Annotated in this window: 113 protein-coding genes and 1 other annotated feature (2 of these 114 only partly in view); of the genes, 3 read left to right on the forward strand and 110 right to left on the reverse strand. The window is 45.8% G+C overall.

The window, feature by feature from the left end:
- The 13 genes from dinG to MHI06_RS18230 form a co-directional block, all read right to left on the reverse strand.
- A protein-coding gene (gene dinG / locus MHI06_RS18170) for an ATP-dependent DNA helicase DinG (RefSeq protein ID WP_340398680.1) crosses the window boundary here: on the reverse strand, window positions 1-913 show its 5' portion. It extends 1949 nt beyond the left edge of the window; only the first 913 of its 2862 coding nucleotides appear in the window; the start codon lies at window positions 911-913; the stop codon falls past the left edge of the window.
- A 142-nt stretch (window positions 914-1055) separates the two neighbouring features.
- Entirely contained in the window at window positions 1056-1703 is a 648-nt protein-coding gene (locus MHI06_RS18175; protein WP_169482487.1) for a tetratricopeptide repeat protein, read from the reverse strand.
- A gap of 93 nt (window positions 1704-1796) precedes the next feature.
- Window positions 1797-2180 carry an aspartate 1-decarboxylase gene (gene panD, locus MHI06_RS18180; protein ID WP_017687742.1) on the reverse strand — a complete coding sequence of 128 codons (384 nt, stop codon included), beginning with the start codon at window positions 2178-2180 and terminating at the stop codon, window positions 1797-1799.
- Entirely contained in the window at window positions 2173-3069 is an 897-nt protein-coding gene (panC, locus tag MHI06_RS18185) for a pantoate--beta-alanine ligase (protein WP_340398681.1), read from the reverse strand. Before panC ends, panD begins: the two co-directional genes overlap by 8 nt.
- Complete coding sequence (gene panB, locus MHI06_RS18190) at window positions 3066-3944, reverse strand: 3-methyl-2-oxobutanoate hydroxymethyltransferase (RefSeq protein WP_169482484.1); 879 nt, start codon at window positions 3942-3944, stop codon at window positions 3066-3068. The genes panC and panB overlap by 4 nt, the downstream gene beginning before the upstream one ends.
- Before the next feature lie 347 nt (window positions 3945-4291).
- Window positions 4292-5269: a biotin--[acetyl-CoA-carboxylase] ligase gene (locus MHI06_RS18195; RefSeq protein ID WP_340398682.1), complete on the reverse strand. Its 978-nt coding sequence runs from the start codon at window positions 5267-5269 to the stop codon at window positions 4292-4294.
- On the reverse strand, window positions 5256-6554 hold the full coding sequence (locus MHI06_RS18200; protein WP_340398683.1) for a CCA tRNA nucleotidyltransferase: 1299 nt from the start codon (window positions 6552-6554) through the stop codon (window positions 5256-5258). Before MHI06_RS18200 ends, MHI06_RS18195 begins: the two co-directional genes overlap by 14 nt.
- 63 nt (window positions 6555-6617) lie before the next feature.
- Complete coding sequence (bshA, locus tag MHI06_RS18205; RefSeq protein ID WP_340398684.1) at window positions 6618-7778, reverse strand: N-acetyl-alpha-D-glucosaminyl L-malate synthase BshA; 1161 nt, start codon at window positions 7776-7778, stop codon at window positions 6618-6620.
- 112 nt (window positions 7779-7890) lie between these two features.
- Window positions 7891-8589: a bacillithiol biosynthesis deacetylase BshB1 gene (gene bshB1 / locus MHI06_RS18210; protein ID WP_340398685.1), complete on the reverse strand. Its 699-nt coding sequence runs from the start codon at window positions 8587-8589 to the stop codon at window positions 7891-7893.
- Complete coding sequence (mgsA, locus tag MHI06_RS18215; protein ID WP_017687735.1) at window positions 8586-9026, reverse strand: methylglyoxal synthase; 441 nt, start codon at window positions 9024-9026, stop codon at window positions 8586-8588. Before mgsA ends, bshB1 begins: the two co-directional genes overlap by 4 nt.
- Before the next feature lie 11 nt (window positions 9027-9037).
- Window positions 9038-9841: a 4-hydroxy-tetrahydrodipicolinate reductase gene (gene dapB / locus MHI06_RS18220; RefSeq protein ID WP_264927428.1), complete on the reverse strand. Its 804-nt coding sequence runs from the start codon at window positions 9839-9841 to the stop codon at window positions 9038-9040.
- An 82-nt stretch (window positions 9842-9923) separates the two neighbouring features.
- Window positions 9924-10448 (reverse strand): tetratricopeptide repeat protein, encoded by a 525-nt coding sequence (locus MHI06_RS18225; RefSeq protein ID WP_340398686.1) that lies wholly within the window; start codon window positions 10446-10448, stop codon window positions 9924-9926.
- A 50-nt stretch (window positions 10449-10498) separates the two neighbouring features.
- The gene (locus MHI06_RS18230) at window positions 10499-10828 is read right to left on the reverse strand and encodes a nucleotide pyrophosphohydrolase (RefSeq protein WP_017687732.1); all 330 of its coding nucleotides are present in this window, start codon (window positions 10826-10828) and stop codon (window positions 10499-10501) included.
- Window positions 10829-11001: 173 nt separating this feature from the next.
- Between MHI06_RS18230 and MHI06_RS18235 the strand changes: the two genes are divergently transcribed.
- Window positions 11002-11871, forward strand: a complete 870-nt coding sequence (locus tag MHI06_RS18235) for a YitT family protein (protein ID WP_169482478.1) — start codon at window positions 11002-11004, stop codon at window positions 11869-11871.
- A gap of 114 nt (window positions 11872-11985) precedes the next feature.
- Here MHI06_RS18235 and MHI06_RS18240 read toward each other — a convergent pair whose 3' ends face one another.
- From MHI06_RS18240 to MHI06_RS18510, 55 genes are all read right to left on the reverse strand, one after another.
- A complete protein-coding gene (locus MHI06_RS18240) occupies window positions 11986-12855 on the reverse strand; it encodes a sporulation protein YpjB (protein WP_340398687.1) in 870 nt (289 codons plus the stop codon).
- 53 nt (window positions 12856-12908) lie between these two features.
- The gene (locus MHI06_RS18245) at window positions 12909-13550 is read right to left on the reverse strand and encodes a DUF1405 domain-containing protein (RefSeq protein ID WP_169482475.1); all 642 of its coding nucleotides are present in this window, start codon (window positions 13548-13550) and stop codon (window positions 12909-12911) included.
- Between the two features lie 110 nt (window positions 13551-13660).
- Window positions 13661-14545: a c-type cytochrome gene (locus MHI06_RS18250; RefSeq protein WP_340398688.1), complete on the reverse strand. Its 885-nt coding sequence runs from the start codon at window positions 14543-14545 to the stop codon at window positions 13661-13663.
- Between the two features lie 21 nt (window positions 14546-14566).
- Window positions 14567-15238, reverse strand: a complete 672-nt coding sequence (locus tag MHI06_RS18255; protein WP_017687726.1) for a cytochrome b6 — start codon at window positions 15236-15238, stop codon at window positions 14567-14569.
- 15 nt (window positions 15239-15253) lie between these two features.
- Entirely contained in the window at window positions 15254-15796 is a 543-nt protein-coding gene (locus MHI06_RS18260) for a ubiquinol-cytochrome c reductase iron-sulfur subunit (protein ID WP_062835174.1), read from the reverse strand.
- Between the two features lie 193 nt (window positions 15797-15989).
- Window positions 15990-16412, reverse strand: a complete 423-nt coding sequence (locus MHI06_RS18265) for a DUF2487 family protein (RefSeq protein ID WP_340398689.1) — start codon at window positions 16410-16412, stop codon at window positions 15990-15992.
- Between the two features lie 154 nt (window positions 16413-16566).
- Complete coding sequence (locus tag MHI06_RS18270; protein WP_017687723.1) at window positions 16567-16746, reverse strand: IDEAL domain-containing protein; 180 nt, start codon at window positions 16744-16746, stop codon at window positions 16567-16569.
- A gap of 23 nt (window positions 16747-16769) precedes the next feature.
- On the reverse strand, window positions 16770-17276 hold the full coding sequence (locus MHI06_RS18275) for a gamma carbonic anhydrase family protein (protein ID WP_264927457.1): 507 nt from the start codon (window positions 17274-17276) through the stop codon (window positions 16770-16772).
- A gap of 44 nt (window positions 17277-17320) precedes the next feature.
- Window positions 17321-18439 (reverse strand): hypothetical protein, encoded by a 1119-nt coding sequence (locus MHI06_RS18280; RefSeq protein WP_340398690.1) that lies wholly within the window; start codon window positions 18437-18439, stop codon window positions 17321-17323.
- Window positions 18440-18718: 279 nt separating this feature from the next.
- The gene (locus MHI06_RS18285) at window positions 18719-19318 is read right to left on the reverse strand and encodes a histidine phosphatase family protein (RefSeq protein WP_074095634.1); all 600 of its coding nucleotides are present in this window, start codon (window positions 19316-19318) and stop codon (window positions 18719-18721) included.
- Between the two features lie 43 nt (window positions 19319-19361).
- Window positions 19362-20000, reverse strand: a complete 639-nt coding sequence (locus tag MHI06_RS18290; RefSeq protein WP_169482466.1) for a zf-HC2 domain-containing protein — start codon at window positions 19998-20000, stop codon at window positions 19362-19364.
- A complete protein-coding gene (locus MHI06_RS18295) occupies window positions 19997-20590 on the reverse strand; it encodes a sigma-70 family RNA polymerase sigma factor (RefSeq protein WP_062835180.1) in 594 nt (197 codons plus the stop codon). Before MHI06_RS18295 ends, MHI06_RS18290 begins: the two co-directional genes overlap by 4 nt.
- 728 nt (window positions 20591-21318) lie before the next feature.
- Window positions 21319-22413 carry a prephenate dehydrogenase gene (locus tag MHI06_RS18300; RefSeq protein ID WP_062835181.1) on the reverse strand — a complete coding sequence of 365 codons (1095 nt, stop codon included), beginning with the start codon at window positions 22411-22413 and terminating at the stop codon, window positions 21319-21321.
- 26 nt (window positions 22414-22439) lie between these two features.
- Window positions 22440-23540: a histidinol-phosphate transaminase gene (gene hisC / locus MHI06_RS18305; protein WP_340398691.1), complete on the reverse strand. Its 1101-nt coding sequence runs from the start codon at window positions 23538-23540 to the stop codon at window positions 22440-22442.
- A gap of 86 nt (window positions 23541-23626) precedes the next feature.
- Entirely contained in the window at window positions 23627-24433 is an 807-nt protein-coding gene (gene trpA, locus MHI06_RS18310) for a tryptophan synthase subunit alpha (RefSeq protein WP_340398692.1), read from the reverse strand.
- On the reverse strand, window positions 24430-25629 hold the full coding sequence (gene trpB / locus MHI06_RS18315) for a tryptophan synthase subunit beta (RefSeq protein ID WP_340398693.1): 1200 nt from the start codon (window positions 25627-25629) through the stop codon (window positions 24430-24432). Before trpB ends, trpA begins: the two co-directional genes overlap by 4 nt.
- Complete coding sequence (locus tag MHI06_RS18320) at window positions 25626-26363, reverse strand: phosphoribosylanthranilate isomerase (RefSeq protein ID WP_169482461.1); 738 nt, start codon at window positions 26361-26363, stop codon at window positions 25626-25628. The genes trpB and MHI06_RS18320 overlap by 4 nt, the downstream gene beginning before the upstream one ends.
- On the reverse strand, window positions 26363-27151 hold the full coding sequence (gene trpC / locus MHI06_RS18325; protein ID WP_340398694.1) for an indole-3-glycerol phosphate synthase TrpC: 789 nt from the start codon (window positions 27149-27151) through the stop codon (window positions 26363-26365). The genes MHI06_RS18320 and trpC overlap by 1 nt, the downstream gene beginning before the upstream one ends.
- Window positions 27141-28181, reverse strand: a complete 1041-nt coding sequence (gene trpD, locus MHI06_RS18330; RefSeq protein WP_340402146.1) for an anthranilate phosphoribosyltransferase — start codon at window positions 28179-28181, stop codon at window positions 27141-27143. Before trpD ends, trpC begins: the two co-directional genes overlap by 11 nt.
- A gap of 68 nt (window positions 28182-28249) precedes the next feature.
- On the reverse strand, window positions 28250-29818 hold the full coding sequence (trpE, locus tag MHI06_RS18335) for an anthranilate synthase component I (protein ID WP_340398695.1): 1569 nt from the start codon (window positions 29816-29818) through the stop codon (window positions 28250-28252).
- Between the two features lie 691 nt (window positions 29819-30509).
- Window positions 30510-30887 carry a chorismate mutase gene (gene aroH, locus MHI06_RS18340; RefSeq protein WP_169482458.1) on the reverse strand — a complete coding sequence of 126 codons (378 nt, stop codon included), beginning with the start codon at window positions 30885-30887 and terminating at the stop codon, window positions 30510-30512.
- Window positions 30888-30892: 5 nt separating this feature from the next.
- Window positions 30893-31987 (reverse strand): 3-dehydroquinate synthase, encoded by a 1095-nt coding sequence (gene aroB / locus MHI06_RS18345; RefSeq protein WP_340398696.1) that lies wholly within the window; start codon window positions 31985-31987, stop codon window positions 30893-30895.
- Window position 31988: 1 nt separating this feature from the next.
- A complete protein-coding gene (gene aroC / locus MHI06_RS18350; RefSeq protein ID WP_340398697.1) occupies window positions 31989-33158 on the reverse strand; it encodes a chorismate synthase in 1170 nt (389 codons plus the stop codon).
- A 179-nt stretch (window positions 33159-33337) separates the two neighbouring features.
- Window positions 33338-34132 carry a protein-glutamate O-methyltransferase CheR gene (locus tag MHI06_RS18355; RefSeq protein WP_340398698.1) on the reverse strand — a complete coding sequence of 265 codons (795 nt, stop codon included), beginning with the start codon at window positions 34130-34132 and terminating at the stop codon, window positions 33338-33340.
- Window positions 34133-34157: 25 nt separating this feature from the next.
- On the reverse strand, window positions 34158-34601 hold the full coding sequence (gene ndk, locus MHI06_RS18360) for a nucleoside-diphosphate kinase (protein ID WP_340398699.1): 444 nt from the start codon (window positions 34599-34601) through the stop codon (window positions 34158-34160).
- Window positions 34602-34794: 193 nt separating this feature from the next.
- Window positions 34795-35769, reverse strand: a complete 975-nt coding sequence (locus MHI06_RS18365; RefSeq protein ID WP_062835191.1) for a polyprenyl synthetase family protein — start codon at window positions 35767-35769, stop codon at window positions 34795-34797.
- A gap of 287 nt (window positions 35770-36056) precedes the next feature.
- Entirely contained in the window at window positions 36057-36677 is a 621-nt protein-coding gene (locus MHI06_RS18370; protein WP_340398700.1) for a flavin prenyltransferase UbiX, read from the reverse strand.
- Window positions 36678-37544, reverse strand: coding sequence for a UbiA-like polyprenyltransferase (locus MHI06_RS18375; RefSeq protein ID WP_340398701.1), 867 nt, complete (start codon window positions 37542-37544; stop codon window positions 36678-36680).
- A complete protein-coding gene (locus MHI06_RS18380; RefSeq protein WP_036607690.1) occupies window positions 37537-38265 on the reverse strand; it encodes a demethylmenaquinone methyltransferase in 729 nt (242 codons plus the stop codon). Before MHI06_RS18380 ends, MHI06_RS18375 begins: the two co-directional genes overlap by 8 nt.
- A 15-nt stretch (window positions 38266-38280) precedes the next feature.
- Window positions 38281-39144, reverse strand: coding sequence for a heptaprenyl diphosphate synthase component 1 (locus MHI06_RS18385; RefSeq protein WP_340398702.1), 864 nt, complete (start codon window positions 39142-39144; stop codon window positions 38281-38283).
- A 101-nt stretch (window positions 39145-39245) separates the two neighbouring features.
- Window positions 39246-39797 carry a hypothetical protein gene (locus tag MHI06_RS18390; protein WP_017687698.1) on the reverse strand — a complete coding sequence of 184 codons (552 nt, stop codon included), beginning with the start codon at window positions 39795-39797 and terminating at the stop codon, window positions 39246-39248.
- Window positions 39798-39918: 121 nt separating this feature from the next.
- Entirely contained in the window at window positions 39919-40140 is a 222-nt protein-coding gene (gene mtrB / locus MHI06_RS18395) for a trp RNA-binding attenuation protein MtrB (RefSeq protein WP_017687697.1), read from the reverse strand.
- A gap of 169 nt (window positions 40141-40309) precedes the next feature.
- Entirely contained in the window at window positions 40310-40582 is a 273-nt protein-coding gene (locus MHI06_RS18400) for an HU family DNA-binding protein (RefSeq protein ID WP_024630670.1), read from the reverse strand.
- A 217-nt stretch (window positions 40583-40799) separates the two neighbouring features.
- Window positions 40800-41786 carry an ABC transporter permease gene (locus MHI06_RS18405; protein WP_062835197.1) on the reverse strand — a complete coding sequence of 329 codons (987 nt, stop codon included), beginning with the start codon at window positions 41784-41786 and terminating at the stop codon, window positions 40800-40802.
- A complete protein-coding gene (locus tag MHI06_RS18410) occupies window positions 41783-43300 on the reverse strand; it encodes a sugar ABC transporter ATP-binding protein (protein ID WP_169482450.1) in 1518 nt (505 codons plus the stop codon). The genes MHI06_RS18405 and MHI06_RS18410 overlap by 4 nt, the downstream gene beginning before the upstream one ends.
- A gap of 114 nt (window positions 43301-43414) precedes the next feature.
- Complete coding sequence (locus MHI06_RS18415) at window positions 43415-44512, reverse strand: sugar ABC transporter substrate-binding protein (RefSeq protein ID WP_340398703.1); 1098 nt, start codon at window positions 44510-44512, stop codon at window positions 43415-43417.
- A gap of 218 nt (window positions 44513-44730) precedes the next feature.
- Window positions 44731-46209, reverse strand: coding sequence for a stage IV sporulation protein A (spoIVA, locus tag MHI06_RS18420; protein ID WP_036607700.1), 1479 nt, complete (start codon window positions 46207-46209; stop codon window positions 44731-44733).
- Between the two features lie 455 nt (window positions 46210-46664).
- Window positions 46665-47444 (reverse strand): hypothetical protein, encoded by a 780-nt coding sequence (locus MHI06_RS18425; protein ID WP_340398704.1) that lies wholly within the window; start codon window positions 47442-47444, stop codon window positions 46665-46667.
- A gap of 46 nt (window positions 47445-47490) precedes the next feature.
- On the reverse strand, window positions 47491-47841 hold the full coding sequence (locus MHI06_RS18430) for a 2Fe-2S iron-sulfur cluster-binding protein (protein WP_340402147.1): 351 nt from the start codon (window positions 47839-47841) through the stop codon (window positions 47491-47493).
- Between the two features lie 20 nt (window positions 47842-47861).
- On the reverse strand, window positions 47862-48476 hold the full coding sequence (locus MHI06_RS18435) for a hypothetical protein (RefSeq protein WP_340398705.1): 615 nt from the start codon (window positions 48474-48476) through the stop codon (window positions 47862-47864).
- An 83-nt stretch (window positions 48477-48559) separates the two neighbouring features.
- Entirely contained in the window at window positions 48560-48739 is a 180-nt protein-coding gene (locus MHI06_RS18440; RefSeq protein WP_017687688.1) for a DUF2768 family protein, read from the reverse strand.
- A gap of 173 nt (window positions 48740-48912) precedes the next feature.
- The gene (locus MHI06_RS18445; protein ID WP_017687687.1) at window positions 48913-49188 is read right to left on the reverse strand and encodes a stage VI sporulation protein F; all 276 of its coding nucleotides are present in this window, start codon (window positions 49186-49188) and stop codon (window positions 48913-48915) included.
- Window positions 49189-49290: 102 nt separating this feature from the next.
- Entirely contained in the window at window positions 49291-50331 is a 1041-nt protein-coding gene (locus MHI06_RS18450) for an NAD(P)H-dependent glycerol-3-phosphate dehydrogenase (protein WP_169482444.1), read from the reverse strand.
- Window positions 50324-50947 carry a glycerol-3-phosphate 1-O-acyltransferase PlsY gene (gene plsY / locus MHI06_RS18455; protein WP_062835203.1) on the reverse strand — a complete coding sequence of 208 codons (624 nt, stop codon included), beginning with the start codon at window positions 50945-50947 and terminating at the stop codon, window positions 50324-50326. The genes MHI06_RS18450 and plsY overlap by 8 nt, the downstream gene beginning before the upstream one ends.
- Window positions 50948-50958: 11 nt before the next feature.
- Window positions 50959-52281, reverse strand: a complete 1323-nt coding sequence (gene der / locus MHI06_RS18460; protein WP_169482442.1) for a ribosome biogenesis GTPase Der — start codon at window positions 52279-52281, stop codon at window positions 50959-50961.
- 185 nt (window positions 52282-52466) lie between these two features.
- A complete protein-coding gene (gene rpsA / locus MHI06_RS18465) occupies window positions 52467-53681 on the reverse strand; it encodes a 30S ribosomal protein S1 (RefSeq protein ID WP_062835205.1) in 1215 nt (404 codons plus the stop codon).
- A gap of 141 nt (window positions 53682-53822) precedes the next feature.
- Window positions 53823-54410: a lysophospholipid acyltransferase family protein gene (locus tag MHI06_RS18470; RefSeq protein ID WP_062835206.1), complete on the reverse strand. Its 588-nt coding sequence runs from the start codon at window positions 54408-54410 to the stop codon at window positions 53823-53825.
- Window positions 54407-55111: a (d)CMP kinase gene (cmk, locus tag MHI06_RS18475; protein ID WP_145322518.1), complete on the reverse strand. Its 705-nt coding sequence runs from the start codon at window positions 55109-55111 to the stop codon at window positions 54407-54409. The genes MHI06_RS18470 and cmk overlap by 4 nt, the downstream gene beginning before the upstream one ends.
- 103 nt (window positions 55112-55214) lie before the next feature.
- Entirely contained in the window at window positions 55215-55439 is a 225-nt protein-coding gene (locus MHI06_RS18480; protein WP_169482438.1) for a hypothetical protein, read from the reverse strand.
- 63 nt (window positions 55440-55502) lie between these two features.
- Complete coding sequence (locus MHI06_RS18485) at window positions 55503-56156, reverse strand: flagellar brake domain-containing protein (protein WP_340398706.1); 654 nt, start codon at window positions 56154-56156, stop codon at window positions 55503-55505.
- A 148-nt stretch (window positions 56157-56304) separates the two neighbouring features.
- Window positions 56305-57651, reverse strand: coding sequence for a germination protein YpeB (gene ypeB, locus MHI06_RS18490; RefSeq protein ID WP_340398708.1), 1347 nt, complete (start codon window positions 57649-57651; stop codon window positions 56305-56307).
- Window positions 57652-57772: 121 nt separating this feature from the next.
- A complete protein-coding gene (locus MHI06_RS18495) occupies window positions 57773-57943 on the reverse strand; it encodes a hypothetical protein (RefSeq protein WP_167350887.1) in 171 nt (56 codons plus the stop codon).
- Between the two features lie 116 nt (window positions 57944-58059).
- Window positions 58060-58755, reverse strand: a complete 696-nt coding sequence (gene prsW, locus MHI06_RS18500) for a glutamic-type intramembrane protease PrsW (protein WP_062835211.1) — start codon at window positions 58753-58755, stop codon at window positions 58060-58062.
- Window positions 58756-58798: 43 nt separating this feature from the next.
- Window positions 58799-59413 (reverse strand): genetic competence negative regulator, encoded by a 615-nt coding sequence (locus tag MHI06_RS18505; protein ID WP_062835212.1) that lies wholly within the window; start codon window positions 59411-59413, stop codon window positions 58799-58801.
- Between the two features lie 187 nt (window positions 59414-59600).
- Window positions 59601-59954, reverse strand: coding sequence for a hypothetical protein (locus MHI06_RS18510; protein WP_169482434.1), 354 nt, complete (start codon window positions 59952-59954; stop codon window positions 59601-59603).
- A gap of 94 nt (window positions 59955-60048) precedes the next feature.
- On the opposite strand from MHI06_RS18510, the gene MHI06_RS18515 reads away from it, so the two are divergent.
- Window positions 60049-60945, forward strand: coding sequence for a polysaccharide deacetylase family protein (locus tag MHI06_RS18515; protein ID WP_340398709.1), 897 nt, complete (start codon window positions 60049-60051; stop codon window positions 60943-60945).
- A 45-nt stretch (window positions 60946-60990) separates the two neighbouring features.
- Here MHI06_RS18515 and MHI06_RS18520 read toward each other — a convergent pair whose 3' ends face one another.
- Genes MHI06_RS18520 through MHI06_RS18530 form a run of 3 tightly spaced genes read right to left on the reverse strand, consistent with a single transcriptional unit; the run spans window position 60991 to window position 62860 of the window.
- Window positions 60991-61788, reverse strand: a complete 798-nt coding sequence (locus MHI06_RS18520) for a metallophosphoesterase (RefSeq protein WP_340402148.1) — start codon at window positions 61786-61788, stop codon at window positions 60991-60993.
- A gap of 29 nt (window positions 61789-61817) precedes the next feature.
- On the reverse strand, window positions 61818-62270 hold the full coding sequence (locus MHI06_RS18525; protein WP_340398710.1) for a hypothetical protein: 453 nt from the start codon (window positions 62268-62270) through the stop codon (window positions 61818-61820).
- Entirely contained in the window at window positions 62267-62860 is a 594-nt protein-coding gene (locus tag MHI06_RS18530; RefSeq protein ID WP_169482429.1) for a type II CAAX endopeptidase family protein, read from the reverse strand. Before MHI06_RS18530 ends, MHI06_RS18525 begins: the two co-directional genes overlap by 4 nt.
- Window positions 62861-63195: 335 nt before the next feature.
- Window positions 63196-63426, forward strand: a binding site (T-box leader).
- Between the two features lie 198 nt (window positions 63427-63624).
- Between MHI06_RS18530 and serA the strand changes: the two genes are divergently transcribed.
- Complete coding sequence (serA, locus tag MHI06_RS18535) at window positions 63625-65220, forward strand: phosphoglycerate dehydrogenase (protein ID WP_062835218.1); 1596 nt, start codon at window positions 63625-63627, stop codon at window positions 65218-65220.
- Between the two features lie 63 nt (window positions 65221-65283).
- Here serA and MHI06_RS18540 read toward each other — a convergent pair whose 3' ends face one another.
- From MHI06_RS18540 to MHI06_RS18730, 39 genes are all read right to left on the reverse strand, one after another.
- Window positions 65284-70263: a collagen-like repeat preface domain-containing protein gene (locus tag MHI06_RS18540; RefSeq protein WP_340398711.1), complete on the reverse strand. Its 4980-nt coding sequence runs from the start codon at window positions 70261-70263 to the stop codon at window positions 65284-65286.
- 196 nt (window positions 70264-70459) lie between these two features.
- Window positions 70460-71857 carry an ATP-binding protein gene (locus MHI06_RS18545; RefSeq protein ID WP_340402149.1) on the reverse strand — a complete coding sequence of 466 codons (1398 nt, stop codon included), beginning with the start codon at window positions 71855-71857 and terminating at the stop codon, window positions 70460-70462.
- Between the two features lie 55 nt (window positions 71858-71912).
- The gene (locus MHI06_RS18550) at window positions 71913-72629 is read right to left on the reverse strand and encodes a response regulator transcription factor (protein ID WP_017687664.1); all 717 of its coding nucleotides are present in this window, start codon (window positions 72627-72629) and stop codon (window positions 71913-71915) included.
- Between the two features lie 137 nt (window positions 72630-72766).
- On the reverse strand, window positions 72767-74029 hold the full coding sequence (ccsA, locus tag MHI06_RS18555; RefSeq protein ID WP_062835220.1) for a cytochrome c biogenesis protein CcsA: 1263 nt from the start codon (window positions 74027-74029) through the stop codon (window positions 72767-72769).
- Complete coding sequence (locus MHI06_RS18560; protein ID WP_340398712.1) at window positions 74026-75699, reverse strand: cytochrome c biogenesis protein ResB; 1674 nt, start codon at window positions 75697-75699, stop codon at window positions 74026-74028. The genes ccsA and MHI06_RS18560 overlap by 4 nt, the downstream gene beginning before the upstream one ends.
- A gap of 14 nt (window positions 75700-75713) precedes the next feature.
- Window positions 75714-76241, reverse strand: coding sequence for a redoxin family protein (locus tag MHI06_RS18565; protein ID WP_169482083.1), 528 nt, complete (start codon window positions 76239-76241; stop codon window positions 75714-75716).
- 134 nt (window positions 76242-76375) lie between these two features.
- Complete coding sequence (locus MHI06_RS18570; protein ID WP_062835222.1) at window positions 76376-77125, reverse strand: pseudouridine synthase; 750 nt, start codon at window positions 77123-77125, stop codon at window positions 76376-76378.
- 197 nt (window positions 77126-77322) lie between these two features.
- The gene (locus tag MHI06_RS18575; protein WP_169482082.1) at window positions 77323-78141 is read right to left on the reverse strand and encodes a serine protease; all 819 of its coding nucleotides are present in this window, start codon (window positions 78139-78141) and stop codon (window positions 77323-77325) included.
- 63 nt (window positions 78142-78204) lie between these two features.
- Window positions 78205-78738 carry a spore maturation protein gene (locus MHI06_RS18580; RefSeq protein WP_062835224.1) on the reverse strand — a complete coding sequence of 178 codons (534 nt, stop codon included), beginning with the start codon at window positions 78736-78738 and terminating at the stop codon, window positions 78205-78207.
- Window positions 78739-78744: 6 nt separating this feature from the next.
- Entirely contained in the window at window positions 78745-79371 is a 627-nt protein-coding gene (locus tag MHI06_RS18585; protein WP_340398713.1) for a nucleoside recognition domain-containing protein, read from the reverse strand.
- Window positions 79372-79402: 31 nt separating this feature from the next.
- Window positions 79403-80590 carry a D-alanyl-D-alanine carboxypeptidase family protein gene (locus MHI06_RS18590; protein ID WP_340398714.1) on the reverse strand — a complete coding sequence of 396 codons (1188 nt, stop codon included), beginning with the start codon at window positions 80588-80590 and terminating at the stop codon, window positions 79403-79405.
- A 164-nt stretch (window positions 80591-80754) separates the two neighbouring features.
- A complete protein-coding gene (locus MHI06_RS18595; RefSeq protein WP_340398715.1) occupies window positions 80755-81558 on the reverse strand; it encodes a sigma-70 family RNA polymerase sigma factor in 804 nt (267 codons plus the stop codon).
- 42 nt (window positions 81559-81600) lie between these two features.
- Window positions 81601-82305 (reverse strand): lytic transglycosylase domain-containing protein, encoded by a 705-nt coding sequence (locus MHI06_RS18600; RefSeq protein WP_340398716.1) that lies wholly within the window; start codon window positions 82303-82305, stop codon window positions 81601-81603.
- Window positions 82306-82368: 63 nt separating this feature from the next.
- On the reverse strand, window positions 82369-82575 hold the full coding sequence (locus tag MHI06_RS18605; RefSeq protein ID WP_169482076.1) for a hypothetical protein: 207 nt from the start codon (window positions 82573-82575) through the stop codon (window positions 82369-82371).
- Window positions 82576-82580: 5 nt separating this feature from the next.
- Window positions 82581-82955 carry a hypothetical protein gene (locus MHI06_RS18610; protein WP_169482075.1) on the reverse strand — a complete coding sequence of 125 codons (375 nt, stop codon included), beginning with the start codon at window positions 82953-82955 and terminating at the stop codon, window positions 82581-82583.
- Between the two features lie 79 nt (window positions 82956-83034).
- Entirely contained in the window at window positions 83035-83421 is a 387-nt protein-coding gene (locus tag MHI06_RS18615) for a hypothetical protein (protein ID WP_169482074.1), read from the reverse strand.
- A gap of 135 nt (window positions 83422-83556) precedes the next feature.
- On the reverse strand, window positions 83557-84123 hold the full coding sequence (locus MHI06_RS18620; RefSeq protein ID WP_169482073.1) for a sigma-70 family RNA polymerase sigma factor: 567 nt from the start codon (window positions 84121-84123) through the stop codon (window positions 83557-83559).
- Window positions 84124-84718: 595 nt separating this feature from the next.
- On the reverse strand, window positions 84719-85135 hold the full coding sequence (locus tag MHI06_RS18625; protein WP_169482072.1) for a Na-translocating system protein MpsC family protein: 417 nt from the start codon (window positions 85133-85135) through the stop codon (window positions 84719-84721).
- A gap of 239 nt (window positions 85136-85374) precedes the next feature.
- Complete coding sequence (locus tag MHI06_RS18630; protein WP_340398717.1) at window positions 85375-85572, reverse strand: hypothetical protein; 198 nt, start codon at window positions 85570-85572, stop codon at window positions 85375-85377.
- Complete coding sequence (locus tag MHI06_RS18635) at window positions 85541-85864, reverse strand: hypothetical protein (RefSeq protein ID WP_264927577.1); 324 nt, start codon at window positions 85862-85864, stop codon at window positions 85541-85543. Before MHI06_RS18635 ends, MHI06_RS18630 begins: the two co-directional genes overlap by 32 nt.
- 172 nt (window positions 85865-86036) lie before the next feature.
- Entirely contained in the window at window positions 86037-86954 is a 918-nt protein-coding gene (locus tag MHI06_RS18640) for a hypothetical protein (RefSeq protein WP_340398718.1), read from the reverse strand.
- A 15-nt stretch (window positions 86955-86969) separates the two neighbouring features.
- A complete protein-coding gene (locus MHI06_RS18645; RefSeq protein WP_340398719.1) occupies window positions 86970-87365 on the reverse strand; it encodes a hypothetical protein in 396 nt (131 codons plus the stop codon).
- Complete coding sequence (locus MHI06_RS18650) at window positions 87362-87922, reverse strand: hypothetical protein (protein WP_340398720.1); 561 nt, start codon at window positions 87920-87922, stop codon at window positions 87362-87364. The genes MHI06_RS18645 and MHI06_RS18650 overlap by 4 nt, the downstream gene beginning before the upstream one ends.
- A gap of 13 nt (window positions 87923-87935) precedes the next feature.
- Entirely contained in the window at window positions 87936-88727 is a 792-nt protein-coding gene (locus tag MHI06_RS18655; RefSeq protein WP_340398721.1) for a hypothetical protein, read from the reverse strand.
- A gap of 16 nt (window positions 88728-88743) precedes the next feature.
- Window positions 88744-89697 carry a hypothetical protein gene (locus MHI06_RS18660; protein WP_340398722.1) on the reverse strand — a complete coding sequence of 318 codons (954 nt, stop codon included), beginning with the start codon at window positions 89695-89697 and terminating at the stop codon, window positions 88744-88746.
- Between the two features lie 3 nt (window positions 89698-89700).
- Entirely contained in the window at window positions 89701-90777 is a 1077-nt protein-coding gene (locus MHI06_RS18665; protein ID WP_340398723.1) for a hypothetical protein, read from the reverse strand.
- Window positions 90778-90790: 13 nt separating this feature from the next.
- Entirely contained in the window at window positions 90791-91123 is a 333-nt protein-coding gene (locus tag MHI06_RS18670) for a hypothetical protein (RefSeq protein WP_340398724.1), read from the reverse strand.
- 22 nt (window positions 91124-91145) lie between these two features.
- Window positions 91146-92912 carry a hypothetical protein gene (locus tag MHI06_RS18675; protein ID WP_340398725.1) on the reverse strand — a complete coding sequence of 589 codons (1767 nt, stop codon included), beginning with the start codon at window positions 92910-92912 and terminating at the stop codon, window positions 91146-91148.
- A 59-nt stretch (window positions 92913-92971) separates the two neighbouring features.
- Window positions 92972-94105 (reverse strand): hypothetical protein, encoded by a 1134-nt coding sequence (locus MHI06_RS18680; protein WP_340398726.1) that lies wholly within the window; start codon window positions 94103-94105, stop codon window positions 92972-92974.
- Window positions 94106-94121: 16 nt separating this feature from the next.
- Complete coding sequence (locus tag MHI06_RS18685) at window positions 94122-98768, reverse strand: hypothetical protein (protein WP_340398727.1); 4647 nt, start codon at window positions 98766-98768, stop codon at window positions 94122-94124.
- 45 nt (window positions 98769-98813) lie between these two features.
- Complete coding sequence (locus tag MHI06_RS18690; protein ID WP_340398728.1) at window positions 98814-104612, reverse strand: hypothetical protein; 5799 nt, start codon at window positions 104610-104612, stop codon at window positions 98814-98816.
- Between the two features lie 101 nt (window positions 104613-104713).
- A complete protein-coding gene (locus MHI06_RS18695) occupies window positions 104714-105850 on the reverse strand; it encodes a hypothetical protein (protein WP_340398729.1) in 1137 nt (378 codons plus the stop codon).
- Window positions 105851-105863: 13 nt separating this feature from the next.
- Window positions 105864-107819, reverse strand: a complete 1956-nt coding sequence (locus MHI06_RS18700) for a hypothetical protein (protein WP_340398730.1) — start codon at window positions 107817-107819, stop codon at window positions 105864-105866.
- Window positions 107820-107830: 11 nt separating this feature from the next.
- Entirely contained in the window at window positions 107831-108241 is a 411-nt protein-coding gene (locus MHI06_RS18705) for a hypothetical protein (protein WP_169482056.1), read from the reverse strand.
- An 18-nt stretch (window positions 108242-108259) separates the two neighbouring features.
- A complete protein-coding gene (locus MHI06_RS18710; RefSeq protein WP_264927603.1) occupies window positions 108260-108676 on the reverse strand; it encodes a hypothetical protein in 417 nt (138 codons plus the stop codon).
- Complete coding sequence (locus MHI06_RS18715; protein ID WP_169482054.1) at window positions 108676-111816, reverse strand: M23 family metallopeptidase; 3141 nt, start codon at window positions 111814-111816, stop codon at window positions 108676-108678. Before MHI06_RS18715 ends, MHI06_RS18710 begins: the two co-directional genes overlap by 1 nt.
- A 15-nt stretch (window positions 111817-111831) precedes the next feature.
- Complete coding sequence (locus MHI06_RS18720) at window positions 111832-113169, reverse strand: hypothetical protein (RefSeq protein WP_340398731.1); 1338 nt, start codon at window positions 113167-113169, stop codon at window positions 111832-111834.
- 115 nt (window positions 113170-113284) lie between these two features.
- Window positions 113285-113935, reverse strand: coding sequence for an S-layer homology domain-containing protein (locus tag MHI06_RS18725; RefSeq protein ID WP_169482052.1), 651 nt, complete (start codon window positions 113933-113935; stop codon window positions 113285-113287).
- A 23-nt stretch (window positions 113936-113958) separates the two neighbouring features.
- On the reverse strand, window positions 113959-115343 hold the final stretch of the coding sequence (locus MHI06_RS18730; protein WP_340398732.1) for a hypothetical protein. It continues 2467 nt past the right edge of the window; 1385 of the gene's 3852 nt are visible here — the last part of the coding sequence; its start codon lies off the right edge, out of view; the stop codon is at window positions 113959-113961.

Genomic DNA, 115343 nt, shown 5'->3' on the forward strand with positions numbered 1-115343 from the left:
CGTAAATAGCAGGCAACAGATAACCCAGAGATTTCCCTGTGCCTGTTCCAGCCTCGATCAAGAGGTGTTTCTCTTCATCCAAAGCCTGCCTAACACTGCTGAACATCTGAGTCTGCGCTTCGCGCTCTTCATAATGATCCAGCGTATCCTTCAGGTTTTCCCGAACCTGATCCATAAACTGTTCGAAGCTTACACCGTCAAGGGGATTACCCTCCCGCTCATCACGTGGTGCACCAATATCGGTCCAATCACTCACATTAAGAGCAAGCTGACGATAATAGGTATGTCCGTCCAGATCCTGAATCGGCTCTGCTTCCTTCTCACTGCGCATCCCGTCCAAGAACCAACCCAAATCACTGTCTTCTGGTGCAAACAGGTCACTGAGGCGCTGAATCGTTATGAGCGGTAATTCCTTTAACTCATCCAGACATTTGAGCAGCACATAGGCTGTCGCGAGTGCATCACTGTCTGCCTGATGAGGGCGATCATGCTGAAAGCCAAATTCCGAAGACACATAACCAAGTTGATAAGAACCAAGTGATGGGAACGTAATCTTCAGAAAATCAATCGTGTCCAGAATACGGCCAGTGAACGGTAAATAACCGCAACGGTCCAGAGCATTCTGCAAAAAGTGAAAATCAAAAGCAACGTTGTGTCCAACAAGAACGACGTCGTTAAGTAGCGGAACCATCTCCATCATCATCTCTTCGAGTGAAGGAGCGTCCGCCACATCTTCATCGGTAATACCCGTTAACCCCGAAATAAACGGGGGAATCGGTACACCAGGGTTCACATAAGAACTATATATTTGAGTTATGCTGTAGTCATGATCTATGATGGCAAGTCCGGCCTGTATAATCTCACCGTCGGACTGCGTGCCGGTTGTTTCGAAATCCAATACGGCAAATTTCATTGCAATGTACGGTCCCTTCCATTCCAGTCTATGTTACAGCATAGCAAAAAAAAGGGGATTTGAAAATTAACTGACAAAAAAGCGGTGTCCCCGCCGCTATGCCAGAGGAGGGAACACCGTTTTTTGGTCGCCGAATTCCCGCTTAATGAAGGGTCGTCAGCTGATTTGCATATTGCAATTTTCCCCTGTTCAACCTGCAAGCTTCCATGTTGTACAGTGGTTCGGTCAATGTCGGGTCATACTGAAGGGCCTGTGCAAAGAGTGAACATGCAGCTTCCGGATTCGCAAGCTTGGCTTGAATACAGCCCAGAGCGTTACATACAAGCCCCTTTAAGCGAGGTGAACCCTTAAGGTACATGATCTGCTGCAAATGTGTCCCGGCTTCCGCCATTTGTTCCAGATTCAGATACGCGAGCGCCAGGTAAAAACGAGTCAATGCACTCTCCGGATGGTCGGTCACAACCTGGGAGAACTGCATGATCGCCTGCGGATACATCTGTAATTTGAAATAACCCTGACCCCGACTGAAATATTCCAGATGGAGTTCAGGCAGAGCGGTAACAGCTTCCTGTTCCGGTTCAAGGGAAGCGGGCTTATCCATCTCCCGCTCCCGCACTTGGCTCATCTTTTCTTCAAACATCAGCCATTCATCCAGCATTCCGTCACTCATCCGCTTAAGCAAGTTCCACTTTTGCTGCAATTCCTGTTTGTTCAGGCCTTCAGCGGAAGGATAGCTCTTGATAATTTCGTCTAACATGTCGTTCATTTCTGCGAAAACATGCTGGAACATCGATGCATCCCCACCCTTGAAAAAATGGATTAGTGCAGTGACCTGTACTCATTTTTTGCTTCAAGGACCGATTTCATTCTCCTTACCAGTCGATTACATAATCGTTGCGTGGACTTCCTGCTTCATCGTTTGTACAGGTTTATTCTGTCCATCTACAAAGACAACCGTTGGTTTGTGAGTATTTGCCTCTTCTTGAGACATCATGGCGTAAGAAATGATAATGACGTTATCTCCGGGCTGCACCAGACGTGCAGCTGCGCCGTTAAGGCAGATGACCCCGCTACCGCGCGGTCCTGGAATCACATAAGTTTCCAGACGTGCACCATTGTTATTGTTCACAATCTGCACTTTCTCATTTTCCATCAGATCGGATGTTTCCATTAGATCTTCATCTATGGTAATGCTACCCACATAGTTCAAGTTGGCTTCCGTTACCGTAGCCCGGTGAATTTTGGATTTCATGAGTGTTCTAAACATGGGACAGCACCTCCGATTTTTGCAACCTTATATTGTCAATCAATCTTGTTTTTCCGAATTTCACCGCAAGTGCGATGAGCAGATCGTCACGTCCTTGAACTTCTTCCTGATCTGCGAGCGGCTCCAGACTTGGAAAAGCCTGAATCTCGGCGTAGTCGATAACTGCAAGCGGTGAGATCGTAATCTGCTCGCGCAAGCTACGACGAATATCTGCGGCAGTTATTACTATACCTGTATCCGCGGCTTCTTGAGCTACACGTAGCGCCTTCGACAGAACCAACGCCTGTGTACGCTGTTCAGCGCTGAGATAGACATTACGTGAACTAAGGGCCAGGCCATCCTCTTCGCGAACAATCGGACAAGGTACAATCTCTACAGGCATATTCAAATCATTCACCATCTGTTGAATGACCGCAACCTGCTGAGCGTCTTTCATCCCAAAAAATGCACGCTGTGGCTGTACGATGTTAAACAGCTTGGAGACTACGGTCGTTACTCCGTCAAAATGGCCCGGACGGGAAGCGCCACATAAGCGCTCCGTCAGTTGTGAGACAGATACTGTCGTTTGCGTTGCCTGTGGATACATCTCTTCAACAGAGGGAATAAATACAATATCTACCCCTTGTGAGCGTGCTGTTTCCACATCCCTGGCTTCATCCCGTGGATAGCTGTCAAAATCTTCATTTGGTCCAAATTGAATCGGATTAACGAATATGCTCAAAACCACGATATCGCTTTGTTGTTTAGCTGCTTGCATCAAGCTTGCATGACCTTGATGAAGATAACCCATTGTCGGTACCAGACCTACAACGGACGCATCGGACCGAATCGCTTGACGCATCAAGCTTAGCTCCTGTCTTAACTCTGCGATTGTCCGTAATACTTTCATGAGTTACTTCCCACCTTTTCCTTGCGTTGTCCATACAGTTGATCCAGAACGCCAGCATCCGTAGCATTGAACACGTGCTCTTGGGCCGGGAAAGAACGATCTTTAACTTCCTTCACATAGGCTTCAATGCTGGTTCTGATTAATGCACCCACATCTCCATAGGTTTTGACAAAACGTTTGGGCGTATACGGAGAAGCATACTGAACCACATCGTGGAACACCAGTACCTGACCGTCACAGCCTCGTCCTGCTCCAATCCCGATGGTAGGGATAGACAGTTCCTCCGAGATCGCCCGCGCGACTTCTTCCGTAACCAGTTCAAGCACAATGCCGAACGCGCCTGCAGCTTCCAAGGCTTTGGCTTCGTCCATTAGACGTTTCGCATCTGCTGCATCCTTACCCTGGATACGGTAACCGCCAATTTGATTAACCGATTGAGGTGTCAGTCCGATATGTCCAAGAACAGGCACGCCTGCTTGTACGACTGCTCTGACGGTGTCTGCTATTTCGACTCCGCCTTCCATTTTAACCGCATGGGCATGCCCCTCTTGCATCAGTCTACGTACACCCTTAAGCGTCTCATCCACGCTGCCATGATACGTCATAAAAGGCATGTCAGCCACAATAAATGTCTTCTCTGCCCCGCGCACTACGGAACGTGTATGGTACACCATGTCGTCGATAGTCACCGGAAGCGTCGAGTTATAACCGAGCACTACATTGCCAAGTGAATCGCCAACGAGAATTAGATCGATACCTGCTTCCTCTGCAAGAAGTGCTGTTGGATAATCGTAAGCCGTAATCATACTGAGTGGCACGCCATCCTGCTTGTATTTTTTCATTTTCACAATATTCATCGGTTGTTTGTTCGCCATTTTCTGTCATGGCTCCTTTCTTCTTTTCAAATAAACACAACAAAAAAACCTTTTAGTTTCCCACTAAAAAGTCCCGAAAAGTCAAAAAAGAGTCACTTGCGATCGTCCCTTCTGTCTCGGTCCTCTTCGGCTCAGAGCAGAATCCAACAACTCACTTTACTTGTTTCATACTTGTACTGCTGTCTGTCTGCCTGTGTAAAACACGTCAAAGCAGAACAAAGGTTACTTTTTCCGGAGTGCAATTCGGTCTGTATCAGCCGATATCGCCTCACGAACACAGTATACCAAAGTTCTGCTCAAACTTCACGTCTTATGTTCATTTCACCAGTGAAAATTCGACAAATTGTTTACGATTTCCAGGAAATCTCACCAGAGATGACTAGTGCACGCTCTCCATCGCGTTTCTCTACGATAAGTGCTCCCGAAGGGTCAAGACCGATTGCATTCCCTTCAATGACACCATGAGGATTCGTTACTGTAATCTCGCGATTCATCGATACGGACAGGGCCTCCCAAAGAGCTGAGATGACACCGAATCCTTCTTTTTGATACAAAAAATACAACTGTTCCAGCTCTGTCAAAATGGCAGCCGCGAGCTTGGTACGATCAATAGGTTGCCCCGTCTCCATCTTGAGCGAAGTAGCGATTGTAGTCAGATCTTCCGGATAGTCCTCGGGATCAAAGTTCACGTCCACGCCTATACCTGCAATGCAGTATCTGACTTCATGATCTTCTACTGTGGATTCAAGTAATATGCCGCACACCTTGCGTCCATCAATCAACAGATCATTTGGCCATTTGATGCCTGCATCAGCTCCTGTGCAAGCTCGAACGGCACGACATACAGCCACACCTGCTAACAGGGTTAGCTGAGGCGTGTGCTGAAGTGGTACATCAGGGCGCAACAGAACACTCATCCAGATTCCTTTACCCGGAGGAGAGAACCACTTTCGACCGAAGCGTCCCCTTCCACCCGTTTGCTCTTCCGCAATGACTACAGCGCCTTCGGCCTGCCCCTGCTCAGCTAACTTCAGAACATCCCCTTGGGTAGACAAGGTCGAGGTCAACAGAATCGCTTTACGGCCAAATATGGTTGTGTCCAACGCCAATTGAAGGGCAGTAGCGTCAATGCTGTCCGGCTTCGTGACGAGACGATACCCTTTGCGAGAGACAGCTTCAAACTCATAACCCATGTCACGCAATTTGTTCACATGTTTCCACACAGCGGTTCGACTGATGGACAGATTACGGCTGATCTCTTCACCCGATACGAATCTTCCTTCTGCATTCAATAACATATGTAACAGATCTTCATGCTTGGTCATCTGCAACCACCCGCTTCACTTCTGCACTTAGCGCTTCATACTGATTCGCTATCGTTCCAATCGCCGTCTCTTTTAACAAATGTTTCATCAGTTGACCCAGCCAAGGTCCGCCTTTGCGCTGCACCATCTGCAACACTTGTTCGCCTGTGATATCGAGCTCTTTCAAGTCATGCACAGGGATTGAGTGACTCCATTCGGATGCAAGTTCTTGCACCAAAACAACCTGCAATTCTGCCTGGTCAGGCTGATCCCGCCAGCCTGCTGGCAACAGCGACTGTATCCGAAGCCAATCATCCGCAGCCTGAACGCCACAAGCCAGAACTGTAACGATCCAATCGGAACGCAGGCTTAGCGTATCCTTCTGCTCCTGAACGGAAGTTTGAATCAACTGCTCTACCTGAAGCACCCCTGTTATACGGGAACGATGTTCATTGGAGAATGTCCACTGACGTAATAGAACGTCTGCTTCATCCTTGCTATAACCACCAGCGATCAGGATGAGTGACCACCTAAGCAATACATGCTCGTCTGACAATTGTTCCAGATTGGATAACAACGTCTTGTTGAATCGGCCCGAGCTAACCGGGGCTTTGACGTGCGCAAGCGCGTTACTTCTGTATAACAGCTCCAATCCTCTTAAGGGATGCGGTCCCGACATCATTTTTACCATCTCGGTCCGTACTCGTTCCATCGCTATATGTTGAAGCAGGTCTCTCTGTCTTACAAGACCCTTCCACGTATTATGAGCGATTTTGAAATCAAATACCGAAGCAAAGCGAACACAACGAAGCATCCGCAATGCATCTTCACCAAATCGTTCCACCGCAGAGCCCACACATCTGACGCGCTCTTCCTTAATATCTGCCTGTCCACCGAACGGATCAACGATTGTCCCAGAGACGTCCATGGCAAGAGCGTTCATCGTGAAGTCACGCCGCTGCAAATCTTCCTTAATATCCTGAACAAATTGAACTGCAGCGGGTCTGCGGTTATCCTGATACTCGGATTCTGTTCGAAACGTGGTAACTTCAAAGTAATAACCACCTGAACGCACGGTAACCGTCCCGTGTTGCAAGCCTGTAGGGATACAGTCGTCGAACAGTTCCATCACTTGCTGAGGAGAAGCAGAGGTCGTGATATCCATATCGTCTACAACTCGTTCCAGCAATTCATCACGGACACAACCGCCCACCCAATATGCCTTGTAGCCATGTTCATTTAATCTTGTGAGTACATTCTCACTTTGAATTGCCATTTCACGATCTACTTGTGTCCATTGAACCACCACATATCACCTCTTCTCTTGCCTGTTGTGGTATGCACAGTATGATTTCGCCGAGCAAAACGGTTATCCGCAAACCGGATTCAGATTCGGAACTTCTCTTCCCAGCACCCGGTAATATATCTGTTCATATTCATGCCGAATGGCATCATTACAAAAATCATGATGTGCGCGCTGGAGACATGCTTCCCTGAACTCCGCAGCCAAACGATCGTCCGTCAACAAACGGATCGTGTTCTCGGCCATGGATTGTGTATCCCCGATTGCGGATAAGAAACCTGTCTTACCATGCAGGACCAGTTCCGGAATTCCGCCGGCCTGTGAACCGATCGTAGGTACACCACAAGCCATTGCTTCGAGTGCCACAAGTCCGAAACTTTCCTTCTCTGATGGAAGCATCAACACGTCAGCCATAGAGATGACCTGAGCAATGTCATCCTGTTTGCCAAGGAAATGAACTTTATCATTCAACCCGAGATCATTAATTTTCCATTGCATCTTCGGCAAATCAGGTCCTTCACCAACAAATAGCAGTTTGGCTGGCACCTGCTCCTGTACCTGACGGAAGACCTCTACCACGTCCTGAGTTCTCTTCACCGGTCGGAAGTTGGAAATGTGCATTAATATTTTTTCTTCTGGCGCAGCAAAGTCTCTTCGCAGACTGGCAGCATCCCGCGGATAATATATTCGTTTATCAATAAAATTATAGGTTAGATCGATTGGACGCTGAATATCCAGCAGTTCAACCGTTTCACGAATCAAATCTTGTGATACGGCCGTAACCGCGTCACTTTCATTAATGGCAAGACGGATCAGATCCTTCAGAGATTCATCCTGAGCCAGAACTGTAATATCCGTTCCATGTAACGTGGTAACCACTTTAAGGCCGTCCCCTACCATCTGTTTCGCCAGAAAGGCACATACTGCGTGTGGCACGGCGTAGTGAACATGCAGCAGATCCAGCTGCTGTGACTTAGCCACCTGCGCCATCTTCGTTGCCAGTGACAGGTCATACGGAGGATAACGGAAAACATAATAATCATTTACTTCAACTTCGTGATAAAAAATATTTTTCTGGAACGTACCCAGTCTGAACGGGATACTGTTGGCAATAAAATGAACCTGATGTCCCTGTTCGGCAAGCAATTTGCCCAACTCCGTTGCGACAACGCCAGACCCGCCAAGGGACGGATAACAGGTGATGCCGATTTTTAGCTTTTTATCCATCCTGTGGACGCTCCTTTGATCTCCCGCTTCATGCAGGTTGATATAATGCAATGGAATAATGAAACCCTTCGTTTCATTAAACGTAAAAAAAACGTAAAAAATTTGAAATCGTTTATTGGGCACCCGAGCCAAATTGATGAACCACGAAAGGTGTAATTGTAGCAAAACCTTCTGCAAACGGGATGAGACTGCGTTGTCCGAGCAAGGAATCCCGGGCTCTTACACGTTCAATATACCCTTGATTCAATGGAGTCGAGACCACGCCCTCCCCGAGTTCGAATTGGGAACGATAACAGCGTAAAGAAGTTTCTTTTTGCTCATAGTGTTCCGAAATATCCACAATCAAATCCGTAGGTCCAATGTCATTAATAAAGTAAAAATAAAGTTCCTTCACTTGTACAGCAGGCATATCCGGCATGTAGTTCCGAAGCTTGGCGTTAAATACAGCTTCCTGCACCAGCTTACTGCAATTGACATGATCCGGATGACGATCTTCCCAATAGGGTGCAAACACCATCCGAGGAGCATGACGCCGTATCTCAGCCGTTACCGCCTGTACATGTTCAGGAGTAAGGTACAACCCGCGGTCAGGAAGACCCAGATTCGTTCGACACGAAAGACCGAGGACGCGGGAGGCTTGCTCCGCTTCCTCGGTTCTGCGCTCTACTGTTCCGTTGGAAGACATCTCAGCACGAGTCAGATCGCACACGCCTACTTTCAGGCCGGCAGCGGTATGTTTGGCGATCGTTCCAGCCATACCAATCTCCGCGTCGTCCGCATGTGCTCCAAAGATGAGAATATCCAGACTCATTCGGAATCACCTGAATTCAATCCAGCCTCCGGCTTGTATTTATGTACCAGCTCTCTCCAGGCAAAATCACCACGATCCAGAGCCTTAACCAGAATCTCAGCGGTTGCGATATTCGTGGCAAGTGGAATTCCCTGTACATCACAAAGACGCAGCAACGCATTAATATCCGGCTCGTGAGGTTGTGCCATCAGTGGATCGCGTAGAAAAATAATCAGATCCATCTCATTTTGCGCAACCAAAGCTCCGATCTGCTGATCTCCACCCAATGGCCCTGATTCGAATCGATGAATCTTGAGAGAAGTCCCTTCCATAATACGTAGCCCTGTTGTTCCGGTCGAGTACAATTGATGGTCCGTAAATACAGGCTCATATGCCGTCACAAAGTTAACCATCTCTTCTTTTTTGCGATCATGGGCGATAAATGCTATTTTCAACATGACAATCTCCTTTAGTCGATAAAGTGATCAAATCCGTAGATGAGTCCTGTGTATTCCATAACCTTTTGTACGCCAATCTTAACACCAGGCATATAACCTGCGCGTTCATAGGAGTCATGCCGAATTTTAAGCGACTGTCCATAGTCTCCGAAAACAACTTCCTGCTGCGCGAATACGCCAGGCAACCGTACACTGTGAATTCGGAAGCCGTTGTAATAACCGCCGCGTGATCCTTCAATCGTTTCTTCCTCATTTGGATTACCTTGACGAAGTTCCTCCCGATTGGCAGCAATCAGTTCAGCTGTTTTGATCGCAGTTCCTGAAGGAGCGTCCAGCTTCTGATCTCCGTGATATTCGATGATCTCCACATTCGGCATATGCTTGGCAGCCTGTGCTGCGAATCGCATCATTAAAATGGCTCCGATCGAGAAGTTAGGGGCAATAAGCCCTCCAATTCCTTTATCCTGGCACTGCTTGTCCAACTGTTCGATCTGCTCCGGCGTGAAGCCAGTAACACCCATGACAGGTCTGACTCCATGACGGATCGCGATCTCGGTATGTGCAAACGCATATTGTGGCACTGTAAAATCAACCATAACCTGCGGTTTCGTTTCGGCAAAAGCCATTTCAATATCATCAGTTACCAGTACTCCACACGCTGGCAAACCAACAAGTGTTCCGGCATCCGTGCCCGCACCGGAGCGGTTAACTGCAGCTGCAAGCTCCAGTTCAGGGTCCTGAAGTACCAATTTTACGACTTCACGGCCCATTCGACCAGCCGCTCCGATCACGGCAACTCTAATTACTTCACTCATCTTGACTGCATCTCCTCGCTATGTTGGATCGTATCGTTGAATCCATTTCAACTTAACTTGGCTCTCGTTGTGAAATGAATTCTTACTGTATGGATTTCATACGTTGCTTGATTTCCTGTAACATCTGATGCAGTTGCCCGTTCTGTGGGTCCAACAAAATGGCCTCACGTAACGCCTGAATTGCAGAATCAAATTCATTCAAGTCACTGTAAGCTAGTGCAAGCATGACATGAGCTTCTACGGAAAGAGGATCAAGTCTGACCGCTTCTTTCAAAAGCGTAGACGCTTCCACATAACGCTCCTGTGTTGCAATACCCGCCTGTTCCAATAGCAACTTGGCTCTGGATGTCAATTGTTTTGCTTCCAAAGTGTGCAGGTGTAAAATATACTCCTCTGTTCCTGCCGACAACTCAACCGCCTTGCGCGCATATTCAAGCGCCGGAACGAGATGCTTGCTGCGAGCGTGCGTAATGGAACAGCGATAATATAGCTCCGCATGTTGCGGATGAGCATGAATGGCGGATTCAAACCAACGAATGGCCTGCTCAAAATCATTTTGCAATATACAGCGATAAGCCTGCTGCATATATTCTTCCGGTTTCATCATCAAGCTGACCCTCCCCGATCGGGTGATGGTACAGCATATGTAATCTACGCCTAATCGGTGTTTTTGGGAGTCCACCGATTGGCATCGCGGGTGTTAAATTTATGCATGACTTTATCGTGCGCCTCAGCCAGATCAATACCCAGCGAGTTCGCAAAACAAATCGTGATAAATAAAATATCTCCGAGCTCAAGTTCAATGGAATTGGCGGCTTCGGAAGACTTCTTGGGCTTCTCACCGAACTCGTGATTCACTTCCCTGGCAAGCTCCCCTACCTCTTCAGACATCCGGGCCAACATGGCCAGAGGACTGAAATACCCCTCCTTGAACTGGGAGATATACTGATCAACCTCACGCTGCATTTCTGCGATGCTTTTCTCCATGAGAACGGATTCTCCTTTTGAAATGATGTCGTATTTGTTCCTAATAATATCAGTTATTTAGATTCACTTCCACCATCATCAGCGACAAATCATTTTTAAAGAATCAATAAACAGGTATACTAGGATGGGAATGATTGCTTCTTCATTCTAATTTATCTACAGTGAGGGATCTTATGAGCACTGCCAAAACCTGGATTCAAGTCAAACTGGTTCTGCCCATCCTTCTGGGTACAGCCTTATATGCCTTTGGGCTCCTCTATTTCATTATCCCCAATCAGCTTATGGAAGGTGGCCTTACCGGGGTTACGGTGCTGATCAATTACGCATTCGGCATCTCACCTTCACTTACGACCCTCATTCTTAACGTTCCTCTCTTTCTGATCGGGCTCAAAATTTTGGGCGGCAGACAGATGATCTATACCGGTATCGGCATTGGGGCATTGACCGTTTTTCTATGGTTATTCGAAAAGTTGATTCATCTGGGCTGGATTGAACCATTACATACCGAGAATGACCTCCTGCTAGCCGCCCTATATGCGGGTGTTACCCTTGGAGCCGGCCTCGGCATCGTATTCCGTTGGGGCGGAACAACGGGAGGGTCAGACATCATTGCTCGCATTCTCAACCGTAAGTATGGATGGAGCATGGGACGAGTATTGCTGGGCATTGACTTCGTCATTATCGGACTCTCTCTCATCTACATCCCCAAAGAAAAAATTCTGTATACGCTCGTAGCGGTATTTATCGCCTCCAAAGTCATCGACTTTATTCAGGAAGGTGCATATTCTGCCCGGGCATTTATGATCATCAGTGACCATGCGCCCGAGATTGCGGAACAGATCACACGGGATATGGATCGTGGTGTTACCCTTATTCCTGCTATTGGCGCGTACTCTAAACAAGCCAAGCACATGGCCTACTGTGTTATTTCCAGGCAAGAGTTCAGACGATTGCAGACGATTGTACGTTCTATTGACCCTAGAGCTTTTGTCATCATCAGCGATGTTCACGATGTACATGGAGAAGGTTTCAAAGAAAGTTGATGTAGGTATTCAGAAACTACAAGAAAACCTCTTTTCACATGAAGAGCCGATAGCGTGGCTGTTTATGGGAAAAGAGGTCTTTTTTTAATATACGATGATAAGGTTCATATGTGATTAGCGCCGAAAAGGAAAAACACCCTGCTGCTGCGCACGATATTTACGGTATCCAGCATAACTAAGCGTTGCCACAATAACCGAACTGATGAGCAACCCGGCTGCCCTGCGATCAGGGCCCTGTACAAATGGTACGAAGGCACTCTCATCCTTCTCCCGACCAAATAACTGGTTCACCAGTTCCTCACCATGGCCCACCATGCTTTTTAATTGAGCCAGATCTGGCTGCTTTGCAGTGGTAAGCCCCTTGGTATGAGATAACCAGGCGTCCATCTGAGCAATTTCATACGGTTCACGGCGAATCATCGCGGCAGGACGAATCGTCTCATAATGCTCCTCCAGAACGGCGTAGCGGTTTGCCAGTATGGCCGCAGTTTGACTCTGATTTGTAGCATCGGATAAAGCGTCCAGATCGTTTTTGACGATTTTATAATACTGCAGCCATAAAGGCTTGGTTGGATTCGCGAGACTGTCTGCTGCAAGTCTAAGTTTGGCAGAGGACTGCTGAAGAGAAGAATCATCATTTTTCACTTTCACGATAGCCTGTTTCACTTCAACTATAGTTTCGGACAAGGCGTGAATGCCCTCGACTGTCGTACGCCCCTCAAAGGAGATATGCTCCAGACTTTTACTGATGCGCAGAATGCTTCCTCGTACTTCTTCAATATTATTCTCGAGCGCCTGACGATACAATACGGCTGCTTCTTCATTCAGTTGTGCAATTGAATTGCTTGTGGACACTTGCTGATCTGAATTCGAATTCAATCCTTCACTTTGCGCGGATACACGATATGCTAAGTTCGTCCAAAGCAGCAGAGCCATGAACGATACCACCAATAAGCCAGTTTTGAACCTGAACGTTCTCTTCATGGACATCCCTCCCACCATCAATGTATGGCGGAGCACAGTTCCTTAGAACAAGCTCAAGATCGGATATCAGGTTCTCGTTTCGCTTGTCTGAGCGCAAGCCATGCACACAGAATACTCACCAGCGTCAGTCCGAATGTGAAATTACGCACACCATCGACATGATCGTAGAGGGAGGCGGGTAACCAAGGGTAAATATCATATGTATAATCCATCGTATCGTTCAACAGCGTCCAGACACCTGCAACGACAAGAGCAGCCCAGCGGAAGCCGAAAAAGCGTACATATATAAGAGCTTCAATGGCCATCGCACTATGCGAAGCAATCAACATCCAATCTTGCCAGTGCTGTGTACCGCCCTGCATCCAGCCTGCGAAAATAATCGATACGGCCCACACGCCATATTTCACAGATGTGACCACGGCAAGCGCCTGAATTACATGTCCGATCCGTTTAATGATGATAGACCGTGGTGGGTATAAGATCCATAGCAATGCTAAGGTGAAAAACAAACTCGCTGTTGGACTATCCGGCACAAATACGACCTGCCACACAGGCTGCTCAGCCAGCGTCATTTTCATTTGCTCTCCGTACCAGATGTATCCGTATACCGTCCCTACTGCATTACACCAAAACAAAAGCCACAGAAAATAACGATTGGTCAGAAACTCCTTACTCCAGAAAAACGATAAAGCCACGTTCCCTGCCCCTTCCTTCATCACATGTTGTGCACGATAACGTGCTGCCCCAAAAACACTTCAAAAAACCTGACCGCATAAACGATCAGGTTTCATTGGTTATTTCGATTTTACTGTTCTGCTTTCTGTTTCGCAAGCCATTCAGCCAGATGATTAATTTCTTCATCCGTGACCCCTTGAGCAATGGCATTATTGTATTGAGGAGGCATCTCATTGTAGCCTTCTTTGATAATGGTGAGAATCTCTTCCTGACTGTGCTTTTCACCCACACCTCGAAGTGAAGGTCCACTTGCGCCCTTCATATCAGCCGCATGGCAGCCAATACAGCCGGCCTTCTTGTACGTTTCCATTGCAGGGTCATCCTGATCCACGATGGCCACTTCCTGTTGCTGTCCAGGTGCATTGGAAACTGGTGGAAGTCCCTGTTCATGCCTCTCCAGCGCTTCTTCCTCACGCTGAATGTGTTCAGGCTTCTGTCCACTCGCTTCCAACTCATGTTCGTAGTGTGTCCACGCTACATTCGTCAGGTAAAATACAGCAATGACCGACAAAATCATCAACGATGAAGCAATGGGGCGTTTATAGAAACGCCGCTCCTTGCCTGTGTCCAGGAATGGTGCCAGCAGTAAAGCTCCAAAAGCGACTCCGCTGACCCCCAGTACCCCGAGCAGAACGTAATCGCCCGATGCGTATGGATACTTCAAGTACTGATACAGAAAAAGGAAGTACCAGTCCGGCATAGGAATTACGGATGCGCTCGGATTGGCCGGATAGCCCAAAGGTGCAGGTTCTGAGATCGTGAGAACCAAAATCCCTACCAATACAACGACACCAACCATCCATTCTTTCAGCAGGAAGTTGGGAATAAAGGCTTCTGATTTGCCGGGATACGCCGTGTAATCAGGCGGGGTTATAAATCCCGCCCCTTTACGTACACGTGAATCACCAACAAAAATGACCTTTTTCTCATCATCCTTCTTATGTCCGTGAGCCATTGCGATTCCTCCCTTCTCAGTTTATAGTGGTCCCGAAATGCCCTGTCTGCGGATCATGATAAAGTGTCCGACCAGAAGCACCAGAAGCACTGCGGGGAGGAAGAATACGTGCAGGGCAAAGAATCGGGTTAATGTCTGTGCACCGACAATCGTACCGCCTTGCAAGAATTCTTTAATGATTGGTCCCAGCCAAGGAACCGTATTGGCAATCTCCAGTGTTACTTTTGTTGCAAAATAGGCTTTGTTATCCCATGGTAGCAAGTACCCTGTGAGCCCCAGGCCCAACATGACGAAAAAGATCAGCATGCCGACAACCCAGTTCATTTCTCGCGGTGCCTTGTAAGAGCCTGTAAAGAACACACGCATCGTATGTAAGAACATCATTACGATAACCAGACTGGCTCCCCAGTGGTGCATGCCGCGAACAATTTGGCCGAAGGCTACTTTGGTTTGCAGGTACTCCACACTTGCGTAGGCATTGATAATATCAGGTACGTAATACATGGTCAGGAACATGCCTGACAGAATCTGAATAACAGTAATAAAGAACGTCAATCCACCAAAGCAGTACACGAATGCGGAAAAGTGATGAGCCGGATTTACATGCTCTGGAACTTCATGATCCGCAACGTCCCGCCAGATTGGCGTGATGTCAAGACGCTCGTCAATCCAGTCATAGACATTTTTAAACATCTGCGTTCACGCCTCCTAATTCACTCGGGTGTTCGGAACAATGTCGCCCAGATATACCCAACCCTGCTCTTCCTTGACTACGTACTCATCCAGCGGTTTGGGGGCTACGGCAAGATTCTTCCCTTCCTTGTCATAGTGCGCGCCATGGCAGGGGCAATGATACTCGTCAGGATAACTTTTGTCACTATTCCAGCCTACTGTACATCCCAGATGTTTACAGATAGGTGAGAGCGCATAAATTTTACCCTGCTCGTCTTTGCGAATCCACGCAACTAACGATGCATTACTCAGATACCAACCATCTTGTTGTTGAAGTTCAAAGGTGAATTCTTGAGGCTCATTCGTAATTTTGCTGATTTCAGCTACTTTGACAGAGGTACCTTCTCCCTTATGCTGCAAAATCGGGTCCACCGCAAAACGGACCATGGGAAGGATTGCACCGGCGGCCATGTAGGCTGTAGCTCCACCAAGCGTGTACGTCAAAAACTGCCTGCGTGACATCTCCATGCGGCTTGGCAATTTCAATGAAGCTTCGTGCTGGTCATGCTCACTGCTCATACTGTCTCCAACCCCCTTTTTCAGCCAACTCTCTCAAACGTTTTCATTTTCAGAAATTCCACGACTTACTAGAACATACATAATCATATAGTAGCCCTAGAACACCGTCAAGAATTTGTCACACATTTTTAAGGTTCAATTGTAAGCGTTATTAAAAAAGTGTTGTAAAATTGTCACATTTGTCGCATGAAACTCATTTTTTCCACAATTCTCGTATTTTCTCCCCGACAAATCTCGCAATCCCCTCGTCTCCAACCTCACGTGTCAACGCTGACCGACTCAAAACTAGATCAGCAGATGCAATTTCCACCCCATCAAACTGACCATCTGATGACATAATAACCACATATTTGAATCCTGAAGATTTAAGCTGCGTAGACAAGGAATTTAATGTCATTGACATTTCGGAATTAGCATAATGAAAGGCTGGATACGTCATAATTCTCCCTTTGAAAGGGATTTCGACCATATCCAGAAAATCTCTCAGCCGTTCCAGTGCTTCGGTAGCTTCAACTGGCGACTGCTCACCGCTAAGAGCCGTGTATGGAATAAGGCATGTATCCAGATAGAGTTGCAGTTCAGCCCAGCTGTCTTGAGTCATCTCACTGAATTTCAATTCCCTATATCCCCTTTCTATCCATTTTATTCCCATATTATATATGAGCATATCTTATAAATCCAGACATTCATTTTGGAATTACACATATCAAAAAAGGAAACACGCATCTGCGCATTCCCTTTTATATCAGAAAAGATGTATTGTGCCCATATCAGTTTATGGTCCTCAGTTCATCCGTCAGACTCCGGAAAGCTACTTCGTCTCCGGTAGCTAACGCTTTATCGATTTCCAAATAGAGCTTCTCGCTGCGCTGTTTGCGAAGCGCTTCGTCCCACACCATCTCAGCTGCTAGCCCCAACATGACTTCATACGTAACTTTCATTTTATCCAATAGGATGCACCTCCAAAACGGATTTAAGAGCTCCTATATTCTTTTCCTTTGGTAACATAACCCAGTGAAGTTCTGGACATTCGCTCCAGATCGGCGTCAGTCAGCTCACGTATCACTTTGGCAGGTGTCCCCAAGGCCAGAGTATAGGGCGGAATTTTACTATTCTCAGTAACAACTGAACCGGCCCCAATCAGCGTATATTCGCCAATGTCGGCTCCATTCAACAGAATGGCTCCCATGCCGATTAATGATCCTGTTCCAATACGACAACCATGAATGATCGCTGAATGTCCTACCGAAACATCGTCTCCCAAAATCAAAGGTTGATCTGTGTTGACATGCCCTACAGCATTATCTTGAATATTACAGCGCTTTCCAATGATTATGGGAGCCAAATCAGCCCGCAGGACTGCATTGAACCACACGGAAGATTCTTCTCCCATTCTCAAATCACCGATCAGCTTTGCACCTTCAGCCATATATACTGAAGGGTGTAACTGAGGTTGTAGACCTTTGTATGGAATTATCATCGATATCACTCCTTAATTTGGGAGTGATTTTAGCAACTTGTCCTTCACTTGTCAAACATAATAGGGGTAACGTCTCCGGAGATGGAGCGACAGGATGCAGCAAGACGTGTGCCCCAGGCTGTCATTTGTATAGTCCGGCCTTCCTCATCTTCCCCGATGCGGATCATGCCAAGATGCAACATCATTTTAACAATTCTGTTATCATAGATGGCCTCGGCCGTATCATAATAGAACGGCTGGATGAATGGACCGATCTGACGAAACAGCGACTCGGCAGTTGACCATTCCGAGGCACATTCTCCTGTCCAATACACAATAGAGGACAGATTGGGAATAGCACCTTTATACAATCTTAACCAAAACCTAAATAGCTGTATCATTTCGGCTGTTTTCTCAGCCCCCAGCTTGTCTTCTCCAGCTGGTGATAACCTCAGCGTACCTTGCTCCTCGCGAACCAGCCGATGGTGAAATGCATAGTCGTAGATAAGAGCGAAACGATCCGGGTAATCCTTAAACGAACGACCATATCCGAATCTCCAACCGGCTTTGCCCACCAATTCCTCACTGATGTGCAGATGCTCCATAATCTGCTGTTGGGAGCGACGGTACATCATGCCTTCAGCGTTAAGGGCAATTTCATGCTGCTGAACGAACTGTAGGAACAACTTGAGATCATCCGCTAAGAGATGATACTCATCCCGATACATGGGCGGTTCCGTCGTTTCTGTAATCCCTGCTCGCAAATGTGTAGATAACACATCCCTGAACCTTAATTTCAGATCCTGAGGTACCTGATACAGATATCTGGTCTGCTGCGTCGTCCCATTGAACAACCATCCGCTCTTATTGAAGCGAACGATGAGGTCACGTGGACTGGCTCCAGCCTCACTCTCCTTTTTGTCCATCGATTGACGGGCTATGGCGACGAGTTCTTCCATACCATAGTACTGGCGAGGATCAAACAACAAGTTGTTCAAAAAGCGCTGATCTGCTTGATTCAGTTGACGTACCTGCTGCTCAAAAAAAGGTCTGCTGCCCAATGTAGTGAGAATACTCTGGATGAGTTCATGTTTGGAGTTGGGCTTGCATTCACATTGGTAATAGTCTGCTATTCGATTAAGCTGGCCAATATCGGCAAAAGTAAGCATATCCGCTAGATTCATGGGTCCATCGCCTCGCCCGTTAACTACTTCGACTGCTGATTCGGAGCCTGAAATAGTTTGGTTTTGTAAACATCGTTGACGGAATTCCCACAATCTAAACCTCTTTTTGGAAATCTTTTATGTTTGAATCCATTTCATAATATCTTTAGTGAACTATGAAATTAATTCGTTAATCATACTATGCCTCAAGTTGGTCAATCAGAAGAAAAATGAGAGCTTTGAAATCATATAGAGTCTTTTTTTCCCCATAAAACGCAAAAAAAAACAACCCAAGTTGGATTACTCAGGTTGTTTCGCTGTGTCCAAAGACAGATGTCGTGTGCAATTATATAACAGCGGACTCCAGTCATCACGTTCCTTTTCCAGGATCGTCAGTGACAGGTTTCCAATCCGTTCCGTATACCGATCTTTAAACAAGGCTGTTAACAGGTTGGCCAGAAAAGCTCCATGAGTGACAATGAGTACGTTCTGGTCCGGATAGGCAGACCATAGATCTTCCAGAAACGCCAGTGCACGAATCTGGATATCCGCTATCTGCTCCTGTCCCAGATCGAGCGTCTCCCAGGCTTGGCCCCAGCGGGCAACCCGCTCCTCTGAAGTCAGACCTTCAATCTGACCAAAAGCCCTTTCTTTCAACCGTGCGTCCGGTTCAAGCAAAGGTACATTCAACAGTTTAGAGATAATCTCCCCTGTTTCCTGTGCCCGTGATAATCCACTTGTGATGATATAGTCCCATTGGTATTCTTCCGTCAGCAGACGTCTTCCCAGGCGTTCTGCCTGTTCACGACCTTCTCCATTCAAAGGTATATCAGTCTGCCCCTGGATACGACCCGCCGCATTCCAGTCTGTAAGACCGTGACGAATAAGCCCGATTCGCACTTACATCCCTCATTTCTCCACACGGCGAACGAAAGGTTATTACCTATGCACGCGCACCTTGTTGTTTACGTTTATTCGTTGTTCGATGCATACGTCCAAGAGAAAATAAAGCCATCCCTATTGCTAGTAAAGACAGGGCCATCCAATACTGAGGATAAGCAGGTCCCATGCTCACAACAAAAGGTTCAATGATGCTTCCTCTGTCCGCTCCAGTCATGTTGTACTGATACAATCCAGAAGACGATGGTCCGCTTCCGGCAACCCCTGTCTCCAGAATCCCCGTAGCAACAACCTTGGTTTGCTCAGCTTCTGATACGTTTGGCTTGAACAATGCCATGTACAGAAAGCTGCATAAAAAAATAGCCAGGAACGCGGCAATCCACAAAGACATATGTTTGCGGATCGCAGCAGAGAAACGATTAACCTTTGCCTCTTCCGGCAATAACCATGGAGACTCCGCATAGATCCGGTCCATAACGTTACGGTTCACTCTCTCTGCCTGTTGTTCTGTCACTGGAACCGGGATGCTGTGCAGCAAGATCTGGGCTTCTTCCCAAACCTCAAACTGCTCGGAGCACTCTTCACAACCAGCAAGATGAGCATGAAATGCAATCCGCTGAGGATGAGCTTCCGGCAAGTCCCAGACCAGTGCAAACAGTTCCTGGGCATCATTGCAATTCATCGGTTCTTCATCCCTTCATATGGCTCGTACACCGGTTCGAAGAAATAAGGTTCCAATTGAGTTTTTACGCTTGATCTTGCTCTGAATAATAACGATTTCACAGAACTGACGCTCTGCCCAAGAATATTCGCAATCTCTTGGTAGTCTAGTTGATCATACTCGCGGAGTATAATCGCAGAACGCTGCTTCTCCGGCAAATTGTTAATCGCATCTCTAACCAGCATCACCCGCTCGCTGCGTAGAACAGCATACTCCGGTGCATTCTCCGAAGGAGCCACGGGAACGATCCCGCTCTCTTCAAGTGGAACATTTCCACTGCGCTGTTTGCGAAGCTCACTCAGTACCGTATTTCTCGCAATGGTATATAACCAGGTTGAGAATGAGGCATCCACCTCACGGAAAGAGTGCAGACTGCGGAACGCCTTATAGAAAGTCTCAGAACAGAGATCTTCCGCAAGCAGCTCCATATTGGAACTTTTCAACATATGATATACGAAAGCCAGTATTTTACGCTGATAACGACTCATCAGCTCGGAATATAACTCCAGGTTACCTTCCTTGATCTCTCGAATCAACTGGGAATCCGTCATTTGAGTGCGACCCCTCCTCGCCCATCCATGTGCTTCTCCCCGTTCGACTCTATCCATGTATTACCGAACAGGCACAAAAAAGTTGCGGTTCTCACCGCATATAAAAAGCGTTCAGCGCCATAACTGGCCTTCCCGCCAAATTCCCCTATGTAATGGCAATTTCCCCAACGTTTCTACATTAACAGTATTTATTGTACAACGGTCTGCATCATCCTGGCAAATCCATTGCTATCCACAAAAACCCGACCTGTCATTCATATGCAGTGTTTTTCACGTTCATGACTTCATTTTGAGCCTTTTTGGTAAGCCTTGTTTATATAGACGAACGAAATTCTGAAAAGGTTACAAAAATGTGATATTTTTTTGATCTAAGGTATCCTAACAGATTAAGGAGGGTAATGTAAATAGAGGATGTAATAAGAAGTGTAAATCTTAACATACCGGTAAAGGACCAATAACTTTTTAAAGACAAAAAAAAGACCGCTTACATAAGCGGCCATTGCTCACGTGGAGCAATACAGTTATTGGATAGGAGTGGAGAGAAACCATACTGTACCCTTATTATATGTATACGTTTTCATTTTGTCAACACCTTAAGTAAAATTGTTTAAGTTAATTACATCTTTCGGTAATTCAGGATAATACATCCTTTTTTTCCTGAGTGAGAATCAAATGAAAAACTCCATTATAAGTTCAAAAAAAAGAGGGCTTGCGCCCTCTTTCTCATCTTATATCCACACCTGATAGCCTAAGGAATCCAATAACGTCTTGGCTCGTTCCATATCTTCTTCCTGACGGAAGGACAGACGCATAATGCCTGGCACATCCACCCGGTTCTCGATAATCTCCAAGTTGCTCAAGTTGATGTCATTGGCCCCAAGCTCAGTTGCGATCTTACCAATCATACCGGGCGCATCCTGGACATCGGTATACAGATCAAATAACGGCGAAATCATGCCTTTGCGTCGTTCTGGCAATACACTGCGGAACTCGCGGGCCTGACGGAATGCTTCCTCAATGCCTTCACCATTCTTATGCTCCAGCATATCCGTGAAGGCCGTCATTTGGCTATTCCAGTCCTTAAGCAAGCCCAGCAGTACATCACGGTTGCTAAGCAAGATATCTCTCCAGACTATGGCGTCACTGGATGCAATCCGGGTGATATCCCGGAAACCACCTGCAGCCAGCATTTTATACAGTGGATTCGACTCATTATATTCACGCACCTGATTTACCAACGCAACAGCAATAACATGTGGCAGATGACTAATCGCCCCCACAATGTCATCGTGCAGCAAAGGCTCCACACGTACGATCTGTGCACGCGTATATGCAAGCAGCTCAGACAACCTGCTGTACGCTTCCTCAGGCACATGTTCTGAAGGGGTTAAGACGTAGTATGCATTCTCAAACAACACGGCTGAGGCCGCGTCTACGCCTGCACGCTCCGATCCTGCCATAGGATGACCACCGATGAAGTAAGCGTCGGTCAACCGCACATGCTCGGCACAAGCGGCAATGGAAGCCTTAGTGCTTCCTACGTCCGTGATAATACATCCTTTTTTCAATGGCAGCTTGGAGAGCTGCTCGAAATAGGATTCAAGCAAACCTACGGGAACGCACAAAAAAATAAAGTCGGCATCCTCTACCGCTTCTTCCAGAGAGAGCGTAGCATCATCCACTACACCACTCGCTATGTACTTGTCCTTCAGTTCATCCAAGTGGGCGTAGCCCATCACGGTTACACCTGGCTTGCCTTTGAAGCAGAGCGCAAGTGAACCGCCGATGAGTCCTACACCGATCATTGCAATTTTTAGTTTCATGGGTCCTCACTCTTTCATCGCCAGAATTAAGGGCGTGCTACCGCCTTCTCAGCCAGCGTGTTCTCCAGTGCCGTGACAAATGCACGGTTCTGTTCTGATGTTCCGACGGACACACGAATGTAAGTTGGGTATACGTGGAATCCTGAGCGAACGATAATGCCTTGTTTGAGCAAGGATTGGAACGCATTTGCCGAAGGCATATTCAGGTCAACCATAATGAAATTACCCTGTGAAGGGAAATACGACAATCCGAGGCGTGCAAATTCATTTTGCAGGTAATCCCGATCCGTTGCATTCCGCTTCGAGCACTCTTGAACAAAATCCTGATCCAGTAGTGCAGCTTTTGCCGCAACCTGTCCAAAACGGGAGGTGTTAAACGGTTCACGTACACGGTTAATCAAATCAATAATTTCGGGACGTGCAATACCATACCCGATCCGGAGCGAAGCCAAACCGTAAATTTTGGAGAATGTCCGCAGGATGACCAAGTTCGGATACCGTTCGATCAATGGTATACTTTGCGGGTATGCTTCATCGGTTACGAATTCATAATAAGCTTCGTCCAGTATGACCATCACATGCGCAGGCACACGGTCCATAAAGGCTGTAAGTTCCTGCTCGGAGATAATCGTACCTGTCGGATTATTTGGATTACACACCCATACTGCTTTGGTTTTGTCGTTAATTTGCGCGAGCATCGCGCTCAGATCATGCGTGCCACCTTTCAGAGGCACTTCGATGGACACGGCACCCTCAATATCTGCATTGCTTTTATATACAGAAAATGTTTGATCTGCCATGATGGTCTCGTCACCCGGCAAGAAGAAAGCTCTCGTGATCAAAGCAATAATCTCATCGGAACCACAACCAAATATTAAGTTGTTCCGTTCAACGCCAAGATGCTTGGCAAGAACTCCCGTCAGCTCAACCGAGCTACCGTCTGGGTATATGCTTATATTAGTCATTTCTCTCGTAATGGCTTCCAGAGCGGCAGGAGAACTGCCGTACGGGTTTTCGTTGGAGGCCAGCTTGATGACTTGTTCAAGCCCCAGTTCACGTTTCACTTCTTCAATCGGTTTGCCCGGCTGGTACACAGGCAGATTGACAATCTGGGATTTCGGTTTCAACCCAACCGCCTCCTGTTATTGAAATATTGTTGGACACGAATCAGCATGTACCTCACGTGTCCAAAGGATGTACTTTCAGGACATCCCTATCCTTTTAATTGTGCCACAAAGTTGCGAATTTGCAACAGTCCCGCTGCACGAGTATCCGGATTTTCAAGCAGAGGAATCGCATCTTCCACCTGACGAACGATGGCACTACCTACAACAACGCCATCGCAGATGCGGGAGAAGTGAGCAACCTGCTCATGACTGGAGATACCGAAACCTACCGCTACAGGGAGGTCTGTCAGACTTTTCACCGTCTCAATGAAGCTTTCTACCCCATCAAAGAAAGAAGCTCTCTCTCCGGTTACCCCAAGGGATGATACACAATAGATAAAGCCGCTCGCTCCCGTCACAATCCGCTCAATCCGTGCATTAGACGTAGGTGCAACAAGCGGCACCAGATGCACACCGGCATGATTTGCACGTTGTCGCATCTCTTCCGCTTCCTCAATCGGCAGGTCCGGAATGATCATGCCACTGATATCGTGTTTGACCAATTCCTCAAAGAACACATCCAGTCCTGTCTGCAACACCGGATTATAATAGGTGAACAGCACAAACGGCATTTTCACACCTGCCTTACGAGCTTTTGCAGCGGTTTCCATAACGGTACGAATCGTAATCTGGCTTTTCAGCGCACGTTCGGAAGCACGTTGAATGACTGGTCCATCCGCAAGCGGATCGGAATAGGGAACACCCAGTTCCAGAATATCCGCTCCGGCCTGTTCAAGCTCCTTGATGATCTCGATCGTTGTCTCCACATCCGGGTCACCAACGGTTAAGAATGGAATAAGTGCCGTGCGATTCTGTTCCTTCAATTGTTGGAAGGTCTGGTCCATCAGATTCATGCCAAGTCGCCTCCCGTGTATTTCATGATGGATTCAACATCCTTGTCTCCACGTCCCGACAGACAGATGACCACAATATCATCTTCTGTGAGTTCAGGCGCCAGTTTGACAACTTGGGCGACCGCATGTGCAGACTCCAGAGCAGGAATGATTCCTTCTGTCCGGCATAACAATTGCAGGGCATCGAGTGCTTCCTGATCCGTGATTGGTACATATTTTGCCCGTTCAATATCCTTGAGATAGGAATGCTCCGGACCAACACCCGGATAATCAAGTCCGGCCGAGATGGAATGCGCCGGCTGAACCTGTCCATACTCATCCTGTAACAGGTAACTCATAGATCCCTGGAATACACCATGCGTACCTTTGGTCATCGTCGCCGCATGATACTCGGTTTCGACCCCTTTGCCTGCGGCTTCAACACCAACAAGCTTCACATCCTGATCACTGATAAATGGATAGAACATACCAATCGCATTACTTCCGCCACCGACAGCGGCTACAATCACATCCGGCAAACGTCCTTCGATCTCCTGAATCTGACGACGGGTCTCATCACCGATCACACGTTGGAAATTCCGCACCATCATCGGGTATGGATGAGGACCAACCACTGATCCGAGCACATAGAACGTATCCTCCACATTGCTGACCCAGTAGCGAAGCGCTTCATTACCAGCATCCTTCAGTGTCCGTGTTCCAGACGTCACCGGAATCACTTCTGCTCCGAGCAGCTTCATCCGGAATACGTTTAACTGCTGACGCTCTGTATCTTCTTCGCCCATAAATACTTTGCATTCCAGTCCTAGCAATGCGGCCACAGTTGCCGTTGCAACACCATGTTGACCTGCACCCGTTTCGGCAATGACTTTCTTTTTACCCATCCGTTTGGCAAGCAAGCCTTGTCCAATGGCGTTATTAATTTTGTGAGCACCTGTATGGTTGAGATCCTCACGTTTCAAATAAATTTTCGGTCCGCCCAATCGGCGTGATAATTGCTCTGCATGATACAGTGGCGTTTCACGTCCAGAATACTCGCTCAGCAGATAGTTCAGTTCCTTGTTGAATTCCTCGTCTTCAGAGAAGTGGCTATATGCCTCCTCCAGTTCAATGAGTGCGTTCATTAGTGTCTCAGGTACAAAGCGGCCTCCGAAGTGACCGAAACGCCCGTGTTGATCCGGCAATTGATGTGTCATGCCTGCTTCACCCTTTCTACGAATGCTGTAATTTTGGCAATATCCTTCACACCTTCAGTCTCCACGCCGCTGGATACATCGACGCCGAAAGGTGTATATGTCTGTATCAGTTGTTGTACATTGTCTGGCTGCAAACCTCCTGCAACGAACAGAGAAATTCCGCGACTGTTCGCCCATTCAGCATAGGCAGGAATACGCTCCCAGGCAAATGTTTTCCCGGAGCCCCCTCCATATAGAGGATCATAGGTATCAAGCAATATCGCATCCACGAATTTTTCGTAGGCATCAAGAGCCCTTATGGCTGCATCATCAGCTTCCGGACCCGTTTCATCTTTGGGAAAAGAAAAAGCCTTAAATACTTCGGCATTCCACCGCTGCTTCACCTGCCGGCAAAATTCCGCAGTCTCCTGTCCATGCAGTTGAATAACATCCAGGTGAGCAACCTCCATAATGTGTTCCAGCTCTTCGAACGAAGGATTAACAAATACACCCGCAAGCTTCGGCCGATCATAGGCCGACCATTCGAATAGTACTGTTCTTAATGCAGCAGCCTGCTCGGGTTCGATTCGACGGCGTGATTTGGCAAAAACAACACCAATGTAATCCACAGGCAAGTTTATCATAGATTTTAGCACTTCAACGTCCTGAAGTCCACATATTTTTACGGCCGCTGGCAGCGGGTTTCTCAGTTCTGACGTACTGTCGCCTGTGCCATCGTGTATGGAAGTATTCATCATTTGGGTCCCATCAGATCATATACAGCTGCTTCGACATCATCCTTGCGCATGAGATGCTCACCTACGAGAATACCGTGTACACCTGCTTGGATCAAAGGTACTGTTGATTCTGGACCGTCAATACCACTTTCGCTGATCAAGGTGACGCCACTTGGAATCAATTCCATCAAATCCAGTGTCGTATTCAGACTCGTTTCGAATGTTTTCAAATTACGATTGTTGATACCCACAAGGGTTGCCTGCGGAATTCCCAATACCTGCTCCAGCTCTGTCCGATCGTGGACTTCAATCAAGGCGTCCAGCCCCAAACTTTTGGCGAATTCCAGATATTGACGAATTTGTTCTGGAGTCAGAATGCTGGCAATCAGCAGTACCGCGTCCGCACCCAGCAATCTTGCCTCGGCAATCTGTCGTTCATCTATAATAAAATCCTTACGCAATAGCGGAATGTTCACAGACTGATGAATAGCCTGCAAGTACTCGTTGCTCCCTTGAAAATACGATACATCCGTTAATACGGAGATGCAGTCTGCACCCGCTCGTTCATAAGCAGCAGCAATCTCTACCGGATGAAAATCCGGACGGATCAATCCTTTGGATGGCGAAGCCTTCTTCACTTCAGCAATAAGACCGAGTTTGCGATTGCGTCTGCTCGATAATGCTTGTTCAAACCCTCGTGTTGCGGGTAATTGTTCGATTTTTTGGATAGCCTCATCCATGCGAAATGTTTGTGCCAGAAGTTCAACTTCTTTATGTTTGGTTGCAACGATTCGATCAAGATACATGACTGTACGCCTCCGTTGTATGAATTAACTGTTCAAGCTTCCCGGCAGCTTTACCCGAATCTACCGCTTCTGCGGCAAGTTTCACCCCTTCAGCAATGCTATCTGCAAGACCGGATACATAGATGCACGCTCCGGCGTTCAACAGAACGACATCACGGTAGGCACTCTGCTCACCTTGGAAGATCCTTTTAATAATTTCGGCATTCTGTGCCGCATCTCCTCCAAGTACCGCTTCGAGTGGATGCAGAGACAAGCCCATATCACGTGGATCAATATCATAGGTGTGCACTTGACCATTGCGAAGTTCAGATACCTGAGTCGGCGCCGAGATACTGATTTCATCCAGACCATCATGGCTGGCCACGACCAACGCTCTTTTGAGACCAAGACGATTCAGCACTTCAGCAATCATTGGCGTCCGGGAGCGATCATACAGGCCAAGCAATTGGCGATCCGCTCCGGCAGGATTCGTTAAAGGTCCGAGCATGTTGAAAATGGTACGAACACCCAGCTCTTTTCTTGGTCCTGCCGCATGTCGCATGGAAGGGTGATATACCTGGGCAAAACAGAAGCAGATTCCAATGTCATCCAGACATTGTCTGGCCTGCTCGCCGTTCAGATGGATATTTACACCGAGTGCCTCTAATACATCCGCACTTCCCGCTTTGCCTGAAGCTGAACGGTTGCCATGTTTGGCGACCCGAACCGACACGGCCGAAGCTATGATGGCGGATGCTGTGGAAATGTTGAATTTGTGAATACCCGATCCGCCTGTTCCACACGTGTCCAGCAAACCGCTGCCATCCGTAAGAATTCGTCCGCCCTGACCACGCATGGCTTCGGCAAAACCGGTGATCTCATCCACCGTTTCACCCTTCATCCGCAGCGCCATCAACAAACCTCCGATTTGAGCCGGCGTTGCCTCACCTCTCATAATCGAGTACATCAAATCTCGTGCTTCGGCTTGCTCCAGATGACTGCCCTCCAAAATCTTCGCCAGGCCATTCTTCATGCCTTCCTCACGAGTAATCTCAGCAATAGGGGTTACGGTGTTCTCATTCATTATAGGGTTTATGTTCATCTCCGGTCTCTCCTCTCTCAGTTCTTAGCGGCCGCTGGTGTGACAAAGTAGTCTGCATTCGCCAGTCTCAACGTGTTGTCTTTGGCTTTGGCAGGAAACATTGCTTCTGCTGTTCGAATCGCCTTAAGCAACGCTTTGGCTTTATTAACCGTTTCTTCATATTCATTCTCAGGCACAGAATCCCATACGATTCCCGCTCCGGCCTGTACATATGCTTTTCCTTTTTTGAAAATAATCGTACGAATCGTAATACAGGAGTCCATGTTACCCGAGAACCCGAGGTATCCGATTGCTCCTGCATAGGCACCACGAGCCTCTTTCTCCAGTTCCGCGATAATTTCCATTGCACGCAGTTTCGGTGCACCGGATACGGTTCCTGCTGGCAAGCATGAGAGGAATGCATCAAAGAAATCCTTGTCTTCTCTTAGCTCACCCGTAACGTTGGACACCATATGCATGACGTGAGAATACCGTTCAATCTCCATGAACATGTCACACTTCACACTGCCAAAGCTGGATACCCGGCCCAGATCGTTACGACCCAGATCAACCAGCATCAGATGCTCCGCACGTTCCTTCTCATCCTGGAGCAAATCAGCAGCGAGTGCACGATCTTCCGCTTCTGTCGCCCCTCTTGGACGTGTGCCTGCAATTGGTCGTGTCTCCACACGATTTCCGTCCACCTTGACCAGAGCTTCTGGCGAAGTGCCAACGATAATCTCATCATCCATTTTGAGGTAGTACATGTAAGGAGATGGATTTAGCGTCCGAAGCACACGATATACGTGAAGTGGAGAAACTTCCGTATCAATGTGGAAACGCTGGGATAGTACCACTTGAAAAATATCACCTGCGCGAATGTATTCTTTGGCTTGCTCCACATTGCCGATAAACTGCTCCTTCGTGAGATTGGAGCGGATATCCCCCAGCTCCACGTCTCCCGGAATGGAACGCGGATTCAGGTTCTCCCCTGGTCCTTGCTGCTGCAAACGTTCTGCGGCCTGCTCCAGCTTCTCCGAAGTCACTGCATACGCTTGGCGTATCTCATCATCCGTTGCACCGTCCTTGACATGTACATTACCGACGAGCAGCATCTGCTGCTTCACATGGTCAAACACGATAATTTGGTCACAGAACATAAAGCGAATGTCATCCATGTTCAGGTCATCTAGCGCGTGAGCTGGAAGCTTCTCATAATAGGACAGCAGATCATATCCGAAGAACCCAATTGCCCCACCTGTGAATGGTGGCAGTTCATCATCTTTTGGGCTGCGGTACTTACGCAGCAATGCTTTCAGTTCTTCAATGGGTTTTCCTGGCAATTCACGGGTTTTCCCTGCTTCTTCTACAACGATCCGGCCTTTCTTCGCCGAAATCATTAGGAACGGATCTGTACCGATGAACGAGTATCTCGCCCATTGAATACCACCCTCTACACTTTCCAGCAGGAATGCCCGGTCGTTGTCAGCATAACGGCGGAATATTCGAATCGGAGTCTCCATATCTGCCAGAATCCGTTTGACTACCGGAATCAGATTATACTCATTCGACATTTTCAGTACTTGATTAACGTTTGGCGTTATCATCAGATCACGTCCTTTCAGATTTAGGTAAGTTCAACTAAAGATTGTTTACACTGAGCACTTCGATGACCGAACAACCTTCCGATCACTGTTATCCCCAGATTTTTTTGATTCCCTTTCAAAAGGTAAAATCCGGTGATAAATGTGAACGCTCCGCTTCTTCAGGTTATTTCTGTCCTCTCCGTTTTTGTGTAAAAGTTTAGTTGAACTTATAGGGGTAGAAGAAGCAATTCAATATACGAAAAAAACCTCTACCATCAGGTAGAGGTTTGGTTATAAGCTGTATTTAACAGGGTGATGCTTCATAAATAACAAGTCCCTATACTTCGCTGTCGGATTATTCACAGGTCGCTGAAACGATGCATCTCACATCATTCAATTAGGAAAATAAATCAGTTTAACACTTCAACTACTCATTCCAAATTTTCATCAAATATGGGAGAGTACATTGATCGTGTTATACCAAAATATATCAAAACAAAGATGTCCTATGACACGTTTGTTTTCCCTGTTCCTGTTACCTATTCCGTAGCACGACGTACCGTGAATCAGTTGACCGGTTTCTGTTGCCCCGGTTACCACCCACTGGACTCTGCTATATACTCCACTAGCTCAGCTGCTCTCAGCTCAATCTCTACTCTACTCAACTGGTTCTCACTATACATCATTATGATCGGTTTGACAACCCACTTGCTTAAGAGCCAGAAGGTGCTGCCAGATCCGGACGTAATGCCTGTGCACCATTCAGGTACACATGGTTGATTTCATTCTGACTTTTGTTCGTATTCACATGTACCATGAAACGGATGCACTGTGCCAAGGCACCTTTAACTGGAACTTCAAGTGCACACATCAGTGGTACAAGCTCCCAGCCGTCCAGTTGGCGAATAGCTTTTGCCGGGAAAGCAGCATCCAGATCCCCAGTTAACGTAATCCACACACTGCAGATATCTTCCGGTTGGATCTCATTGCGATCCACGATCTCCTGCAACAATACAGCCGTTTCCTTCAAAATCTGTTCTTCGTTGTTCTGCGTGACTGTTGTAGCCCCGCGAATTCCCCGTGTGACCATTGCTGTTATTCTCCCTTCCTGAGCATTTCAATGACGTCCCGAACTGCCGACACAGGTACGTCCTTCACAATTCTTGCAGCCCCAATCCGATCAGGAATGATAAACACCATATGACCTTCACGGAACTTTTTGTCATGCATCATTGCTTCCATTAATGCATCCGTGTCGAGATGCGCAGGCATTGTTGTCGGCAGGCGAAGTGAACGCAGCATGCGAACCGTATCTTCATAGAGCCCTGCTGGCGCACCAAGCTTCTCACCAAGCAGTGCTGATCCAGCCATACCGATGGAGATCGCTTCACCGTGCAGGAACTCTCCGTAGCCGGCAATCGCTTCAATGGCATGACCAATCGTATGTCCCAGGTTCAAGAGCGCACGTTCTCCATTTTCACGTTCGTCTCTGGATACAATCTCTGCCTTAATACCACATCCACGCTCCAAACCGTATCCCAGTGCTTCCGGATTAAGCGCAAGCAACTCCTCTGCATGCTCCTCACACCAATGTGCAAAAGCCTCATCACGGATCAGTCCGTGCTTCAGCATCTCTGACAAACCAGCCGAAACATCTCGTGGCGGCAAGGATTGAAGTGTATCCACATCGTAGAGTACAAGTTCGGGCTGGTGGAACGCACCGATCATATTTTTGGCCAGCGGATGATTGACAGCTACCTTGCCGCCAACACTACTGTCATGCGCCAAAATCGTTGTAGGTACTTGAACAAACTTGATTCCACGCATATATGTAGCAGCAACAAAGCCAGCCAGATCACCTACGACACCCCCACCTAGTGCCAGAATCGCAGAACTCCGATCCAGTTTGCCTTCGATAGCGACAGTCATCATATCCTGATATACCGAAATGGATTTCGATGTTTCACCAGAGGGCACAACCGCCGATACGACTGTATAACCAGCCGTACGCAGCGTTTGCTCCAAACCTGACAAGTATTTGGGAGACACATTTTCGTCTGTAATGATAAGTAATGGGCTTTTCTTGGTCAAGCCATATTGTTCAAAATATTGAGGGGCTTGCGCCAATAGGCCGCTACCAATCAGAATCGGATATGAGCGTTCCTCCAACTGTACCGTCAGCTGACGCATATTAGTAATTCTCCAGTTGAGCGTTATAGCTGGCAACGTTCGCACGGATCTCTTCCATGGAATCCCCGCCGAATTTCTCCAGGAATGCTTTGGCAATTTCCCATGCTACGACATGCTCCATAACCACACTCGCTGCGGGTACAGCACAAGCGTCTGAGCGCTCAACCTGAGCCGTGAATGCTTCTTTCGTATCAATATCGACACTTTGCAGTGGCTTATACAACGTTGGGATCGGCTTCATCACACCACGTACAACCACTGGCATACCGTTCGTCATCCCACCTTCGAATCCACCCAGACGGTTGGTTGCCCGGTGGTAGCCGCGCTCATCCGTATGCATGATTTCATCATGTACCTGTGATCCACGAATGACTCCGGCTTCGAATCCGATACCAATCTCTACACCTTTGAATGCATTAATGGACATTACGCCTTGAGCAATTCGTGCGTCAAGCTTACGATCGTATTGAACATAACTTCCCAAACCAACAGGCACACCTTCAACGATACATTCCACTATTCCTCCGATGGAATCGCCTTCCTGTTTAATCTGGTCAATGTAGGCTTCCATCTTCTTCTCTGTCTCAGCATCCGTGACACGTACAGAGGAAGCTTCTGTCACTGCAATCAGTTCATCAATCGGAAGGTCCTGATAAGGAGCTTCGATCTCTCCAATCCGAAGTACACGTCCAGCTACCTTGATTCCGAATTCAGCTAGGAACTGACGTGCAATGGCGCCACATGCCACGCGTACCGTTGTCTCACGCGCACTGGAGCGCTCCAGTACGTTACGCAAGTCTTTGAGATTATACTTGAGTCCCCCGTTCAGATCGGCGTGTCCGGGACGCGGACGATGAACGCGACGTTTCTCTTCGTCACTGCCTTCAATTGGCTCAATATTCATAATGTTCTGCCAATGTTTCCAGTCGTTATTTTGAACAATCAGGGCTACTGGAGCACCTGTTGTATATCCGTGACGGATACCACCAACGAAATTGGCCTGATCCTTCTCGATCTGCATCCGGCGTCCACGGCCATATCCCTTTTGGCGGCGGTGAAGCTGGAAATTCAGTTCTTCAAAGTTAATCGTCAAATTACTTGGCAATCCTTCAATAATAGCGGTCAATTGGGGTCCGTGCGTCTCCCCTGCGGTTAAATAGCGTAAACTCATAATACGTTCCCCCTTTAAACTGTTAAACTTCACATTGCTAAAATCCCATAATTTCTTTGCTTATTATAGTATAGCTGACCGGCTTTGACAAGAAAGTCGGCTCTTTCTTGTACTTGATATACAAATAACCGCCTGAACACATGTAACATGTGCTTCAGACGGCTCAACAACCAATATGATTATTTCTTCCGATAGAAGAATGTCTCTGCTGTCTCTAGACCATATTGTCCCGGGGAGAAGATCTGCTCCGTGCTGCCCACAAACAATACACCGCCTGGACGCAAACTTGCTGCAAATTTGTGATACAACAGGTTTTTGGCTTCCTCGGTAAAATAGATCATGACATTCCGGCACACAATCAGATCGTACCCATCGTCAAAACGGTCCACCAGCAAATTTTGTTTCATGAACTTGATCGAATTTTTGAGTTGCTCATCAATACGATATACCAAGCCATCCTGCTTGAAGTAACGGTTCGCCGTTTCCTTTGGCACATCCTTAAGTGAGCGTTCCATATAACGCCCTTCCTTAGCTTTAGCCAATGCACCTTCATCCAGATCACTTGCCGTAATGGAGCTGTCCTTCAAAATTCCCATCGTATCCAGAATCATGGCGAGTGTATAAGGTTCTTCACCTGTTGAACAAGCTGCACTCCAGACTTTGACACGTCGCTTGGAGCCCAGCAGCTCAGGCAGAATCTCGTCCCGCAGTACTTCCCAACGATTGGGATTACGCCAGAATTCAGAAACGTTAATCGTCATACGATCAAGGAACTCGTAGAACAATGATTTATCTTTCTGCATAGCATCAAAAAAGTTAGAAAATGTATGAAACCCGTTTTTGTTGCGAAGTGTGGTCAGCCTTCTTTTCATCTGGCCTTCCTTGTATTGAGCAAGATCAATGCCTGTGCTCTCTTTGATTTTACGAATGAATCCGGTGTAATCCGGGTCTAGTAGTTGTTCTTGCTCCAGCATCGTGTATCACCCTTTTGGCTAATAATTACAACCAGGCTGCGATGCTCTTGTCGTATACCACCAGTTCATCTGAAGCAAAGAAATTTGCTGCTTCACGGGTAGCACTTTCCGGTGAATCTGCCCCATGAATCAGATTATGTGGTGTGTGGCTGGCGAAGTCTCCACGAATGGTGCCCGGAGCGGCTTCCTTCACATTGGTTTTTCCGATGACAATGCGCGCAAGCGTCACAATATCGTCCCCTTCCCACACCATGGCAAATACAGGCCCAGATGTGATAAAACGAACTAAATCATCGAAAAAAGGTTTGCCTTCATGTTCAGCATAATGGCGTTTTGCCTGATCCTCAGACATCTGCACCAATTTGCCTGCCACCAACTTAAATCCTTTGTCTTCCAGACGGCTAATAATTCGACCGATCAATCCACGCTGCACACCATCCGGCTTCACCATCAAAAATGTACGATCCATCAGCTCACTCCTCACTCACGGTTCAAAGTTAATCACTATGTAAACGCAATCCCTCTGATTGTAACATACATGTCCAAATCCTCCCAATGAGGAATTTCACACGTCTATCCATCTTCAGGTGTGAGTACCTGTGTCAGACCCGATCAACTATGCGTTGTCCAGTCCAACATGTGAGTCGAAGGTCATACAAAGTTTAATGTGTACGTTTAACCACAAAATGAGCGATATCACGCAGGTTTTTGGTCGTCTTGATGTTAGGTAGCTGATCGAGAGCATCGAGCGCTTTCTTCATATATCGGTCAGCAAGGGCTTCTGCTTTAGCAATTCCTTGACTTTGGCGAATCATTCCAATTGCATCCGATGCACTTGCCCGTCCTTCTTCATGTTGGACACGGGAAATCTCCTTCAACAGAGGTTCACGCAGATCGGACTCTTGCAGCGCATACAGCACAGGAAGAGTGATATTTCCCTGCTTCATGTCACTGCCAGGTGGCTTGCCAAGTTGTTTCTCGGTACCTACCAGATCAAGTACATCATCTTGAATCTGGAAAGCCATACCCACATTGTATCCGTACGTATACAGCAGGGAAGATACATGCTCAGGCGCACGTGTGGCCAAAGCCCCCAACTGACAGCTAACCGCAATCAGAAGTGCTGTTTTACGACGAATCCGCAGCAGATAATTACGAACACTTTGTCCCGTATTGAAAAAGTCTCGAATTTGCTCCATTTCACCGATGGACATCTGTACCATAGCTTTGGCAAGTATACGATGAATCGCTGGATCGGATAATCCGGCAGTCATTTCAAGTGCCTTACCGTAGATATAGTCTCCAGTGTACATGGCAATCCGATTATCCCACTTTGACTTCACCGTGGGTTTGCCTCGGCGTGTCTCCGCATTATCAATAACATCATCATGAACGAGAGATGCGGAATGAATGAGTTCCAGCGGAACTGCAACCAGCTTCAGACGTTCAATGTCATATGTACCAAATTTCCCGCCAAGTAATACAAAAACGGGCCGCAACCGTTTTCCTCCTGCTTTGAGCAAATGAAGCGACGTTTCACTCAGCAGCTTCTGTTCTCCTCGAACACTGCGATACAACTCTTTCTCAATGTAATCCATGTCCTTTTTTAACAACCCGAAAATATCCAATAGTTTCATTCGTTCACCCGTATCAGCGTATTGTCAGTCCATAAATCCATGCTTACCTTCCCCTCCAGCAAGTCGGGCCTGCAGGCATTACGAAAACCCGGCTTACCGTTCTTGCTTGTGTTTTCTATAAACTCTGCGACTTGTTCTGAAACAAAATACAGAAGTTGCCGGAGCATGGGTCAAGACTGTGGTTCATGAAGACTTACCATCAGCACTCACCAATACCCCGGGATTCGGGGGACAAATAAACCGAGCAACACTTTGGCAAAAAAACTGCCTTGTATCGGACTCAGTTGTTATCCCCGTTCATCCGGTTCTCCCCATCTTGTAAACAGTTGATGTGGGATGCGCAAGCTATCTAGCACTTTACCCACCAAAAACATAATCAACTCATCCATAGTCTGAGGTTTGTAATAAAAAGCAGGCATAGCCGGTATCATTCGTACACCAAGACGGGAGAGCTTCAGCATGTTCTCCAGATGGATTGCATGAAGAGGCGTCTCACGTGGGACGAGGATCAATGTTCTTCCCTCTTTCATCATGACATCGGCTGCGCGGGACATCAGATTATCCGACGATCCCTGCGCGATGGATGAAAGAGTTCCCATAGAACATGGCATGATAATCATGCCATCGGCCAGATAAGAACCACTTGCAATAGAGGCCCCTATATCACTCACAGGATGATAGATCAGAGAACCGGCACGGTTGCCGAATTTTTCTTCCAACACCGCGTCCCGATTCGTCACATCCCAGTCCATTTCTTCTTTCAGTACACGCCACCCTGCATTGGATATGACCAGATGAACGGTATATTCCAGATCAAGCAGCGTTTCAATTAATCGAATGCCATATATGCTGCCACTCGCTCCGGTAATTCCGACAACCAGTCGTTTATTGTCCGGCTGCTGTACCATTTATTTCACCGCCAGATCAATCAGAGTGAAGGTAAATACGATTAAACTAAGCAAACTGTTCATAGTAAAGAATGCCGTTTGAACACGACTCATATCATTAGGCGATACAATATAGTGTTGATAGAAAAGAATACCATACGTTACCAACATGCCTGCGCCATACCACCAGCTCAGATCTGTCATCAACAATAACGCAAGAAAACCAATTGCAGTAATCACATGGAAGAACTTGGCGATCTGCAATGATTTAACCAAGCCAAAACGGGAAGGTATGGAATGAAGGCCTTCTCCCTGATCAAATTCAAGATCCTGACATGCATAGATAATATCAAAACCAGCTGTCCAGAACACAATCGTAACGTACAGGACAATCGCTGTCCAATCCATCGTACCTGTTACAGCTACCCAGCCACCAAGTGGCGCCAAACCAATCGTCATTCCGAGAACGACGTGACATAACCATGTGAATCGTTTGGTGTACGAATACAGTACCAACATAAACACAGCAATAGGTAACAGCTGCATCGATAATACATTAAGATTGGATGAGGCCCAGAATAACAATATAAATGAGATAATGACAAATATAACAACTTCCCCATTTTTCAACAGTCCTGCCGGGATGGCTCTCATCGCGGTACGCGGGTTTTTGCTATCAATCGCTTGGTCAATAATTCGGTTCAAACCAAAAGCCGCACTACGTGCGCCGACCATCGCAAGCAATACCCACATGATCTGCATCCAGCTTGGGAAGGTATCATTCACTACCATGGAGCCGAGGATCGCCCCCATAAATGCAAAAGGTAAAGCAAAAAGCGTGTGTTCAATCTTGATCATTTCTAAAAAGATGCGAATTTTCCTAAACATGCTGATTCTCCTTGGTTCCAATATGCAGTGCCGCGATACCTCCGGTCAGAGGGTAGGCCTGCACTTGTTGTAATCCAGTTTCTGCAAAAATGTCTGCCAGTTCCTGCCTTCCCGGGAAAATGGCCAGTGAGTCCGGCAGCCATTTGTACTGCTCAAAACTTTTAGCAAACACTTTGGCAAGATTCGGTAAAACCTTCTCAAAATAAAAATAATAAATGCCTTTGAACGGCTGCCATGTTGGCTTGGACAATTCCAGGCATACAACCATACCGCCCGGTTTGACCACACGTTTCATTTCAGACAACACTTGTCTGAGATCAGGTACATTACGCAACCCAAACCCGATCGTCACATAATCAAACGAATTGTCTTCAAAAGGAAGTGACATGGCATTTCCCTGTGTCAGGGTAATCTGTTTTTGACGTTGCACCGCATTGATCTTTGTCTGGCCGACCTCCAGCATGTTGCTACTGAAATCAAGTCCGTGCATGTGCCCCGTTTCACTTGCCTCTGCCATAGCAAGCGTCCAGTCACATGTGCCGCAACACAAATCAAGACCGGTATCGCCTTTGGACATATTCATCTTTTTCATGGTGAATTTACGCCAAGCCTTATGCCTGCGGAAACTTAAAATATCATTCATGACATCATATTTTCCGGCTATACTCTGAAAAACCGAATGGACATATTCTTCTTTCGGTTTGGTCTCTCCGCTCCCCATTCGTCTGTCTCCCCCTCAATCTTCCCTTACTGCCGCATGTGAAGGCTGCAAATATGCCAAGTAAGGCTCTAGAATTGCATGTATCTCCTGCAAGCCCATCCGCCCTTCCTCGTCTTGCAACAACAGTTGAATGCGGTGTGTACACTCGCGAAGCTTGTCCAGCAAAACCTCGCCAACCCTATGCTTCAGCACCATAGTGTTCCATGCACGTGCATCCGGTTCAGACTGACGCAACACATTGCGCTCATCGTCATTACCATGCTCGTATATGTGCCAGTATGCATAGCTGTGAAGATATTGTTTTGCGTCATTCATCCGTTTCAGTTCTTCCACGATCGTTTCGCAGGAGCTGAATTCGGTCAACAGGCTGTTCCATAAAGACTCTTCGTTATGTTGAATCATGCCTGTAAATGAAAGAAACAGCTGCATTCTCAGCTGTACCGTTTCACGCAAGTATTCGTCAGCCGAAACGAGAAGCTTCTTCATCCGTTCATACAGCGTCATCTTGCGTGCGTTCACTCCGGATACAGCACCACTGAGTTTGCCAATCATTTCAATTCTGCCCGCTTGGGCAAGCAATTGATAAAAACGGCTACTTAAATAATCCCCGGCGAGTACATTCAACTGACGTGAACGCATCTCCTGCTCTTTCCGCTCACCGGAAATGGTATCGATTCGATCATGCGTATCCATGGCCAACTGAACGAGCGAAGTTGCAAGAGCATATAACTCTTGATGCACCTTTTCGTCTGTGCGGCCCACAAATACCTGCAACAGACGTGCTCGGCTATCCGGAAATGATGGGATTTCCGTATGTTGTCGAATCATGTCGTAATCCGTATATTTCTTTGCTAGTTGGGGTACGCGATATGAATTCATTCTCAGCCTCCGAGCCTTAACATTGTTAAACCTTTTCTGCACTACAATCTTATATATTATAGCATATGTTGAACGGGCACGCACTGAATCCTGCTATTCTATTACCCCTGACTTGTCATTTCGAATTGCTTCTTCCAGAGTTCGGTCTCCATCAAATGAAACCAGTCCTTCAATTCATCTGAAAAGGCCGCACTTTTCCAGTTCCGTAATGTTTCAATCGCATACAGAGGCCACTCTCCACGCCGAATATCAGCAGCAAGTAACAGATGTCGTTTATGCATCCATTCATCTTCTGCCATCACACGCAACAGCACCTGATCCACGTTATCCAGACTCCGAAAGCCAAGATCCGCCACAGCTGCCATGTTCTCATAGATTTCAGTGTAACTTGTACCCGTTCCTTTAACTTTGAGGTCCAGTCTCAAAATGGACTGCTTCCATTCCACTCTTGCAATGGGAGTTGATAGTTGCATGGAGCTTAGCACATCAACCAGATTGTCATTCGTTAGCTGAACTGGATGATGTGATGCAGAGGCAGGCTGTACGTTGTCCCCGCCCCATGTACGCATATGTAAGGTTTGTATCGCAACAAGCAGAAAGACCGCCGCAACCGTTGCCAGCATTGAAGCAGTAACAATCATCCGCGGTTTCATATACGCCTCCCTGCCTTTACCTGTTAGTGTAGTCTGTCCGGTAAAGGCTCATACCTCATTGTACAATGAAAAAAAGCAGGCTATGCCTGCAATCTTCATTTGAATGTATTCACTCTGTCCATTACTCCGATTCAATCTGTCCATGCTTGGTAATCAGCGTGGCTTTGCCCCGGATTTTAATAGCTGAAGTATGGGTGGTGAATTGGGCAAACATCACTTCACCCTTGTCCAATTTCTCGGTGTGGTGAAAACGTGTATCCTGACCTCGGGTTAATCCGATCACCTGGACACCATTTTCCTCTGCCTTAATTACAATATAATCATTGCCGGTTGGATGATCCATCACGCATGTCCCCTTCTTTAGTTCGATAGCGTTAATGATGATTAAGATTGTTTCATTTGTCAACCAGCGCCTTATACGAATGAACCGCAAGAATCAACGTTAAAGGGCAAAAGAAAAGGCCGTGAACAAGTCACGGTCTTTTTGTCGACATATGGAATATGTAGAAATCTTATTTAATTCCGTCTTTGAGCGCTTTACCTGGTTTGAATGCAGGAATTTTGCTCGCAGGAATTTCGATTTCTTCACCTGTTTGCGGGTTGCGTCCTTTACGTGCAGAGCGCTCGCGAACTTCGAAGTTCCCAAAACCAACCAATTGTACTTTATCTCCGCTTTGAAGAGCCTCAGAGATTGCTTCGAATACGGCATCAACCGCTTTCGTTACATCTTTCTTGGACAATTCAGTCGCTTCGGATACGTGTGTAATCAAGTCTGATTTGTTCATTTGTTTTTCACCTCCTGTATCAATGTCCTGAATGTTATACTGTGTTTCCGTTTTATAGCGAAATATACGTTCATACGCAAAAAATCTACGTACATCTTGAGCGATGAACACAAATCTCCGCCTGCGGTCAACAGTCATTTTCGGCAGAATGTCGCCTGAAAACACGGGGATTTCAGACGCCGAACAAATTTCATACTAATACAGACAGCCCACAATTTCAAGTCCGGTTGCGGTTTAAGACGTAAAACGTAACCGCCAGGGCGAGCACAAGAACCCCACCTTTTACAATATCATGTGTGAAATACTGTACGTTCATCATCGTCAAACCGTTGACAAGTACACCAATCAGAACCGAACCAATGAAGGTTCCGATGACATTCGGTTTACCCGCGCCAAACACAGAGAAACCGACAAATACCGCAGCAACGGATTCCATTAACAACGGTGACCCGGCATCAATCTGTCCAGATCCTACTTTTGAAGCATAGATGATCCCACCGATTGCGGCAAATACTCCAGCGGCTACATAGGCGAGAGTACGCACCTTTTTCACCTTGATTCCGGATAGACGCGCTGCTTCCTCATTACCGCCTGTGATATACATCTGGCGCCCATATTTCGTATAAGTTAAAAAGATATGCACACCGATGACCGCAATAAGCAGCAGGATGACTGATATCGGCATACCTAGCCATTTACCCTGCCCTATCAGCAGGAATGTCGGGTCCATCTCTCCCGCAGCTTTGCTTCCATCAGGGAACTGCATGTGATTGTAAATGGTATATCCTTGTGCATATGTTTTATGAATGCCCCCGATGATGTACATCGTGGCAAGAGTTGCCAGCAGATCCGGAATACGCAATTTTACGATCAGTAAAGCGTTCAGCAAACCAATAACAGCCCCGATAATCAGCGGCACGATAATGACGATCGCTAGTGGCTGTTGATACCAAATCATTAACGAAGCAGTAACGACAGTGGTCAATGAGACGGTCGCCCCCACCGAGAGATCAAATCCATCAACAATGAGAGATAACGTAACACCAATCGCGACAAAGGTAACGATAGAGATCGAGCCCAAAATATCGGTCAAGTTACTGTACGTAAAGAAATAAGGCAATTTAATGCCGAAAAATGCGATAACACCTATGATGACAATAATCGCCCCGTAACGGAACGCAAAATCCAGTGATTTATCCTTCATGATTGCACCTCTTGTCCACCGCTTGCATAGTATAGCAGCTGTTCTTGGTTAGTCTCGCCCCGTTTGAACTCTTTAACAATAACACCTTCGCACATGACAGCAATCCGGTCACCAATCCCCATTCCCTCATCCAGTTCACAGGTGAAATAGATTACGCCCTTGCCCGCCAAAGCCAGTTCATTGATGATGCGGAAAATGTCACTTTTCGCCCCAATATCCACTCCCTTGGTTGGTTCATCAAATATAAATACATCCGCATCCGCATTAAGCCATTTACCAATGGCTACCTTCTGCTGGTTACCACCACTTAGATATTTTACTTCCTGTTTCACGGACGATGTCTTGATTCCAAGCTGTTTCACCAATGACTCCGCATTCTGACGCTCCCGCTTGCGGCTTACGAAACCTAATGTACTAAGGCGACTAAGCAAAGGCAGGCTTAAATTCCGTTCCACGTTCTCCTGAATCAGAATTCCCTGTTTGCGGCGTTCCTCCGGTACAGAAACAATCCCCAGAGCCGCCGCATCTGCAGGCTGAGACAGGCGGAGGCTACGGTTGTTAAGCCGAATCTCACCACCCTCCAGTCGATCTGCGCCAATCAGCAAACGAGAGCTTTCCGTTTTACCAGCGCCTACCAGACCCACGACAGCGAGGACTTCACCTCGGCGTACTGAGAGATCAACACCTTTGACCTTCACTCCACGACGTAGCCCACGTGCTTCTAGTAACAGCTCTCCCACAGGTGCTTCCGTCTTCGGAAACTCTTCCTCAAATGGCTTGCCCAACATCTGTGTGACCAAGTCGTTGATTGTCAGCCCTTTCGCTTCACCCGTAAATACATGTTGCCCATCTCTCATGACCGTAACGCGATCACAATGACCCGTCACTTCAGCAAGGCGATGGGTAATGAAAATACAAGCTACACCCCGCTCCTTCAGGAGATGAACGATTCGGAAAAATGCATCCGTTTCTTCCTGACTCAGCGGTGCAGTCGGTTCGTCAAAAATGATGACCTTGGCATCCTGAATCAAAATCCGTGCCAGCAATATCATCTGTTTCTCTGCAAGCGTCAGATCGGCCACTTTTTGGTGAACGGAAATGTCTGCTCCTAATTGCTTCAACGCTTCTACCGCACGATGTTGCAGCTTCCGCGGACTTTTCCACCAACCACCAGCAGATGAAGCCAACTGATCCATCATAATGTTCTCCGCAGCCGTCAGCTGTGGCACCAGTGCTGCATCCACTTCTTGATAGACACAGTGAATCCCACTTGCCTTCGCGTCTCCCGGAGAACTCAAGTGAAGTGCTTGTCCACTCAGCTGAATCGTACCCTGATCCAATTGATAGGCACCAGACAGAATTTTCATTAACGTGCTCTTACCGGCACCATTGGCACCGAGTAGCGCGTGAATCTCCCCGCCTTTCACAGAGAAATCTACATCCTTCAGTGCAGGAATGCCTGAAAACTGCTTGTGGATATGTTCCATTTGAAGCAGAATCGGTGCAGTGCTCATGATGTTAACCTCCAATCGTTCCCATCCGGGAGTCTCCCTTTTCTCATCCATATCTCGCGCGTCTTCATTATGGTTGGAAAAAGCGCGCCTTGCGGCGCGCTTCCCTTACGCTGCTTATTTAGCAGTAATTCCGTATTCGCTCATCCAATCCTTGATTCCTTGTGTACTGCCTCCCCAACCTTCAACGAACTCTGACAGCTCTGAAGTGGAGATTTGTTTATCTGGCAAAGCTTCACGTTGAACATAGACCGGGTTAAGCACAACTGCATCTTCCGTCTCGTCCCCGTTCAGTTTCTGATAAGCATAACGTACTTGTACGCGACCGATGTCTGTAGGATCAACCGCTGCAGAAGCTACCCAAGGGTTTTTTGGGTCCTGAATCATTTGCAGGTCCTCGTCACTCATATCAATACCATACACTTTAATCTCGTCACGTCCGGCTTGTTGAATGGCACGTGCTGCACCTTTGGCGAACTCATCCCATGCAGCCCATACAGCTGTAATCTCACCTTTTGGATATTGTTTGAGAATAGCCTCCATTTTGGCTTGAGTATCCAGCGCCGGGTTCTGTGCAGAACCAAATGTAGCTATTTCTTTGATGTCCGGATTTGCTTTCAGGAATTCACCGTATGCGATCTGACGGCGTTCCATCGGCGCGAAACCAGCTACCCATACTTTTACGATGTTGCCTTGTCCATTAATATCTTTTTTCATTTGCTCCAGCGTCAGCTCAGCCATCTTCTGATCATCCTGCGACAGGACTGTTGCTCCCGGAACACTAATAGCTGCATCGAACACAACCACTGGAATGTTCTGTTCTACTGCCTTCTTCACACCTGGCTCTAACAGGGAATCCCCGTGATCCGTGAGAATGGCATCGAATTTCTGATTAATTGCGCTATCTAGCAAGGATACCATCTTCGCTTTATCATTATCGGCAACAAACGTAGTCAGTTCTCCACCGAATTTTTCGATTTCTTCTTTGACACCTTGTACATATTGCTGCGAGAAAGTACCTGTATTGAATTCCATAATAAGTGCGATCCGTTTGCCACTTAGAGGGCCTGTGACTGCTTCCGTTTTCGGTGTATCATCGGATGCACCCGAAGCCGGAGTAGATGCCGGTTCTTTTTTGATTCCGCAAGCAGATAACGCCAATGTGAATACTAATAACACACTCAACCATACCCATTTTGTCTCTTTTCTTTTCATCTCTGTTTCCCCCTGTTCACTCTCTGTGATCTCGATCACAATAGTTGAATATTAATATAACGGCTAATCCCTAGTATGTAAATGGGTTTTAGTAATTTAAAGCTAAAAATCGCTAAGTTTTTTCGAAAGAATCATTCTTCCTATCCATTTCATCCAAAATTAAGAAATCACACTAAAAAAGACCGCGAGGGGATGCCCCCTTACGGTCTTTTGATGTCTTACAGAATGATAGCGATCAAGCCACCTGAACCTTCGTTAATGATTCTTCCCAGCGTCTCTTGCAATTTGTATCTTGCATTATCCGGCATCATGGCAATCTTGCCCTGAATACCTTCTCTCACGATGGAGTGCAGCGAACGACCAAACATGTCTGAATCCCATACCTTGATCGGATCGTTCTCGAAGTCCTGCATCAGGTATCTCACCAGTTCCTCACTCTGTTTCTCCGTGCCAATGATTGGAGCGAACTCCGATTCCACATCGACCCGGATCATGTGAATGGACGGTGCCGTTGCTTTCAGGCGTACGCCAAATTTGGTGCCCTGACGAATGAGCTCAGGTTCATCCAGAGCCATCTCGGCAAGAGATGGAGCAGCAATACCATATCCGGTCGTTTTGACCATCTCCAGCGCTTCTGCGAAGCGGTCATATTCTCTCTTCGCATGCGAGAATTCCTGCATCAATTGCAGCAGATGATCCTTGCCCCGAATTTCAATTCCGACCACTTCCACGAGAATCTGATCATACAGTTCATCTGGCGCATACAGGTCAATTTCGGCTACACCCTGACCCATATTCATGCCACTCAGGCCTGCGCGATCAATGAATTCATATTCCATGAACTGAGCAACAACCCGATCCACGTCACGAAGTCTGCGAATATCCTTAACGGTATCCCGTACGGAATTTTCGTAGTTGCTGCGCAACCAGTGAGTCTCGTTCAGCACCATAACCCAGCTAGGCAAGTTTACATTCACTTCATGTACAGGGAACTCATAGAGCACTTCACGAAGTACACCCGTCACATCATCTTCCGTCATGGTCGCTGCACTGAGTGTCATCACCGGAATGTCGTATTTGGCAGCAAGCTCACTACGTAATTGCAGGGCTTCTTCACTGCGAGGACGAGTGGAGTTGATGACCAGTACAAACGGTTTGCCCACTTCTTTTAATTCCGCAATAACCCGTTCTTCGGATTCCACATAGGAACTGCGGGCAATTTCGGCGATTGTGCCGTCTGTTGTTACCACAACACCCAGTGTGGAATGCTCCTGAATGACTTTGCGAGTACCAATCTCTGCGGCTTCCTGGAATGGAATTGGCTCCTCGAACCAAGGCGTGGAGATCATGCGCGGACCATTCTCATCCTCGTATCCCTTGGCTCCTTCCACCGCGTAACCTACACAATCCACAAGACGCACATTGACATCGAGTCCTTCGGCCACCTTGATTTGGACTGCGTTATTCGGTACGAATTTCGGTTCCGTGGTCATGATGGTCTTACCCGCTGCACTCTGTGGAAGTTCATCCACCGCCCGACCACGATCTGCCTCGTTTGTGATGTTTGGCAATACAATGGTTTCCATGAATCGTTTGATAAATGTTGATTTTCCCGTCCGGACTGCGCCGACAACCCCGAGATAAATATCCCCTCCGGTCCGCTCAGCTATGTCCTTAAAAATATCCACTTTCTCCAATGAAATCCCCTCCCTAAATTACTCCGAAGGAAAAATGCTAAAGAGCATCCGCTTCGTTTTTTCAATCAGAAGACTGAAATCCCTGCAACGGTAGAGCCGCCTTTGTGAGTGCCCGGAAGTCGTCCGCCGCCGAACGTTGCATTCTGATGAAACCGGCGAGAGCGGCGTTAACTCGTACATGCAATTGGACTAGTATCATCTTATGTATCCGTATGCGGCAATATGACGCGTATTTTTGTTTTTTTATCTTATGGTGATGACATTAGGAGAATCCCCCGATCTCGGACTGCGCGTCTTTATTTCAATCTACTTTATGTGATCCATGAAGCTTTTATGACGGTTACTGCTCATCATTTCAGAATAATAAAAGAGATATCCCTTGTTTGGAATATCTCTTCTTAAACCATGGGTGCCACGGTTGTCATACAGTTAGTTCATTTAAATTGCAATCATGCTTATTTTATTGGCTGTGCAACTGGTGCATTATTTTGCCAAGCATAGGGAACCGATTTTACAGGTACGAAGTAGGAGTGTTCCAATAGAAAATCCCGCACATCTTCACTCTCGAATGGAGACACATCAGACTTTTCCACCGCCTGCATAATGTCAAAAGCATAATCCACATAGACCTTGCCTTCGTCATCCATCATAAAAGGTAACGCCTGACCTGAATATACACTATTCAGCGTAATGGAAGGAGTACCTGCCTGGGCCGCCTGCTCCATATCCACAGCGTATAACCCCGGATACAGTTCTTCCCCGCTTGGCAGCTTATTGTTATGTACGGACTTATATTGATTAACCATTCGTTGCACATCGTTTACTTTCTGTACGGTCAGTAGATCCATCACTTTCACGTTGGGATTCACTTCTTCGTCCTGAATAAGGAAGTAAGCGCTACCACCACTTTCAAAAGCAGTTCCCGGTATTTCATCCAGATACCCCAGTTGTTTCAACTTGGGCAGATCCACTCTGAACTTTTCATATTTTGGTGTAGAGATATCTGCATTGATGATTGGCAAAATCCCCTCATCCTGCTGGAATGTCTCTACCGCACTCTGAATACGACTCACACTTTCCCGATAGGCTATCTTAGGGTCCGAATTGCTCTGGGATGGATACATACAACCACTTGCTGTAAAAGCAAACAACAGGAATAACAGCAGACCGCCCATCTGATGCATCGGACGCTGCGGTTCGCTTCCTTTAACACAGTTTGGCTTGTTCCTAATCATCCGTATCCTCCTTAAATAACTCATTAGAGAATCAATTTCATAATGCTCAGAACCAGTCGTCTTCCTGTTGCTGACGTTCCAGTTGTTTCCGGATGGCTGCCTTCAGCGGGTCCTCAGGAACATGAACCGATAGAGATCCACAGACCTTGGCCTGACAGGACAGTCGTGTACCTGATTCCAACAGTGAACCCAGCTTACGCTTTTCTGCGTCTGTTGGTGGATACAGTTCCGTCCGATGTTCTTCGTCCACGTTCACTTTGCACATCAGGCAAGCCGCTTTACCATCACATCGGGTCGTAATCTTGACTCCGGCACGTCGTGCTGCATGCAGAAGTGTTGCCCCTGGTTTGAGCGCTATCGATTTGTTCATGGGTAAAAAAGTAACTTTATAGTCCATCATTTTCCTCCCTCAACCAACTATATCCATGCAAAGCCAACAAGTTCTTCCACTTCTGCTCTGAAGCGGCTTGTCCATACATTCTGTTGACTTAACCTTGTCATTATAGGTTGATGTACAAGTGGTTGCTGACGCATCTTTGTCGCAATGGGTACATAACGATCTTCACGACCTCGCAGCAGATTAAACAACAGCTCATGCGCAAGAGGCATCAGTCGCAGGGTATGCGAACCCACTTGTGCTACTGGTGCATGCGGAGCAAGTACATGTTCAATCTCAATACGGTACCAACTTTTGCGAGCCCATATTTCGAAACCACCAACCAGTTCCAGCGCACATGCACCAACCTGATAGTGGCTTAGCAGCGAAGCATAAGGTCCAGTCTTATCCACTGTAGGCTCGTCGAGCATTTCCCCCGGAGCGATTCGGTGAAGTTCCTTAGCAGCAGCGACATCCGCATAGATATCAATATCTCTGGGAGCCTGTTGCAACTCCACCCCCTGAAGCAGCAACCCACAGCTTCCTCCAAGCAACCATGTCTGTGGCTGTGTGTTCCAGGCTTTGGCCGTTTCCAGCAAAGCCGCGTGTAATTCCGGATAACACTCTGTCCGACCCTCCGTATCATGCGGCCCCATAGGCTCACACTCCCCTCATCCGTGTTCATTGTGTCAGTTCTTATGATGTGCTTATGCGGATGTTATCCTTCAGGCATAGGAAATCAGGTCAGAGAAGCGATTCCACCAAAAAAGCCAATCAGCATAATCAAAAATGCAATTAAGGAAAGAATCCCCCGTACAATGCCTTTTGTTTTGGCACGAGCAAACGTAATCAGGAATACAGATAGTCCCATAATGAGGATGGCGACCAATGACAGCCACATCTTGTCCATTGCGCTCATAATCCAGCAGTCTCCCCTTCAGTCCGATATTCATCACTGACACTGTGACAATTGCAACCATTATAACACGAAATTCAGCTCAACTTTCCAAAAAAAAGACAAAAAAGCAAGCCGGCAGGAGCCGACTCGTCTTTTTGTCTTACTGGATCACCTGCACAAGCAGGCGTGATCTATTATTTTTTCATCATCATTTTCATTAACGATTCCATACTGCTCGGATTCAATCCGCTTTTCTTGACCGCACTCACAATATCCTTAACCGTATCCTCAGATACCGGAACTTTCGCCATGGCGGATACTTGTTTGATCAATTGGCGCAACTGAGCTTCATTCTGAATCGTCGTTGGTTTCACCGTGCTTGCCAATTTCTTGACTGCACCTTCTGTTATCGTTTTACCCGTTTTCTTGTTGATTGCATTCAGCGCATCTTTAGAAATGTTGTTACCCATTCGTCTCCCCTCCTCCGGCAATACTCATGTGTATAGTATGAGTCCGCCACAGAAAAGGTGAATAAGCTTCTTATTTCACAAGGTACGTTTAGGTAATTACAATCAGGAATGCCATTGCTCCCAGGTTTCAAGCTTCATGACTTCCATTTCAGTCTTCGGGTCACGTCCCATCAAGGCTTCAACCGCATCACGCGGCTGTCTCTCCTGAAATAAAACGTGATACAACTGATCTGCAATCGGCATTTGCACACCGTATTTTTGCGAGATGAAATAGGCAGCTTGTGTGGTTCGAATGCCCTCCACCACCATGCCCATGGACTTCAGGACATCATCCAGCTTCTGTCCTTGGCCCAACATGGAACCCGCTCTCCAGTTCCGGCTGTGCTGACTTGTAGCTGTTACAACCAGATCCCCGATTCCGGCAAGTCCCGAAAACGTTAACGGATTTGCGCCCATCTCTACACCAATACGTGTAATCTCTGCCAGACCGCGAGTTAACAACGCTGCTTTGGCATTATCACCGAATTGAAGACCATCGGACATACCTGCACCAAGAGCAATGATGTTTTTGAATGCGCCTGCCAGTTCAACACCAAGCATGTCCCGATTCGTATAAACACGGAAATAGGCATTCATAAACAAAGCTTGGGCCGCCTCGGCAGATGCCTTATCCAATGAGGCCACAACAACTGTCGTTGGGCAACGCTTCACCACTTCTTCCGCATGGCTTGGGCCAGAAAGCACAACAACACGTCCTTCTTCACATTCCAGCTCTTCTGAGATGACTGTGGACATCCGTTTCAGGCTTTCTGTCTCAAAACCTTTGGTGGCATGAATGATTAACATCTCAGGCTTATAATAAGCCTTAAGCTGATTCGTAACTGCACGCATGGCTGAAGAAGGCGCAACAATTAACACAGCTATCGCGCCTTCCACTGCAGCTTCCATATCATTGGTTGCCTGAATCCGTGGTGAAAGTTCTGCATCCGGAAGATAGCGAGTATTGGTGTGCTTGTTATTGATTTCTGTAGCTTGGTCTTCACCACGCGTCCACATCATCACGTCCAACTGATTGGCGGCAAGTACACTGGCCAGAGCCGTTCCCCAGCTCCCAGCGACCAGAACAGCAACTTTTTTAGACAACTCGTTTACCCCCTCCAGGGTTTTTCGATCCCAATTTATTTTCCTGTCCTTTGGCGAGCTTCGCAATATTGGTACGATGTCTCCAGAACGCAAACAGACAAATAATCAGACTCCCCCAGAAGATATTCATTGAATATCCGGGTAATACCAAAATAAAGATGGGTGTAAATGCTACAAAAATTAGAGACCCCAATGAAACATATCGTGTCAATACAATAGACAGAATGGCGATCACCCCAGCACATAACGCAGGCAGGAAAGCAAGGCTTACCAGAACACCAATGGCAGTCGCGATCCCTTTTCCTCCACGAAAATGGAAGTAAAGCGGCCAGTTATGTCCTGCAATGGCTGCTATACCACTGAGTGCAGGAATCCAGGCAGAACCATCGCCCAGCCAGATTCCAATCCATACAGCTGCAACACCCTTAAGTACATCAAGCAGCAGAACAGCAATTGCTGGTCCTTTACCCAAAATACGCAACGTATTGGTAGCTCCTGCATTTCCGCTTCCGTGCTGACGAATATCGATCCCCCGTATCGCTTTTGCAAGGAGGACACTAAAGCTGATTGAACCGAGCAGATAACTCAGTACAATCGCTGCGATTTGTAAAATCACACACTTCTCCCCTAACTTTCGTCGGACTTCCTCCGAGTAAATATGCGAATTGGTGTTCCTTCGAAATCAAACGCTGCACGGATTTTATTCTCCAGATAGCGCTCATATGAGAAGTGCATCAATTCCGGATCGTTCACAAAAACAACCATGGTCGGAGGCTTAACGGCAACCTGAGTCACATAGTTAATTCTCATTCTCCGTCCTTTATCCGTTGGCGGAGGGTTAATAGCTACTGCATCCGATACAACATCGTTAAGCAGATGCGTTTGTACACGTAACGAGTGTTGGTCCGCTACACGTTTTACAACCGGCAACAGTTTTTGTAAGCGTTGTTTTGTGAGGGCTGACAAAAATACGACCGGAGCATAAGTCATAAACAGGAAGTGATCCCGAATTTTCTTCTCAAACTCTTTCATCGTTTTGTCATGCTTCTCTACCACGTCCCATTTGTTTACGACAAACAAAGACGCTTTACCCGCTTCGAATGCATAACCTGCAATATGCTTGTCCTGTTCAATAATGCCTTCTTCACCATTAATGACAATCAGAACAACATCTGCACGCTCAATCGCACGCATGGCACGCATTACACTGTATTTCTCGGTTGTTTCATATACTTTACCACGCTTACGCATACCTGCTGTATCAATCAGCACGTAACGTTGGCCGTCTTTTTCAAAAGGTGTATCAATCGCATCCCGGGTCGTTCCAGCCACGTCACTTACAATAACACGCTCTTCACCCAGAATCGCGTTAACCAGTGAAGATTTACCCACATTAGGACGTCCGATCAGAGCTACACGAATGACATCCTCATCGTAAACCTCTTCCTCAAGTTCAGGCAACTTCTCCACAATCGCATCAAGCAAATCACCTACACCTGTACCGTGACTTCCGGATACGCCGATAGGCTCACCGAAACCGAACCCATAAAACTCATAAATGAGCTCACTTCGTCCGATATTATCCACTTTGTTAACGGCTACAACAATAGGCTTGCCTGAGCGGTACAACATCTCTGCGACCTCTTCATCCGATTGCGTGATTCCTGCTTTTGCATCACACATGAATACAATAACATCCGCTTCTTCAATAGCGAGCTCTGCTTGCATCCGGATTGATTTTAAGATGACATCCTCACCATCAATTTCGATACCACCTGTATCAATAATACTGAATGGTTTACCGTTCCATTCGCCGATTCCGTAGATTCGGTCACGGGTAATGCCCGGCTTGTCTTCCACAATGGCCAGTCTGTCGCCGATGATCCGATTGAAAATGGTGGATTTACCCACGTTCGGTCGTCCGACAATTGCCACAACGGGTCTTGCCATACATTCCACTCCTCCTGTCCATACTTACGATACTCATCATAGCAAAAAAGATATGTCTTGGCTAACGTTTCATGCCAAAATACTCGCAATAAAAACAATCGGCGAACCCGCCTGGGGCTCGCCGATCTTGCTTTTATTATTCAGCAAAATATGCAGTATATAACTAAGAACCATGCATTGTTAACTTATTTGAATTTGCTGAGTTTGTCACCAAACAGTTCGCCGAGCGTAGTGCTCATACCTTGATTGTTCAAGGAAACGTTTGGATTGTTGATTTCTTCACGTGGAGCGTTGTTTCTTGCAGGTCTTTCTGATTTTTGTGGTTGAGCTGGAGCTTCTTCTGTTTCTTTGATGCTCAAGCTTACACGTTGCTCAGAAGGGTTCATGTCCAAGATTTTAACTTGAACTTCTTGTCCTTCTTTCAGCACTTCATGAGGAGTGCCGATGTGTTTGTGGGAGATTTGCGAGATATGCACAAGTCCCTCAACACCAGGAGCGATTTCAACAAATGCACCGAAGTCTACCAGACGTTTTACAACACCTGTTACGATATCGCTGGAATTGAATTTTTCGCTAGCTGTTTCCCAAGGACCTGGTTGAACAGCTTTCATGCTCAGGCTGATTTTGCCTTTTTCAGGGTCAACTTTCAGCACTTTCACACTAACTTTATCACCTTCAGACAGAACGTCGGATGGTTTTTCAACGTGAGTCCAAGCCAGCTCGGATACGTGAACCAAACCGTCAACTCCGCCCACATCAACGAATGCGCCGAATTGAGTCAAACGTTGTACTGTACCTTCGATGACTTGACCTTCTTGCAAACCAGCCATAACAGTCGCTTTGTTTGCTTCGAATTCTTGCTCCAGTACGTCTTTTTGGGAAAGGATCACTTTGTTGTTCTCACGGTCGATCTCTTTCACTTTAACACGCAGTGTGCGTCCTTTGTAGTCGCTGAAGTCTTCAACGAAATGGCGTTCAACCATGGAAGCCGGGATAAATCCACGTACGCCCACGTCTGCTACCAGACCGCCTTTAACAACGTCACCTACAACAACTTCGAATACGTCTTGGTCTTCAAAATGCTTTTGCAATTGATCCCATGCGTTTTCGCTGTCGATTGCACGTTTGGACAGAACGAGTTTTTCTTTCTCGTCGTCGATGCTAAGAACTTTAGCTTCAACTTCTTGTCCAACTTCTACTGCATCAGACGCGCTGTCAACATGCAATGAAGACAGTTCACGAATTGGAATGACACCGTCATATTTATATCCAATGCTCACATAGGCTTGGTTATCTTCCAATTTGACGATGGTTCCTTTTACGGTATCTCCTTTTTTCAAGGAAACGAATTGATCCAACTCATCTTGGGTTGCTTCTTGATTTTTCATTTCTTCCGACATGTCAAATACCCTCCTCAATTCAAAAACCCCATTATATTCAAACCTGCCTGTAGCAGAGTTCAAAACACTTTCATCACTGAGTACTACAACTTAGTCTCCCTCAAAAATATGGAAACATGCACTCAGCTACTGACGAAGCCATTACTTGCTTGGCACGCCCGTTTGCACCATTTCGTTAATCTTGGACATAATCTTCTCAGTCGCTTTCTCCAGAGCTTCTCCGGATGGGTCTTCCTTGAACTCGTCCAAACTTACCGGTGCTCCGTATACAACTTTCATCTTACGAAAAACCTTGTAGTTACCGATAATAGCAGTAGGAATAACTGTAGCGCCACTGCGGAGAGCAAAACTCGCTGCTCCTTTTTTGCCGATACCTCCATCATTATGACGGCTTCCCGAGGGGAAGATTCCGAGCACTTCACCATCACGCAAAATATTGAGTGAGGTCTTGATGGATTCCTTGCTGACACCTCCACGTTTAACGGGGAAAGCGCCCACGGCTTTAATAATTCGGCCGAGTACCGGAATTTCAAACAATTCGCTTTTGGCCATGAAGCGCACCTGACGGCGAATTTTGATACCAACAGTTGGAGGATCGAAGTTACTTATATGATTGGAACATAAAAGTACGCCGCCTTCTTTCGGAATATTCTCCCGTCCAACGGCCTCCAAGCGGAAAAGAATGGTGTAAATGATCCGCAGTAATGTGCTGCAAAATGTGTAAATCATAGACCGATCTCTCCTCTGACCATTGTGCAATAAGATACGATTTTGTCAACCACTTCATGGATGTTCATCTCAGTTGTATCAAGAACGATAGCATCCTCAGCACAACGAAGCGGGGAAATTTCCCGATTCTCATCCAATTTATCACGGGTGGCAATGTCTCGCTCCAGTTGTTGCAACGTCAGTCCTTCAGAGGGGTCCAGTTCTTTGAAGCGGCGAAGCGCACGCTCTTCCACACTGGCAGTCATGAAGATTTTCACTTCCGCATCGGGCAGTACTGTCGTTCCGATATCGCGTCCATCCATGACGACGCCCTTGCGCAAAGCCATTTGCCGCTGAGTATCCACTAATTGCGTACGCAGCCCCTCGATTTGCGCATATCGGGACACGATTCCCGTCACTTCACGGGAGCGGATTTCCGAGGTTACTTCTTCCCCATTACAGAACACTTTCTGTCCGTCGGGATCCGGTTGTAAATCAATGACCAGCTTTTGGGCTTCCTGAAGTACCTGTGTCACATCTTCCGGTGTAATACCTTTCCGAAGCATATGCAAGGTTACCGCACGGTACATTGCGCCTGTGTCGACGTAGACATACGCGAGCGCCTCTGCAACCAATCGGGCCACCGTGCTTTTCCCGGCACCGGCAGGTCCGTCAATTGCAACGTTCATTTTCCCGTTCTCTGATGTGTTCTGGCTTGCCAACGGGGCATTCCTCCTCAAACGATAAACCTCAATAAAAAAACAGGCATTGCCTGCATCGTGAAAATTATACCACACTCTACACATGGATGCAAAAACAGACAAATCAACGACGTTCGGGATCATTCATCGTTTGCACTTGAATTGGCGTTCCTTCCAGGCGATCAATAGTGGTCATATTCTTTTTGAAGCCAGGTACTAACAACAGCAATTGATACACCACAAGCAGGATTAGAAGGGCTGTAATCAGAATCATAACCCTCCGTTCCATTCGCCTGGAGAAAACATAGTAGAGCCGTTCATATCTGCGGGTTGCATGACGATGATTCATGACAGATCCTCCGTTTTTTTCATTACGGTACCCGCAGATTCCTCTTTTTATGCTACAACATTCCTATTTCGTACGGTAGTCCAATTGTCGTTCAAAACAAAATTTGATGATCTTCTGGCGTTCCGAATCTGAAATCTGCACAAATTTCAGCATGCACAGCAATCTACCGGTTTCCAGTGTTTTGATCCGTACGACTTCAGCCTCAAAGTTCACATGCTCAATTGTTGAATTGCGATATGGAACAAGTAACCAGCATTTCAGCTTTTGACTTTCGGCTATCGAAAATCCTGCTTCGCCATAGATGGACAATCCACCGCCACCAATATCTTCAGTCAATCCCACGGCACGGGTCAGATCCTCACTCTGAATGGCCATTTCAAGGTTTGCATGAACACGAAGAAAGCTGCGGCGTTGAATTTTGGATATCTCGTTTGGAAGCGGCTTTCGGATACGGACAAGACGGACCACATCCTCTTCAAATCCGGTGACATAGGTATTAAAATAATGCCGGACTCCATCCTCTGTAACATATGAAATGGACAATTCCTCGCCAAAAAAGAGCCTTTTCAGACGACTGCTTCCCTGTTGCATCGGGACCTCAATCAGAAAACTACTGTCATCCATGTCTGCAATGCGTGATTTGTACTCTTTGTTTTCCTCTTTTTCATCTGCCGAAGCAATCTGGATGTATAAAATTTCATTTATATTAGGAAACAATTGGTTCACCGCCACTTTATGTATTTATCTTCGTATGTACAAGGACTATTATACCATGACCTTTCTCACATTGAACAAGAAAAAAACAGACCACATCGTGGTCTGCCGTAATTTTTTGTGCGATTGAAGTTCAGAGAACGCCAGCTGTTTATGAGGTTGCGTTGACCGGTTTGATCTCCTCCACCGCTTCTTCAATACCTGTATTCGCATTAATGTATATCCGGTAACGAGAACCGTTTATTTTCCCGCCGAATTCATAACACAGTACCTCTTTGCTATAATCATTTTCAATCAGAGATTTGCGAACATAATTTTCTTTGAATTCCGAATTAAGCTTCTGACGCGCCTGTTGCTCCGTAAGAGTTGCTTTCGGAACTTTGCGCTTGTCATTATGTTCGTAGACAAAGTCACTTGCTTGGAAGCCGGTTACTTCGCCTGTATCCAACCCAACACGAACTGACATTTTTTCAGGATAAATCAACGTGTCCCCTTGCTTGTGCACATAAGTAAGGTTACCCAGATTACCGTATTCATCGTAGTTTACAGCTTTCATATCCTTATAGCCTTTATTCGTTAAAAATTGATCTGCTTTAGCCATGGCGTCCTGACGAGATACTTTTTTGGTTCCAATTGGACGTGTATCACTATAAGAGATGAGCATTCCGCCATTGCGGGTGAAATCCATCATCAGTTTTCCATTCTTAGCATGATCAATCGTCGCCGTGTAGGATTCCCAGTCTGTCCCTTTGCCGTTCTCCTGCACTTGGATTTTGCTACTATCCGCTTCAGAGAATTTCGCAGCCTTGCTCTGAATCTGTTCTTTGGTCAGCGGCAAACCATCCAGTTTCTTCACCGTGCGTTTGGCATAAATACTGGATACGGAAGGGCCCCAATCAAGCTCCGGGTACTCCTGTACCTTTTTGTTTACGGTACGAAAACCATCGACGATCGTGTTGTCCATCGTTTGCTCTTGCGTTGCCATGGCAGTCTCCGCATCCATCCAGCGTAAACGGTCCGTGAGAACTTTCTGCTGTACATCCTGCAGATTCTTGGTAATCTCGGATGAATTCTGATACAGCTTTTTCAGGTTGCCCATTTCCTTCTCACTTAGCGGTTCGTTCGTCAAGTCACGCATCGATGCCCGATAAGCAAAGTTGGAAATACGGGAGAGAAACTCCTCTGTCTCGTTAAAGGGCAGCATGGTGAGTGGCAGTTGGTTGATCTCATTCTGCGCTTCACTGGTGAGTCGCCATACATTCATCAAACCTTTGCGATGCATCCCCTGTGATGTGGAGTGAACCGCCAAGGTGTTACCAATCTCCGAATGTAATTTGTCCATATGAAAAGATAAATCGTGAAAGGCACGCTGATATTGATTCTCTGCCTTGATCAGTATTGCATTCTTCTCCTGATTCTCCTGATAGCCCCATACGAGCGCACCGACCAGCAGGACCGCAAATATCGGAAACATAACTGAACTTAATCGTTTATACATCGGTAGAGTCTCCTTTCTTCTAAACCACTACCTCTATTGTGGATCGAAGAAAGATCTCTTATGCATGCGATTTCCAGTCCTTACACAAGCAGGCTGCTAAAGCACCGTTTGGGTCCTTCTTTTAATTCAACTGAACCCCGGTTGCCATGCCTTCCTCTTCGATTTCGAATTGGTCCCTGTTATCACAGAGGCACTGCTTGAATCCTGTCTCAATCCGGCCACGTTCTTTCTTGCCTCGTAATGTAAAACGTTCACCACATTGTTTGCATCTGATTTTAATTTTGATTCTCATCACAACGATCCCCGTTTCTGTTGGTCATTCCCCGGGAGTTTTATCGCAAAAAAATAAAAACACACCAGGGCCGCAGGCGCAATATGCGCTTTATGTCCACCAGTGTGTCCGTATTTTTATAATTTAACCTCTTCCTCCCGCTTCACAAAACGAAAAGGAGAACGGTTATTGGCGCGTGTGATTTTGCCCATTGCCCCATACCACAGGCCCGCCATTAGTGGCGCTATAAACCACAACCAATGATTAACCATAGTGTTCATGATGACATCGTACAGTGCATGCCAGAAAAAAGGTAACACGAGAGAAAGAACCAGGTACCACCGCTTTTTCTTGCCACCGATAAACTTGGCCTTGCCCATGTAATACCCCATGATTACCGCAAACATGGCATGCCCTGAAACAGGGAGCAGTGCCCGGAGGAACATGGCTGAGACGGATGCATTCCCCGCAAAGGCGTACAACACATTCTCAACTGTCGCAAATCCAAGTGAAACAGCAACTGCATATAAGATCCCGTCATACGGCTCATCAAATTCGGTGTGATTATAGATGATATGATAAAGCACGAACCATTTGACGAATTCTTCCACACCACCTGAGATCAAAATGGCCTCAAGATAAGGATTATCCCCGAGCCACATCATCATGCCACGCTGAATAATCATCACAGGCAGTACCATCAGAATTCCCATGAGGAAAACTCGCAATACCATATGAAGTGGCTCATAATCATAACGGTCTTTCAGGTAAAAGTATGTTAACAAGGCGAGACCCGGGGCAACTGCTGCCGCTAAGACCGAAAACAAAAGCACCGAAATTCCCTCCTCTGACTAAAGACGCGATTACAACTAGAGATTAATCCTGGCGTTTGAAGTGGGTGCAGATAACATCAATCGCTTGCTCAGAAATAATAACCTTACCATACTCTTCCATAACTGCTGGAGTAACCGAAGAACCTTCACCAAATTCAGCAAGCAAGGCAATCAATGCTGCATGTTTGGTGGAATCCACCTCATCTGGTTCCAAATGCAGGAACCACTTGTCTTTATAAGAATAAAGTCTCCCAGCATCCGTAACATGCTGACGCAACATATGTGCAGCTTCAATGAGCACTTCAAAGTCCTTGAACGCATAAACGATGGAATCGCTTTGCTCGAGTGTAACTTCCATTTCATATACTTCTTCAGGAAGATCATCTTCATGACCTGAACCATATTGTTGCGGATCATATTTTCCACGGGTGACAATGACAACCATCCCTTGAGCGGGAAGTGCGAATACTTCGACAGCAAGTGGACCAGTGGCATCAAATCCAAGTTCGGAATAGGCCTGATCCATCATTTCAGTGAACAGTTCATGAACCTTAGGTATTTCCTGCCACATATCTTCTTTTTGTATTCCGCGCTCGCTCAGATCGTCAAAGGTCAGGAAAATCCGTATCTTATCGTGACTTAGTCGTTCTATTTTCATACAGGATCTCCCCTTTATAAGCAAGTCTTATAACAGATTATGAAGCACAAAACAATATGTGCTGAAAATAAATCTATGTAGTTATGTTATCATTTTATACCTCTAAATGCACGAAGTAAAATCGACAAAAAAAGAATCATTCCACAGCAAATCAATACTGTGGATGATTCTAATTGGAGGTTTTGGTTTATAAACCCGGTACTGTTGTGTTTGTTTGAGTTAAAATCTGCTCAACTTCATGCTTCACATCCGGATTGGTGCGAATAAAATCTTTGAGCATGCTCATATTCGCTTCTTTTTCCTGCGGAGTGATTGTGCTTACGTTTTTTGCTGCTGGGCTTTTGTGTGATTCGCCATGTTGATTTTGCTTGCTGGTGAACCCATCCATACCCGGGAAAGTCATCTCCATCATCTTATGTTTTGCCTGATCCATCATGTTTCGTGATGAACCCGAAGACAGCATGGGCAACTTGCCTTTAGACAGCCACGAGCTGGCTGCTACGCCAATTACAATGCCCCAAAAAAAGGATGACGCCTTCATTACACCAACCTCCTTTAAGTGTTAAAATCACATGTAGTGTTTGCGGGAGCGAGCGATCTCATTCCGTATAAATACAGGAAAGCGAGTTGAAATCATGTTCAGACATACCGCCGCATTGATTATAGCTGCAAGTTTGCTGCTATCAGCCTGTGGGGCAGCGGAAGAAAAAACATCAGAAAATTCGGCACCAGCGAGCGAACCCACTACCACAATTCAAGAAGAGCAACGTGATTCTAACCCAACTGAAACAGGAGAACCCGGAACTGGCGTGACCCAGCCTTCAACGGGCGAATCAACTGCGCCAGAAGAAGAACCTGAACCTGCGGAGCAGGGTTCTGCAGAAGAGAAAGTGGAACAGACGTATCATATGAATGAAAATTATTATATTAAACCGAATGATGAGACGAGCCCAAGCAAAGTGGTCTTGTTAACTTTCGATGATGGACCCAAAGAAGAAAAAATGATTACTTCACTAATCGACACTTTAGATAAACATAACGCTAAAGCGATATTTTTCGTCAATGGATATCGGGTGAAAAGCCATCCGGAATTGCTCAAACTCATCCATGAACGGGGTCAGATTGTAGGCAATCATGCCTGGGATCATGAGGATCTCAAAAAAATGTCTATCGCTGAGGCGGCAAAACAGGTTACAGATGTCCAAAAAATAGTGAAGGACACCATCGGTGAGGAACCGCAATTCTTCCGCCCCCCTTTTGGATCGGGTAATGATGCACTAAAGACTACTGTGAAAAAAAATGGCATGTTATACATGACGTGGTCTAATGGTTCGCTTGATTGGGATAAAAGCACCAAAAACAAACCAGAAAAAGTTATTCAAAATGTACTGGACCAGTTAAATCCCGGTAGCAATATTTTGATGCACGAGTTGCCATGGACGGTTGAAGCATTGGATGAGTTGCTAACCAAGCTCGAAAAGAAAGGCTATTCCTTTGTCGATCCGCGTGCAATTGAATTGGAAGCTCGTTAATTCTTAATTTTGCGCATCAAAATGAAACAGCCTTGATCCAATGGATCAAGGCTGTTTTTCTATGAGTGCTTTTTTCGCAGGCACTCTTAACGTAATGATGTGCATCTCCGCAGGACAACCTAGTCGGAGAGGAAGATGATTGGTCCCGTATCCTCTGCTAACAAGCATTTTGCCTTCTTGATGAACGTCATCCGGACTACGCTTAAGGGAATACCACCCATTCGATATGGGACGATACGCTCTGCTCAGGAACACAGGTCCGAAAAAAGGTAATACCAATTGTCCGCCATGTGTATGGCCGCTCAAGATTAGATCTGCATTTTGCTCCAAGCGAAGAGCCTGCAAAGGATCATGCACGATGGCAATTTTGCAAAAACGGTCGCCGACCTGCTCTAGTAATACATCTCCCTGTTTGGAACGATAGTCTATACCGATCAAGCTCACTCTGTCTTTGCCCCTCCGCAAATATACGATGGTATCCTGCAAGAGCTGAACACCAGATTCCCGAAGGATTCGAGCAAGTTGAGCGGTACCCGCCCTCTTGTCATGGTTGCCATACACCGTAAACGAAGGAGCAATGTTCGATAAGAGTTTCATATTATGTCTAACTATGGACCATGAGATTCCTTTTTCCGCAACGTCCCCACCGATCAGAAGCCAGTCCACCTTGTTTTTAAAGTTTTCCAAATTCTTCTGCTTCAGCTTACGTTTGTGCGTGTCGGATACATACAAAATCATAGCCCCGTCAAAGGATGGTGGCAGATGAGGAACTTCAACCTCTTCTTCAATCATTTGATGAACATGGGCTTCACGCCACATATGAAAGAGTAGTACAACTCCCATCAAAATGATTAAACCTGCGATGAATAGCATTACCACGGCAAGGGAAGGAACGTATTCAGAGCAGGTGCCCCTTTTACCCCCCACCAAACTAGACTAATCGTTAACATGACAAAAATAAAAATGAGTGAATTGACAAACCTCTTGCTCAATTTTAGTCGACGTGAAGGATGTAATTCTGTCCGCGTAGGAAGCGAACCCGCTTCGGGGATCGATTCTTCCGTTGATGTTGGCGTTTTTTTGTAGCGTGATGGTGCTCTTTGTGGTAGTACTGGACTTTCCAGCTTTTCTGTATAGGGCTTGCGCTGTGATCTAGGTATGGAAACGGAAGTTATTGGTGTGATAACTCCAACTTCAGCAGCGGCTGACGTTTCAGCAACCAGGCTTACTTGAGAAGCCACCTTACGCTCGGATGTCTCTTTTTTATCCGATTGACGATGGCGCTGACTGCCATATGTCTTCATTCTGCTTAATGGCTGATTCATGATCCCCTCCGAAAACGTATCGCTAATCCGGACACCAAATCAATTATAAAGTGACATAATATAGGCGCCCATAATGTGCCGGATTGCATGTAAATCCAACCCAATCCATAACTTGAGACAAACACCCATCCTGTTGGAATCCAGTGCCGCAAATAACGAATGTGGATAACTGCAAATAAAATACTTGTCCAGTAAGGACCGATGGCATGTTGAATGGCTCCACGGAATAATAATTCCTCACACACAGCAACAATGGCTGCTATACATACAATGTGCCAGATCGGACGCCCACGAAACAACATCTCGTTAATTCCACCGTCATCCATACTTTCCTGAGGTATAACATACGACAGTACCAAGTCCATAACAAGCATTACGCCAGCAAGACCAAGACCCCACCATATAAATTGGTAATTGTCGGGCCATGCGAGTACATCTAACAAGTTTCGTTTCTGCAATAAAATCCATACAACCCCGATTATCAGTGTTAAACCTTGTGTAAAGTATAGATTGATTAAAAGCAAACGCTCGGTAAGCTGCTGTGGCTCAGCCTTCTGAATCTTGAACTTGGGAATCTTGAATTTTTTCATCGGATGCGTCTGTCCTCTTGAGTTAAATTTGATGGATAACAATTACGTTGTCCAATCGGATAGTATACTAAATGATAGCCAAAAAACCAAATAGGTTCAAGGCCTGCCCGAAGTCCCGGTTTTGAGTCAATGTCATTACTTCATTAAAGCAGTAAAATCCGGTTCATCAAACAGCATATATTCCATCTCGTTAGGGTATGTATAGTAACTGTTTCATGGCTTATGGTGACTTGGTTTAAGTATGAATCGCAAGACATCTGCAATCCAATTTAAAACATTTAAGCCTATTGACATGCTCATGTCAGCCATGATACATTATGAAAAAATTAGTCACGTTAAACACGATGATGGAAAAAAGACGTTGCTTCGTCTTCCAGAGAGCCGATGGTAGGTGTGAATCGGTGGCAGGCAAATGGTCTTGAGCGCTCCTGAGTTATTGCATTGAAATTGGAGTAGGTGCAATCGGTTTAGACCCGTTATCCTCTTCGGTCTTCATTGACCGCTAAGACTGTCGTTGCGAAACGGCGGTGAATTAGGGTGGTACCACGACAACTCTCGTCCCTTATTGCGCAAGCAGTATGTGGATTGAGAGTTTTTTGATTATTTTAAAGGATATCTGTGGGATCACTCTATTTGCTTCACCTTCCCCCTCTGTTGCGACACCGCGTTGTTGGGCGGAAGAATCAACCTGGTTTTAAGGAATACCTCTTCGCTGAGGTCAGACCTTGACGATATAGATACACATACCTAAGGAGGAAGAAACCATGTACAAAGTGTTAGTGTCGGACCCAATCAGTGATCTGGGGATCCAGCAACTGGTGGATGCAAATGATGTTGTTGTTGAAAAGAAAACCGGTCTTAGTGAAGATGAACTTGTTGCCATTATTGGTGACTATGATGCCCTCTTGGTTCGCAGCCAGACTCGTGTTACAGATCGTATTATGACGGCTGGTACCAACCTTAAGGTGATCGGACGTGCAGGCGTTGGTGTAGATAATATTGATCTGGAAGCCGCTACACAACGTGGTATCATCGTTATTAACGCACCTGACGGCAATACCATCACAACCTGTGAGCACACGTTTGCCATGATGATGGCACTGGCACGACACATTCCTCAGGCATACGCCAAAACCATTCAAGGTACGTGGGATCGTAAAACCTTCCTGGGTGTGGAATTAAGAAATAAAACGCTGGGTGTACTGGGCATGGGACGGATCGGTAGTGAGGTTGCCAAGCGCGCCAAAGCATTCGGAATGGACATTCTTGCTTACGACCCGTTCCTCACGGAAGAGCGTGCCGAGAAGCTGCAAGTGAAGCTGGCTAGTGTAGATGATATCATTCGCAATGCGGACTTCATGACCGTTCACACTCCATTAACACCGGAAACACGGCACATGATTTCACGTCCACAATTCGAAGTTATGAAAAAAGGAATGCGTATCATCAACTGTGCCCGTGGTGGTGTAGTTGACGAGATGGCACTTGTGGAAGCTATTGACGAAGGAATTGTTGCCGGAGCAGCATTTGACGTATTTGAAAGTGAACCACCTGCTCAGGACCACCCATTCCTGAATCATCCTAGCATTATTGTCACACCTCACCTTGGTGCATCCACTGTTGAGGCACAAGAAAACGTAGCGATTGACGTATCCGAACAAGTTCTTCACATTCTGCGCAATGAACCGTTCAAGAACGCAGTTAACATGCCGGCTGTTGCACCAACGGTTATGAACAAATTGCAGCCTTATTTCAAACTGGGTGAAACATTGGGTAGTTTTGCAGCACAGATTACACAAAATGCAGTGCAGGAGATTCGGATCGACTACGCTGGTGACCTTTCTGAAGTAGATACGTCTCCTCTCACTCGTTACATCGTGAAGGGTATTCTAGCAAGACATTTGGGTGGAGAAGCTAATATCGTCAACTCCATGCATTTGGCCAAAATCCGTGATCTGAATGTGGTTGTAAGCCAAACCTCTGCAACTAAAGGATTTACTAACCTGATTACCGTAACCTTGGTTACGACCCAGGATGCTGAGGAACGTCGTGTAGCAGGTACTTTGCTTGCAGGTTATGGAGAACGTATTGTTCGCCTGGACAAATTCCCGGTAGATATCGCTCCGGAAAGTCATCAAATCTTGATCTCCCATAACGATAAACCAGGTATTATCGGACGTGTAGGAACTCTGCTTGGACAAAATGAGGTCAACATCGCATCCATGCAAGTGGGACGGAAAATCATTGGTGGTGCTGCCATCATGATCCTGACCGTGGATAAAGCCGTTCCAAAAGATGTTCTTGTTCAGCTTGCTGCCCTTCCAGAAATTAATACAGCTGTTGAAATCGTGCTGGAATAGTTACTTATCATTCAGTAGGAATCAAAAGAGACGAACCCCAAAGGGTCCGTCTCTTTTTTGTAGTTAGCTCAAGCGGATAATGTTAAGCGTGGCACCTGGTGGTGCTAGAACAGCTGTGGCTATCAGCCCGAACAATTGAAGCTGAATGGTCGAACCCGCTGTGGCAGTGATAATAAAATCGGTTGCCAATTGGCTTAGAGAGAGCACTGGTGAGATTACACTCGCCGGTACTACAGCCCCATTAAGCAAAATCCGTGATTGTACGGCGATTGCTGCTGTCAGATTAACTTTGTAACTGATATAGTATCTGCCTGCTGTAGCCAGCGTGAAGGTATCATTCCCTCCATTTACCGTAATACCTGTTCCAATGTTCTGGTTTGCAGGAAGAGCAACGACTGTTCCGCCCAAAATAACAAGGATGGTACCATTCGTATTCTCTGCGTACGAAGAAGCTGCCGTGACCGATGTTCCTGTCACGCCCGTTGCACCGGTTGCGCCTGTTATACCGACTCCGGTTGCTCCGGTTGCGCCAGTAACTCCCGTACTTCCCGTTACGCCAACACCGGTTGCCCCAGTTATACCTGTGGCTCCTGTTCCTCCTGTTCCTCCAGTTGCACCAGTTGCACCCGTGCTTCCGGTTACGCCGACTCCGGTCGCTCCGGTTATACCTGTGGCTCCTGTTAATCCAGTCGCACCCGTTGCTCCCGTGCTTCCGGTTACGCTGACTCCGGTCGCTCCGGTTATACCTGTGGCTCCTGTTAATCCAGTCGCACCCGTTGCTCCCGTGCTTCCGGTTACGCTGACTCCGGTCGCTCCGGTTATACCTGTGGCTCCTGTTAATCCAGTCGCTCCTGTTGCACCCGTGCTTCCGGTTACGCTAACTCCGGTTGCCCCGGTCAATCCTGTGACTCCAGTTGCCCCAGTTCCTCCGGTAACTCCTGTTAATCCCGTACTTCCCGTTACACTTACTCCCGTGGCTCCTGTAAACCCAGTCGCCCCAGTCAATCCTATGATGCCCGTTGCTCCAGTTTCACCAGTAATCCCTGTTGTTCCCGTGCTACCTGTTACGCTGACCCCCGTAGCTCCCGTGACGCCAGTTGCTCCAGTGCCTCCGGTAGCTCCTGTTAATCCCGTACTTCCCGTTACACTTATTCCCGTGGCTCCTGTAAACCCAGTCGTCCCAGTTACTCCTGTGACGCCAGTTGCTCCGGTTCCACCAGTTATCCCTGTTGTTCCCGTGCTACCTGTTACGCTGACACCCGTAGCTCCCGTAACCCCACTCGCCCCAGTTATTCCTGTGACGCCAGTTGCTCCGGTTTCACCAGTTACACCTGTTGATCCCGTGCTACCTGTTACGCTGACCCCCGTAGCTCCCGTAACTCCAGTCGCCCCAGTTACTCCTGTGACGCCAGTTGCTCCGGTTTCGCCAGTTATCCCTGTTGTTCCCGTGCTACCTGTTACGCTGACACCCGTAGCTCCCGTAGCCCCACTCGCCCCAGTCAATCCTGTGACGCCCGTTGCTCCGGTTTCACCAGTTATCCCTGTTGTTCCCGTACTACCTGTTACGCTAACCCCCGTAGCTCCCGTAACTCCAGTCGCTCCAGTTATTCCTGTGACGCCTGTTGCTCCGGTTTCACCAGTTATCCCTGTTGCTCCCGTACTGCCTGTTACGCTGACACCCGTAGCTCCCGTAGCTCCACTCGCCCCAGTTATTCCTGTGATGCCGGTTGCTCCGGTTTCACCGGTAGTACCCGTTAATCCCGTACTTCCGGTTACACTGACCCCGGTAGCTCCCGTAACTCCAGTCCCCCCGGTCAATCCCGTTACGCCAGTTGCTCCGGTTTCACCAGTACTGCCCGTTGCTCCAGCTCCAGTTGCACCCGTAACACCTGTTGCGCCTGCACCCGCAATTAATGTGTAATCCGGTGATGTGCCCGGGGTGCCCGTCGGCGATGCTACATTCGCAATATACGTGCTGCCGTTAAACGTTACGACTTGACCTGCTGGATATGTCGGTGATACTGCTGGATCAAACGGTACAACCCCCGTGAGACCTGCGCCCGTTGCGCCTGTGGATCCAGTTGCGCCTGATGCCCCTGTAACTCCTGTAACTCCAGTTTCTCCCGTCACTCCGACGCCAGTCGCACCCGTTACACCGGTGGCTCCTGCACCAGCAAGCAACGTATAATCTGGCGAGGTTCCTGGTGTTCCCGTTGGCGATGCCACATTGGCGATATACGTACTGCCGTTAAATGTGACTACCTGACCCACTGGATACGTAGGCGCTACCGCTGGATCGAATGGCACAACTCCTGTCAGACCTGCACCTGTTACACCCGTTGCTCCAGTACTTCCGGTTTCTCCTACTCCTGTTGCACCCGTTGCTCCTGAACCAGCAATCAAGGTGTAGTCTGGTGATGTGCCCGGCGTACCTGTTGGTGATGCCACATTCGCAATATACGTGCTGCCGTTGAACGTCACGACCTGACCCGCTGGATATGTCGGTGCTACTACCGGGTCAAATGGTACAATGCCACTTAATCCTACGCCTGTGGCCCCTGTTACGCCAGATGCACCTGTAACCCCTGTACTCCCCGTCACTCCAACTCCGGTTGCACCCGTAACTCCCGTTGCTCCCGCGCCGGCAAGCAACGTGTAATCCGGGGAAGTTCCGGGCGTTCCTGTTGGTGACGCCACATTCGCAATATACGTACTTCCATTGAACGTTACGACCTGACCCGCTGGATACGTTGGCGCCACAGCTGGATCGAATGGCACTATGCCACTTAAACCCACGCCTGTGGCTCCCGTTGCACCTGACGCTCCTGTGGCTCCTGTGGGACCTGCACCTGCAAGCAATGTGTAGTCCGGCGAAGTGCCTGGTGTTCCTGTAGGGGAAGCCACATTGGTTATATACGTACTACCGTTAAATGTCACAACCTGACCGGCTGGATATGTCGGAGCTACTGCAGGGTCAAATGGAACAACACCATCTAAACCGATGCCTGTCGCTCCAGTAACGCCCGTTGCTCCCGCGCCCGCAAGCAATGTGTAATCTGGCGACGTACCCGGCGTTCCCGTTGGCGATGCCACATTCGCAATATACGTACTACCGTTGAACGTCACGACCTGACCCGCTGGATATGTCGGAGCTACTGCTGGATCAAACGGCACAATACCTGTCAAACCTGTACCAGTTGCTCCGGTGCTTCCCGTGACCCCCGCCCCGGTTGGCCCAGTGACACCCGTGGCTCCTGCACCAGCAAGTAATGTATAATCCGGTGACGTACCTGGTGTTCCCGTTGGCGATGCCACATTGGCGATATACGTGCTTCCATTAAACGTTACAACTTGACTCGAAGGATACGTTGGGGCTACGGCTGGATCGAATGGCAAAATACCTGTCAATCCTGCACCAGTTGCTCCCGTTACACCTGATGCCCCTGTGGCTCCTGTAGGTCCTGCACCTGCGAGCAATGTGTAGTCTGGCGAACTGCCTGGGGTACCCGTAGGAGAAGCCACATTGGTTATATACGTACTGCCATTAAAGGTAACGACCTGACCAGCTGGGTACGTTGGAGCTACTGCAGGGTCAAACGGAACTGCACCATTTAGGCCTATGCCCGTAGCTCCAGTCGCACCTGTAACACCTGATCCTGCCAGTAAAGTATAGTCTGGCGAACTGCCTGGCGTACCTGTTGGCGATGCGACATTCGTAATGTAGGTACTGCCGCCAAACGTGACGATCTGTCCAGCTGGATAGGTTGGTGCTAATGCCGGATCGAACGGCACGATGCCACTTAATCCTACACCTGTGGCTCCGGTTGCCCCAGTCGTTCCTGCACCTGTGGCTCCCGCAGCCGCAAGTAGCGTGTAGTCCGGCGAGCTTCCTGGAACTCCTCCAGGATTTGCAACATTCGTAATGTAAGTACTACCGTTATACGTAACGACCTGACTGGCTGGATATGTCGGGGACTGAGCTGGATCAAAAGAAGTTATTCCTGTTAAACCTGCACCGGTTGCTCCTGTAGCCCCTGCAGCAGCAATTAATGTATAATCCGATGAAATTCCCGGTGTTCCTATTGGACCAGCTACGCTTGTAATGTAAGTGCTACCGTTATACGTAATTACTTGACCTGCGGGATAACCCTGCGCGAGCGCTGGATCAAAAGCTAAGGCTCCAGTCAAACCAGCTCCGGTTGCCCCCGTTGCTCCAGTCGTTCCACCCGACAACAAAAGAGTGTAGTCTGGGGAACTTCCCGGTGTACCCAATGGACCGTTTACATTGGCAACATAAAGACTGCCCTCATAGCTAACGACCTGACCCTGAGCATATGTCGGTCCAAGTGCAGGATCATATTCAGTAATATTGTTTAAACCCACACCAGGTGTTCCTGCCGGACCCTGCGCTCCCTGTGGGCCAACTGGCCCCACTGGTCCTACTGGTCCAATTCCTCCTGCTAGTCCCGCAGGCCCTTTCACCCCAGGGACGCCTGGTACACCCGGTACGCCCGGAACTCCTGGTACACCTGGAACTCCTGGGACCCCTGGTGGGCCAGCGGGTCCGGTAATGCCCCCGGTTCCGAAAGTCGTCGTTGCCCGACTTAAGGATACAGATATCGAACGGATTAACCCCACAAGTTTATCTTTTTCTGCAGGCGGCACTTCCAGGAGTAACGTCACACTTAACAAGTCATCCAGTAAGTTTTGCAAGTTGCCTGCAAGATTAATTAAAGGGACAGGCACAACCTCTGAGCCTGCAATCGTCAATTCCAATACGGCTTGCAATTCTGCTTTTACCCCGGCACGAAATCCAGAATTATTTACAAAAGTAAGCAACTGGCGCAACCCGTTTTGCAATGCTAGTATGTTGGCTGAAGTTGGCTGACTGATCGCAGCAGGAATAGTTACAGCTAGAGAATCAAGAATGGATGTGAACTGTTCCAGTTCACTTGATGTTATGGGGATAAATGGAGAGCCCGCTCTGAAAGATCTGCCTTCCAGAAATGCTTTAATATTGACCCTTTTTCGATCATCGGACATGCTTAACTCAATCCTCCTCTAACTCGCTTGTTTTTCAAGCTTATGTAACATAGTAGGGAAAATTATCTTGGACACTCTTTTTAGTCAAAATAAAACGATGATTCATGTTCCACGTTGAACAAGATTAAACGGTACTCTTCAACAAAAAAACACCCTCCATAAGAGGGTGTTCCCGCACTTTTTGTATGAAATCGGGCTATTTCGATGAATCCACAGGAAATTGTAAAATAAACTCCGTACCTTCGCCAAGTACGCTATTCACATTAATGATGCCTTGATGGGCGTCTACAATATTTTTCACAATGGCTAAACCGAGGCCTGTGCCTACACTTTCACCCCGAACACGTGCTTTGTCTGCTTTGTAGAAGCGTTCGAAAATAAAAGGTAAGTCAGAGGAAGGGATACCTACACCCTGATCCTTCACAGATACCCTGGCGAACGGAGCGCGAAGATGCGTAACCAGTTCGGCAGAAATCATTACATTTTTGCCAGTAGGCGTATGCCTGAACGCATTGTCCAGCAAATTCGTAAATACCTGCTCCAGTCGATCCTCATCTGCCTGTTGAAGTTCAATGGTGGGCTGTTTGCATTCAAACTGCAGTTGGATTCCCTGTTCTTTCGAGCGTACCGAGAACTTCCGATATACCCGTTCCAGCAGTTCTCCGAGGTCAACTTCCTTCATCACCATGTCCGTGTGTCCAGCTTCCATCCGGGCAAGATCAAGCAAATCTTTGACCAATCTGCCCATCCGCAGGGACTCATCATGAATGACCTGAATAAGTTCTTCACTCTCTTCCGGTGAGGTTGCCATGCCATCCAGAAGCGCTTCACTGTAGCCTTGCATCATGGATAACGGTGTCCGTATCTCATGAGATACGTTAGCCACGAAATCACGCCGCATTTTCTCCAGCCGTACTTCTTCTGTTACGTCTCTCAAGACAGCCACAGCGCCTCTGACAACACTATCAGCATACAATGGTGCCATCTGAACAGACCAGACACCTTGCTGTACATGAACATTGGAGCTCTGATCCCCGCCTTGCTCCATCACCAGTCTGAACAAAGGAAGGAGAGGCTCTGGTACATCACGCGAAGAATTTCCATACTGCTTGGAATCTTGTCCTTCATCCATCTGTGCCCAGTCCAGGTCATACCAAGCCTGCATGATCTTCTCTCCTGGCGGATTCGTCAGAATAACTTTACCTTCACCATCAAAAGTAACCACCGCATCGGTCATGCTTCGAAGTACACTCGCTAAATGTTCTTTCTCATGGTTAAGGTTGCGAATGTTATCTTCCAGTTGGGCGGCCATATGATTAAATGTGTTGGCAAGTTCACCAATCTCATCACTTGTCACCAGAGAGAGACGTGTTCCATAGTTCCCTTTGCGAATCGCATTGGCTGCCTGAATCAATTGCTGCATAGGCTGCGTAATTTTAGTGAACAGAAACAATGCAAAAAACGTCGTTAAGCTGAATCCGATAATACAGATATAGGTGAACAACCGCTTAATATCTCTGGATTCGGATTCTGCAAAGTTCGTATCAATGTAGGGCAGCAAAAAAAGACCCAGCGCTATAAGTACACAACCCACAAGGCAGATAATAGTGATCCATAACTTCCCGACCAGCGATCTCCAGAAATTAAAACTATTTCGGTACTTCCAGTTTATAACCCACACCCCACACCGTCGTAATCATGGCCGCCGATTCAGGCGATACCTTGTTAAGTTTCTCGCGAAGACGCTTCACGTGCGTATCCACGGTACGAAGATCGCCAAAGAATTCGTAATTCCATACATCTTTGAGCAATTCTTCTCTGGAGAAAACTTTGTCTGGAGATGTTGCCAAATAGTGCAGCAATTCATATTCTTTTGGTGTAAGACTGATCTCTTCGCCGCCAGCAGTTACCCGGTGGGCATCATGCTCAATAACCAGATGCGGGAACACAATGTTGTTACTCGAATTGCTCTCCTTGGAGAGATATGCTGTTGCAGAAGATCGACGTAGAATCGCTTTTACGCGATAAATCACTTCACGCGGGCTGAATGGTTTCACAACATAATCATCAGCACCAACTTCGAAGCCCTGAACCCGGTTAATTTCTTCACCTTTTGCAGTGAGCATCAAAACCGGCGTCGATTTCACCTGACGAAGACGGGTACACACTTCAACTCCATCCATACCCGGCAACATCACATCAAGCAAAATCAGACCATAGTCACCTGCTGTTGCTTTACGCAGCGCAGTTTCTCCATCCTCGGCTTCATCGATTTCATAACCTTCTTTTTCAAGATACATTTTCAAAAGCCTGCGGATTCTCTCTTCGTCATCCACGACCAGTATTCGATTCTCATGTTCAGCCATGCCTCTCCAGCCCCTTTGCAATAACTCCTCATCACTTCTATTATGTTCGATCTGGCGAACAATATTTGAATACCCTTCAATAAAAAGGTACATTTGTGTTTCCCGCTTCTAAACTGACCTTTACAATACGAGTTGTCCTAGTCCGCTCCAGCGTAAGAATGTAATCCGGCAATAATCAGATTCACCCCAACCAGCGTAAACATAACGACCAGGAAGCCAAGAACTGCAAGCCATGCAGACTTTTGACCTTGCCAACCTCTGGATAAACGCAAATGCAGATACACACTATAATATAGCCATGTAATTAATGCCCACACTTCTTTGGGGTCCCAGCCCCAAAAGCGACTCCAGGCAATCTGTGCCCAGATCATGGCAAAGATTAATGCTCCCAGCGTAAATATCGGGAAACCAATGGCAATCGCGCGATAACTAATCTCATCCAGATCATCAGCATCGATTCCATCCATCATCGGTTGTAACGCTTGTCCAAGTGGTCTGCGCACAAGAAGTCGTACAATTCCATACAGGATCAGACCTACAATAAGTGACCAAACCACCGTATTAAGCTTGCGCCCGGCATTTACCCCGTTCATCCAGGAAGGCGTCTCAAGTAAAGGTTTTTTCATGCCAAGAAACGGTGTCATGCTCTCCACTTCGCTATTATATGGTGCAAAAATCGGAGGCATGCGATAAATCACTTTCTCTATTGTACTATTTTCCTGTACCTCTGTGTCAATGCTGACCGTTTTCTGTACGAAAACCGTCTCGTAACCAGCGGCACGAAAGGCAAATACCGTTCCGATAAATCCGATGACTACAACGATCGTGATCAGGGTGAATTCGACCCATCCTCGTTGGCGTCTTGAAGACTTGTCTTTACCACTGAAATCAACGGTACGAAGCAAATACATGAATCCTGCGGCAAAACCGACGGCGAAGAATGCTTCACCAAGCGCGGCCAACGTCACATGAATTTTAAGCCAAATCGACTGAAGTGCCGGGATTAGTGGTTGTACCTCCTGAGGAAATACAGCGGCATACGCCATAATAATGATGGTAAGTGGTAAGGCAAACAAACCAAGTAATGACTTGCGGTATATGGCATATACGACAATAAATGCAACCATGATCATCATGGACAGAAAAGACATGAACTCGTACATGTTACTAACCGGGATATGACCTGCCCCAGCCCAACGGGTTACAAAAAATACGATATGTGCCGCCAAGGCGACAGTTGAAGCAATAAAAGCTCTTTTCCCCCAACGATTCATATGGTCCAGAGGATCACGATTACTCCATTTTTTGCCCATTACCGCGACAGCATATAACAAGAATGCAGCACAATAGAGAAAGAAAGCCACGATAAATGCGTCGCTGCTGAAATCCAATAAACTCATGCTTGGTTCCCCCCGTTATCCAACGACTTCTCTTCCACTTCCAGATTCATCTGTTTCAAGACGGCCGCAACTTCACGCCTGAAGCCAAACCAGTTTTTGTTGGTATGCCCACCCAAAGTGAGCTGTTTATCATCAAAACGAATCCAGATGCGGCGATGATGCCAATAAAAACCCATGACCAAACCCAACATAACAATACCGGCTCCTACCCATACAAAAGGCATTGCTTTATCCACTCGTATATTGAGATAACTTACGGACTGAATAATATCGACCTTGTCCATGCTGTCTACTTCAAGTTGTAAAGGAATCTCAGCTCCAATCAGCTGTTGGTTAATCGCATCCTGTTGAAAGCGTTGTTTATCAATCTGCTTCGCAAAGTACAGATATTGTATCCCCTCTTCAGGCAGATCAGGTCCCTTGATGAGAAAGAGAAAAGCTGGTGCATTAGGTGAAGGCGATTTTGATTTGGGCTTACCATTCTCATCCAATCCAAAGTCCATAAACTTTTCTTTTACCGTGAGATTATAAGGACCAGCTTCAAATGTTCTTTGGGTATCTACCATATCGATCTTAATTGCCCCGTATACTTCACCCGTCTTCGTATTGACCAGATCAGGCGTTACGGACCGAATGGTGGGTGTTAGATCATAATCAAATTGATATGCCTTCAGACCGTTATAATTCATTGGATGATTCACCCGCACATCATGTCTTGCCACTTCAGCTAATTGAGGTTTCTTCGAGAGATCCGAACAATCTGCTGTACATTCATACAAAACAACTTTCGTTTCAAACAGTTTCGGAACAGTTTTATTCAGGTTACGGAATTGTTCAGGTACTTCTTCCTCACTGTAGAATTCAACATTAAACTGTTCATTTTGCAAATACATCGAAGTATTCGGGATCTTTTTGATCTCACCTTCTGGAAAAGCGACATGCTCATCCAGATTCAGGCCAGGAAGTCCTCGTGCGAGCACAGCCAGCAGAAATATAATGAGTCCAATATGGATGACATATGGCCCCCATCGACTGAATCTCTGTTTCTCGGCGAGTAATGCATCCCCCTGGGTGTGCACACGGTATCCTTTCTTTTTCAGCGGAGTAACCGCTTTCTTAATCCAGTCTTCTGGTGCCTCTTCAATGGAACCTTGGTACACCAGACGCTGTCTAGTCAAAAATTGCGTATGTTTGCGTATTTTCTGTTTATTCAGTGCTTTGTAGAGCGGTAAGACGCGATCCAGACTGCATATCACCAATGATGCACCAATCAGCACCAGCAGTAGAATAAACCACCAGGATTCGTATGTATGGGACAGACCCAACAGATAATAGATATGACCCAACTGACCGTATGTTTCTTTGTAATACACGGAAGGATCAATATTCAAGAATGTACTTTCTTGCGGATAGATCGAGCCAAGCATAGAGCCTACAAGCGTGAAGACAATCATATAGACGGCAATTTTGACGGATGAAAAAAAGTTCCATATGCGGTCAATGATATTGGGATTACTCCGCTGTGAACGGCGCGCCATGCCATCATAACGCATTTCCAGCACTTCATCCGATTTAGCTTCTGCCTCCAGTAGCGGTTTCCCACATGCTTCACATAATACAGTGCCTACCGGATTCTGATGTCCGCACTCACATTTGGTATTTTGGAACACGAATAGACCTCCTGTCAGGGCTGCTTCGCCAGTTGCGAAATTTGAGCGTCAAGCGTGTCCAAATCAAGTTGCCCGATATGAATGGTAGAGATTTTGCCCGTGTCGGATACAAAGAATGTCGTTGGCATCGGAGAGATCCCGAAATCACGAACCGATTTTTTCTCCCGGTCTAACATGATTGGAAACGTAACCCCAACCTGCCGTACAAAATTATCCACGGTCATCTGGTCTTCCCCTACATTAATCCCGACAAATTGTACTCCTTGGTCCTTCCATTTGTCAGCTTGTGCCTGAAGTGCAGGCATTTCTTTAACACAAGGTTCACACCACGTGCCCCAGAAATTGATCACCATCGCTTTACCTTTGTACTCATCAGACGTATGAACTTGACCATCCAGGCCCAGCAGTTCAAAAGAAGGAGACTTGTCCCCTTCCTTTGGCTTGCCATTCGAGCCGGATACCGATGTGGTAATCGCGTATCCGCCCAACACCAGGATCAATAACAAAATGACGATTTGCACCGTTCTTCTTGATTTCCCCATGTGCTGCTCCCCTTTTAAGTGACTATAACAATCGCATATCATTGATCTAAGACAACTGTGAACATCCTATGAACAATTATAGCGAATTTCGTCACAAAACTGCGGCGGTTTTATGAAAATTATGTGTCCTCACATTACCTTTTTTTCATTTTTTTGGCTGGTTCTGATTGTGCGAGGGTAATCAGGTTGTTGACTTCTTCTTTGGTCAGATTGCGTGTCAAACCACGTTTCAGGTTTTGTAGCAAAATACCACCAAACGAAATCCGTTTCAATCGAGTTACCGGATGGTTAATCGCCTCGAACATGCGTCTAACCTGACGGTTACGCCCTTCATAGATCGTAATGGAGATCACCGACTCATTGGCCGCTGTATCCACATCTTTGTACTCCACCTCTGCGGGAGCAGTCATGCCGTCATCCAGCATAATGCCTGTCTTTAATTTCTCCAGAGCTGTACCATGTGGCACACCTTTGACCGTTGCATGATACGTTTTGGGTACGTGATGCTTCGGATGCGTCAACAAATGTGCAAACTCACCATCATTGGTCAGGATCAATAAGCCCTCTGTGTCATAATCGAGACGACCCACAGGGTATACCCGTTCCTTGACACCTTTCAGGTAGTCGGATACAATTTTCCGACCTTCGGGGTCAGATGCACTTGTGATTACGCCTTTTGGCTTATTCAACATCAGGTACACTTTTTTCTCACTGCGGATCGGTTTTCCATTAACCGTAATCATATCCTCTTCGGGGTTCGCTTTCGTACCCAGTTCGGTTACGACCTCCCCGTTAACTTCTACTTTGCCGGACAGGATCAGTTCCTCGCTCTTGCGGCGGGATGCAATGCCTGCCTGTGCGATAATTTTTTGTAATCTTTCCATGTTTGTCATGTCACCTCACACTAATGATACCCATCACGCAGGGAAATCACAAGGATAATCCAAGGATTTTGTAAACTGGAGACACGAATATCCATTTCTGGCTACCTTCCTCCTTCAGATTGATGCAAAAAAAGGCTTACCCTTACACAACCTGTTGAACACAGATGGCGTAAAGATAAGCCTTTTCCTCAAATCATTTAATTGGAAACTTTGCCGGCAACCGCAACCTGCTTTTTGGCAGGCGTGCTGCTATCTTTAATAAAAGTCTGCAATGTTTTGGAAGTAATATAATAGGTTCGTCCACCGTACACAAACGTCATCATACCGATCACCCTGTTGTTCTGATCCAGAACAGGACCACCTGAATTACCTTGTGCCATGGATTTCACAATACTACCGATTCCCTTCTTGCCTGGAACATCCGAAGCTTGGGAACTGAACACTCGGCTTTTGGCTATCGTATTGTAGGTTGAAGGGAAATCTTCATCCAGAATAACAAGATCACCAGCAGGATTTTTGGGGAATCCAATGGTGTAGACGACCTGGTTATCCCTTGCGTTTGTAAATGTGACCGGTTGGGCGTCTATCTCCTTGTCCAGCTTCAGTAGTGCCATGTCTGTCACCGGATCTGTTTTAATAATCTTCGCCTTTACAGGCTGACCCAAGGAACCCGGACTTGCAACAGTCAGTGTGCCTTCATCGCCATCAGACAGTTCAGCATAACTCTGAACGACATGATAATTCGTGAGTACTTCATCCTTGGAAATCAGTATCGAGGTACCAACATCATAATATACCATATCGGGTTCATCCTGCTTGACCAAACGTACATTCACGACCGGAAAAGAATCCGCTGTGACTGCCATTTGTGCACGCAGCTGTTTATCGAAGTAACCTGTAAAATGTATCGTCTGAACGGCTTGAGCCGCCGCCAGCCCCGTTGATCCTGCGAGCATTGCAATGGCAAGCACGCCTGACATTCCGACACGGAGCATTCGTTTCCAACTCTTCTGCATGTCTCACTCTCCTCCGCTATTATTCTAGCATATCTAATATATCGGAAGGAAAGGAGATATCTTTTAACCAAAAACGAGCAAACATATGGCGAGCGCTGCAATAAAACCAACGACATCGGAAAACAACCCCACTTTGAGTGCGTATCGACCGTTTCGTATGCCTACAGCACCAAAGTAGACAGTCAGCACATATAACGTGGTATCTGTACTTCCCTGAATCGTAGATGCCATGCGTCCAATCATGGAGTCAGGGCCATGAGTTTTGATCAGATCGGTTGTAAACGCAAGGGAGCCTGTCCCGGTCAATGGACGCAGAATCCCGAGTGGCAACACTTCCCCTGGTACACCCATCCAGGATACAAGCGGAGCTAATAGACTAATTACAAAATCCAGTGCACCCGAGGCACGAAATACGCTGATCGCGACCATCATGCCTACGAGATGCGGAATAATGCTGATTGCAGTCGAGAATCCATCTTTGGCCCCATCAACAAAGGATTCGTATACCGGGACCTTTTTGGTAAACGCATATAATGGAACAAACGCGATAATAACCGGGATGGCCCAGACGGAGATCCAGTTGATGAAGGTTAACAAGGGTGCTCATCCTTTCATGCCGGGATTGCCACTTTTCGGTATGGGCGGCGGTTTATGTAATGCCCTGTTTCGATACCAGCGATCGGCCATTATAGCAGCAAGTGTAGCGACGATGGTAGCCATCAATGTTGTTCCCACAATCTCTGTAGCATTTGCGGAATGATAGTTTAACCGGATGGCGATCAGCGTTGTCGGAATAATGGTAATGCTCGCTGTATTCAGAGCCAGTAAGGTGCACATAGCAGGAGAAGCGGTTTGTTTGTCCGGATTAAGCTCCTGCAGTTGTTGCATAGCTTTGATTCCCATTGGAGTAGCCGCATTTCCTAACCCCAGCAGATTCGCACTCATATTAGAGAGAATATAACCCATCGCCGGGTGATTTTTGGGCACATCGGGGAACAGGAAACCAACTACCGGACCAAGCAGCTTAGCAATCCGGGCCAGGAGACCAGCATCTTCAGCCATTTTCATCATACCCATCCAGAACACAAGCACACTGATCAGTCCAAAACAGACCGTTACTCCCGTTGCCGCGCCATCAAAAGCGGCTTGCGTGACCACTTCGATATTGCCGTTGATGGCTGCAAAAGCAAATCCGATCAAGATCATAAGTAGCCAAATTAGATTAATCATGGGTTACACCCTCCCTTCAACAAGATGTTAATTAAGGAGATAACAGGTGACTTAACACGGCACGCCATGCAGCTGCCCAGGAAGAGACATTGCCGATGCCACCCATCGTTGCATCTTCTGTCTTCGGTTCAGGAGGAATATAACTACCTTTGCGATACACCGGAATTGAGCCAACAAGTTTGCCGTCTAACTGCATATCAATACGACCTGCCAATCCGAAGGAAGGATCGGTCGATGGCTCCTTGCCTTCCGTTTCCGACTGTGCTCGATTCTGGTGCAGAATCAACTTCTTGGTCAATGAGCTTTGTTCACTCTTAGCCAGTGGGTACCAAAATCCCCGGCCCGTAACGACATCTGTATTTTGCACAGGCTGTTCTTGTTTGGCCACTTCTACCAACGGGAAGTATTCAAACCCAAAATCGAGCATCCGAGCATGATCATTCCAGTCGTTACCATCGTTCAGCGTTACCGCGGCGAGCTGCTGTCCATTACGTGTAGCGGAGCTGACCAAACATCTGAAAGCTTTCTTCGTGTAGCCGGTCTTCACCCCATCTGCACCTTCATACATCCGCAGCATTTTATTTTTGTTGTGCCAGGAGTATTCCCAGCTTTCATTGGGATTCGGTGCGGATTTGTCCTCCGTGGCTACGATGCGTTTGAACACCGGATTATGTAACGCATATGCTGTTAATCTGGCCAAATCATTGGCTGTAGAATAATGACCTTCTGCATCCAAACCATGAGGGTTCCTAAAATGTGAATGCGTCAGACCAATTTGCTCCGCCTTTTTGTTCATTAACAGTACGAAACCTTCTTCCGAACCACCCACATGTTCTGCGATCGCAGAGGCCGCGTCATTGCCTGAACGGAGCATTAGCCCGTACAACATGTTTTCGAGCGTCATCTCTTCACCTAATTTGAGATAGATAGAAGATCCTTCTTTGGCAAAAGCCGAGGGAGACACTTTAACTTTCTCATCCAACTTGCTGTGTTCGATCGCTACGATCGCCGTCATGATTTTGGTCAAGCTGGCAATTCGCAGTTCCTTATCCCCATCCTTGCTGTATAAGATCCGGCCTGATGTGACATCAATGAGAGCAGCGCTTTGCGCATGTGTTGACGGACCTTGAATCGTTGCCTGAGCTTGAGTAACTCCTAATGAAGACAGCAAGAAGACAGGGATAAGCATACATGCAATGACTTTCGTTATTTTTCGCATCAATTCATTCCTCCGGGTCACTTGGAATCTTGTACTATCTTATGTCCGGACAACTTGGAGTATGTCCCATAGGGCAAAAACAGCAAAAAAATCCCTCTCGCTGGGTTGCGGAAGGGACGTTATGTATGAGACGCTATGTAAGTGATGAAGAGCTAGGTTAACGATTACGCCTGATCCGGTTTATCCAGCATTTTAGCCACTTTTCTCATAATTCTGGAGACTCTCATCTGGCTGATGTCTTCCATATCTGCGGTCTGGGTTTGGTTAAATCCGTCTACACGATGCTTCAAAACAGTTACTTCTTTCTCACTAAGTTTGCGCTTGACCGAATCAATAACCGCATCAACGTATAACTTGTCCAGAACACCTTCTTCAATGTTCTCCCCACTATAGATGGTATCCAGCAACGTCACGGACTGGGTTTGTTGATCATCAGCACCTACAGGCTCATCCAGGTATTTCACACCTTTACCCACTTGAAGTGCTTTATTGATCTTCTCTTCTTCCTCATCAAGCAGCAATGCGATTTCATGTGCTGGTGGCAGGTAGCCCATATCGTGCTCAAGTCGATTGATTCGGTTGATTAATTCCGTTGCTGTGCGAGTTGGACGAATAATGCTTGCACTATCTCTCAGAAAACATCTGATTTCTCTGACAATGGCAGTAACAGCAAACGAACTGAATTTTACGCCACGCCCCGTATCAAATGCTTTAACCGCTTTGATGAATCCCAGACGACCCAGTTGAAGAATATCATCCTTCTCCACACAATGATTCTTAATAATCATTTCGGGTTTTCCAATATACTTATGAACGGAATGCCAAATCAGGTTCTCATTGACCAGAATACAGTCCCCAAGGAAAAACTCATCGAGCTTACAACGTTCAATATTTTCTACGTCATCCATTGTGTAATACTTTTTATCTGCCTGCAAATTCGTACTTATATGTTCTGGAAATTTTCCCATTTGGATCTCCCTATGTAAAATTGATAAACGATCTTATAGTATTCAAATTCTATTGTTAAATGATGTTTGTTGACCTTTTTTGATTATTTCAAGCATCTTGTTATGATGTTCCTTCACTTGATTGTAGTACCAGGGGCGAGCCTTTCCCTTATCTACATTGCCCTCCCCCTGATTATAAGCAATGGTTGCGGTACGAAGATTTCCATCGTATTTATCTATAAGATACTCCATGTACGTAATGCTTGTTCTGATATTCGTTTCAGGCTGATATAACGCATGCTTGCTCACACCGAATGACTTGGCTGTACTAGGAAGAATCTGAAGCAACCCAATCGCCCCATGAGATGATACACTATCCTCTAACATTCGGCTCTCCTGCCACATCATAGCCAGAATCCATACGGAATCGATATCCGTATCCTTCGTGTATTGAGATACCCACTTCACATACTTCAGTATCTTTGCTCGGCTCACTGTTTTCTCATGATGGAGTTCTATATATCGCTCAAGCATATCCGTCATTTGTATGTGCGCAGGAGCAACGGATTTAACTTTAACTTTTTTCTCTTGCTTCTCTGGCTTTACTTGCTTAACCTGCTCTACTTTCGTTGCTTGCATTAATCTCTTGGAATCAAGTGCTTCTTCGTCGATCAATTTGTAATTTCCTAATGCCGATAGACTCCCGTATTGCGACACTAATACCACAACAGCAATAACCATACCTATTGCTTTTTCTAAAGTGAGCAACAGATTCGCCCACCTCCTTAATGGAAACCTCTATATTATAGAAGGAATAATCTCATATCTAAGTCAGGATTGGTCTTGTTCACTTGGCTGATATACGATGATTGCAGCATATTCCAACGAACTGCTGATTGGATCAACGGTGGAGGTGAACTCCAGTCCGGTAACGAATGTATGCGGTTTGGTTAACATCCAGGAATTGATCAATTCTTCCACACCTGGGGCGCTAGCGGATACAAACGTTTTTACAGCTAGATCTGAAGCATAGTTCAACACCTTCATTTCTCTTTACCAGAAGAGTCTTGTTCCTCTTCCTTGTTCTCTTCAATGAGTTGATTAAACTCCTCTTCGGTCAGTTCATGAATCTCCAATTCGAAAGCACTTGTCAGAATGTACCCCATACCATCCGTTAAATGAACGTTATAAAATGTTTGTGGTTCTTCATGAAAGGTACCCTCTTCGTAGTTGAATCCAATAACGGCTTTTTCGTAACCAGCTACACTACCAGCAAACCATACGTTCGCCTGAGTTGTTGCACCAGTTGGCGTCTGTACCTCATGCATATTGGTCGGTGCGTGGATATACTTTCCAATCATACTGGCTACGATTTCTTCCGTTAATTTATCTTCTTTTGCTTTGATCATATGTGTCATCGAATTATTCCTCCATTGAATTAAAGTCTGGCGAACATTCATGCCCTTACATTCTCTATACGTGTTATCCGATCGGCAGTTAAATTGGAGGTTCAGATGAAGTACTTGTTCCGCTGCTTAGGACCATATAGTTCGTACGCATATGGAGTACAGCCATGTCCAGATCAGCCACTCGTTTGGAAACAAATTCTTCAATCACAGGCTCCAACTGGGTGAAGCCTACGCCCAAGATCGGTTTCTTATGAATATAGGCACGATGCATGATCACAATATCAGTAGAAGTCAAATGATTCATATCCAGATTAACCAAGACTGCATCGGCTTGTAGAACTACTTTCTCAATGATCAAGGTATACTCCCTGTTGCTTAAATCAGAAGCTGTCGAAGCATCATGACTAGCCCAAGCGATATCCGAAAATCCCTCCAGACGTTCCATCGCAAATCCTAAAACCACCACACTAAGCATCTTGTTCCACCTTTCTTCCTGTACTAATCTCTCTATACGACATAAAAAAGCACCCAGTTAAGGGTGCGCTCTCTGTTCTATGTAGGTTACTGAATCTATCTTCATCAAACTTAGGCTATTAATTGCCATTTATGACTACAATGCTTCGTATTTCTCACGAATCGCTTTCCATAACTGGGATATACGTGCCTTGGATACACCTAACATTCCTGCAATCTCTACAAATTCATACCCCGAAGTTCGAAGTTTAAAGATTTGCTTCTCTCGTTCATTCAACTTCATATTCTCCATAATATCTGTTACAAACTCAAAATTCTCATACGCAAACCCAGCATGACCAAGCGCTAATGCGATATCTGAGCCTTCCGATTCATCGCCGCCTCCCTGATCCGTGCACATGATCTGTACAGCGTTAACCACACTGAGATTTTTCTCAGACATGCACTTGCGGTACATATCCTTGATTTTATTTTCGATAAGATGATCAACAAACGTCGACATTTTCGCTTTTTCTGCATCATACTTGTCCAGAGAGTTAACCAATTTGATCATAATCTCCTGGGTCACATCTTCTTTTTCCATCCCGGCAAACGTTTTACCCCTAAGCTTGTAACGACACTTCTCCTGAGCTTTATTCAGGAACATGTCTATATCCCCAATCTCAAATAAATCATCAAAACCCATAGCAGTTGTAGCAGACATTATACATTTCCCCCATTAACGATTTAATATCAGTAGTTCGTATACTTTCTTCACAATCTAGTAGCTATCCAGCATGATCTTACTCTACATTCTCGCTATTGCTCACAAATCTCATATTCCATATGTAGTCTTGTCACACAGAATTAAAGCTAAATAAGCCTTTTAGATACAACCGATCAGGAAACCTCGCCTTTGATCCGCCTCCTCATTCCCATCCTATTACATTCAGAATAACAAATGCGAACTAATGTTCGCAACATTTATTTATTTTGTTCGCTTATATGCCTTTTACTGACTATATACGAAGTATACGGTGAAAGGTAAAGAAGCATTTTTCACAAACAAAAAGACCAACACAGAGCGCACCACTGGAAAATACCAAAATGGTGGAATGTGTCGGTCTTGGTCTGACATCTATTTCGTCCCAATTACCGAAGATATGGCCTTCAAGTTCTTTAATAAGTTATAGGCTTCGTCAAGATTATTAATCTATTCAATCGCCATAAGGGTAGTATAAGGAAATATGTAGGATATTGTCAACAACAAAATTAGTTCCCAAGAACCTGTCCAGTATTCAAACATTATTTAATAGGTCTTAAGGCATGTTTATCTCATCATTTTTCAGCAGCACTTCAACATCCTTGTTCATCTTGAAGACTGTAATCTGTTCCGCAAAATCATGGCCGAAAAACGTTGTTTCGATGTCTTCAATCTTCAGACCCATGTTGATATAGGAGAAAACGGGGTTGAAATCTTCTCTCATCATAAGTGCAAGCTTCAACTTGTATTCGGCGAAAATTTGACTTGAGTGTGATTGCATATGTTCCAGCATGAATGCTTCAGGCTTAGTAAATTTTGCTGTAAATTTTAAGATGATAAAATGATTCATGATGGAGACTCTGGTGTCTACTGGCCCGCGTTCAGTAAAATCTTTTCTTATTCTGGATGCCAGCTTTGCGAGCTCTCTTTCCAAGTCCTTTATCTCAATGTCCCATCCCTCCTTGCCAATCATCCTGACCCTTTCTACTGCCCTTGAATATATGAATTCAACCTAGTTTAATCAAAACTGCTTATACAAGACAAGTTTCAATGCATGCATTGAATCAAGTCACTATCATCTTTTCATGAAAAAGGAATAGACCCCAGAACTAGGCTTGGGGTATATCACTTTATTATCTATAGTTTACAATTATTAAAATAAATTCGCACTTGGTGTCGAAAAGCTAACACAAGTTAGCGTAAACGCTTTATTTAATTTATCGTTTCATTGTTAAGTTCTATTTTGAGCAGGCTAAATGCAACCAGGTTCAATGCGACATTGGCACCGTAATCCCTTTCGATCAAATCGAACGCTTCTTCCGTTGCTCCAACCAGGTCTCCCTTGTCCGAAGTCATCTCGGTAGTGACAATTTCCTCATTATTCAGTGCGAAGGTCAGCCTGTACAGCATCTGTGTTCCCCTCCTTAGAGGTCAATTCAATATTTCGCACATCGGTAAGATCAATGATATGAACCACATCATCTGTATCTTCCAGCGTAATCGATTTCCCTTCGTTCTTGTGTTTGGTGAAAAGTCGGCGATATTCTTGCTTAACCTCATCGGCAGTTAATGGGATTTCGCGTACGACCTTATCCGAATCTTTCTCTTTCTGTTGCAATCTAGGATTATCTTCCATCCAGTTTACCGTCTTCTTCTTCCCACTTCCCTTGAAATAGAAATGAGCAGTAAGTTCAATATTCATCGTTTAATACCTCCCGGAATAATTACGTTCTCACACTACTTTCTCTATACGTTTTGATCATCAAATTGTTAATGTTAATCTTCATATGTAGATACGGGATTCACAAACTATTTCGTTGTTACAATAAAAACGGGCTGTCCCTAGCCATTATGACTTATGGAACAGCCCCTCTCTATTCATATTTCTTAACCGCTATGCGATTACCGAATGAGTCATATATATATTGGAAGTTGGTTTGAACAGGTGTTGTTCCCAACCTGGTGATGGACTTGGCCACCAATCTTCCCTCTTCATCATACTGATAGATGACATCAACCAAAGTAGGAAGCTGCACGAAGTCCAGACCGTCATATCGATATATCTCACCAATCGAAATGACCAAGAAGGAATCATCCTGTGCATAACCTTCTGGAGAAGCCGGCATGGTAAGTACAGGTTCTCTAACCAGCTGCTCAGTGTAGTTGTCTGTAACCACTTGTCGAATAACTCTTCCTTGCATGTCAAAAGCAAAATATGTAACCACATCTGTATAATCCACCAAGTCGCTGATCGATTCCCACGGATCAATGACATTCAGGCGTTTTCGTTCACCCCAAGTCATGCTCACATGTGTTTCTCCATCACTGATCATATCGGCACTGTGTATATCAGGATGTGTGTAATGATTGGCCTCAAGCTCGATGTTGGACAACTTTTCACGTTCGTTCAGAGTCATGATAACGTTATGACTTCCATCTGTTAACATATCAGAACTGTGTGTATCAGGATGGCTATAGATCACCGTTTTGGTACCATTAAGATTAATCGTTCCATTCTCAGGATGGTTCGAAACTCGATCACCACCCACCTTTACATATTTCCCACCGCTGTATGTATAGGTCGTTGATTCATTTTGATTACTTGAGTCTTGGCGTACCAGATATAATCTTCCTGCTTCACCTACGGTTGGAAGTTCTGTTTTCAGTCTGACCGAGACCACGTTTCCTACTGACACTGCGTCCAGTCTGCCATCAAGTGAGGCATAAGAATCCCTGGCTTGTTTAACTTCACGTTCTACTTTGGCAGCTTTGCTGTATGTAACAATATCCATGTGGTGGTCCTCCTCTCACCTTGTAGTCAAACCAACGACCTCAATATCGAAGTTGGCCACATCTGTACCCAGATTTTTTAACGACAAGTGAAGTGTTGAAGTCCCATCTACGTCCTCATATGGCAAATCGATCATATCGTAAATACCTTCCATAAAATTCCCCGTTGAGTATTGGGCATTGTTGAAATAGAGAACCTCTGGATGTGGACCCGCACTGTTCAAAACATGAACTTCCACATTCGTCTCTCTGGACGGAATGACCCTAATCGTTTTGATCATGAATCGAGGATGTTCCATGGGAATATTAATCATTGCCTTCGCCCCACCGCCAACATACTCTACTCTTTGGGCAAATGATACCGGCAATAGCACTTTTCTCATCTCCTCCATCAGTTTCCATGTCCTGTTCAAGAGTCTTCCCTCCTTCTAGGAATATGTGTATCCGGATACCGTCGTGGACGAAGATGACTGTCAGATGTGTTGCCACTTCCGCTGTAGGACCAATCCCCCCACGTTTTCCCCACTAACCCAGCCTGCTGGACAGGAATCTTGACCTTAATACACCAATCGAGCCCCGCATAATTTTGTTTCACTTTGAGGCCTCTTATGGTATCACGAATTAAACCTACTCCACTGGACTGGGTCAAAAATTTATGCTTGAGTATCATATTTTTTTCATCAGGAACTCCCACTCTGGTTCGTGGCCCATAAATATATTTATCCGCAACGTATCCAATCAATTGATCATTATGGTTGTCCAGCATCCTCCATGTACCCCAACGGTAGATGTCAAATAATTCAGCCGTAGTGGATAACGTTCCTAATGAATAGGCTATTTCCTTACCTTCAATGGTTACCGGAACAGCATCAAGATTGTATCCAATGCCATGGGGAACTGCCGCCTTACTCTGGGTATAGAGAGAACCGCTCTCGGCGGTCCCTACAACTTTCCCTTGATGTATAGCCATGTCCATCACCACCTTAATTCATCAGGACAGCAACCGTAGCGCCTGATAAGAAGCTCTGTCCACCAATCGACAGCGAGTATACCTTATATGTTTTAGTGCCCACTTTGATCTCATCTCCATGGGAAACTCCGGCAGAAGGTACCGCATAGATATCAATAAGCTCTCCCCTAGGACCCTCCACACCATTACACATAATAACCGGAGCAAGATGATATAGAGACCCCCAGCCTGGATTAACAGGAAGCATGGCAGAGTAGGCATCATAAATGTTATTCACCATCTGTTTATCTTTATCACGCAACGTCCGGATGCCGTTATCCCCGTTGTAGCTGAGGCCGACACCCAAACTCGAGGAATCTGTCTCCGTGGCATACCTGTTTAGAATTCCGAAGTAGCCCAGATTGGATATACCGGTAACCGAGTTCACATCCCCCTGCAAATAAATAATAATACGGTTTGGTTGTACTGAAACTTGGTAATCGATTAATAGATTCGTATCAACGACACTCGTATGACATAGGAAGTCCTTTTTCACTTCGGCTCTGCCCAAAGGAAGGCTACCATCTGTTGACAGTACATCTTCAGCCACACTCACGGTCAATTTGTTCCCCGTAGTTCCCTTCGTGTTTCCAACCTCAAGCCTGAAGAACAGTTTATCTGTCCCCGTTGTTCCCACTGATTTGAGCACGATCACACTCGCTGTCTCGTATAATACGGACCAAGGAGAACCTGCAATCGTTTTAAAGCCTTGAACAATATTTGCGAATAATTCATTCATTTTAACTTTTCCTGTAAAATTAGCCATCCCTCATGAACACCTCCTATATTTGGAAAAGTAACGCTCTTTGCCCGCCACCAAGCAGTCTGGCACCGTGGAAGAACTTCGGCCTTGAATACACAGGAACTTGGTTCGAATTGTAGTAATAACGTCCATAGTCTGTATTCGGATAATCCTGATCTACGACATGAAACACGTAATACTTGCCATCATTGCCAAGATCCAGGATCGATCCGTCCGGGTGCTGCGCACTGTTTTTAAATACAATGGAACGCATACCCTTGAATTCACCCCTAGCTCCTTCAGATGGATGATAGACTATGAAAGGCGTAACATAGTATCTGGAACCTACACCTGGAGAAGGGATGGACTCTGTCCCAAAATTGTACAGTGCATACTCCGTTCCATTCCGTGAAGTCATCACGACACCTCTTGGTGTGTCATATTGATCTGATGTGTTGTTATCCGAAGCGGATAAAGGCATGTGTGGGAAAACGCCATAAAATTTATTGGCAATCGCCGGGTCTTCTTGCTCTAAAGCTTGGCATTTGCCTAGGAATATTCGTACTGGGTAAGCTCGTTCCGGGTAGTTCAGACTCTCTCCATGGATAAACAGGATTTCCTCATTCGTAATTACAGACCACTTATAGTTCACATTGTACTGCACGTTATGACACAAAAATGGCGTTTCCAACATGAATTTATCCGTGTCCACGGGCGAATTCACGAATAGATCTGGTGATGCCACATTACCTCCCAAGTTCTTAAGTCCCCAGCGAATGTTGACTCCCCTGGCGTGGGCAATCACACACATGGTAAATCGCATGGATGTATTTTTTTTATTGGTAAGCAGCGCATTTCCCCAGTTGGCATAGGTTGTTTCGGCCGTATGTATGCTATCCCAGTAAGGATCGAGTGCATCCTTCAATGTGTTAACAAGCGTTGAAGTAAACAAGCTTAGCGTACTGGTAAACTCGTGTCTGCGAATCATGGTCATGCACTACACCTCCTTCTCGATCTCGAATAGCAGCACCCGTTGTCCACCACCGAGTAGTAACGCTGAATCGAAGAAGTAGGGTTGACCTGCATACGCGGTACCGTTTGTTGCATAAAATTGCTGATTCGTAGCAGGATGAGCTTGGTCGAATGCATGAAAGACATAATATCTTTCATCGCCCAAATCTAAGATTGATCCATCGGGATACTTACTAGCATCCTTAAGTACTGCAGTTCTGATACCTTGGAACTCACCTCTGGCACCTTCTGTTTCATGCCAAACGTAAAATGGTGAAATAAAAAATCTCCCACCTACACCCGGTGAAGGTACTTGTGAACTCGTCGCAAAGTGATATAACGCATTTGGTGTTCCATTACGTGAAGAACGCATGTACCCGCGTCCTGCCCGATATTTAAGTTCATCGTCGTTGTCAATTAAACCGTGGGGAAAATGAGAGAAAATACCCACGTTATCGTTAGCAATCAAAGGATCTTCTTCTTCGAATGGTTTTACTCTTCCAAGATACATACGGAATGGATATGCTAGATTTAAGTTTGTCTGAGGTTCACCAAAGAGAAATATATAGTTCTCCGTAATAAATAGACTCCATTTCCAGTAGATATTAACTGCCGCATTTATGTGACCAAAATTACTGCTATATACAGTTGTTGAATCCATCGTATGAAATGGAATCTCTGTAGCAGTTCCTATTTGTGTATAAAGATCAGGAAAAATAGACGATCCATTATTCTTTAACCCTGTTCTTAAAATATAATTTTTGGATACTGCTGCAAAATTGTTATTATATTGGTACGAAGATGCATTCATGGAAAGCGTAAAAAACATATTCGGGTCTTTAAGATTTTTGGCTGTGATCGTCCCTTGATTACCGATACTATTTACATTTGTATTCCACGATTTGGGCTGTGCGTAGCTATTATTATTACTATAAGACCACTCCCAGTGGACATCGCCATACAAATCCTGTGTTACTGTGTCGTACAGGGTCTTAATGAACGTTGTACAATACGAGTAAAACTCATAACGACGCAGGGCACCTAACAAAATATTTTCAGCCAACTACCTCACCTCCTTAGGCACCAAATCTAATTTTCATTTCGTGAAAGATGTTCTCTTTAAGTACGGTTAACAGAATTGATTTCAGCATGTCGCTTCTCTCTGTTATGAGATTCTCTTGATAAGACTGCTCTTTATCCTCAGCTCCATCCTCTGATTCCACACCACTAACAGCAGCCTCATGAATTTCAGGTAGCCCTTTAAGTGAAGGTAGAAACTTATGAGCCACATTATCAAACAGGATATTGCTTTCAAAAGCAAAGATCAGAATTTCAATTTCCTCTGTACTGAATGGCTCCGAGTGATTCCCCACTAATTTATCCATAATGGTATGTAGTGCAAACTTCACATCCTGCACGGTCCTCGTCACGTCAAATCACGACCTTTCTAATTTTCACTTGTTTGATGTTACCGCTAGCATCATATTCAAATCCCTTCTGAACTCCTTGGCCATCATAGATCAAGGTCTCAGTCTTAACGGTACCATCTGCATTGTAAGTAAACGATGTTTTCTTCAATAGCTGTGGAGTCAAATCTAATGAGAACACTTCTTCTGACTCAATGTCACCATTAGAGAAGTAGTTATATACGACATCCAGCTCAAGTGTACTTCCTTCAAGAAAGACAAGTCTCCTCCGGATGTCCGTGTCATCGAAGGTAGCACCTCCTTGAAGCACATAATACTCTGCACCATTGTTGATTTCGCGCAGTACTCTACCAGTAATGTCACGCTGATACTCAATGGACTTGATTTGTCCGTTACTCTCAGTAACCTCCTGTCGTTCCAGATTTCCATCCGGGCTATAGAAGTGCTCAATGGTGCGGTTGATCCCTCCATCAATCTTCTCCGTATGCACTTTTCCATCTGGATAATAGGTATATTCGGTTACCGAAGTGGTGTTAATAATTGACCCACGACCAATGACAGTTACTCGGGCTTCCTTGGGCACATCAAAAGTAAACCGTATAAGCGTATCATTATATTCAATGTAATCGTCTCCTGCATCCATGCGTATTCCATCCAGAAATACCTCTGCAGAATTTGAACCAATCACATATCTGGGCACTTGAAAATCTCTAGTCGTCGACAACCTGCTGTTAGGAGCAGAAGTGAAATGGAATACGGATTGATGCTCCATAGTGCCTGGACTCTCAGCGAGTTCAAGACGACTCTGCATGTTGTCGAGTCTGTCCTTGAGAGCATCATAGACGACTCCATTTTTATCTTCTTTTGAAGCCACAACTTCTTGAGCAGTTGCTTCTAAATGGGCCTCCATCGCTTTGATCGCCGTATGATGAGTAGCAATTGTTGTGGTTTGCTCACCAACGTTTTTTTCCAGATCATCTACACGAATTCCCAATGCTGACATGTCATTTTCAACAGAACCCTTTGTTAAGAAATACCTGAAATCTAAAGCCGTGAGTGAAGTTGTTGGAGAAACTCCAACATCGAGTCCACCTATGATCATGGCATCCTTGGGTTCTTCTTGATCTGAACTGTACGAGTACTCCCCATTTTCATGAAGAAAAATATAATATGTTGTATTTGCCACAATGTCTGAAATGCTGAATGTCTGAGAAAACTGATCCACAATAACTTTGTTAATACTGGCTCGTCCTGCATTAATCGTAACTTGAACACTGTTATTTGTATCTAGATACGTGGGGTTGGTAACGCTGAGATCCTGAATGGGTTGCTTCGATACAACTTCAATCGCTTTCTCCAACGTGCCAAATCGATTATCTATGGATGCCTCTGCTCCACGTGCTTCTTTAATTTCCGTCTCAGCCAGGCTCAATCTCTTCTCATGGTCATCCTGACTCTTGAAAAGGGTATTAACATCTGCTCTTGCCGTCAGAATATCCTGCTGAACATCATCCAATCGTGAGCTGTTTGAAGTAACCTTAGTCTCGACATCGCCTAGTCTCTGCTCATGATCTTTTACTGCATCTCGGCTATAGTGTGCAGATTCTTCTACGAGTGTGATTCGGTCGCCTAGACTGAGTGCAGACCCTCTGGCTTCTTCCAACTCTGTAAGATAGGAATCAATCTCATCATGCGTACGGACCCCAATATCACTCAATTCCTTATGACTCTTGGCGGATGATCGATGAGACTGGTTAATTCTTACTGACATTTGACCACCTCCATTCATGCCTTACATGATCTATACGTAATTACTCCAATACTATTAAGTCATATGTATGTCGAATACATCTGTAGCGAAAATTTGACCTGGGAAGCATACCTATCTTGAGATTCTTCCCTTTCCATTCGCAGCCAGAATGGATAGGACGCTCCTGGCAAAATGGTAAACGCGGTGATCGAGTAGCTGAAAGACCCAGGAACGCCTTCAACATCGGGCGCAATCTGCACTTTATCCGTTCCGCTTGTGAGCGCAAAGGTTACATTTTTAAAGTCTCCTGATATCATGGTATTCTTGGCAAACATTCGAACTTCTTGTGTAGCAGAACCAGCTGCCGTTAAATAGCCTAGAAACCGATCCGTGTTGGGATAAAGAAGCACATCGAAATCTTCTCCTGTTTCAGGATTCGACTCTTTGTAATATAAGTCTGGTGTAACCTCAAAGTACATTAGGTCTCCCTTGTATAACTTTATAGAATCCATGGCCTGAAACCGATTTTCATCCGGAAGCCTAATCCCAAAATTGCCCTCAAACGGATATGGATATGGATCCATGTTAAAATGTACAACCGTTTCTTCAGATCGGCATACCCTGGACTCAAGCACAACACCATTCTGATCGATTAGATCAACCACAGTTCCTTTGGTTAGATTGTCTACGGTAATAGATGTTCCTTTGTTGATTCGAATATACTGAACATGCATGGGGTGCTCCCCTTCACCCTTCAGATAGAGACCAATTTTAGGAGCTCCCGCCAGTTCTACAGAACCAATGATGTTCCAAATCAAGCCATCATCCGACCAATACGCCGTATAATAGTTGTAATCTCGAATCAAACGAATCCAAGGGTAGGTCTTTAACAAAGGCGTTGGCAAAGACACATCCAGAAATTCTTCAATTTCCATGTAATTATGTTCGTCTACAAAAACAATAATCCCACCATAGCATCCCTCTGTATCGGGATTGTAACTGTTCTTCACATCCATGACGAATTGCTTCATATCTGTCAGAGGTTTATAGAACATATACAGCGGATCTTGACCATGTTTGAGCACTAGGCTGCCACTCCCCGCTTCATAGCGAGTAACATCGTTAGGGAGTACTTCCCATTTGGAATCCAGGTTGGAGCTTGCGAACGCATCCTCATAAATCCTGCCTGACTCTTTCAATCTTGCAACACCCATACAGAACCTCCTTTCTTTACGTGAATAGCCAGATGCGTTTACCGATCACACACATCTTGGGCCTTGCTTTCCAAACTTCCAGCAAACATTTAATAAGCGCTTCAACACACTTGTCTCCCCCACCACCTTCGCAGTAAGGAATGACATAGACATCATCACAGATCCAGTTGGTCAGTTCCATCCAATCCAGATTAGCGTATTCGTAACTACGCGTACCCACTTCCTGAAGCGAGGTGAACACCCATTTGAACTCATGTTTGCCTTTGGGCACTGGATGTGAAAACGTATAGTAACCGCCCTCTTGGGTGAATGTTTTGATCAGCTCATTATCAATGAAGAAATCCAGTTGACAATCAAAAGGCACAGGCACCCACACCCATCTTTCGTAGGCTTTGAAGTCATGCAGCCGGAAGGTGGTCAGATATCGTTTTCCTGTCCAATCGCTGATCTGCCCCTTCTGATCTGTTGTAATCTCGACCTTATACTTGCTATAAGGCTTGGGAGCCAGATCATTCAGTTCAAAGCCACGATACCCTTCCCCGTAATACTTTTCATCCCATAACACTTTTCCATCCTCACGTGTAATTTTTACGCGCATATTGCTGTTATCACAGCCGCCCATCCAGATCGGTTTGTTATTCCAAACTTCAAAGTGAGTCACCTCAGCCCAGGATGGATCTAATTTGCTTATATCATCGAGTTGCATCGAACCCCCCCAGATCATTGCCCCATCTCCCGGACAGCCCTGTTCGAATTTAACACGAACCTCGTAATTCTTTTTCTGATCTGAGGTATTCTCGACTTCAATGGAGATGATCTGATCATCTTCATTTGTAACTTCTCGAGGTGGAATTAATAGTTGACCCTCCTCGTAAGTTTCAATGACAATTTTGGTTCCTCGACATACCCGATCTCTATTCTCGTACAATCGAATAACGTCGAGCCAGGCATGGCTGCCACCATCTGGTGCAGTCGTGCCTGGGCCAGGTGGATTCCATGTATCCTCCCCAGGATGTGGTGATTGTCCTTCCAAATACAAACGTCCCTGTGAATCTGTACAGTACGCATTCCAGGATTCTCTAAAACGTCCTCCACTAAGTGTAAATCCTCCAGCATCCAAGCCACTACCTTCAGCTGCACCTGATGCTTTATGCAAACTGTATTGAACTGTATATGCCTTCCCAGGTATTGTATAAGGAGTAAAATCCATATTATATGTCTGTATCTGTCCATTGCTTGCTGGATAACGATAGGAGTATAGCGTTGAACCTGCTGTTTTATCGATCAAATCAACCAATACATACGTTTCACTATCCGTTCTGTTAGGATAAACCAGATTGCCGCCGTTCAATCCAGCAGAGTCTTTTGTTTTAATGGATAGATTCTTAATAGAAGCATGGTAGAGAAAACCTTCTTTATCTTGATCACTGTCATCAAAGGTATCCGTAATGCCAATGCAGATATAGTAATATCCTGCTTTCAGATTAGGAACTGTTTCAGAATAGGTTGCTGCTGTATTCCAGTCGGTAGAACTTATGTTTGTGTAATTTACTTTCCCGTTATTTTTACCCCTGTTATTTTTTTCATTTAATATTATTCGTTTTGTACCAGATTCAGGATAAAAGTAAACTCTAAATCTCGCTTTTTGTTGATTCCCATCTTTTAGATAACAAATATATCTAAAATCAATACTAAACTCGCCTTCACAGTAAAAACGTTTATAAATCATTTTTGTATGTGGACTATCAAACTCCGTTTTCGGATCCCCAGGAGATAGACTTTTCACATTTAATCCGTAATAATTATTTTCTTTATTTTGATAAATCGTACCTGGTTCCGCATAATACTGTCTCATCATGTCCGAAGTTCGAAGAGGTCGTAAACCCGTGTTGTTTAATTTCTTTATAGGATATACCTTTAGTGTCTCAACATAATCAATTTTACCAATGTGAGGAGCATAAAAATCCCGGGTAATATATTTACCTTCATCCAGAAGTCTATGACTACCGTCGTAAGTTGCTCCTTCATTTTTCCATCCCCACAGGCTCGTCTGGTCAGACCGTCCTGAATAAGAACTTTGTCCATACTGAATTTCATGATCTTTAATTCCACCAGGAAAACATACTTCTCCAAATGGACTTGTAGTCGAACCATTTGACGGACCATTTCCGGTACCGTTTCCGCCTGGATTTGCAGATCCGCTGCCAGATCCACCTGGGTTACCGTCGCTAGGCACATATGCCTTACCATCCCGGTAAATCCAGCGAAAACGGTGACTGCCTGAGGAAACTGGATACATACAGTTTGTTCCATCGTTTCCATTGGATCGATTTCCTGTCCAGACGGTAATACCATCTACCTGAAGTTCCAATTTCTCACCGGGATCGAAATCTCCACCATACTGCCAGAATATATAACCTGGCTTATTTAAATGAGCTTCGAGTTCGCAGATGAATTCCTGATTGTGTCCCTGAGCCCACATTACACCATCCCCAGCAATTAGCTCCTTCCATTGCCAGCTTCCTGTAAATCTTAATCTTGAACTAATTTTGTCTTCTTCATTAAACAGCTCATAAAAAACCATTTCATCTCGATTTTCGCCCGTTTTCGGATCATAATTGTAGTCCATCGCGGGATAGATTCGCATGTGTTCTTTAATCGTCAGCTTCGCACCTGGATTTAACTCGGAACGATATATGATTGTGTCGTTATTCGTTTCCGTGGTTGCTCCAGCATCCGTTACATCCCACCCACGTGTCACATCAACATATGATCCAAGCGGAGACGTTGTGCGATATGTATTACCTGTGTTATTACCATAGGTAAACAACTTGTTCGACTGATATTTAAAGGGTTCTTCCGTTAAACTATCTCTGATTCTGAATTGGATTATGTTGTTTCCAGCTTGCAAAGGAATACGTACTTGTTCGCCGTTACCATGCATTGTAGTATAATAAACGGACATACCATTTACAGCGACCTCAAATGCTTCAGTAGGCCGTAACTGATGCTTATAGCTGAATATGAACCATCCCTCATCCGGCAAAGATACTATGGTTTGAGCAATCATATCTCCCTGCTTCGGTTCATCCAGACGCAGCACATCCCCTTGATTCACCCAACTTGGATTTCCCAACATTAACCATTGATATTTTCCAATTCCTTGTCCATAGTGAAACGGTTCCCAATGATCAATCTCTCGCGGAGGACAAGTTACTTCGAGCGAACCTCTCAAGTCCACGGTCGTATCCGGCCCTGCAACAATTTCATATTCGATTTTAGCCTGGTTAGTCTCCGTTTCTGAATATTCCCCATTCAGTCTCCACTCCACACCATGCACTGATGTAGCATAACTGCCATGATCTCCATCCCCGCGCTGAGTGCGTTCAAGCATTTTATCATCAAAAAATAACTGATAATCATGATCGGGATACGGCTCTTCATCCACCCCCATCTTGTAAGCAAATGAAACCGTTCCATCACATTCGTTATCCAGATCCATCGTCATGGTTTTCTTACGTAAATCATCCGTAATGAACTGTCCTTTAAAATGGGCCTGTGCCACACTTTGCGGTGATCTTACAACCCAGTTTCCATACTCATATACGTCCTCACCATCCAGATCGTAATCTTTCGGAGCAGGCGGCTTACGTGTATCCACAATTTCAACGACTTCTACATCCTTGATATAGATGCCATTGTTCTGCCATACTTCGGGTCTCATTTTGCGGATTAACCAGTCGAACTTGTACATCTGTCCTGGCTGCAACGTAAATGCAGCTTCCTGCCATCCGCTATTCTCGCTCCATTCGCCCCCAACTTGCTGCCCATTAATATAGAACAGCATGCCATTACCGCGCTTGGCACTAGCCAGGTACTTGAACCTGATCTGTCCATAACGCTTCACACGCCAGTTAAATGTGATTTTGGATGAGTTGCCAATCTCCAGAAGCCCTAAATCCAGTTTTAAGATCATCTCTGATCCGGATTGTTCATTTCGGCCTACGGAGTGGACAGCTACCCATTCCTGATCCTCCGTCGATGATACATATCTGAAGAAATCAGGGAATTTATTCGAGAACGGGACGTCCTTTTTCATTGAAAAGAGCGGAATCTCATATACGGTTGCATCAAAATGATTAAAGTAATTCCCACTAAAATGATGGTAGTAGGGTGCCGGACAAACGGGCAATGATACACCATGATGACTACCGCCAGGCTTCTGAGCATTTTCAAGAATCTTGTGAATACAATCTTTAATCATCTGCAGTACTCGCTGATATTGTGTTTTATCTGGAGGCTGCTGTTGTTCTACCCACCATTCAATCCTGCGATACATATTCCACAGTGCTTCACGGCAGCGTACACTCGCATACCACGACTTATCTTTCAGATATTGCTCAATGATTTGATCAATACTATTTTCCAGTGCATCCAATTGAACCGTCTGCCATCGTCCGATCTGACCGTAACCTGGATCACCCAGAATAGGATTATTTTCTTCGCCATGCCGGTCCGTTTCACTCCTCGGTGCATTGGGACTCTGCGGTAAATACGCAGGGTTATTGGGGTTGCCGTAACTTTCGTCCGCAATCTTCGCTCTCATATTGGCGAACAATACACCTTTCTGTGATTTGGAGAACAAACCAAATGTATGACCCATACCAATCACCTCCCAATCTCTCTATACGACAAAAAGAGCACCGAGTTAATCGGTGCCCGTCAGATCATATTGCAATTTCGAATCTGTGTAGATCTGGAGTTTATTTTTCATGACCGACACGGACAATGTATACCATTTTTCCTTCTCCCACTTAAAGGGTTGCATCGGAGAGCCCACTGCAGTTGGATTACCAGCAACGATTTTATATAGCTGCATCGGCGTTCTCATATCCAGACTGTTATCGCTGTCTCCTCCGTGAACCATAAACATCCAATAATTATGTTCATCGAAGTATTTGAAAATAATTCCTGCGCCATCCCCATCCGTACTTGTATCTACCTTGAAATCAATGGAGAATTTATACGTCTCAGCCAGGAAATTATTACGGTACCATCCACTGATGTCCTTCGTATCTTCCTTGGAATAAAACTTTCCAAGCAATGGATCCCGATCCCAATCACCTTGACCGAATTTAGTCCAATCGTCTGATTGGGATAATTCCAGCGCATCCATATCCTTGGAATACGGATAGTACACATTAAATGGATCATTCGGATCATAGTCCTCTGGAACACCCAAGCCACCTTCCCAATCTTCAGGATCCATCCCTCGATCGAGCAGATCTTCCGAGTAATCGAATATGAGACCCTGTGCCATGGTATCCATCATCGGAATATAAGCATCAGCGGATTCACGTTCAGCCACCGGATGATCATTCAGTGTGAAGCTCTCACGCGGTTCCATCTTGGCTTCGTGATACATTTCCATAAGATGAGCTGTTCTCTCGGGAAGGAACGCGTGCAACTGTTCCAGATACTCTGCTCTTTTCTCAGGTCTTTCAGCGAAAATAAAACCTGTGATGACTTGAGAACAGCGTTCTTCAAATGAAGCCATGAGAGAATCAGGATCTTCGATTTCAGACAATCTGGCGTTCGCTATACCAGTTGGCAACTCTCTTTCTATACTGGATTCACGTTCCTCAATTATCCCTTTAAAATCATCTTCAATAAGATAACCCGGGTCTATTAACTTACTGCCAAAGCTCTCGCGGTCATTAACAATGTAACTTGTGTATGGAAGACTATTTCCGTAACTTAACTCCTCACTGGAGAAAGCAAACCTCTGGAGTGTGGTACCATATATCCCATCAAAATGCTCACCGGCTCGCTCACCCCCAACGCCACTTTCCATTTCATGTGAATGACCATATTGATCCATTTTCCCCGCTGCGAATTGCTCCCAATCCAGAGTCGTACTTCTTAACAAGTTCATTCCAGAATCCAATTGATGGTTATACGCGTCATAAGAACTTCTGGAGCTCATGAACGAGTTATCTTCAATATGAACGTCTCTCGTTTTAAGGTAAGCATATTCGCTTTGGATCAGGTCTATCTGTTTATATTGGAAGCCAACCAGTTCCATGTCCATAATGGATTCTTTAAATTCCTTGTTTCCGTAGAACATGTCCTGATCCAACGATCCATTTCGCAGTTTCACTACATCATTGATCGTCTCATGGGTATGCGCCCATCTTTCAGCTTTTACCCCAAAAAGGTTGTCATGCAGGAATGCTGACCTATCCTCTTTATTTAACTCAAGCGTTTGGATCAAATCAGCTTCATTACCGTTTTTAAACGCATGAATTTGCTCATCAATAGTGGAATCTTTGGCATTTTTCAGACCATACATGTTCTCTTCCAAATATCCATATTGCGGTTTGTCGGCGAGCAGATTCTCTTCCATATTGCCGTACTGGGGTTTGTCCGCTGAGAGTACAATCTCTGTTGTTCCATACTTCAAGTTTGTTCCACCAACAATCTCAACTGGAACATCACCGTACTTCAGATTCGTTCCGCCAACAATCTCTACAGGTATGTCTCCATAACTGAGCCCCGTCCCACCCACGGATTCCACTGGAACATCTGCATATTTCAAATTTGTACCGCCTAGTGGTAGCGTGAGGTCAAGGTAACCATATTGCGGTTTATCCGCTATAAGTTGTTCTTCAAGATTAGCAATCTTTTCAATCGTGCTATTAGTTGTCTCATGAAGGTAAGCGTCATGAGTAAGCTTGTAGGCAAGGAACACATCATGACCCAGTGCCGAATCCTTTCTACTCTTTATCGAATCATAGATCAGTTCGACCAAGTCAGTATCTCTGATACCTTTACCACCGTACCAACCCTCACCATGCAATTCACTCAAGCGTAACTTGACAACTTCACTCTCAATCTCATGGACTGATGCCTCTTTCACGATTCTTGTAGAATGGTTATCTTCAAGCATAAGAGATAATCTATTCATGTTATCCGAAATGATTTCAACGTTCAATTGTCCTTTGCGCATGATTGAATGAGCCGTCAGCATATCGTCAAGATTCGCAGATTTCATTACAGTAGTGGCTAGAGATATCTCATCTTGCACCGATCCATATCGATCTACCCTAATCGCTTCAGAAGTAATATTTACCAACGTGGATTCCCATGCTTGCCGCGTACCTGCATTAAACTCAATATCCATTGCACTATCTCTTGCCCACGATGAACCAAGCGTATATCCAATCTCAGCTACTCCATCTCGATATTTCGAGCTGCTTATGGAATAATCCTCGCTGAACAGCGCAGATCTCCATTCCAAAGTCGCCAGTGAGTAATCGATATCAATAGCTGCGTGACGTGGTTCAATCATGCCAATAGAATAACTCTCATTCAAATACAACTGTCTGATCTTGGCTGTGCCTATGGAGTACTCACCACTGATTATACCTTCTCTTATTGGATTAGTAGCCATAAGTTGTTGATCATACAAGTATCCCTCACGAGTCTTTGACGTTCCAATAGCATATTCGCTGTTCAAAAGCATCTGGCGCAAGTTCGTGCCACCCATGGTGTATTCATCATCAATTATTCCATGTCGATACCGGGAAACCCCGCCCATATTAAATTCGGTATGAATCACACTCTCACGGTTCATGTTGGAACTCACGATATGATGGTCGAGAGCCATTCCGTCCCGTTTGTATTTTGCGCCTATCCCGTACTCATCAAAGGTTTGTCCTCTGCGTTCAACTTGACTTCCTTCATACGCTGGGTCATCCGGGAATAATCCCCCTCCAGGATTCAGGTAACCGAATGAATCTTCAAACTCAATAATAGCCGGTCTTGCATTAAAATCTGCGCCGTAAATGACTTCCGTAATTTCGCCATGCTGATCTTCCTTTACTTTCACTCCCTCGAAAACGTCTGTCTCTAGAGTAGAATTACGTCTGTTCAGTTCAGCCGATCGAGATTCATCCTCAAGTACTGTCATGCTCAGCTCTTTGGATGCTTCTGCGAGTTCCGTCCCTATATCACCAAGCTGAGGTTCCTTCGCACCTTCGAAATTAAATGAAATGATGCCTGATCTGCTTCCTTCTTTGTCAGCTGTTAAGATCCCGCAATCGACTAACGCATCTACCCGCTCTCTAACTCCCACCAAAAACGGTTCATCAAAATAAACCGAAGCGTCTGCATTATTTACAGCTTCCATCATCATTTCCAGAATGACTGCCGGGCTGTTCTCCAAGATCTCCCCTACGATAAATTCCTCGTCCAGATACCCAGGGTAGGCTTTATTCCCTAACCATCCTCCACCAACCAATTTGTCCAGAAGCTCGTCTCGAATCATGGTGGGTCGACTAAGATCTCGGATAGATTGCAGGATCCTTTCCAGATTTAGCTTTTTACGCTCTCTATGTAACATAAGTGGTTTCTCTGTCAGATGTACATGCTTCTGTTCGTCGTTCTTTCCAAACGAATTTAGCTTTTCGAGCATGGTAGAACGTAATAATTCTTTGTCAGCCAAATGGTCCTCAGACTCAGGTAACCACAAATCATGAGCAAACGCTCTTTCTGCCGTTGTTGAACCATCCGTATAGCTTTCAAAGGATGCTTTTCTTTCTGCACCTTCTTCGCTGTTCGGGATGTACAAATTCTTTTTCTCTGTTTTTGCAGTATGGAAGTTATCCTCAATATAGCTGTCTAATTTGTTTTCCCTTCCACCAAGTGATTGCTTGTTAAGTACTTCAAGAGCCTCTACAGTCACTCGTTTGCCTAGCCTACTTTCCCTCTCCACATACCCAGGGACCTTACTGATCCTTCTGCTCTCCTGCAAATCTCTGAAAACAAAACCGTGCTCCGTACTTTCACGATAAGCCTGTTCTGCATGACGGTCTAACTCACTATGAACCACATAAATCCGTTGTGCCTTAGGACGCTCGTGCTCAATATACATTTTCTCCAAATAAACTCTTTGCCCCGTAGTCAGATCACCCATGACGTTCATATCTTCCGCTTGATCTCGAACAGCCCAAGGAAACTGTCGTTCCACATCCGTAATAGTCCCTATATCTCTGGATGCCAAAATGATACCGGATGCTGTAGATGCCGGATGTTTGTCTATAATTCTGTGAGCTTGGAGCGGATGCCACAGGGTATCACTAGGACGAAAGACTAGCGCATTTCGATATTGGTCACGGCTGCTTTGGCTGAGATCATCATGAAAGTAAAGTTGCTTGTCGACTTCTCGCGTACTTCTCATTTCGGTATGTAGAACAGTCGGGTACTGACGATCCTTCAGTTTGGCAAGTACATTCTCGTGAGTTGTCATTTCATTCTTAATAACCCTCGTAGCCTGATTCAGTTGTGAAAGAAACATATTCTCTTCGATGTCTCTGATTGCTTGAACAATTTTGCCTGTAGTCGTTCCACCAAACGTTGTTGCTCGCACAGCTGTTCCCAGTGTATGCATGAGTGTCAATTGTGAAATGTTATCCACTCTTTGGGCTAACAGCAACGTCCGATCAAGGTGCATATACTTTATTTCCTGAAATCTACGAATATAAGCAGTCGACATATCAGAGAGAACGGACAATTGCTGATGATCATCTACCCTTTTCCCAATCATGGCAGCTTGTTCAGCAAATGTTTCTTTATGAACATCACGTAAACCTAGCAGATCCTGATATAGAATTTCCACGTCTTGTTTGCTTACCTTCCGAGATTGAAGGCTTCTCTCCAGTTCTGTACTTCTGAAGTGGTCTTGAATGGCTTCTAACAAAAAGTCATTTTGTGCCCGGCGTCCAATGATCTTCTCCACTTTCTCGAAAACCTCTGCCACATCCATATCCGGTTTATCGTTTCGAACAGAGTGTATCAATTGTTTAATCACCAGTTCAGAGCTGTTATCTTGCTCTGCACTATCTGCATAGTCCGCAATCATCCCAAATTCACTAACCCTGAAACTGATTCTTCCATGCTCCAGCTTATCCAGATTCTTCACAAAGTTACGAGTTAAACCCAAATTACGGACAATCTTTAGCTCTTTATCGTTATCTACGCGCCAGCCCTCTGACATATCTTCAGGAATGAATGAGTCCTTTAAACCTCCGGGTCTATGGCCCTCATCTTGATGATCCATCTCCAAAGCTTCAATTAAAGCAGACCGCTCCATTTCGAACGAAAATTCCATGACATCGCCTTGCTTGGTAGCTGAGCTCGATCCTTCCATGGAACTGTGTAAAAGTCCTTCTTTATCCTGTTCAGCATCACTTAGAACAATAAATCGTTCTTCTCCTTCTAGATCCTTGCGAATCGCTTCCACAAGTTGATGATTAAATCCATGTGAGATCGATCTTGCCATGTAAAAATCAAGCATTAGAACACTTGGATACCGGCTGTAAGGCATGTATATAAATCGATAATCCTCAGGCCTGCTTCCTGTAGTTCCGACTGTAAACAGGTAACCGTACTGAGTTGTCGTGTAATCTATAACGGTGAAATCAAACTTATTGACTACTTGACTCACGTCACTGCCCCCTTCCAACTAAAAAAAGGGAACCCCTGAGTGGAGTCTCAGAAAGTTCCCTCTCACTGAATCTATACGACTCAGCTTTGATTCAGTTTAACTTACGCCGTATAACGGACTTCCTTCAGAATAGCCACACCCATGCGTTGGTTGGCAGACAGATTCATGAAATTCTGTGCTGTATCGGTATCGAAGTAACGATACACTTCTTGATCCCAGGACTTGCCTTCCACATCAATAATCAACTCATCCAGGTGAAGAATATTATGCTTCGTAACCGCGATGCAGTTATCGAATTGACCGCGGTAGCCCTCGTAAGGATGAACCACGTAGATTGGAGACAAGTGATATTTGGATGTCCATTTGGATGCCTGGAAGCCTTGAGGCTCCAGTTCCAAACCCGTATCCCCCAATTCTGGATCTTGATAAGCTTTACCTTTCGGTGGAGCTTGCGTGATAAAGGAAGGATAGTGCTGCTGGAATTCAATACCCGATTTGGTTTTCAACATCTGAAGTGTGTTGTTACCTGCAGAAGTATATTGACCGTAGTAATACGTTCCTGTTGTTGCAATTTGAGAGATATCTGGTTCTTCGATTACCGCTCCAGCTGTCAGCATTACGTTTCCGTCTACGTCATTCAGGTTGTATTTGAACGGTTTCAATGCACCTGCGTACAGGAAGGATTTTTTGTAATCAAGGAAGTTTACTGCTGGGTCAGCGACGAGAACCATCGCCAAGCGATTGTTCATGACATTCACATACATATATACAGGTTTTTCTTTATTCCGATCCGTTGGTGTATAGTTTTCCAGTGCCCATTGGTAGAGTACCGGATGTCCTGTCAGCTTGAATGTTGGACGAGTGGTAACCGGTAGTGTGGTTGGTTCACTGCCTTCGAATCCTTCAAGCAGCTGAACAGTCAACGTACTATGCTCCTCATAGGCTGGAACTGGTGCAACAACACGTGGTACCAGAGCATGATTGATGAAACTTACATAGAACTGCTTAATAATCGGAGTTGCTTGTGTTCCAATGGTCATGACTCCACGAAGAATAAGTTCCTGAATACGGTCACTACTGTCCTTTTCTTCGTAAAATACTTCCCACAGATTTTGTTCCTGAGACTCGCCTGCAGTGGATTCAAATGGGAAACTCTTAAACCCTGTAACTTCCTCTTTCAGTTTTGTCAACACGTCCTGTGAAGTGGTGATTGTTTCTACATATCTAAAATTTGCCATTATGTAATCCTCCTTATTTTATCTCTTTCAAAAATGCAATCGTAATTACATCTGGTGATGGGGAATGCTTGAATAGATTCAACGGACTCTTGATACTGAAAAACTTGTAAACCTCTGTCCATGTACCCAATGCAGGTTTGGAAGGATCTTTCAGAATTTCTGTGTCTACGATCAATTCATCGCGATTGACCAAATTATGGTCGTATATCGCAACTACACCGTCCATATAACCTCGGTATCCTTCTGCCTGATGCACAAGGTAGATTGGACTCGCGTGATACTTTCCTGTCCAGAGGGATTTCTGGAACCCATTCGTATCTACAATCAATTTCGAAAGGCCTGGGGGAAGTTTACCCACAGAAGGATAGTTCGGAAGATGCGAAATAAATGCCGGGTAATACCGCTGGAACAAGACATTACTGCGTGTCTTCAACATGGACATGGAGTCCATGCCATTTGAAGTGTACTCACCGTATTTGGCATAGATATCTGGATTAAGATCCGTGAGAATATCATTTTTCGTATAACCTGTCATATCTGTTCGCAGATCACCCATACCTACAGTGACACCAAAGTTTCCTCCATGGTCGTAATCATTGAACGGAACGATCTTGCCTATGTATCCAAAACTGCGGTAATAGCTGTGAATATTCGGTGAAGGATCACCTTCCAGAACAAGAACTACTCGATCATTGTTTACCGATAAAGTGTAAGCTACCAGGTAATCCGGTCTGCGTTTTTTGTTAGGCAACCATGACGTGGTAGAATGTCGTCCGTGGAAAAAGCGAGCTGCCGGACTTACGATCTCTGTCTTGCCGTCATAATCCAGCTTCCACTTCGTGGACGGAGGGATGAAAGGTTTAATGGCTGATGAATCATTCCATGTTAAATACATATAATGAGCCTTTAATTGGTCGATGACTGTAGGTGCCTTACCAATCGCAATAGTTGTAGGATCGCAGATCGCATCATACGTTTCGCTCTGGCTCCCTTGAGCAACTTTCCCCTCAAAACCTTCTCCATAGTAGATGTTAATGTAATTCCAGTCATGGGCTGGCTGCTCAAACATGACATAATAATCTCGAACCTGAATCCCTGTGGGAACTGTAGGAGTTGATTTCACTACTGTCTGAGCAGTTACATTGTTCAGTACATCAGCTGTATAGAATAGTTCATCAAACTTGTAAAGTTGCTTTACAGGTTCATAGTAATAATCCACAATATTACCCCAAGCCCAGTAAGGATGATATTGATAGTCGTTAACTCTTCTGGTTAAGTTGTATTGATACTTGCCTTTAGACACTAGCTTGATTGCATATGCCCAATCGGTAGGCATCTCTGTGACAATCTCAAACTGATTCCATTCATTCGATGGTTTTGTTGTGCCATCCAGGTTTCCAATCACCTGTCGTACCAGGTATGCTCTGTACCCATCCGGAACTGAATCATCTACAACAACGGTTACCAAACAACCAGGAACATCAACATATTTTGTTTCATTTGTCTGAGCATCTTTGTAATCGAATTGTACAACCTGGATTTTACGTCCTGTCTTATAATTGCCGTAAGTTTTTCCGATGTTTGCTGTGCCAGGTTGAGTCATACCTTCAGCTGATTCGTCAAAATAGGTTTGTCTTACTTCCCATAAACACCCATCCGCATCTAAGGCAGATTCTCCTGTGTAACTTTTGGCTTCGGTCCAATCCGGAATTTTGTATACTTCATATTGATTTCCATCCGAATGCGCATACATGCCAACAATGCCTTTGTGATAACTTTTACTGTAAGTCACCCACTCAGCTCCGCTAGATTCATATACCTTCTCCCAGCGATTGGCATCAATTCCGCCCTCTACTTTGGGAATATCAGCACCTACGATTTCATCGGCCAGCGTGTTAATCAATTTTTGTGCTTCCGACTCTCCGTCAATATAAGCAGCAAAGTTCGTCTGCGGTTTTTGCAGTGCCATCGTCACCCTCCTTATCTCAAAAATTTGATGTTGTACCAGACCGACTTGGCTTCAGCCACCGCGTTGAAGAAGTCAAACTTGATGGTCGTTCCCGCCGGAATCGGGTAGACAATTCCGAAACTGTTACCCATGGAAACCGACTCGGGAAGTTCCTTCGTATAGATGGTATGACATACCTTCTCCGTCCCGATCATCAGCTCCCAGTAATCGCCGACACAATAGTGGCTCGCAGCAAACGCAATGCTCAGAAACTCTGTGTCATACGCCAAGGTGAACGTATCAGACTTGGTGGTCTTCGCCGCCGGAATGTCCAACATCTGTCCCCGAATGAACGGGATCGTCTTTTTACTGAAGTGTGGGTACGGCAGCTCGCGCACTTTGTCGATGACGCCACCCGCGATGTAAGATACATTAAATGCCATGGAACCACCTCCTACATGTTATATACGACTTACGCTCGTTCCAGTTAAGCGTCCTTCGTCATCATAATTTAGACCAATATTGTAAGTGAACATCGACTCTCCACTCGGATCATATGTACGGGCCGTCACCTGCGTTAGCCTGAAATACTTGTAATACTCATAATCCGGGTGGGAATAGCCCACTCCGGAAGGAAAGTCTTCCTCATCCTCTGAGCCGAACTTCATCCAGATCGAAACCTTCCATGCCGATTCATACAAGAGGTCTGCTCCAGTCACCCTGTCCGGGTCCTGCATGTGCTCCCGATATAATGTAACAGAAGGCTCACCTTCAAGAGGAGAAACATTCGAATTGGAGATACTGCTATATTTGCGAAGCTCCCGGTGGATTAGATCCAGCACGGGAAATACAATATTTTCATTCACAATGCCGGCCATTACACCATCACTCCCTTTCTTGCCCACATCATATCAATGACCTGTAACATGCCACGGTCAACCGAATAACTGGTTTTAATACTTTTAATCGTATATACAGCTCGTGTGGTGGTCGTTTTATCCGTCACAATGACGTTGTCGAGCAGATCAAGCGCAGGATTCGCAGGTATGGATACCTGTAGCGTACGGCACATCCGTTTCATATCAAAAAAAGCTCGCTCTGCCACCTGTCTTTTGGCTTCAACCGTCTTCGCCCAAGGAACGGCCAGCACCATGGTTCGGATCTCTCCTTTGAGTTCGAGCAAAATCTCCTTGTCTACGAAACTGCTCTGACTATCATTCGAGTCGATAACAACAATGTGGCTTCTTCCTCTGGACCAATCCGTGGATTTGGTAATGGAGATCAGATTGTCATTCTCGGAAAACTCTGCCACGACCGATTTGTCATAATTCAGGCGCTCCAATCGGTATGTACCATAACGGTCACAGTAGCTTCGATACGGAATCTCCGAGATCACCTCCTGTACGGCCTCCGTAACTTTGGCTGACCATTGCTCAAACGTCCTGCCATACTCCTCAATAAATGGATTAAGCCATCCGTTCGGTGTCAGCACTGTACTTGCATCCTTAACTTCAAACTCACCTTCTTGACCTGGTACCGGGACAATGACCCTACCCGTCTTCTGGTTCACCTCAATCAGATAGGTCTCGTCAATCACGTAGTCAGGATAAGAGCGATCCTCACTGGTTGCCCTCCAACCCACCATACCTGCATGTTTAACCAGATCTAGTACAACCGTTGATTTGACCCAGGCCGGCTTTTCAAATTCTACAGGCTGAGCTGGTGTTGGTGTAACTGCGGGAGTGGAGGTTGCTGTAATGGTCCAGCTTGCTGGGTCTGCAAGCATCTCCTGATAATTGGTCCATACCTTGTCCACCCAATTCTCCCGATCCTGACTCCAGGTCATCGGAGCAATGTCTCCTCCATTGTGGAAATAAAGTACATCGGCTTTTGAAGTCACTTTTTTCCCTCTGGAAGCCAGTGCTCTGGACATCCGTTCTGCTCCGCGCTTCATCTGCTCCTGAATTCCCTTGTAAAGAGGATTGCAAGCACTTGTACTAGGGCAACCATATCCAAGAATAAAGCTGCCGTTCTCATCTTTGCCCTTACCTTGTGTTCCGAGAACGGTCTCATGCCTGCATATCGCAAGCAAAAACTTATGATCAGGTACACCATACGTCGCAGCTTGGGCCTGTGCAGCCTGAATAATGGATGATGTCCGGTCCGTGCCAACTGCTGCAGACGGCAATGGATCTGGCACATTATCAATCTCATCTACCTCTGGATAGGCTTTTTTCTCAGAAATGACTTTCTCGATAATACGCTTGTACATATCTCGAGCCGTGATCTCTAGCGTGGAGCCTTCGCCATTGATATCCACCTTGTCAATCAGTCCCGTAAATACCCGCATCATGTGCTGACCATATCCCATATATATGCGTATCGGTGTGTTTTCACTCAGAACCCCGATATGGAATCCGTTTGCGAAATAAGACCATGGAGACGGTACGCCCCCAAGCTCAGGAAAGTGAGCAGGATTATAATCGGGGGAGAAGAATCCTCTCGGATTCGAGATGGTCAGCCGTGCCTCCCGGGCTTCAGAATCAAACTGATCATCGATTTCGGCACTAATGATATTATGAAGAACCTGCGTGTCCATATAGACAAAAGACCCGACCTGAATAACATCCGTCTCTGTCCTTCTATTATTGATAAAATCTCCGTAGCTGTTCGTTTGATAATATCCTTTAGACGGATCGAGCCCTTCTTCACTCTTTTGATTCTTCAACGGAGCAGGCAACAACTCTTGTATGCGAATATAATCGATGGCGAACTTTTTATACTTCTTACTCGAAGCAGGAACAGACCCGGTTGGGATAGTGGGGTTTTGTTTGCCCCCATACGTCACCTTAATTTTGATACTCTTGGCTTTTGCAGGAACCACGATATTATTTAATTCCGTGAGTTTGGTAAGATCATATGCCCCGTTAAACTTATTGACATAGGCATACGTTTTACCATCAATCACCACAGCGAAAGAATCCCCTTCCGCTTCACTAAAATTAGTCCCCATTCCAATACTAAGCAGCCCTTGCGTCGGCATACTCAGTTTCGTTACGTTAATCTCGAATTCAGCTACAGCAGCTTTGCCTTCAAACGTATACAGCAACTTGCCTCCTGAATCAAACATAGTCCAGCCCGATTCAATCTTGGCATAATCCAAAAATTTCAATCCGGTTGTATAAACGTTTTTCTCATGCCAGTTTCGTTTGTCGAACTTCTCATTCAGTTTAATCTCTCCGGGATAACCTTCGACTTGAACCGGCTTTACATCAGTAAATGTTGTTTTCGCATTTCCGTGCAACTTGCGCTGTCCCTTGAAATACAATTCAGGATTAACTGCCTTACCACCTTCTCCAGTTCTCGTTGTTGGATTGACTCCTTCCCAAATTTCAAAATGTAGATGTCTTCCCTTGCCCGCTGCACGTTCAGCCGCGGAAACCTTATGCCCACCGGTATATACACCGCCCGTATTGCCTAGTGTTCCAATGACAGCACCTTGAGCTACTTCATCATCCACCGAACAGAGAATTTCTTTCAGATGAAAATACTTGGTGATTACACCATTGGCATGTCTTATATTTACGGCATTACCAGCACCTTCTGTTTTATTCTGGGATATTCGAACTACCTTTCCTGACCAAGCAGCCAGAATTGGCGTTCCAATCTCATCAAACAAATCGATGCCTCGATGACTTCGAGAACCGCCATCTCTGGCTGCACCAAAATTATCTGTAACTTTAATCGTGAAAAATGTTTTACCCTTAACCGGAAAAAAAATCTCCTGGGTATTCGCTTGAGTCGAACCGTTATATATACCATTACTCGACTCATCCACCCACACGGATTCTGTACTGATGATGGGTACCTGCTCGGTTACAATATGCCTGAACTCTTCCGTCCGTCCAGGGATAAATGCTAACCGATCTACTTCGACACGGATATTGGGAAGCGCCCCTTCCCCCAGCTTCAGACGCTGGGATAGCACATTCATAACCTCATCCGAAATTGGAATCATATTGTAATCTCCCCCTTACTTGAATCGCTCAATGGTCCATTTCATGAATCGGTCCAGGAAAGCTGCGGCTTCAGCCCGAGTCATAGCAGAATTTCCAAGGAACCATACCTCTGCCTGTTCTGTGCCATTTGTAGGTCTCCCCATATCTGTTACTATTGCTGCACCATCCAGCTTGTTATTGATAGGAATTCCATTAATTAGTGGATCATTGTTCGCAAATGTTTCGTCTTCCATTTCCGAGACAGCTATTTTCCAGAAGGCATCCTTGTTCTGTACGACTCTTTCCTCTTTGTCACGATAAAAAATGGCTGAATCTTTGCCGACGTCTGCGAACCTCTCGCTCACACCTTTGAGATAATAGAACGTCACTTCGTCGCCCTCTGACAAAGGTTGATTAAAAACAACCGTATGGTTGTCAATTTCCGAATAACCCGGTGTTTCTTGGACTTTATCTTTTTTTGGTTCTTTGAATTTCACTGTAACTTTAAGTTTCTTTTTACCTGCCGGATAATTGCCGTTAAGTCTAAACACCCGTTGCCCTTGAAAAGCAGAAATGGTTTGATTAAGCTCCGTCGTTGGTGCTTCCTTGTCCGTAAATCTGGCATAGAACACCTTGCGTAACTTGTTAATCAGATGAAATGCTTCTCCACGCTGTATAATGGCATTAGGAAAAAAACAATTGTTGTATGCTGGTTTGAGGGTTGTGGCTTTGATATTTTCACTCATGAACTTGTTATTCTTCGTCCAATAATTGAACTTGCAGGTAACACCGTTCAGATTAAAAGGAAGAAACACCGAGCCCCCCGGGCTGACACAATATACATCCGTTCGGTAACCAATTGCCTTTGTTGCAATTTTGGTTACCGCCTCTGCATCTCCCATGGTGTCTGCCCATACCTCGGAAGGAATACTGAGTCTGCGAAGCGGCTGGCCTGCTGCATACAGATATTCCTGATGATTACGACTAAATGGATCGTAGAAATAGGTTGTCGCTGCACTAAGTACAGCTCTGGGCAGATCTCCAGTCCAGGACACAGGTGGCCTTTTCCAAGCACTGTCCAGCAACGGTTCTCCATAACTACAAAAGGACACCACCTGACCTGCTTTCACACCGGTATACAACTCCACATCGGTTAATCCCTTACTATTGGTTTCAGCCGTTTGATAGATCGTTTGAACACCATCAATAAACACATACAGTGGATTGTCATCTGTCGGTTTAATCAGCACAGGCAGACTAAATGAGGTTTGCCCCGCTTTCCCTTTGACTTCCTCATATACAAAAGGCTTGCCTTCCTCAAACTTGTTATAGTTGATCCCGGCCACAAAGACTTCACCATCTTCCAAAACCATATTCGTGGCTTCCATAACATCGTTATAGAACCAGTCCCCTTCGTTTACATCAACCCATTTTCGTATGATAAACACCTCCTATCTTTAGAATAGACAGAAAAGAGAGTAGGTCACCCTACTCTCGAATTGTTCGTTCCAGCAGACGCTTGGTGCGCATCAGGAAAGTAACAAACTCTGCTCTGGTTATATAGTTTTCCGGTCTGAAATATAGAATTGGGGTGCCATCCAATTGTGTTACAACCGTCAGCCCCAAATCAGCCATGCGTTCAATGGAATCTCTTGCCCAGTGATCCTTCCCTTCGGTCGTCTGTAAATCCTGAAACTGTATTGCACTCTTACGGTCATATCCATCTTTTTTGATCAGGGTCATGGTCAATTCGACCTTGTACCCCTTCTGATCTTTATCCATCGTATCCTGATGGTAGAAAATAGGGTCCACTTTGATGGATTCTACTACACCAACATAGATATTGCCCTTCTCATCATAAAATTTGTGTGTCCAGCCTACGTACATGGCGTAGTCGTGATAGGATTGCTTATCTTTAAACAGGATGTTAATGATCGCCTTGTACGAAGATACGCCCATCTGATGAAAATGCGAGGGAGCATTAATCATTTTAATTTCCCTCACTTGCGGATTGGGCGAAGGTGAAGAGTACGGATCAATAATTCTTCCGTTCACTGGCTCGAACTTCATGCCTGTATCTACTAACAGCTTTCTTTTATACCGGTCATTAACTAAGCCAAACGGGTCTTGCTGAGTCATATCAGATGCCCTCCTTACCTATTTTATCTGAAGATATGATTACTTCCCATTCTCGCACCAACATTGCTTGACATTCGATTTGCAATTCCAGGACTGTTCTGCCGTAGTGTCTTGTCCAACGTAGATGTCAGTCTCTCCACATCTTTTGTGCTGCCTGTCATATTGTCGATGTTCACGTGAACCGTGACATCACCCGAGCCAACCATCACACTTTTATGTGTATTGTTCGTCGTTATGTAGTCAAAGTAATCCATAACCTTAAGACCTGCCGGAATATTGAATGTGGATACCGGTTTCTCCATTTTTTTACTGATTTCGGCCAAATTCTTAGACTGTTCCACTCCAATGGAGCTAATCTCTTTAAGCACCGTCATATACTCATCCGAGTTAACGTTGAACCCCCCGTTGTTCAGAAGGTTTTTCCATTGCAGCTTGTAATCGTTCATCTTGATATTCATCTCTTGGGCACGAGCCCTGTTCAATGCTACAACTTCCGGTGCATCTTCCTTACCACCATTGGCGGCCAGGAGATCATACATTCGTTTGTCATAGTCCATCTGTGTTAACTCCAGTTGGTCACTCATCTTGCGTTTCAACTCATCAATTTGGCTATTTTTAACACCATTCAGTTCAAGTTCTGATTGAGCCTTTTGCTGTTTCTTCTCATTAATCTCCAAGCCCAGTTCGTCTTTCTCCTTGCCTTCAGCCATCTTATCGTACGTCTTCTGTAAACTTGCGATGGCCTTATCGAAGAACTTGATATTCTCTTGCAAATATTTCTCCATTAGCGCGCGCATCTGACCAGAATCTTCGCGAACACCACTAATCAACAGACGGGATCGAGTGACTTGGTAATTGGTTTCGTTATCACTTGTCGATTTATTAAGCTGCCGATTAATCTTGGCGATCATTTCATCAATGCCATTACTCTGTGGCTGAGGCGTATAACCGTTGGCAATAGTGCCTATTCCGCCCGCAGCAGGTATGTACTGCATTTGAGGTTGAATGTATTGTATCTGCGGTTGTTGTTGTGTTTTATCCCCAGGCGGCTTCCCAGACTCTTTATCCATTTGAATCTGGGCCTCTTTTTTCTCCTGCTCATAGTTGTACACTTTAGCCAGTTTCTTCTCGACTGCATCGCCGCCATCTTCCGACCATAAAGCCTTGAATCCTTCTTTGTAATCCCCAAATTTGTTATTGGTAGCATTGTTACCAAATAGGCTGCTGATTCCTCCCTTAACAACTGCGTCCATCCCAAGGTTAAGACCTTTCCACACTTTGCCTACAAATGAAGACTGCTCCATATCTTTAAAATCCTTGGCCAGTTCCTCTTTATTCGCTGCACGAATACTCTGCTTCTCCGCTTCCGACTTCCCCATATTACTCAGTGGATCAACTAAACCGGATA

The sequence above is a fragment of the Paenibacillus sp. FSL H8-0079 genome (genome assembly GCF_037991315.1).
Classification (GTDB): domain Bacteria; phylum Bacillota; class Bacilli; order Paenibacillales; family Paenibacillaceae; genus Paenibacillus.

What these genes read in the sequence shown, in the direction of transcription:
- MHI06_RS18250 (WP_340398688.1), bottom strand. Translation starts at nt 14,545, where the DNA reads ATGGCTCACGGACATAAGAAGGATGATGAGAAAAAGGTCATTTTTGTT.
- MHI06_RS18625 (WP_169482072.1), bottom strand. Translation starts at nt 85,135, where the DNA reads ATGATTGGCAAGGAGGGATGGGACATTGAGATAAAGGACTTGGAAAGA.
- MHI06_RS18715 (WP_169482054.1), bottom strand. Translation starts at nt 111,816, where the DNA reads ATGATTCCAATTTCGGATGAGGTTATGAATGTGCTATCCCAGCGTCTG.
- der (WP_169482442.1), bottom strand. Translation starts at nt 52,281, where the DNA reads ATGGCAAGACCCGTTGTGGCAATTGTCGGACGACCGAACGTGGGTAAA.
- MHI06_RS18380 (WP_036607690.1), bottom strand. Translation starts at nt 38,265, where the DNA reads ATGGGGAGCGGAGAGACCAAACCGAAAGAAGAATATGTCCATTCGGTT.
- MHI06_RS18505 (WP_062835212.1), bottom strand. Translation starts at nt 59,413, where the DNA reads ATGAAAATAGAACGACTAAGTCACGATAAGATACGGATTTTCCTGACC.
- MHI06_RS18520 (WP_340402148.1), bottom strand. Translation starts at nt 61,788, where the DNA reads ATGGGAGTTGTACTACTCTTTCATATGTGGCGTGAAGCCCATGTTCAT.
- MHI06_RS18640 (WP_340398718.1), bottom strand. Translation starts at nt 86,954, where the DNA reads ATGGATATTGTTACATACAGCAAAGCTGCCAAAGTAGAACGTGAAGTT.
- trpA (WP_340398692.1), bottom strand. Translation starts at nt 24,433, where the DNA reads ATGAATCTGATGGACCAGACCTTCCAACAATTGAAGGAACAGAATCGC.
- MHI06_RS18695 (WP_340398729.1), bottom strand. Translation starts at nt 105,850, where the DNA reads ATGGCAAATTTTAGATATGTAGAAACAATCACCACTTCACAGGACGTG.
- MHI06_RS18235 (WP_169482478.1), top strand. Translation starts at nt 11,002, where the DNA reads ATGAGCACTGCCAAAACCTGGATTCAAGTCAAACTGGTTCTGCCCATC.
- MHI06_RS18470 (WP_062835206.1), bottom strand. Translation starts at nt 54,410, where the DNA reads ATGATTTACACATTTTGCAGCACATTACTGCGGATCATTTACACCATT.
- MHI06_RS18375 (WP_340398701.1), bottom strand. Translation starts at nt 37,544, where the DNA reads ATGTTTAGGAAAATTCGCATCTTTTTAGAAATGATCAAGATTGAACAC.
- MHI06_RS18390 (WP_017687698.1), bottom strand. Translation starts at nt 39,797, where the DNA reads ATGAAACCGCGGATGATTGTTACTGCTTCAATGCTGGCAACGGTTGCG.
- MHI06_RS18660 (WP_340398722.1), bottom strand. Translation starts at nt 89,697, where the DNA reads ATGACCATGATTCGCAGACACGAGTTTACCAGTACGCTAAGCTTGTTT.
- MHI06_RS18565 (WP_169482083.1), bottom strand. Translation starts at nt 76,241, where the DNA reads ATGGGGAAATCAAGAAGAACGGTGCAAATCGTCATTTTGTTATTGATC.
- MHI06_RS18615 (WP_169482074.1), bottom strand. Translation starts at nt 83,421, where the DNA reads ATGCTTAGTGTGGTGGTTTTAGGATTTGCGATGGAACGTCTGGAGGGA.
- MHI06_RS18275 (WP_264927457.1), bottom strand. Translation starts at nt 17,276, where the DNA reads ATGATAATTCCATACAAAGGTCTACAACCTCAGTTACACCCTTCAGTA.
- trpB (WP_340398693.1), bottom strand. Translation starts at nt 25,629, where the DNA reads ATGACACATCAATTGCCGGATCAACACGGGCGTTTCGGTCACTTCGGA.
- MHI06_RS18685 (WP_340398727.1), bottom strand. Translation starts at nt 98,768, where the DNA reads ATGGGTCATACATTTGGTTTGTTCTCCAAATCACAGAAAGGTGTATTG.
- MHI06_RS18435 (WP_340398705.1), bottom strand. Translation starts at nt 48,476, where the DNA reads ATGGGGCCGCATGATACGGAGGGTCGGACAGAGTGTTATCCGGAATTA.
- trpC (WP_340398694.1), bottom strand. Translation starts at nt 27,151, where the DNA reads ATGTATCTTGATCGAATCGTTGCAACCAAACATAAAGAAGTTGAACTT.
- MHI06_RS18540 (WP_340398711.1), bottom strand. Translation starts at nt 70,263, where the DNA reads ATGTCCGATGATCGAAAAAGGGTCAATATTAAAGCATTTCTGGAAGGC.
- MHI06_RS18510 (WP_169482434.1), bottom strand. Translation starts at nt 59,954, where the DNA reads ATGAAGGCGTCATCCTTTTTTTGGGGCATTGTAATTGGCGTAGCAGCC.
- serA (WP_062835218.1), top strand. Translation starts at nt 63,625, where the DNA reads ATGTACAAAGTGTTAGTGTCGGACCCAATCAGTGATCTGGGGATCCAG.
- MHI06_RS18260 (WP_062835174.1), bottom strand. Translation starts at nt 15,796, where the DNA reads ATGAGCAGTGAGCATGACCAGCACGAAGCTTCATTGAAATTGCCAAGC.
- MHI06_RS18550 (WP_017687664.1), bottom strand. Translation starts at nt 72,629, where the DNA reads ATGGCTGAACATGAGAATCGAATACTGGTCGTGGATGACGAAGAGAGA.
- rpsA (WP_062835205.1), bottom strand. Translation starts at nt 53,681, where the DNA reads ATGTCGGAAGAAATGAAAAATCAAGAAGCAACCCAAGATGAGTTGGAT.
- MHI06_RS18705 (WP_169482056.1), bottom strand. Translation starts at nt 108,241, where the DNA reads ATGGCATTTAATGTATCTTACATCGCGGGTGGCGTCATCGACAAAGTG.
- MHI06_RS18400 (WP_024630670.1), bottom strand. Translation starts at nt 40,582, where the DNA reads ATGAACAAATCAGACTTGATTACACACGTATCCGAAGCGACTGAATTG.
- MHI06_RS18480 (WP_169482438.1), bottom strand. Translation starts at nt 55,439, where the DNA reads ATGAATCATCGTCATGCAACCCGCAGATATGAACGGCTCTACTATGTT.
- MHI06_RS18445 (WP_017687687.1), bottom strand. Translation starts at nt 49,188, where the DNA reads ATGGGTAACAACATTTCTAAAGATGCGCTGAATGCAATCAACAAGAAA.
- mtrB (WP_017687697.1), bottom strand. Translation starts at nt 40,140, where the DNA reads ATGGATCATCCAACCGGCAATGATTATATTGTAATTAAGGCAGAGGAA.
- MHI06_RS18355 (WP_340398698.1), bottom strand. Translation starts at nt 34,132, where the DNA reads ATGCTGGAGCAAGAACAACTACTAGACCCGGATTACACCGGATTCATT.
- panD (WP_017687742.1), bottom strand. Translation starts at nt 2,180, where the DNA reads ATGTTTAGAACACTCATGAAATCCAAAATTCACCGGGCTACGGTAACG.
- MHI06_RS18495 (WP_167350887.1), bottom strand. Translation starts at nt 57,943, where the DNA reads ATGAGAATCAAAATTAAAATCAGATGCAAACAATGTGGTGAACGTTTT.
- MHI06_RS18295 (WP_062835180.1), bottom strand. Translation starts at nt 20,590, where the DNA reads ATGACGGATTCCCAGTTGATTCGAGAGATCAAGGAAGGTAACCTGGAG.
- MHI06_RS18410 (WP_169482450.1), bottom strand. Translation starts at nt 43,300, where the DNA reads ATGAGCACTGCACCGATTCTGCTTCAAATGGAACATATCCACAAGCAG.
- MHI06_RS18385 (WP_340398702.1), bottom strand. Translation starts at nt 39,144, where the DNA reads ATGAATTCATATCGCGTACCCCAACTAGCAAAGAAATATACGGATTAC.
- MHI06_RS18365 (WP_062835191.1), bottom strand. Translation starts at nt 35,769, where the DNA reads ATGAAACTATTGGATATTTTCGGGTTGTTAAAAAAGGACATGGATTAC.
- MHI06_RS18320 (WP_169482461.1), bottom strand. Translation starts at nt 26,363, where the DNA reads ATGAATACTTCCATACACGATGGCACAGGCGACAGTACGTCAGAACTG.
- MHI06_RS18195 (WP_340398682.1), bottom strand. Translation starts at nt 5,269, where the DNA reads ATGACCAAGCATGAAGATCTGTTACATATGTTATTGAATGCAGAAGGA.
- MHI06_RS18570 (WP_062835222.1), bottom strand. Translation starts at nt 77,125, where the DNA reads ATGGAAAGATTACAAAAAATTATCGCACAGGCAGGCATTGCATCCCGC.
- MHI06_RS18595 (WP_340398715.1), bottom strand. Translation starts at nt 81,558, where the DNA reads ATGGGAAAATTTCCAGAACATATAAGTACGAATTTGCAGGCAGATAAA.
- MHI06_RS18530 (WP_169482429.1), bottom strand. Translation starts at nt 62,860, where the DNA reads ATGAAAAAATTCAAGATTCCCAAGTTCAAGATTCAGAAGGCTGAGCCA.
- MHI06_RS18585 (WP_340398713.1), bottom strand. Translation starts at nt 79,371, where the DNA reads ATGATTAATCTAATTTGGCTACTTATGATCTTGATCGGATTTGCTTTT.
- bshA (WP_340398684.1), bottom strand. Translation starts at nt 7,778, where the DNA reads ATGGATAAAAAGCTAAAAATCGGCATCACCTGTTATCCGTCCCTTGGC.
- MHI06_RS18175 (WP_169482487.1), bottom strand. Translation starts at nt 1,703, where the DNA reads ATGTTCCAGCATGTTTTCGCAGAAATGAACGACATGTTAGACGAAATT.
- MHI06_RS18635 (WP_264927577.1), bottom strand. Translation starts at nt 85,864, where the DNA reads ATGAATATTGAACTTACTGCTCATTTCTATTTCAAGGGAAGTGGGAAG.
- MHI06_RS18525 (WP_340398710.1), bottom strand. Translation starts at nt 62,270, where the DNA reads ATGAATCAGCCATTAAGCAGAATGAAGACATATGGCAGTCAGCGCCAT.
- MHI06_RS18415 (WP_340398703.1), bottom strand. Translation starts at nt 44,512, where the DNA reads ATGAAAAGAAAAGAGACAAAATGGGTATGGTTGAGTGTGTTATTAGTA.
- MHI06_RS18430 (WP_340402147.1), bottom strand. Translation starts at nt 47,841, where the DNA reads ATGGACTATAAAGTTACTTTTTTACCCATGAACAAATCGATAGCGCTC.
- aroB (WP_340398696.1), bottom strand. Translation starts at nt 31,987, where the DNA reads ATGCGTCAGCTGACGGTACAGTTGGAGGAACGCTCATATCCGATTCTG.
- MHI06_RS18725 (WP_169482052.1), bottom strand. Translation starts at nt 113,935, where the DNA reads ATGACTCAGCAAGACCCGTTTGGCTTAGTTAATGACCGGTATAAAAGA.
- MHI06_RS18240 (WP_340398687.1), bottom strand. Translation starts at nt 12,855, where the DNA reads ATGAAGAGAACGTTCAGGTTCAAAACTGGCTTATTGGTGGTATCGTTC.
- aroH (WP_169482458.1), bottom strand. Translation starts at nt 30,887, where the DNA reads ATGGTCACACGGGGAATTCGCGGGGCTACAACAGTCACGCAGAACAAC.
- trpE (WP_340398695.1), bottom strand. Translation starts at nt 29,818, where the DNA reads ATGATAACGCCAAACGTTAATCAAGTACTGAAAATGTCGAATGAGTAT.
- MHI06_RS18650 (WP_340398720.1), bottom strand. Translation starts at nt 87,922, where the DNA reads ATGGCTATACATCAAGGGAAAGTTGTAGGGACCGCCGAGAGCGGTTCT.
- MHI06_RS18675 (WP_340398725.1), bottom strand. Translation starts at nt 92,912, where the DNA reads ATGTCAGTAAGAATTAACCAGTCTCATCGATCATCCGCCAAGAGTCAT.
- MHI06_RS18620 (WP_169482073.1), bottom strand. Translation starts at nt 84,123, where the DNA reads ATGTCTGCTACAACTGCTATGGGTTTTGATGATTTATTTGAGATTGGG.
- ccsA (WP_062835220.1), bottom strand. Translation starts at nt 74,029, where the DNA reads ATGAGTTTATTGGATTTCAGCAGCGACGCATTTATCGTGGCTTTCTTT.
- MHI06_RS18255 (WP_017687726.1), bottom strand. Translation starts at nt 15,238, where the DNA reads ATGTTTAAAAATGTCTATGACTGGATTGACGAGCGTCTTGACATCACG.
- MHI06_RS18610 (WP_169482075.1), bottom strand. Translation starts at nt 82,955, where the DNA reads ATGACACATATGATCAAAGCAAAAGAAGATAAATTAACGGAAGAAATC.
- aroC (WP_340398697.1), bottom strand. Translation starts at nt 33,158, where the DNA reads ATGAGTTTACGCTATTTAACCGCAGGGGAGACGCACGGACCCCAATTG.
- dapB (WP_264927428.1), bottom strand. Translation starts at nt 9,841, where the DNA reads ATGAGTGAAGTAATTAGAGTTGCCGTGATCGGAGCGGCTGGTCGAATG.
- MHI06_RS18405 (WP_062835197.1), bottom strand. Translation starts at nt 41,786, where the DNA reads ATGAAGGATAAATCACTGGATTTTGCGTTCCGTTACGGGGCGATTATT.
- MHI06_RS18590 (WP_340398714.1), bottom strand. Translation starts at nt 80,590, where the DNA reads ATGCGAAAAATAACGAAAGTCATTGCATGTATGCTTATCCCTGTCTTC.
- ypeB (WP_340398708.1), bottom strand. Translation starts at nt 57,651, where the DNA reads ATGTATAAACGATTAAGTTCAGTTATGTTTCCGATATTTGCGGTCCTG.
- MHI06_RS18680 (WP_340398726.1), bottom strand. Translation starts at nt 94,105, where the DNA reads ATGGGTGTTGCAAGATTGAAAGAGTCAGGCAGGATTTATGAGGATGCG.
- MHI06_RS18290 (WP_169482466.1), bottom strand. Translation starts at nt 20,000, where the DNA reads ATGAATTGCAATGATGCCCAGGAACTGTTTGCACTGGTCTGGGACTTG.
- panC (WP_340398681.1), bottom strand. Translation starts at nt 3,069, where the DNA reads ATGAAAGTATTACGGACAATCGCAGAGTTAAGACAGGAGCTAAGCTTG.
- MHI06_RS18300 (WP_062835181.1), bottom strand. Translation starts at nt 22,413, where the DNA reads ATGAAACTAAAAATTGCAATGATCGGTGTAGGACTCATCGGCGGTTCA.
- MHI06_RS18440 (WP_017687688.1), bottom strand. Translation starts at nt 48,739, where the DNA reads ATGAGCGCAATGGACAAGATGTGGCTGTCATTGGTCGCCATCCTCATT.
- MHI06_RS18710 (WP_264927603.1), bottom strand. Translation starts at nt 108,676, where the DNA reads ATGGCCGGCATTGTGAATGAAAATATTGTATTTCCCGTGCTGGATCTA.
- MHI06_RS18370 (WP_340398700.1), bottom strand. Translation starts at nt 36,677, where the DNA reads ATGGTACAGCAGCCGGACAATAAACGACTGGTTGTCGGAATTACCGGA.
- MHI06_RS18225 (WP_340398686.1), bottom strand. Translation starts at nt 10,448, where the DNA reads ATGATGAAACCGGAAGAATATATGCAGCAGGCTTATCGCTGTATATTG.
- bshB1 (WP_340398685.1), bottom strand. Translation starts at nt 8,589, where the DNA reads ATGAGTCTGGATATTCTCATCTTTGGAGCACATGCGGACGACGCGGAG.
- MHI06_RS18280 (WP_340398690.1), bottom strand. Translation starts at nt 18,439, where the DNA reads ATGAATCTAGCGGATATGCTTACTTTTGCCGATATTGGCCAGCTTAAT.
- MHI06_RS18425 (WP_340398704.1), bottom strand. Translation starts at nt 47,444, where the DNA reads ATGATTAGGAACAAGCCAAACTGTGTTAAAGGAAGCGAACCGCAGCGT.
- MHI06_RS18515 (WP_340398709.1), top strand. Translation starts at nt 60,049, where the DNA reads ATGTTCAGACATACCGCCGCATTGATTATAGCTGCAAGTTTGCTGCTA.
- MHI06_RS18655 (WP_340398721.1), bottom strand. Translation starts at nt 88,727, where the DNA reads ATGGCTAATTTTACAGGAAAAGTTAAAATGAATGAATTATTCGCAAAT.
- mgsA (WP_017687735.1), bottom strand. Translation starts at nt 9,026, where the DNA reads ATGTTGAAAATAGCATTTATCGCCCATGATCGCAAAAAAGAAGAGATG.
- MHI06_RS18720 (WP_340398731.1), bottom strand. Translation starts at nt 113,169, where the DNA reads ATGGTTTTGGAAGATGGTGAAGTCTTTGTGGCCGGGATCAACTATAAC.
- MHI06_RS18230 (WP_017687732.1), bottom strand. Translation starts at nt 10,828, where the DNA reads ATGGAGAAAAGCATCGCAGAAATGCAGCGTGAGGTTGATCAGTATATC.
- MHI06_RS18630 (WP_340398717.1), bottom strand. Translation starts at nt 85,572, where the DNA reads ATGCTGTACAGGCTGACCTTCGCACTGAATAATGAGGAAATTGTCACT.
- MHI06_RS18575 (WP_169482082.1), bottom strand. Translation starts at nt 78,141, where the DNA reads ATGCAGAAGAGTTGGAAACGAATGCTCCGTGTCGGAATGTCAGGCGTG.
- panB (WP_169482484.1), bottom strand. Translation starts at nt 3,944, where the DNA reads ATGGCGAACAAACAACCGATGAATATTGTGAAAATGAAAAAATACAAG.
- ndk (WP_340398699.1), bottom strand. Translation starts at nt 34,601, where the DNA reads ATGGATCGTACATTTTTGATGGTGAAGCCGGATGGTGTGCAGCGTGGA.
- MHI06_RS18700 (WP_340398730.1), bottom strand. Translation starts at nt 107,819, where the DNA reads ATGGCACTGCAAAAACCGCAGACGAACTTTGCTGCTTATATTGACGGA.